Below are 109,535 nucleotides of genomic sequence, written 5' to 3'. Positions count from 1 at the left end.
GCCCGTCGTCATCAGCGCCTGCGCATCGCCGCCCGCGAGGTTGAAGAACACGAGATACGTCGGCGCGTTGTCGAGGAACGACGACAGGATGCCCGTCGCCCAGAAGTACATCGCGTCGATCGGCTTGCCGTCCGGCCCCGTGACGAGATGGACGATCTGTGCGAACGCGCCGTCCGAGCCCGCGCGCAGGATCACGATGACCGGCGCGATCGTCACGAAGATCCCGGCAAACAGCTTCGCGACTTCCTCGATCGGCGCCCAGTTGAATGCGTTGCCCTCGCGCGCGGAACGCGGGGTGAGCGCGAGCGACGCGAGCGTCACCAGCACGAGCGCGACATCGCGCACGAGATTCTGCAGCGCGACGTGCGTGCCCCACACGTCGAACGCGATGCCCGGCTTCCACACGCCGCTCATCAGCACGAGCGCGATCACGGCCGCGAGCAGCACGAAGTTGATCTTGCCGTCGATCGACAGTGCGGCGCCGTCGGGCGTCGGGTCGAGTGCGGCCGGCCGCTCCTCGCCGCCCTTCCGGTAGAAGTACGTATCGAGCGCGAAGAACAGCGTCAGCAGCACGACGCAGATGAACAGCATCGGCAGCGCGAGATGGGTCGTCGTCCAGAAGAAGCTCACGCCGTTCAGGAAGCCGAGGAACAGCGGCGGATCGCCGAGCGGCGACAGCGAGCCGCCCGCATTCGCGACGAGGAAGATGAAGAAGATCACGACGTGCACGACATGCTTGCGGTTGTCGTTCGCGCGCAGGAGCGGCCTGATCAGCAGCATCGCGGCGCCCGTCGTGCCCATCACGCTCGCGAGCAGCGTGCCGAGCGCGAGGATCGCGGTGTTCAGCTTCGGCGAGCCGTGCAGGTTGCCGTTCACGCAGATGCCGCCCGCGACCGTATAGAGCGCGGTGAGCAGCACGATGAACGGAATGTATTCCTCGAGCAGCGCATGCACGAGCGTGCCGAACGCGGTGCCCGCGCCGAACGCGACCGCGAACGGGACCAGGAACACGACCGCCCAGCCGGCCGCGATCTTGCCGAAGTGGTGATGCCAGAACACCGGCGCGACGAGCGGGAACAGTGCGATCGACAGCAGGATCCCGGCGAACGGGATGCCCCAGAGTGCGGACAGCGCGGCACCGTCGAGCGTGGCGGCCGATGCAAGCGCGGGCGCCGCGCCAAGCGCGATTCCCGACGCCATGCCTGCCCAGGCGGCATGTCGTTTCATGCAGAACTTCCTTGTTCGAGTGGTAGCGGATGCAGCGGGCGCGTCATGCGCCGCGTACGATGATCACATGCACGCGATACGGGCCGTGCGCGCCCAGGACGATGGTCTGCTCGATGTCGCCCGTGCGCGACGGGCCCGACACGAAGTTGACCGCGCGCGGCAATTCGCCGCGCTCCGCGCGAATCAGCGCGAACGCGTCCTCATGCCCGGCGACGATTCGCGAAGCCGGTACGAGCGCGATGTGCGTTTCCGGCAGCAGGCCGGCCGATGCATAGGTGTCGGGGCCGGACAGCAGCACCAGCGAACCCGTTTCGGCGGTCGCGCAAAAGCAGCCGGTAAGGCCGACGAGATCGCCGTCGCGCGGCTTGCGGCACTCGACCGACAGGCCGGCGCCGGCCCAGTCGAGATCGGCCAGCGTGCGCCACGCGACGGCCTGCGCCGGCAGCCCGTGAGCGGAAAGATAGCGGGCGGCGGCGGCAGGCGCGTCGGCCAGCGTCGCGACTTCGTCGACCGTGGTCGACAGGCGCGCGGCTTCGTCGACGAAGGCGGCGACGAGGTCGGCCGGCGCCGGCGGGCGCGGGCCCGGCGGATGACGCGCGAGATAGTCGGCGACGCCGTCGCGCTCCGCTGCGTCGGGTTCGGCCGCGCGCCCCTGCGCCGCGCGGATGCGCGCGAGGATCTGGCGACGGGCAGCGGAAGTGTCCATGAACGGTCCTCGTGACGTTGGCGTGCAATACCGTCCGATTATACCGGCCGACCCTGCCGCCACGCACCTTCGGCCGCACGGCCGGCGCTCACTTCGACGCGTCTTCCTCGACCGGCTGCGCGATGCCGAACACCTGGCGCAGGTACGCGAGATACGCCTTGTCGTCGCACATGCTCTTGCCCGGCGAGTCCGACAGCTTCGCGACCGGCTGGCCGTTGCAGCGCACCATCTTGATCACGATCTGCAGCGGCACGTAGCCGAGATCGTTGGTGAGGTTCGTGCCGACGCCGAACGCGAGCTTGCAGCGCCCGCGGAACCGTTCGTACAACTGCATGACCTTCGGGATGTCGAGCGCGTCCGAGAACACGAGCACCTTGGTGCGCGGGTCGCAGCGGTTCGCCTCGTAGTGGCGCAGCATGCGCTCGCCCCATTCGAACGGATCGCCCGAGTCGTGGCGCGCGCCGTCGAACAGCTTGCAGAAGTACATGTCGAAGTCGTTCAGGAACGCATCCATCCCGTAGACGTCCGACAGCGCGATCCCGAGGTCGCCGCGATATTCCTTCGCCCACATCTCGAAACCGTAGATCTGCGAATCGCGCAGCCGCGGGCCGAGCGCCTGGCATGCCTGCAGGTACTCGTGCGCCATCGTGCCGAGCGGCGTGATGTCGTGCTTCATCGCGTACAGCACGTTGCTCGTGCCCGCGAACTGCGGGCCGAGCCCGTCGCGCAGCGTGAGCGCGACTTCCTCGTGCCAGACCTTCGAGAAACGCCGGCGCGTGCCGTAGTCGGCGATCTTGCAGTCGGCGAACTCGGGTTCCGCGCCGAGCAGCTTGATCTTCTCGCGCAGCCGCTCGCGGCCCTCGCGATAGTCGGGCTCGCGCTGGGTGTTGCGGAAATAGACTTCGTTGACGATCGCGAGCACCGGGATCTCGAACAGGATCGTGTGCAGCCACGGCCCCTCGATCACGATGTCGATCTCGCCGTTGCCCTTCGGCGACGGCGTGATCGAGATGTATTTCTCGTTCAGGTGGAACAGCGCGAGGAAGTCGACGAAATCGCTCTTGATGAAGCGCATCCGCCGCAGGTAGTCGAGTTCGACGTCGGAAAAGCGCAGCGCGCACAGGCCGCGCACCTCGTCGCGGATCTCGTCGATGTACGGCACGAGGTCGACGCCGGGCGTGCGGCACCGGAAGCGGTACTCGACGTTTGCAGCCGGAAAGTGATGCAGGACGACCTGCATCATCGTGAACTTGTAGAGATCCGTGTCGAGCAGCGAAGTGATGATCATGGTGACGGCACCGCCAATATCGAGACAGGGCACCTGCGCACCGCGCGCCGCCCGGTCAGGCGGCCATGTTACCCGAATGCGGGACCGACCATCGGGAAACCGCCCGCGGCCCTGCTCCCGTCGCGCAGGCGCGCCGCGCACGCGCCTGCGTTGCGCACCCCATAAACTAATCACGAAACGATATAAGCCGGATAGCCGACCACGCGATGCGGGTTTGGCGCTTCAGTTACAATGCCGCTTTTGGCGCAAACGCCACCCCATATATACCGCCAAGCAGGAGCGTTTTAATGACTCACGTTGTGACCGAAGGCTGCATCAAGTGCAAATACACGGATTGCGTGGATGTGTGCCCGGTGGATTGCTTCCGTGAAGGTCCCAACTTTCTCGCCATCGATCCGGACGAGTGCATCGACTGCGCCGTGTGCGTCGCCGAGTGCCCGACCAATGCGATCTATGCCGAAGAAGACGTTCCGGGCGACCAGCAGCAGTTCACCGAGCTGAACGCCGAGCTGGCCAAGAACTGGCCGTCGATCACCAAGACCAAGCCGGCACCGGCCGACGCGGACGAGTGGAAGGACGTGCAGGAGAAGCTGCACCTGCTCGAGCGCTGATCGCGCGGCGGCCGCAGAAATTTTTTTGTAGATCGCGGCCCGAAGGTATTGACAGGTTAGCGACCACTCCATACAATCTCGTTTCTCTGCTGTTGTTGTTTGTTCCCCGATAGCTCAGTCGGTAGAGCGCCGGACTGTTAATCCGTAGGTCCCTGGTTCGAGCCCAGGTCGGGGAGCCAAAAACACGAAGGCCCGTTGAAAGTGGACGGGTTTTTTGTTGGAAACAACGCACGCAGATGTACCGATTTATTCCCCGATAGCTCAGTCGGTAGAGCGCCGGACTGTTAATCCGTAGGTCCCTGGTTCGAGCCCAGGTCGGGGAGCCAAACAATGAAAGGCCCGTCATTCGACGGGCCTTTTGTTTTTCCGGCCACCCTTCCGCGTTTCCGCCGTTCATCGCCCCGTCGCGCGCATGCTAGAGTCTCTGTCCCGCATTCGCATCCGGTTCCGTCGATGAAGCATCGTCTCCTGCGCTCCGCCCCGTTCGCCCTCCTGTTCTCCGCCTTCGCCGCGGCACCGCTCGCGTACGCGGAGGAAGTCGGCAGCGTCAACACCCATTTCCGCGTCACGGGCTCCGACCGCGTGGTCGTCGAAGCGTATGACGATCCGGTCGTGAACGGCGTGACCTGCTACGTATCGCGCGCCCGCACCGGCGGGATCAAGGGCACGCTCGGCGTGGCCGAGGATCCGAGCGAGGCGTCGATCGCCTGCCGGCAGGTCGGGCCGATCAGCTTCAAGGAGCCGCTCAAGCAGCAGACCGACGTGTTCAGCGAACGCATGTCGTTCATCTTCAAGACGCTGCACGTCGTGCGCGTGGTCGACCAGAAGCGCAACACGATCGTCTACCTGACCTACAGCGACCGGATCGTCAGCGGCAGCCCGAAGAATGCCGTCACCGCGGTGCCGATGCCGGCCGGCACGACGATTCCGGTCAAGTAACGCGCACACCGGCCGGGCGCGCGAGCGATACACTGTCGTGTCCGACCGCTCCCGCGCCCGATCATGTCCGCCACCCGCCTTCCCGACGCCGCACGCTACTGGCGCACGCCGCTGCTGCCGGACGCGGATCTCCTCACGGCGACCTATCGCGACCACGCGTTCGCGCCGCACTGGCACGACGCGTACACGATCCCCGTGATTCTCGAGGGCGCGGAACGCTTCACCTATCGCGGCAACGGCTATGTCGCCGAAACGGGCACCGTGCCCGTGATCAATCCCGGCGAAGTGCATACGGGTTCGCGCGCAACCGACGAAGGCTGGTGCTATCGCGTCAGCTACCTGCCGGTCGAATTCGTCCGCGGACTCGCGAGCGCGATCGCCGGCCGCCCGCAGGATGCGCCGTGGTTTGCCTCCGACGTGATTCGCGACGCCGATCTCGCCGCCCGGCTCACGCTCGCGCACCGGATGATGGAAGCCGGCAGCGAGCGCGCGCTGTCGTCGCATGCGCACGGGCAGCCGGCCGGCGATCCGGCAGCCGACGCACCGCGCATCTACGATCCGCTCGCCGCCGAAACGGCGATGCTCGACGCACTGTCGACGCTGATCGTGCGCCATGCCGACGCGCGGCCGCGACCGGCGCCGCTCGCGGCCGACGAACCGCGCGTCGACGCGATGCGCGAGCGGCTCGCGGCCGATCTCATGTGCACGGTGACGCTCGATGACGTCGCGCAGGCAGCCGGCCTGTCGCCGTTCCACGCGGCACGCCTGTTCACGCGCACCACCGGCATGCCGCCGCATGCGTGGCGCAACCAGTTGCGGCTGCAGCGCGCGCTGGCGCCGCTGCGCGCGGGCGTGCCCGTCGCCGACGTCGCGGCGGCCAGCGGCTTCGTCGACCAGAGCCACTTCACGCGACACTTCAAACGGATGTTCGGGGTTCCGCCCGGGCGCTGGCAGGCGAGCTGACGCGGCCGCCCACGCATTCGCGAGCGCAAGAACATACAAGCCGGCCCGCCACCGGCCCGCTATCCTCCCGTTCATGGAGGAGCCCCTTTGAACCCGACACCCGCCTCGCCCCCTCGCCGCCCGCTCAACGAATGGCTCGACGGCGCGCGCGACACGATTCCGATGATGATCGGCGCAGCACCGTTCGGCGTGATTTTCGGCACGCTCGTCGGCGGCGGCCCGCTCGCCGCATGGCACGGCGCACTGATGTCGCTCGCAGTGTTCGCGGGCTCCGCGCAATTCATCGCGCTCGGCCTGATCGCGGGCAGCGCGAGCTTCGTCGTCGTGCTCGCGACCACGCTGATCGTGAACCTGCGCCACCTGCTGTACAGCGCGACGCTCGCGCCCTACGTCGCACACCTGCCGTTGCGCTGGCGTGCCACGCTCGGCGCGTTGATGACCGACGAGGTGTTCGCGGTCGCCCATGCGCACTACCGGCACTTCGCGCCCGGCACGGTTGGCCCCCACTACTTTTTCGGCTCCGGGCTTGCGATGTACCTGAACTGGCAGGTCTGGACGCTCGCGGGCATCGGCTTCGGCGCGGCGTTCCCGGGCCTGCAGTCGCTCGGCCTCGATTTCGCGATGGCGGCGACCTTCATCGCGATCGTGGTCCCGCAGCTCGGCACGTTGCGCTATTTCGCGGCGGCCGCGACGGCCGGCACGCTCGCCTGCCTCTGGCAGGGCTGGCCGTACAAGCTCGGGCTGCTCGGCGCGGTCGCCGCCGGCGTCGCGATCGGCGTCACGCTCACGTTGCTGCACGAACGCAGGCGCACCGGCTCGCGCACGGAGGCGACATCGTGAGCTACGCGCTGCTGATCCTCGGGATGGCCGTCATCACCTACGCGATCCGCTCGACGCTGTTCCTGTTCGGCGAGCGGCTGACCTTCCCGCCGCTCGTGCGGACCGCGCTCGGCTTCGTGCCCGTGACCGTGCTGACGGCGATCATCGTGCCGATGACCGTCTCGCCGCACGGCGGCCCGGCCGAGCTGACCTGGCGCAATCCGCAGCTCGTCGGCGCGCTCGCCGCCGTGCTCGTGTCGGCGGCAACCCGCCGCCCGCTCGTGACGATCGCCGCGGGGCTCGCGGTGTTCTTCTTCTGGCAAGGGGTCGTGATCCCCCACTGGCTGCCCGCCTGAGCGGACGCTCTACCGCGCACGCTCAAGTTTCCGCCCGGCGCGCCGATATAGGGGATGAAGACCCGCCACCGGCCTCGGCGCGCACCGGTCAGTCGACGCTGCGCCCGCCCCGGTGCGCCGTGCCGGCCGTCGGCTTGCGCGGGCCGCCATCGAGACGATTCATGGGCCAGATCACCCTTTCCCTCAAGGACGACACGCTCGAGTCCCTGCGCAAGGACTACGACGCGTTCGTCCGCGTGTCGCTGAAACTCGACCCGCAGTTCGCGACACCGTCGTTCGAGGATTTCCTGCGCGCCAAGCTGCTCGACAACATGGTGCCGCTGACCGAACACGCGGTGCAGCGGATGCTGCAGGGCGGCCAGTACGCATGGGCCAAGCGCACGCTCGACAAGGAGTTTCCGGACGTCGTCGCGATCCTGATGCGACAGGCCGGCGAATTCGGCTTCGGCTTCGCGTCGCGCTCCGAATGGACCCCCGACGAACTCGCGAAAGCGTGCCGCGACTGGGCGAAGGCGATCGTCGCCGAAGCGCAGGGCGACCCGTCGCTGATCGACCCGCTCGCGTCGCAGATCAAGGGCGCGGCGCAGGACATCCAGGCGCTCGAGGAGCTGATGCAGACGCCTGCGTGGCGGCTCGCCGAATCGTTGCGCCAGCGCATCTACGAGGCCAAGCTCGCGTGCGAGATGAGCGTCGGCAGCACCGCGCGCGACAAGCTCGGCGAACTGCGCGGGCTGCTGCGGCTGGGCCTTGCGCACGGCTCGTTCCAGAAGCAGGAAGCGCAGCAGATCATGGAGTACCTGCGGCTGCTGAAGCCGGAGATCTTCGTCGAGGAACCGTACGACGTCTTCGCACGGCTCGCCGCGTGGCTGCGCAGCGTGTTCACGCCGGCCGCCGTGCGACCGTCGCAGGGACAACCGGGACAAGGGCAAGGACAGCGCCGGCCATGACCGCGCACCCATCCCGCTGACAGCATGAACCCATGAAAACGGCCCGGCTCGCATGAGGCGAACCGGGCCGTCGGACCGCTGGCGGCGCGACGCCCGGGGGGCGAGCGTCGCGCGGCGCCGGGCGTCGCTTACTGCGTGGCGCCCTGGGCCGATGCACCGCCTTGCGCGCCGACCGACGCGCCGCCTTCGGTCGCTTCGCCGGTTTTCGCCTTGGCGGCGCCGACATGGCCCTTGGCCGACTTCGCGGCATGCTTCGTGTGCTTCTTGGCCGAATGGACGGCCGACGACGCGGTATCCTTCGCGCCGTCGGCTGCCGCGCCGACCGCATCGGTTGCGCCGCCGACCGCGTTGCCCGACGCGTTCGCGCCGGCGCTGCCCTGTACGCCTGCGCCGACACCTGCAGCCGGTGCCTGCACGCCGGCACCGGCTGCACCCTGCGCCGCCGTCCCCGTCTGGGCAAATGCGGCCGAAGTAGCGAACGCCGTCAGCGCGGCACCGATCAGCATCGTACGAATCTTGGACATGGCAATTCTCCTCGAGAAGTTGTGAGCCCGGACCGCTGCGATGCGGTCCGTCGCGTCCCCGCCGCAACACGCAGCAGGTACGACAAAAGACCCCCGGCGCGCCCGGCCGGTTCTCGAATCTCTCAGACTGTTACCCACCGTTTCATTTGCTGACGAATCGCTCACAGTCCTTAACAACTGCGGGCCGTGGCGGCCCGCGCTCGCGCGTCGGCCCGCGGTGCCGTATGATGCGGAGCGTTTCCTCCCGCGCCTTGCGCACCTCCTTCGTCATGCCCAACCTGGATTTCACGCTGACCGGCGAATACGTCGAGCTGCACAACCTTCTCAAGATCACCGGCCTCGCGGACAGCGGCGGGAGCGCGAAAGTGATCGTCGCGTCCGGCGCGGTCAAAGTCGACGGCGCGGTCGAGCTGCGCAAGACCTGCAAGATCCGCGCGGGCCAGGTCGTGCTGCTCGGCGACACGCGCATCGCGGTGCGCGAGGCCTAGCACCCGCGGCGTTCCCCCTGTCCGCGACATGGCCATCGGCGCACGCGTTCGACACCGTACGAATAAAGCCGTAAGCTAGCCGTCTCTCAAAATAAATACATACAGCGCGGGCCCGCACCCGCGCGAGCGCCCATTCCATGTCGCATTCCGGTCTTACGCGGACGGCCGCCGCGCCGCCGTCGCTATCCAGTCACGCCGCCGATACCGCGCGCCTCGCCGCGCCACTCGCGATCGCGCAACTTTCCCAGATGGCGATGAGCGTCACCGACACGGTGCTGCTCGGTTCGCTCGGCCCCGATTCGCTCGCGGCGGGCGGGCTCGGCGCGAACTTCTTCTTCGTCATCGTCACGATCCTGCAGGGCGTGCTGTCGTCGGTCAGCGTGAGCGTCGCGCACGCGCGCGGCGCGCAGGCCGAGGACCGCGTGCCGCACATCTACTGGACGGGCTTCGCGCTGTCGGTGCTGCTCGCGATCCCGGCGATCGTTGCGCTGTCGCTGTCCGAACCGATCCTGCTGATGTTCCACGAGCCGCCGCTGCTCGCGCATCACGTCGGCGAATACACGGGCATCCTGCGCTACGCGGCGCTCGGCAGCCTGATCGGCGTAGGGCTGATGCGAGCATTCCTGCCGGCGATCGGCGCCGCGCGGCGGCTGCTGTGGGTGTCGATCGGCGGCGTCGGCGTCAACGGCGTGCTGAACTACGGGCTGATCCACGGCGCGTTCGGGCTGCCGCGCCTCGGTTTTCTCGGCTCGGCCGTCGCGACGACGATCACGATCTGGCTCACCGCGCTCGCCCTGATCTGGCTGCTGCACGGCCGGCGGCGCTTCCGCCATTTCGTGACCGCGTCGCGCCCGAAGCTGCCCACGATGGGCGAACTGATCGGCATCGGCTGGCCCGTCGCGATCACGTACGGGGTCGAATCGACGCTGTTCCTCGCCACCGGCCTCACGGTCGGCGTGCTGGGCGCGACGTCGCTTGCCGCGCACCAGATCGCGCTGAACGTCGCGTCGGTGTCGTTCATGGTGCCGCTCGCGATCGGCCAGGCCGCCAACGTGCGCGTCGGCTACTGGGTCGGCGCGGGTTCGCCCGTCGCCGCGCGGCACGCGGGCTTCGTCGCACTCGCGCTCGGCGTCGCGTTCATGTCGCTGTCGGGCGTCGTGATGATCGTCGCGCCGCATACGATCGTCGGCCTGTACCTGAATCTCGACGACCCGGCCAACGCGGCCACGGTGTCGCTCGCCGCCTCGCTGCTCGGCATCGCCGCGGTGTTCCAGATCGTCGACGGCATGCAGACCGTCGCGTCGGGCGCGCTGCGCGGCCTGAAGGACACGCGCATCCCGATGCTCGCGGCGACCTTCGGCTACTGGGGCATCGGCTTCCCGACCGGCTACTGGTTCGCGTTCCACGCGGGCCTCGGCGCACGCGGCCTGTGGTGGGGGCTCGCCGCCGGCCTCGCGAGCGTCGCCGCGCTGATGGCATGGCGCTTTCATTTGAAAACCGCGTCGCTCGTCGCGACGCGGCACTGAGCGCGACACGACGCGAAATCGCGACCGGCGCTATGCTTGTCGGCTGAACACCTCGAGACGCCGCGCGAGCGGCGCGACTGCCTCACGATACGCCTGATGCCGCGCGACGACGCGCGGCCTTTCCCCTTTCCAGGAGGAGTGCATCATGAACGAAGCAGTTCGGATGGAACGCGACACGTTCGGCGAAATCGCCGTGCCGGCCGACCGACTTTGGGGCGCGCAAACCGAGCGCTCGCTGCAGAATTTCCGGATCTCGACCGAGAAGCAGTCGCCCGAGCTGATCCACGCGCTGGCGATCGTCAAGCGCGCCGCGGCGGCCGTGAACCAGTCGCTCGGCGTGCTCGCCGACGACAAGGCGCGCGCGATCATCGACGCGGCCGACGAGATCATCGCCGGCAAGCATCCGCGCGAATTCCCGCTCGCGGTGTGGCAGACGGGCTCCGGCACGCAGACCAACATGAACCTCAACGAGGTAATCGCGAATCGCGCGAGCGAGCTGCTGGGCGGCGAGCGCGGCGAAGCGCGCAAGGTCCATCCGAACGACGACGTGAATCGCGGCCAGTCGTCGAACGACGTGTTCCCGACCGCGATGCACATCGCGGCCGCGTACGCGATCGTCAATCATCTGCTGCCGGCGCTGCGCACGCTGCGCGCGACGCTCGACGCGAAGTCGAAGGCGTTCGCCGACATCGTGAAGATCGGCCGCACCCACCTGCAGGACGCGACGCCGCTCACGCTCGGCCAGGAGTTTTCCGGCTACGTCGCGCAGCTCGACCAGGGCATCCGTCACGTCGAATCGGCGCTGCCGCACCTGTACGAGCTCGCGCTCGGCGGCACCGCGGTCGGCACCGGGCTGAACGCGCATCCGGAGTTCGCGGTGCGCGTCGCCGACGAGATCGGCCGGCTCGCGAAGCTGCCGTTCGTGACGGCGCCGAGCAAGTTCGAGGTGATGGCGGCCGCCGATGCGCTGGTCTTCGCGCACGGCGCGCTGAAAACGGTCGCGGCGGGCCTGATGAAGATCGCGAACGACGTGCGCTGGCTCGCGAGCGGGCCGCGCTGCGGGCTCGGCGAACTGTCGATTCCGGAAAACGAGCCGGGCAGCTCGATCATGCCGGGCAAGGTGAACCCGACGCAGTCGGAAGCCGTGACGATGCTGTGCTGCCAGGTGTTCGGCAATGACGTCGCGGTCAACGTCGGCGGCGCGAGCGGCAATTTCGAGCTGAACGTGTTCCGGCCGATGATCGCGCACAACGTGCTGCAGTCGGTGCGGCTGCTCGCCGACGGCGCGCAGAGCTTCAACGACCACTGCGCGGTGGGCATCGAACCGAACCGCGCGCGGATCGACCTGCTGCTGAACGAGTCGCTGATGCTCGTGACGGCGCTCAATCCGCACATCGGCTACGACAAGTCCGCGCAGATCGCGAAGAAGGCGCACAAGGAAGGCACGACGCTGAAGGCGGCCGCGCTGGCGCTCGGCTACCTGACCGAGGCGGAATTCGATGCGTGGGTGCGCCCCGAGCAGATGATCGGGACGCGCTAGGGGCAGGACGACGGGCGCGGCGCGTCGAGCGCGGCGCCCGCTGCGGTCAGACCGTGCCCTTCGCGACTTCTTCCGGTTTCATCTCGACGATCTTGTCGAGCGCGGCCCGTACGTCGGCCGCATATTTCGCGAGCACCTTCTGCTCGTCGGTCTCGGGCAGGAACGGCGGCACCGGCACCGGGTTGCCGTTCTCGTCGACCGCGACGAACACGACGAGGCAGTCGGTCGTCTGGCGCAGCACGCCGCCCTTCGGGTCCCCCGCGTGCACGGACACATGGATGTGCATGCTGGTGCGGCCCGTCGCCACGACGCGCGCCTTCAGCTCGACCAGGTTGCCGACCAGGATCGGACGCTGGAATCGGATGTTGCCGACACTGACCGTCACGCAATAGCGGCTCGACCAGACGGCCGCGCACGCATACGCGACCTCGTCGATCCACTTCATCAACGCGCCGCCGTGCACCTTGCCGCCGAAGTTCACGGACGAAGGCTCGGCGAGGAAGCGGAATACGGTTTCGGTACGGTCGAGGGCGGCCGGCACGGGGGACGGTTGGGGCATCGTTCTGGCTCCAGGCGGCAGGGGCGCTGTAATCGGGCCATTATACGTTGCAGTGCGGCAATGCGTCGCGGCCAGCGCCGCGTGGCGCGGCCGCGGCGGCGCCACCCGCGCCGCGCCCGCAGCGCCGCCGGTCAGCGGCGCACCGTGACGCCCTGGTCGATCGTCCCGTACATCTCGATACTGCCGCCCTGCCCACCGGCGGCGCCCGCGCCGCCCTGCGCACAGGCCGCGCAGACGAGCGCGGCGGCCAACATGCAGAAAATCGTCTTCATCGTTGCATCGTGTCACATGCGGCGGCCCGCTGCCGCCGCGTCCGGCCCATTCTACGCGCGCCGCAACGGGCCGCAGCCAGGCTGCCGCGGGACGGCGCCGCCGCATCCGACATTTCATCCGGATACGAAACATCGAATGCGCACACCCACTACACTGCCCCTCATCCCGCTTGACGAGAGACGACGATGACCGATCAAGACGACCACCACTTTCCGGGCCTCAGCCGCATCGGCGCACTGATCGCCGACCCCGGCCGCGCCGCGATGCTGTGGGTGCTGATGGACGGCAGCGCGCGGCCGGCCGGTGAATTGACGATGATCGCGGGGCTGTCGCCGTCCGCGGCAAGCGCGCACCTCGCGCGGCTGACCGAAGGCGGCCTGCTCGCGCTCGACGTGCGCGGCCGGCACCGCTACTACCGCATCGCGTCGGCCGACATCGCGGCGTCGCTCGAGGCGCTCGCGAACGTCGCCCGCGCGGCTGCGCCGCACCGCCCGGTACCGGCGCCGTCGCGCACGGTACCGGCCGAACTGCGCTACGCGCGCACCTGCTACGACCACATGGCCGGCGAACTTGCGGTGCGCATTTTCGACGGGCTCACCGCGCGCGGCTGGCTGCTCGCGGACGGCGACGCGATCGAAGCCACCGAGCTCGGCACGCAGGCCCTCGGGCAATGGGGCATCGACGTCGCGCAGCAGCGCACGCGCCGGCGCCGCTTCGCATGCGGCTGCCTCGACTGGAGCGAGCGGCGCTCGCATCTGGGCGGCGCGCTCGGCGCGGCGCTGCTTGAAAGCTTCTGTGCGCACGGCTGGATCGAACGTTCCGCACGGCCGCGGGTGCTGCGCGTCACCGTGCCCGGCCAGCAGGTTTTCGACGCGTGGCTTACGTCCGCTTGACGCCCGCATTGCGGCTGCACGACAGCGGCACGCGACAGACAGGTTTTGTTACACCGCGTGCCATCCGACTTACAAAACACCGAGCATTGAAACAGGCCGAGCGGATATTGTGAACTCAACGGCACGAATCGACGCGCCGCGATAACGACGATGACGCTCACCATGGCCCCCCTGTTCACGCTCAAGCGAACCGCCCGCTATACGCTGCTCGCGTTCGCCGCGCTTGCGGCCCTGCCGCCCGCCTTCGCGCAATCGGCCGGCGCGCCGCCGTATTCGGCCGCGGCACGGCAACCGGGCGGCGACCCGCCCGGCCGCGTCGCGCGGCTCAACTACCTGTCGGGTGCCGTGACGACCGAACCGGCCGGCACCGATACGTGGTCGTATGCGGCCGTGAACCGGCCGCTGACGACCGGCGACCAGCTCTGGAACGACGCCGGCGCACGCTCGGAACTGCATATCGGCTCGACCGCGGTGCGGCTCGGCGATTCGACGAGCCTGTCGATCCTGAATCTCGACGACACGACGACGCAGTTGAAGGTCGGCCTCGGCACCGTATCGACGCATGTGCGCGATCTGCCCCGCGGCGGATCGTACGAAATCGACACGCCGAACCTCGCGCTCGGCATCACGGGCCCCGGCGACTATCGCGTCGATGTCGCGCCGAACGGCGCGAGCACGACCGTCACGATGCGCAGCGGCAGCGCGACCGTCTACGGCAGCAACGGGCAGTACCCGCTGTCGCCCGGGCAGCAGGTCGTGTTCACCGGCACCGACCTGCAGGTCGCACAGCAATCGGCGGCGCCGGGCCCCGACCCGCTCGACCAGTGGGCCGCCAGCCGCGACGCGGCCGAGGAGCGCTCGGTGTCGGCCCGCTATGTGTCCCGCGACATTCCCGGCTATCAGGATCTCGACGCGAACGGCACGTGGCGCGAAACCCCGAATTACGGCTCGGTCTGGGTGCCGAACGACACGCCGGCCGACTGGGCGCCGTATCACGACGGCCACTGGATCTGGCAGGCGCCGTGGGGCTGGACGTGGGTCGACGACGCACCGTGGGGCTTCGCGCCCTACCACTACGGCCGCTGGGCGTACGTGGACGACAGCTGGGCCTGGGTGCCCGGCCCGATGGTCGTCAGCCAGCCGCCGGTCTACGCGCCGGCGCTCGTCGCGTTCGTGGGCGGTGGCGGCGGTCCCGACTGGAGCGTCGCGCTCACGGTCGGCGGCGTCGCCGCGGCCGGCTGCGCATGGTTCGCGCTCGGCCCGGGCGAGCCGTGGCACCCGCGCTGGGGCGGCTGGAGCCCGCACTACTACGACCGCGTGAATCGCAATATCGTGGTGAACAACGTCAACGTGAACAAGACCGTGAACGTGACGAACATCACCAATATCACCAACATCAACAAGACGTACGTGAACTTCCGTGCGCCGCACGCGATCACGGCCGTGCCGGCCGCCGCGTTCGTGCATGGCCAGCCGGTCGCGCACTTCTCGCAACACGTCGATCCGCGGCAATGGCGCAATGCGCACGTCACGCCGGGCACACCCGGCATCGCGCCGGTGCGCCAGAGCTTTACCGGCGGGCTGCGCAATGCCGGCTACCGTCCGCCGGCGGCGATCGCGCAGCACCCCTACGTCGCGACGCGCAACCCCGCGGTGCCTGCCGCCTATCGAGACCAGGCAGCCGCGCATCTCGCGCAGCAAGGCGGGCGCGTGCCGGGCGCCGGCGCGCCGGTCGTGAAGACGAGCGTGCCGGCCGATTACAGGGCCCGCCCGGTCCGCGTGCCGGGTAATCCGAGCGGCGGTGCGTGGGCGATGCACAACGTGCAGCTCGTGAATCCGCACGGCCCCGTCGTGCAGCCGTCACGCGCGCCGCGCGAAGGCCAGCCGCCTGCCGTGCAAACCGGACGGCCGGGTACGCCCGGTGCGCCATTGCCGGGCGTGCCGACTGCCGGACGGCCGGCGAACGGCGAAATCCCCAATGGGCCGCATTTCGCCAACGGCGGCATGCCGCAGGCGCCCGGCAACGCGACGCCGCATCAGGCCTTCGGGCCCGGCAACGGCGTCCCGCACCCGCCGATCGCAAGCAACACGCCGTCGGGCATCGGCAACACGCATGCACCCGAGGCGCCGTCGCCGGCGTGGATGCAGCCGCACACGCCGATGGAACGCCAGCGCCCCGCCCCGCCGAGCGCCCTTCACGCGGCAGGCCAGAATGCACTGCCGCCCGTGCGCAGTGCGGCGGTGCCGCATCCGGAGGGCATACCGACACCGCAGGGCACGCAGCCCGGCGGCCGGAACGACGCGCCGCGCGCGTTGCCGCAACCGAGGGTCGACAACACGGCGCAGATTCCGCAGCCGCGTCCGCGCCCCGATTTCCCGACACCGGCCCGGCACGGGCAAGCGCAACCGGAACGGGCCGCTCCCACGCCGCAACCCCGCCCCGAATTCGCGCAACCGGCGCCGCAACGCGAAGTCGCGCCGCCGCGCGTGAACGAGTACCGTCCGCCGGCGCCAGCCGTACACGACATGCCGCGCCCGCAACCGCAGGCGCCGCGCATGGAGCCGCGACCCCAGCCCGCACCTCGAATGGAGCCGCGACCGCAGCCGGCACCCCGCATGGAACCGCGCCCGTCGATGCCCGCTCCCCGCATGGAACCGCGGCCGCAACCGGCACCGCACGTCGAGGCGCCGCGCCCGAGCAGCCCGCCGCCAGGCGCGCACGACGAGCGGCATCGCCAGTAAGTGCCGCAAACGTGAAACAAAAAAGCCCGACCGGTCTCAGCCGGTCGGGCCTTCTTTCTGCAGGGCGCGGATCGATGAAACCGCGCGCTCAGACCGCCATCGGCGCAGTCAGCGGCTCATGGTGGCGATAACCGACCAGCGAGAAATCGGACGGCTCGACCTGCTCGAGCCATTCGGGCGCATAAACGCCCGTCTTCGCGTAGTCGGGCACGCGCTCGGCAATCTCGAGCCGCGGGCTTTCGTAAGGCTCGCGCGTGAGCTGCCGCTGCAGCATGTCGAGCTGGTTCTCGTAGATGTGCGCGTCACCGATGAAATACGTGAACCAGCGCGGCGTGTAGCCCGTCAGGCGGCCGACGAGCGACAGCAGCGCGGCCCCTTCCGTCAGGTTGAACGGCGTGCCGAGGCCGACGTCGTTGCTGCGGATGTACAGGCACAGCGAGATCTCGCGCTTCGTCGCGTTCGGCAGGAACTGGTACAGCAGGTGGCACGCGGGCAGCGCGATCTGGTCGAGCACGGCCGGATTCCACGCGTGAAACAGAATGCGGCGGTCGGCCGGATTCTCCATGATCGTGTCCAGGCACTGGCGCAGCTGGTCGATCGCCTTGTACAGCAGCACCTTCGGCGCGCCGTCTTCGTCGAAACGCGTGACGATCCGGAAGCCGCGGCGCGTCGCGTCGGCGATCTGCGCGTCGGCGCCCGCGTCGAGCACCTTGTAGCCCGGCCACTGGCGCCATTGCACGCCGTACACGTCGCCGAGATCGTCGACGCCCTGACGGTACGGATTCGCGAGCCACTGCGCGTTCTCGTTCGCGTTCGCGTCCCACACCTTGCAGCCGAGCGCGCGGAACTCGGCCGCGCTGCGCGACGCGCGCAGGAAGCCGACCAGTTCGCCGATCGCCGACTTGAACGCGAGCTTCTTGGTCGTCACGGCCGGAAAGCCTTGCTGCAGGTCGAAGCGGAGCATCGCGCCCGGCATGCTGATGGTGCGGATCCCCGTGCGGTTCTCCTGCCAGGTGCCGGTATCGAGAATGGTACGAACGAGGTCGAGATACTGTTTCATGCGGGTTCCTTCGGCCGCGAGGGCGGCCGTACCCGCCAATTTTAGCAAGCGTGGTGAGGAAGCTCCGGCAACGGCGCCGAAAACCCTGCCAGCGTGTCGCCGCGATCGCGCATGCCGTGCGCGCACATCAGCCGGTAGAGCGTGACGCGCGACACGCCGAGTTCACGCGCGGCATCCGCGAAACGGCCGCGGTGGCGCAGCAGCGCCTGCTCGATCGCCTGCCGTTCGGCCGCTTCCCGCGCCTCCAGCAGCGACACGGGCGCGAGCGTCGCGAAGTCGTTCAACTCGAGATCGGCCGCGGTGATCATCCGGCCCTCCGACATCACGATCGCGCGGCGCACGCGATTGATCAGCTCGCGCACGTTGCCCGGCCACGAATAGCCGTACAGCGACGCGACCGCGTCCGGAGAGAAACCGCGCAGGCGGCGATGCGCATCGCCCTTGAAACGCTCGAGCATGTGGCGCGCGAGCACCTCGATGTCCTTGCCGCGCGCGCGCAGCGGCGGCTCCTCGATCTTCAGCACGCACAGGCGATGGAACAGGTCCTCGCGGAACCGCCCTTCGCGCAACGCGGCGTCCATGTCCACGTGCGTCGCGCAGATCACGCGCACATCGACGGGCACCGACACGTGCGCGCCGAGCCGCTCGATCTTGCCTTCCTGCAGGAAGCGCAACAGGCTTGCCTGGCTTTCCAGCGGCAGATCGCCGATCTCGTCGAGAAACAGCGTGCCGCCGTTGGCGGCCTCGACGCGGCCGATCTTGCGCTGGTTCGCCCCGGTGAATGCGCCGCGCTCATAGCCGAACAGTTCGGCCTGCAGCAGCGTCGACGGAATCGCGCCGCAATTGATCGCGATGAACGGTGCCTGCGCGCGCGACGAACGCTCGTGAATCGCGACCGCCGTCAGTTCCTTGCCGGTACCCGATTCGCCGGAGATGAACACCGGCGCATCGGTCGCCGCGACGCGGCGAATCGTCCTGAAGAGCCCGAGCATCGCATCGCAGGTCCCGACCATCTCGCCTTCGCTGCGCCCGGCGCCGACCGGCGGCGCAACGGGATCGGTCAGCGCGACCATGCCGTGCGCATGACCGACGGTCTCGACGATTCGCGACGTCTCGTACGGCATCGTCACATAATCGAAGCAGTAGTCGCGAATGAGGTGGCGCAGCGTGGCATCCTGCAACTGGCCGCGACGCGTCGCGGCGATCCAGCCGATGTGCTGGATGCTCAGGCAGGATTCGAGTTCGCGCAGGTCCGAGGGCTTGAAGCCCGGCGAAAAGTCGAGCAGGCCTGCGGTTGCCACGCCATGCTGCACGACACGCCGGACGTCGCGTACGGTCTCCGCGAGATCGACGCGCCAGCCGCACTCGTCGAAATGGCCGCGCAACGCGTCGTTCGGTTCGCGCGAATAGTAGATCACGTGCCGCTGATCGGCTCCCATATCCTCACCCCGTTCATCAACCGTCTAACGATTGCCGCGCACGTCAGAGTTCGTGCGAAAAGGATCGAATCGGGTCAGCCAGAGGCGGCTCGATTCGCCATGCCGATGCTCGGCAACGACAAAGCCTCGCATGATGGCGCTTATCTCGCGTCCAGTTATTTTTGGTCAAGACAGCTTAGTTATAGGCACCAAATACGACAAACGGATTTCGGCGCCGACGGCGATACGGCCCAATCGCACAGGAGGTCGATGCAGGTCAATCATCTGCACATAGCACATGCGCAGCAAGTTGTTCGTTCATCAACACACGGGCCGATTTTCATCCTTGAAGCGAATCGATTGAATCCGCAGTATTCCCGAGCCCCCTCGTTTCAGGCCTGAAACATTTTCAGGCGTTTTCGGCCACAATTCGCAACGCTTGAGCGCGAATCGCCGTAGCGACAACGGTCCCGGCACGGTGGCATGCATTTCGCTGAACCCGTAAACGATCGGAGACAGCGGCCATGCGCAAACATCTTTTACTTTCTTTCGTGCCGATGGCGCTCGCGCTCTCGGCCGCCGGCCCGCCTGCGCCGGCCCGCGCGGATGACATCGCAAAACCGGATCGCGCCATGCTGCCGGCCGAAAATGCGCCGAGCCTGCGGCACGGCAGCGGCTTCGGCATCGTGACCGTGTCCGCACCGCAACCGCTGCCGACCGGCAAGGCAACCGTCACGCTGTGGGACGAGATCCCGCCACCGCCCCCACTGCCGATGCCGCTTCCAGTATCGCAACCCGGTGACGTGCAGCACGCGATGGAAGGCAACGTTCAAGGCAACAAGCGTCAGTGAGCCTGCGCCGCCCCACTCAATGAGGATTCCGTATTGATTTGACGATTCGAGCCGGCCGACACCGATCCGCGCCGGTATCGCCGTTCCCGCGACACGGCAAGGTTTTGTGCTCCGTCCCCCGGCGGGCACTCTTTTTATTCGGTCCGTCGCCGCGACGCCATGCATCGAGCGTCGCGGCGCGCAGCACGCGAAAGGCGATGCGTGCCGCCGTTCCGGTAGAATCGGCGCCATTCCGGTTTTCCTCTTCCCCGACCTTCATGACGACGTTGACCCTGATCGTCGCGCGTGCCCGCAACGGCATCATCGGCCGCGACAACCAGTTGCCCTGGAAACTTCCCGAGGATCTCGCGTTCTTCAAGCGCACGACGATGGGCGCGCCGATCGTGATGGGCCGCAAGACCCACGAATCGATCGGCCGGCCGCTGCCGGGCCGCCGCAACATCGTCGTCACGCGCGATGCGGCGCGCCGTTTCGACGGTTGCGACACGGTCACGTCGCTCGCCGATGCGCTGGCGCTCGCCGCGCGCGACGGCGTACCCGAGGCATTCCTGATCGGCGGCGCGCAACTCTACGCGGAAGGGCTCACGCTCGCCGACAAGCTGGTCGTCACCGAGATCGACGCCGACTTCGACGGCGACGCGTCGTTCCCCGCGCCCGATCCCGCACATTGGCAGGAAGTGTCGCGCGATGCGCACCAGGCTGCCGCGCCGAACACGTTCGGTTATGCGTTCGTGGTCTACGAACGCAAGCGCGGCTGACGCGGTACGCGGCCGCACGCGATGAAAAAAGCCCGACCGGCTTGCCGCCGGTCGGGCTTTTTCGCTGGAGGGCGGGCGGCTGACGCCGCGCCTGGCTTACTGCCCCGCGATCGTCATCTGCTCGATCAGCACCGAGCCCGTTTCCTTCGTACCGCGCACGATCGAATCGGCACCGATCGCGACGATGTGCCGGAACATTTCCTGCAGCGTGCTCGCGACGGTGATTTCCTCGACCGGATACTGGATCACGCCGTTTTCCACCCAGAAACCCGCCGCGCCGCGCGAATAGTCGCCCGTCACGTAGTTCACGCCCTGCCCCATCAGCTCGGTCAGCAGCAGGCCCGTGCCGAGCTTCTTCAACATGGCTTCGAAGTCGTCGCCCGCCTGCGTGTTCGAGCTGCGCAGCGCGAGGTTGTGCGACCCGCCCGCGTTACCGGTGGTCTGCGTGCCGAGCTTGCGTGCCGAATAGGTCGACAGGAAGTAGCCCTCGACGACACCGTCCTTCACGACGCTGCGCGCGCGCGTGCGCACGCCTTCCTCGTCGAACGGCGCGCTGCCCATCGCGCGCGGCACGTGCGGATCCTCGACGACCTGAATGTGCGGCGCGAACACCGGCTTGCCGAGGCTGTCGACGAGGAACGACGTCTTGCGGTACAGCGCGCCGCCGCTCACGGCCTGCACGAACGCGCCGAGCAGGCCGGCCGCGAGCGGCGCCTCGAACAGCACGGGCACCTTGCGGGTGTCCAGGCGGCGCGCGCCCATCCGCGCGAGCGCACGCTCGGCCGCGTAGCGGCCGACCGCCTCGGGCGCCGCGAGATCGATCGCGCTGCGCTTCGACGAATACCAGTCGTCGCGCTGCATGTGACGGCCGCTGCCCGCGATCGGCGCGCAGGCGATGTAGTGGCGCGAGTACGGGTAGCCGGACAGGAAGCCGCGCGACGTCGCGAGCACGAACTGCGAATGCTGCGCCGACACGCTCGCGCCTTCCGAATTGCGGATCTGCGGGCTGACCGCGAAGGCGGCGTCTTCCGCGCGGCGGGCCAGTTCGACGGCGTCGTCGGCCGTCAGCGCCCACGGGTGGTAGAGATCGAGATCGCGCGGGTCGGTTTCGAGCAGTTCGGCCTCGGCGAGGCCGGCTGCCTCGTCCTCGGCCGTGAAGCGCGCGATGTTGTACGCGGCGGCGACGGTATCCTTGATCGCGGCCGGCGAGAAATCGGACGTGCTCGCGTTGCCGCGCTTCTTGCCGATGAACACCGTCACGCCGACCATCTTGTCGCGGTTGTGCTCGATCGTTTCGACTTCGCCGCGGCGCACCGATACCGACAGGCCGTCGCCTTCGGAGATTTCGGTCGCGGCGTCCGACGCGCCGAGCGCCTTCGCATGGCGAAGGATGTCCGACGCGATTTCCTTGAGCTGGTCCTGCGTGTGCGGGAAATAGCGCGCTTGTACGTCGAGATTGGCTGCCATCGTCTTGGTATCCGGTGGCGGGCGGGCGCCCGCATGGTCAAAATGTTGCGTATCCCGCGATCATAGCAAGGTCCGGGGCCGGACACAGACAAGCTTGGGGTGTCCGCGCCGCGATACAATGCCGCCCATGACACGCAAAACCCGAATCCAGCCGATCGAGCATGCCGTCGAAGACGACGACAACGGCTACGATCGCCCCAGCAAATCCCAGTTGAAGCGCGAGATGCACGAGTTGCAGGTGCTCGGCCAGGCGCTCGTCGACCTGCCGAAAGACGCACTGAAGCGCATGCCGATGCCCGAAAACCTCGCGGACGCCGTTCGCGAGGCACGCCGGATCACCGATCACGAAGGCAAGCGCCGCCAGCTCCAGTACGTCGGCCGCGTGATGCGCTCGCTGACCGACGACGAAACGGCCGCACTGCGCACCGCACTCGACGCGCAACGCGGCGTGAACAAGGCCGCGACGGCCCGCCTGCACTGGATCGAACGCACGCGCGACCAGTTGCTCGCCAGCGACGACGCGCTGACCGAATTCCTGCGCCAGCACCCGGAAGCCGATATCCAGGAAGGCCGCACGCTGATCCGCAACGCGCGCAAGGAAGCGCAGCAAGGCAAGCCGCCGCGCTATTTCCGCGAGCTGTTCCAGTGGATCAAGACCGCGAGCGGCTCGCCCGACGCGGGTGACGATGCGCCGGACGACACCGAAGACGACCATGACGACGAAGCGTAACCACCCGGACGAACTCGTCGTCGGCCTCGTGTCGATCAGCGACCGCGCGAGCACGGGCGTCTACGAGGACAAAGGCATTCCGGCGCTGCAGGAATGGCTCGGCGCCGCGCTCACGTCGCCGTGGCGCGCCGAAACGCGCCTGATCCAGGACGATGCGCCGACGATTTCCGCCACGCTCGCCGAGCTCGTCGACGTCGCGGGGTGCGACCTCGTGCTGACGACCGGCGGCACGGGCCCCGCGCGCCGTGACGTGACGCCCGAGGCCACGCTGGCCGTGGCGACGAAGGAAATGCCGGGATTCGGCGAACAGATGCGGCAGATCAGCCTGAATTTCGTGCCGACCGCGATCCTGTCGCGGCAGGTCGCGGTGATCCGCGAGACGGCCGACCATGCGGCGCTGATCATCAACCTGCCGGGCCAGCCGAAGTCGATCCGGGAAACGCTCGAAGGGCTGCGCGATACCGACGGCAAGTCGACCGTGCCCGGCATCTTCGCCGCGGTGCCCTACTGCATCGACCTGATCGGCGGCCCGTACATCGAGACCGACGCCGCGGTGGTCGCGGCGTTCCGGCCGAAAAGCGCGCGGCGGGCGCCGCGCTGACCGCGTGCCGGCCCGCTCAGGCGGCCGGCGCGGATTCGCCTGCCGGCGCCGATGCGGCCGGAATCAGGAAATGCTCGCGGTAGTACTTCAGCTCGTCGATCGACTCGTGGATGTCCGCGAGCGCCGTATGCATCGCACGCTTCTGGAAACCCTTGTAGATCGCGGGCTGCCAGCGGCGGCACAGCTCCTTGAGCGTGCTGACGTCGAGATTGCGGTAGTGGAAGAACCGCTCGAATTCCGGCATCCAGCGCGCCATGAAACGGCGGTCCTGGCAGATCGAGTTGCCGCACATCGGCGACTTGCCGGGCGACACGTACTGCGCAAGGAACGCCTGCAACTGCGCGGCGGCTTCCGCCTCGGTCACGGTCGACGCGCGCACGCGGTCGATCAGGCCCGAGCGCCCGTGCGTCGACTTGTTCCAGTCGTCCATCTTCGCGAGCGTCTCGTCGCTCTGGTGGATCGCGAACACGGGGCCTTCGACCGCGATGTCGAGCGTGGAATTGGTCACGACGACCGCGATCTCGATGATGCGGTCGTTATCCGGGTCGAGGCCCGTCATCTCCATGTCGAGCCAGACGAGGTTCAACTCGTTGCGCACGAGCGCGGGCTGGCTGGCGGAAGCGGCGGTATCGGTCATGAGTCATCCTGGAAAATGGCGGACGGCGCGCGGCGCCGCCCGGGCGGCCGGCATCGCATCAGCGGGGCCGGTCCGCAAGAACATATAATTCTCGCATAGAACCCTTTGGCGCCTTCGATGTCACCCTTTTCATTCACCCTGCTGTTCGCGATCGCCGTACTCGCGATGGTCGTCACCAAGCTGTGGCTCGCGTCGCGGCAGATCCGCTTCGTCGCGGCGCACCGCAACGGCGTGCCCGCGCAGTTCAGCGCGACCATCCCGCTGACCGCCCACCAGCGCGCGGCCGACTATACGGTCGAGCGCACCCGGCTGACGATGCTCGAGATCGTCGTCAGCGCGGCCGTGCTGGTCGGCCTCACGCTGCTCGGCGGCGTCGGCGCGCTCGATACGCTGCTGACCGGCTGGCTCGGCCGCGGCTACGGGCAGCAGGTCGCGCTCGTCGCCGCGGTGCTCGTGATCACGAGCGTGATCGACGTCCCGTTCGAGTACTACCGGCAGTTCGGGGTCGAGCAACGGTTCGGCTTCAACCGCATGACGAAACGGCTGTTCTTCACCGACATGCTGAAAAACGCGCTGCTCGGCGCCGCGCTCGGCCTGCCGCTGCTGTTCGTCGTGTTGTGGCTGATGAACCAGGCCGGCAGCCTGTGGTGGCTGTGGACCTGGATCGTCTGGGTCGCGTTCCAGATGCTCGTGCTGCTGATCTACCCGACCTTCATCGCGCCGATCTTCAACAAGTTCGAGCCGCTGAAGGACGACGCACTGCGCACGCGCATCGAGTCGCTGATGAAGCGCTGCGGTTTTGCGGCGAAGGGGCTGTTCGTGATGGACGGCAGCCGCCGCTCCGCGCACGGCAATGCGTACTTCACGGGCTTCGGCGCATCGAAGCGGATCGTGTTCTTCGATACGCTGCTCGCGCGCCTGTCCGGCCAGGAAATCGAGGCCGTGCTCGCGCACGAGCTCGGCCATTTCAAGCGCCGCCACGTGATGAAGCGGATGCTCGTGTCGTTCGTGCTGAGCCTCGTGCTGCTCGCGCTGCTCGGCTGGCTCGCGCAACGCACGTGGTTCTACACCGGGCTCGGCGTCACGCCGTCGCTCGACACCAGCAACGCGGGCGCCGCCCTCGTGCTGTTCTTCCTCGCGATCCCGGTATTCCTGTTCTTCGCGACGCCGTTCAGCAGCCTTACGTCGCGCAAGCACGAATTCGAGGCCGACGCGTTCGCGGCCAGCCAGACCGACGCGCAGGATCTCGTCAGCGCGCTCGTGAAGCTCTACGAGGACAACGCGTCGACGCTGACGCCCGACCCCGTCTACACGGCCTTCTACTACTCGCATCCGCCTGCGTCGCAGCGGATCGACCGCCTGCTGCAACACGCATGAGCCGCCCGACGTCCCGCAAGCCGGCCCCGCGCGCGTCGAACGCGCAACGGGTCGAAGGCCGCGTGATCGCCGCGCACGGGCGCCACTACATCGTCGCACCCGACGACGGCGGCCCGATGCTGCAGTGCTTCCCGCGCGGCAAGAAGAGCGACATCGCGGTCGGCGACCGCGTCGTGTACGAACTCGCATCGGCCGACCAGGGCGTGATCGTCGAGATCGGCGAACGGCGCAATCTGCTGTACCGCTCCGACCAGTTCAAGTCGAAGCTGTTCGCGGCCAACCTCGACCAGTTGCTGATCGTGCTCGCGACCGAGCCCTATTTCAGCGAGGACCTGCTCGGCCGCGCGTTGATCGCGGCCGAGGCGAACGAGCTGAAGCCGCTGGTCGTGCTGAACAAGATCGACGTCGAGGCCGCGCTGCCGGTCGCACGCGAGCGCCTCGCGCCGTACCGCGCGCTCGGCTACGACGTGCTCGAGCTGTCGGTGAAGGGCTCGCCCGACGACGCGCGCGCGCAGTTGATGCCGCACCTCGCCGGGCACTCGACGATCCTGCTCGGCCAGTCCGGGATGGGCAAGTCGACGCTCGTGAACCTGCTCGTCCCCGATGCCGAAGCCGCGACGCGCGAGATCTCGGCCGCGCTCAACAGCGGCCGCCACACGACGACGTTCACGCGCCTCTACCCGCTGGAAGGCGGCGGTGCACTGATCGATTCGCCGGGTTTCCAGGAATTCGGCCTCTACCACCTGACGGAAGGCCGCCTCGAGCGCGCGTTTCCGGAGTTCCGGCCGCTGCTCGCGGATTGCCGTTTCTATAATTGTCATCATCTGCACGAGCCCGGCTGCGCGATTCTCGAAGCCGTCGCCGACGGCCGTATCGCGCCGTCGCGGCATGCGCTGTACGCCCAGCTCGTGCACGAGGCGAGCCAGATCGTCCGCTGAGCGCGAGAGGCGCGCGGGGCCGGCCGGCACGCCCGGGCCGGCCTTCATCGACAGGAGCCGCGATGCGTTTCAAGGCACCCGATCTCGCGACCGCGCAACATTGGGCCAACGTGCTTCAGGTGGCCGGCGTCGGTTGCGAGCTGCATAACTGCTACGCGACTGGCGCGCTCGGCGGCCTGCCGGCCGATGCGTGCACGCCCGAGCTGTGGCTCGACGACGAACGCGACGGCGCCCTCGCGCGCCGGCTCCTCGATGCCGCCTCGCACGGCCCGTCGGCCGGCGCCGCGCCCTGGTTTTGCCGGCAGTGCGGCGAAGCGCTCGAGGCCCAGTTCACCGCGTGCTGGCAATGCGGCGCCGTGCGCGATCCGCGCGACGACTGACCCACAGCGACAAGGCCGGCATCGAGCCGGCCTTGTTCTTTCATCGGATCCCGCCGTGCGTCGTCACGACACCCAGACGGCGAGCGTCAGCATCAGCAGCAGGATCATCCACAGGATCACCGCACGCCAGACGAGGCCGACCGCCGATTGCAGCGTCCGCGGCGTGCAATCGTCTCCGACCGTCAACGGACCGCTGTCGCCGACCGCCAGCGCATCGAGGCTCGACGGCTCCGCGAGCGGCCCCGCGAGACGCGCGCCGAGCGCCCCGCTGCCGGCGGCGAGCAGCACGCCGTCGTTCGGGTCGGGCCACTGGCGCGTGTGATTGCGCCACGCGTAGATCGCATCCTCGAAATTGCCGACGATCGCGAAGCCGAGCGCGGTCAATCGCGCGGGAATCCAGTCGATCACGAAAAACGCGCGCTGCGCGAACGTCGAGAACGCGGCCGTGCGGTCGTCGCCCGGCGTCGACCAGCTGCGCGCGAGGTATTCGGAAATCCGGTACAGCACGGCGCCGGCCGGGCCGATCGGCAGCACATACCAGAAGAACACGCCGAACACGTGGCGATGCGACGCGACAACTGCATGAATCAGCGTATGGCGGACGATTTCGCCGACCGGCATGTCGACCGTGTCGATGCCCGTCCACTCACGGAGGATTTCGCGCGCACGCGGCACGTCGTCGTTGTTGAGCGCGAGGTGGATGTCGGTGAAGTAGTGGCTGAACTGGCGGAAGCCGAGCGTGAAATACACGACGACGACGTTCCACAGGAACGCGAGCACGAAGCTCACCTTGTACAGCAGGAAATAGATCAGCGCGACGATCAGCACCCACGGCAGCACGACCGCGAGCCAGGCGAGGATGCCGTGCTTCTGCTTGCCGGCGTCGAGGCCATGCGCAACGGTTTCCGCATGAAACTGGAACAGCGCAAACACCGGATTGCTCGGTGATAACGCGCGGACCTGTTCGATGATGAGGGCGAGGAGAACCGAAAAGAAAGTCATGCGTGGCGCCGTCTTCGGAGTTATGTCATTTTTTGCATAACGATAGCACAGCGCCAGCCCCGCATGGCTGCCGGCGCGGTCGCCCGGCGGCCGGCCGCGCGCGCCGGCCGGTGCATGCGCCTAGCCGGCGGCCAAGAAGCGGTAGAGATTGCGAAACATGCCGGCAGTTGCGCCCCAGATGAAGTAATGCCCGCCCGGTTCGCCATTCGGATAGGGCATCGCAAAAAAACGACGCTCGCCGCCTTCCCAGCGGAACACGCGGACCTGATGGTTCGCGGGATTCATCACGAACGCGAGCGGCACTTCGAAAATCTCGGCGACTTCGAACGTATCGGCCTGCACCGTGAACGGCGGATGCACGAGGCCGACCACCGGCGTCACGCAGAAGCCCGTGCCGGTCAGGTAGTCGGGTAGCGCACCGAGGATCTCGACCCGTTCGGCGGCCAGCCCGATCTCTTCCTTCGCCTCGCGCAACGCGGTGGCCGTTGCATCGCGATCGAACGTCTCGCGACGGCCGCCGGGGAAGCTGATCTGCCCGGCGTGGTCGTTCAGGTGGTCGGCACGCTGGGTCAACAGCACGGTCAGGCCCGACTCGCGGACGACGAGCGGCATGAGGACGGCCGCGCTGCGCGGATCGACGCCTTCCTGCAGCCTCGCCTCGCCGGGCTCGACGCTCCAGTCGAGCGTACGCGCGAAACGTTCGCGCAAGCCGGACGGCGTCATCAGCGGGGGATCGATGACAGGCAGGCCGGCACCGGTGCCTTCGACCGGCAGGACTTCGGGATCGATGATGGGGCGGCGATTCAATGGGGCTCTCGGGTTCGTGTCGTATCGAGCATATTGTCGCGCCAGAATGAAAAAAGCACCCGGGTGGGTGCTTTTTCCTTACAGCTCTTACTCTTGGGAAGCTGCTGCGGCGCGATCCTTCGACACCAGCTTTTCCTTGATACGAGCCGACTTGCCCGAACGCTCGCGCAGGTAGTACAGCTTCGCACGACGCACATCGCCGCGACGCTTCACGACGATGCTTGCCAGCAGCGGCGAGTACGTCTGGAACGTACGCTCGACGCCTTCGCCCGACGAGATCTTGCGGACGATGAAGTTCGAGTTCAGACCACGGTTGCGAATCGCGATCACGACGCCTTCGTAAGCCTGAACGCGCTTGCGGTTACCTTCAACCACGTTCACGTTCACGATCACCGTGTCGCCCGGGGCGAATTCGGGGATCGTCTTGCCGGCGAGCGCGCGCTCGATTTCTTCCTGCTCAAGTTTTGCGATCAGATTCATTACTGACTCCTTATGCCATCGTGTCGGCGTTGGTACCCGCCTGCTTCCAGGCCTGGCCCCGATAGAGGATGGATTCACATCAGGCACCGCACACGCATGCACGGCACCGCCAATTCCCGCTCGCGCAGCCGCCTCAGGAGGCGTCCTTCGCTTCGCGTGCGAGGTTCGCAAGCCACGCCTCGTCGGCCCGGCTCAGCAACTTCTCGCGGCGCGCCCGGACGATCAGGTCCGGCCGCTTCCGCCACGTATTCCGCAATGCTTCCTGCCGCCGCCACCGCTCGATCTCGGCATGATGCCCGCCGAGCAGCACGTCCGGCACGCGCACGCCTTGGTATTCCTCGGGGCGCGTGTAGTGCGGGCAATCGAGCAGGCCGTCGGCGAAACTGTCCTGCACGGCCGACAGCGAATCGTTCAGCACGCCGGGCAGCAGCCGCACGACGGCATCCATCATCGCCATCGCCGGCAGTTCGCCGCCCGACAGGACGAAATCGCCGAGGCTGATTTCCTCGTCGACGCACCGGTCGAGCAGACGCTGGTCGATCGCTTCGTAGCGGCCGCACAGCACGACGACACCGGGCTCCTGCGCCATCCGCACGGCACGCTCATGCGTGAGCGGCGCGCCCTGCGGCGACATCATCACGACACGCGTGCTCGCGATGCCCTGCTCCGCCTGCGCCGCTTTCGCGGCGTCAATGGCGGCTTCGAGCGGCTTCGCCAACATCACCATGCCCGGACCGCCGCCGTACGGACGATCATCGACCGTGCGGTAGTTGTCCGTCGTGAAATCACGCGGGTTCCAGGTGCGCAGCCCGAAGCGCCCCTGCTTGACGGCCCGGCTGGTGATGCCCCAGTCGGTCAGTGCACGGAACATCTCGGGAAAGAGCGTGACGACGTCGAACTGCACCGCGCTCTCGGTTACCTGGTTCATTTCAGTAATCGGCTTCCCAGTCGACGACGATCCGACGCGCCGCCTGATCCACCGTTTTGACGTATACGCCGACAAACGGGATCAACCGTTCGTCGGTGGTCGGCTGACCGTCTTTGCCGGTCGCCGGATACTCGACACGCATGATCGAATGCACGCCGTTGTCGATCATCCCGCTCACCTTCCCGAGCGCCACCGATTGCTCGTTGACGACATCGAGACCGATCAGGTCGACCCAATAGAATTCGTCCGCGGCCAGTGCCGGGAAATCTTCCCGGCGCACGAACACGCGAAAGCCGCGCATCGCGAGTGCGGCATCGCGGTCGCTGACGCCCGCGGGTTGCGCAACGACGGTGTCGCTGTGCGTCTTCGACTGCATGATGCGGACCGAAAGCCGCTCCGCACCGCGCTCCAGCCACCAGCGACGCGCGTTGAGCAATGCATCGCCGCCGCGACCGGCGTCGGCATGCGTCGCCACCTTGACCCAGCCCTTCAGGCCGTAGGCGTCGACTACCGCCCCGACCTCGACTGCGTCGTCGGGCCAGGCTTGCGTCGCTTCGAGACCACCTTGCTCGGCAGCCTCACCGGCGCTCGCGACAGCGTCGCGCTCGACCGGCTTGCGGACGAACGCGCCGAATGACGCACGCCCGCGCCTTGCATTACCGGAATCGTGACCCGCCATCAATGCACCTCACAGCCGGCACGACCGGCACACCGTGCCATGTTAGGCAGCCGGTTGCGCCTTTTGCGCTTCCTTCACGAGACGCTGGACGGTCGGCGACAGTTGCGCGCCAACGCCTTGCCAGTACGTCAGGCGATCCTGAGCGATACGCAGCGATTCGCCCTTCGTGGCGACCGGGTTGTAGAAGCCGACGCGCTCGATGAAGCGGCCGTCACGACGGTTGCGCGAATCGGTAGCGACGATGTTGTAGAACGGGCGCTTCTTCGAGCCGCCACGAGCCAGACGGATGATAACCATATGATGTCCTTCGGAAAACCGGGTTCGAAACTACTGAAACACGCGATTATAGCCGGAAACCAGAGGTACAACAAACACTTACGCGCAAAATTCCGCGGGCGGCCTGTCGGGCGGGCATACAATCGTCGTGTCCAGGACGTTTCCCGCCGTCATGCCGCCCCTTCCCGCTGCCTCGACGCGCCGCGCGCAGAACCGTTTCACGGCGCTGCTCGCCGGCCTTGCCAGCCTCGCGTCCGCACCGGCGTTTGCCGCGCCGTTGCCGGTGAGTGAACTCGTCGTCCCGCCCGGCTTCCACGTGGAAATCCTGACCGACACGGTACCGGCCGCGCGCGAAATGGCCTGGTCGCCCCGCGGCATCCTGTATGTCGGCACACGCGAAGGCCGCGTGCACGCGTTCGCGATGCCCGAGGGCCGGATCACCGCGCACTACGTGATCGCCTCCGGGCTCGACATGCCCGTCGGCGTCGCCTACCGCGATGGCGCCCTCTATATATCCGCCGTATCGCGGATCCTGCGCGTCGATCATGTCGACGATCGGCTCGCCCGACCGCCCGCCCCCGTCGTCGTGACCGATGCGCTACCGACGGAACATCATCACGGCTGGAAATTCATCGCGTTCGGCCCCGACGGCAAGCTGTACGTGCCGACCGGCGCACCGTGCAATGCCTGCCTCGCCGATCGCAGCCGCTACGCGATCATCGCGCGCATGAAGGCGGACGGCAGCGAACGCGAGGTGGTCGCGCGCGGTGTACGCAATACGGTCGGCTTCGCATGGCATCCCGATTCGGGCGAGCTGTGGTTTACCGACAACGGGCGCGACCTGATGGGCGACGACGTACCCGATGACAAGCTGAATCGCGCCCCGCGCGCCGGACTCGACTTCGGCTTTCCTTATTGCCATGGCGGCGATACGCCCGACCCCGAATTCGGCAGCGCCGGCGTGTGCCGCCGCTACGCGCCGCCCGTCCTGAAACTCGGCGCGCATGTCGCCGCGCTCGGCATGCGCTTCTATACCGGGCCGATGTTTCCGGCGTCGTATCGCAATAACGTGTTCATCGCCGAACACGGGTCGTGGAACCGCAGCACGAAGGTCGGCTACCGCGTGATGCGCGTGATCGTGTCGGCGGACGGCAGCCACGCGCAGCAGATGCCGTTCGTCACGGGCTGGCTGCGCCCCGACGGCACGGTATGGGGACGCCCGGCCGACGTGCTGCCGCTGCCGGACGGCTCGCTGCTCGTCAGCGACGATTACGCCGGCGCCATCTACCGCGTGACCTATGCGGCACCTTGACGCAGGCAAGGGGTGACCGGGCCCGACCGGGCATCGTAGAATGCGTGCCGGGCCGCGCGCCCGCGCCGGCCCGCCGGCCGCCCATGCCAACGACCATCCGCCGCCATCCATGTCCAGCAGCACCGCACCGTCCCGCCGCTTCCGCTCCAAGACGCTCACTGCCGCCCTCGCGTTCCTGTTCGGTTCGCTCGGCGCGCACCGCTTCTATCTGTATGGCTTGCGCGACGTGTACGGCTGGGCGCACCTGCTTGCGACGATCGTCGGCATCCCGGGCTTCCTTTTGCTTGCGGCGACCCAACGCACTGCCGGCCTCGGCTGGTGGCTCGCGATACCCGGCGCGATCTCGCTGCTGGCGGCATTCCTCGCCGCACTCGTCTACGGGCTGCGCCCTGACGAAAAATGGGATGCGCAATTCAACGCGGACACCGGCAAGCACAGCAAGTCGGGCTGGACCGTGATCTTCGTCGTGATCTTCTCGCTGCTGATCGGCGCGTTCCTGCTGATGACCGCACTCGCGCTGTCGTTCCAGACGTATTTCGAATCGCAGGTCGAAGCCGCGAAGCAGATTTCGCAGTAAGCACGACGGACGCGGCGCCGAGGGCCCTCGCCCGGTGCCGGCACGCGGCGGCCTTGCTCGCGTATCAGAACAGATTCAACTGCATGTCGTCGCGTGGCTTCGCACCGGCCGAACGTCCGGCAACACGCGGCACCGGCGCGACCGCGGCCGGCGCACCGCGGAACTGCGACAGATCGAGAATGCCGTTCGTGCGCTCGTTCAACCCGAGCCGCTTGACGGCCTGGCGAAAGCGCTGCCGCAACAGGTCCGCCCAGATCCCCTCGCCCTTCATCCGCTTCGAGAAATCCGCGTCGTAGTCCTTGCCGCCGCGCATGTCGCGCACGCGGTTCATCACGCGTTCCGCGCGGTCGGGGAAATGCGCGGCGAGCCAGTTCTTGAACAGCGGCGCGACCTCCCACGGCAGCCGCAGGATGATGTAGCTTGCGTGCGTCGCGCCGGCTTCCGCGCACGCCTCGAGCACGCGCTCCATGTCGGGCTCGGACACGAACGGAATCACCGGCGCAATGCTCACGCCGACCGGCACGCCCGCGTCGCGCAGCGCGCGGATCGTGCGCAGCCGTCGCGCCGGCGTGGCCGCGCGGGGCTCGAGCGTACGAGCGAGATCGGCATCGAGTGTCGTGATCGTGACCGCCGCCATCACCTGCCCGCGCTCGGCCATCGGTGCGAGCAGGTCGAGATCGCGCTCGATCAGCGACGATTTCGTGATCGCCGCGAACGGCAACCCGCGATCGTGCATCACCTGGATCACGCTGCGCGTGATGCGCAGGTCGCGCTCGACCGGCTGGTACGCGTCGGTGTTGACGCCGAGCGCGATCGGCTCCGGCACGTAGCGCTTGCGCGAAATCTCGCGCTCGAGCAGCTCGGCCGCGTTGACCTTCGCGTAGATGCGGCTTTCGAAATCGAGCCCCGGCGACAGGCCGAGATAGCTGTGCGTCGGCCGCGCGAAGCAGTAGATGCAACCGTGCTCGCAGCCGCGATACGGGTTGAGCGATACGCTGAACGGAATATCGGGCGACTGGTTGTGCGTCAGGATGCTTTTCGCACGCTCCTCGAACACCTGCGTGCGCAGCGGCGCGGGGAAGTCGGCATCGTCCGACTCGTGCGTCCAGCCGTCGTCGACCGCTTCGCGCTGCGCGATTTCATACCGCCCCTGCAGGTTGTCGACCGCACCGCGCCCCTTGCGGGGCACGGGCGGCGCTACCGGAAATTCGTTGTCGGACCGATCGTCCATATGCCCACCCCTTCGCCTGCGCCCAATACTGTACATTTATACAGTATTGGGCGCAGCATGCCAAGGGCGGGATAAGGGGCTCGACAACAGGCTGCCGACGCGTCACTCGCCGACGGCAATCGTCAGCGTTTCCTTGATTTCCTCCATCACGACATAGCTCTTCGACTGCACCGCGCCGGGCAGTTGCAGCAGGATGTCGCCGAGCAGCTTCCGGTAGTCGGCCATCTCGCCGATCCGCGCCTTGATCAGGTAGTCGAAATCGCCGGAAACCAGATGGCATTCGAGCACCTCGTCGATCTTCATCACTTCCCGGCGGAATTGCTCGAACATGTTGCCGCCCTTGTGGCCAAGCGTGATCTCGACGAACACCAGCAGCGCGGCCCCCAGCTGACCTGGGTCGACCCGCGCGTGATAGCCGGTGATCACGCCGTCGCGCTCCATGCGACGCACGCGCTCGATGCACGGCGTGACGGTCAGTCCGACCTGTTCCGCGAGGTCTTTCATCGCCATCCGGCCGTCGTCCTGGAGCAGTTTCAGGATGCGCCGGTCGAGCTTGTCGAGCGAGCGTACGGGCTGACGTTGCGTTCTCATTTGTTTATGCTGAAAACCTGAAAAATACGATAACAAAACCTACACATTCGACAATACCATAGCGCAAAAAACTAGATCAGCTAGAGGTTACACGGAGCCGCACACGCGCCCGGCCTCGATCTGGTCCCTTCCATCTGGAGCAGCTATGCGAGTCGTCATTCTGGGCAGTGGTGTAGTGGGCGTGGCAAGCGCGTATTACCTTGCGCGCGCCGGCCATGAAGTCACCGTGATCGACCGGGAAGCCGGCCCGGCGCTCGAGACGAGCTTCGCGAACGCAGGCCAGATCTCGCCCGGTTATGCCGCACCGTGGGCCGCGCCCGGCGTGCCGCTGAAAGCCGTCAAGTGGATGTTCGAAAAGCATGCGCCGCTCGCGATCCGCCTCGACGGCACGCGCTTCCAGCTCCAGTGGATGTACCAGATGCTGCGCAACTGCACGGCCGAGCGCTATGCGGTCAACAAGGGCCGCATGGTCCGCCTCGCCGAATACAGCCGCGACTGCCTGCAGGCGCTGCGCGCCGATACGGGCATCGAGTACGAAGGCCGCACGGGCGGCACGCTGCAACTGTTCCGCACGCAGCAGCAACTCGACGGCGCGGCGAAGGACATCGCGGTGCTGCGGGAAGCGAACGTGCCGTTCGAACTGCTGTCGCCGGCCGAACTGAAGAATGCCGAACCGGCGCTTGCCGCCGTCTCGCACAAGCTGACGGGCGGCCTGCGCCTGCCGGGCGACGAAACGGGCGATTGCCAGCTGTTCACGACGCGCCTGGCCGCGCTCGCCGAATCGCTCGGCGTCAAGTTCCGCTACAACACGCCGATCGATGCGCTCGCGATCGCGGGCGGCAAGATCGCCGGCGTGCAGTGCGGCAGCGAGACGGTGCGCGCGGACGCGTACGTCGTCGCGCTCGGCTCGTACTCGACGAACTTCATCTCGAACCTGATGAAGATCCCGGTCTATCCGCTGAAGGGCTATTCGATCACCGCGCCGATCGTCAACGAAGCGGCCGCTCCGGTGTCGACCGTGCTCGACGAAACCTACAAGATCGCGATCACGCGTTTCGACCAGCGCATCCGTGTCGGCGGCATGGCGGAAATCGTCGGCTTCGACAAGAAGCTGCGCGCCGCGCGCCGCGAAACGCTCGAGATGTGCGTCAACGACCTGTTCCCGGGCGGCGGCGACACGTCGAAGGCCACGTTCTGGACGGGCCTGCGCCCGATGACGCCGGACGGCACGCCGATCGTCGGCCGCACGCCGGTGTCGAACCTGTTCCTGAACACCGGCCACGGCACGCTCGGCTGGACGATGTCGTGCGGCTCGGGCCAACTGCTCGCCGACCTGATCTCGGGCAAAATGCCCGCGATCCAGGCCGACGACCTGTCGGTGCATCGCTACCTGAAGGACGTGGCCGGCCAGACGCGCCCGGCCTACGCCTGAGCCGCGACGGCCCGCAACACGGGCCGGCCGGCGGCAAAAGGAAAGGCGCCCTCGGGCGCCTTTTTCGTTGCGTCGACGGCGTTGCTCGCGGTCAGAACTGGTCTTCCGTCAACGCGAGCACGCTCTCGTTGCCCTTCGCGCCGACGATCGACGCCTCGAGCGCACCGGCCTGCACGAGAATGTGTTCCGCATAACATTGCGCGATCGCGATCTTCGCATCGAAAAACGCCGGGTCGCTCGCGCGGTTCGCCTGCGCCGCCACCAGCGCGCGCGCCATCTGCCACCCGCACAGCACCACGCCCGCCAGCTTCAGGTACGGCACGCTCCCCGCGAACACCGCGTTCGGGTCCTGCTTCACGTTCGCCACCACGTAATCCACCGCCGATGCCAGCGCGCGGGCACCTTTCTCCAGCTGTACCTTCATCGACGCGGCCGCCGCACCGTCCAGCTTGCCCAGCGCCGCCACCGTGGCGTCGATCTCCGCGAGCAGCCCCTTCGCCACCGCGCCCCCGTCGCGCATCGTCTTGCGGCCCACCAGGTCGTTCGCCTGGATCGCCGTCGTCCCTTCGTAGATCGCCAGGATCCGCGCATCGCGGTAGTACTGCGCCGCGCCCGTCTCCTCGATGAAGCCCATCCCGCCGTGCACCTGCACGCCCAGGCTCGCCACGTCGTTCACCATCTCCGTGCTCCAGCCCTTCACCACCGGCACCAGATACTCGTAGATCGCCTGATGACGCGCCCGCGTCGCCTCGTCCGCATGGCGATGGGCCATGTCGCTGTGCGACGCCGCCACGTACGCCAGCGCCCGCGCGCCTTCGGTCAGCGCGCGCATCGTGCCGAGCATCCGCCGCACGTCCGGGTGATGGATGATCGTCACCGACTGCCTGGCCGAGCCGTCCACCGGGCGGCTCTGCACGCGCTCCTTCGCGAATGCCGCCGCCTTCTGGTACGCGCGGTCCGCCACGCCGATCCCCTGCATCCCGACGCCGAAGCGCGCCGCGTTCATCATGATGAACATGTATTCGAGGCCGCGGTTCTCCTCGCCCACGAGGTAACCGATCGCCCCGCCGTGATCGCCGTACTGCAGCACCGCCGTCGGGCTCGCCTTGATCCCGAGCTTGTGCTCGATCGACACGCAGTGCACGTCGTTGCGCGCGCCCAGCGACCCGTCCGCGTTGACCATGAACTTCGGCACGATGAACAGCGAGATGCCCTTCACGCCTTCCGGCGCGTTCGGCGTGCGCGCCAGCACCAGGTGGACGATGTTGTCCGCCATGTCGTGCTCGCCCCACGTGATGAAGATCTTCGTGCCGAACACCTTGTACGTGCCGTCGCCCTGCGGCTCGGCGCGCGAGCGCACCAGCGCGAGGTCGGAACCCGCCTGCGGCTCGGTCAGGTTCATCGTGCCGGTCCATTCGCCGGAGATCAGCTTCGGCACGTAGCGCTGCTTCTGCTCGTCGGTGCCGGCCGTCAGCAGCGCCTCGATCGCGCCGTCGGTGAGCAGCGGACACAGCGCGAACGACAGGTTCGCGGCGTTCAGCATCTCGATGCACGGCGTCGCGATCAGCTTCGGCAGCCCCTGGCCATCGTACTCGGCCGGATGCTGCAGCCCCTGCCAGCCGCCTTCGACGAACTGGCGGAACGCGTCGCCGAAGCCGGGCGTCGCGCCCACCACACCGTCCTTCCAGCTGCTCGGGTGGCGGTCGCCCTCGACGTTCAGCGGCGCCAGCACCTCGCCGCAGAACTTCGCGGACTCCTCGAGCACGGCCTGCGCCGTGTCGTAACCGGCATCCTCGAAACCCGGCAACTGCGCGACGGCGTCGATGCCCGCGAGTTCCTTCAGCACGAACAGCATGTCCTTGACGGGGGCGACATAACTCATGGCGCGTCTCCTCTTCTCTCTTTTGTCGATGGCGTAAAAAAAGGGGCGCTCGGCGCGCCCCTTTTCCCGTGTGCTTAACGCTGAAGCGTCAGGCCGCGTCAGCCGAGCTCGCTCACGAGCTCCGGCACCAGCGAGAACAGATCGCCGACGAGGCCGTAGTCGGCCACGCTGAAGATCGGCGCTTCCGGATCCTTGTTGATCGCGACGATCACCTTCGAATCCTTCATGCCGGCCAGATGCTGGATCGCACCCGAGATGCCGACCGCGATGTACAGCTGCGGGGCGACGATCTTGCCGGTCTGGCCGACCTGGTAGTCGTTCGGCACGTAGCCGGCGTCGACTGCCGCGCGCGATGCGCCCAGTGCCGCCGACAGCTTGTCGGCCAGCGGTTCCAGCACCTTCGTGTAGTTCTCGCCGCTGCCCAGACCGCGGCCGCCCGACACGATGATGCTCGCCGACGTCAGCTCCGGACGGTCCAGCTTCGTCACTTCACGGCTCACGAACTGCGACTTGCCGGCATCCGCCGCCGCTTCGATCTTCTCGACCGCTGCGCTGCCGCCTTCCGCTGCCACCGGATCGAAACCCGTCGCACGCACCGTGATGACCTTGATCGGGTCGCTCGACTGCACCGTCGCGATCGCGTTGCCCGCGTAGATCGGGCGCTCGAACGTGTCGGCACTGTCGACCGCCGTGATGTCCGAGATCTGCGCGACGTCCAGCTTCGCGGCGATACGCGGCGCGATGTTCTTGCCGTACGCGGTGGCCGGCGCGAGGATGTGCGAGTAGTCCTTCGCGATGTTCAGCGCGGTTGCCTCGACGTTTTCCGCCAGGCCCGCGGCCAGTTGCGGCGCGTCGGCCAGCAGCACCTTGGACACGCCTGCGATCTTTGCTGCCGCGTCAGCCGCTGCTTGTGCATTGTGGCCCGCGACCAGCACGTGGATGTCACCGCCGATCTTCGCTGCCGCCGCCACCGTGTTCAGCGTCGCGGCCTTGATCGACGCGTTGTCGTGTTCTGCAATCACCAGAATCGTCATTTCTTTCCGCTCCCTCTTACAGCACCTTGGCTTCGGTCTTCAGCTTCTCGACCAGCGTCTTCACGTCCGGCACCTTCACGCCGGCCGCGCGCTTCGGCGGCTCGACCACCTTCAGCGTCTTCAGACGCGGCGCGACGTCCACACCGAGGTCTTCCGGCTTCACGGTTTCCAGCGGCTTCTTCTTCGCCTTCATGATGTTCGGCAGCGTCACGTAACGCGGCTCGTTCAGGCGCAGGTCGGTCGTCACGACCGCCGGCAGCGTCAGCGACAGCGTTTCCGCGCCGCCGTCGACTTCGCGTGCGACGGTTGCCTTGCCGTCCGCGATCGTGACCTTCGACGCGAACGTCGCTTGCGGCAGGCCGGCCAGCGCGGCCAGCATCTGGCCCGTCTGGTTCGAATCGTCGTCGATCGCCTGCTTGCCGAGGATCACCAGCTGCGGCTGCTCCTTGTCGACCAGCGCCTTCAGGATCTTCGCGACGGCCAGCGGCTCGACGCTGTCGTTCGATTCGACGAGGATCGCGCGATCCGCGCCGATCGCCAGCGCCGTGCGCAGCGTTTCCTGCGCTTGCGTCACGCCCACCGACACCGCGATCACTTCGGTCGCGACGCCCGCTTCCTTCAGGCGCACGGCTTCTTCAACGGCGATTTCGTCGAACGGGTTCATCGACATCTTCACGTTCGCGATGTCGACGCCCGTGTTGTCCGACTTCACGCGGACCTTCACGTTGTAATCGACCACTCTTTTCACTGGCACCAGGATTTTCATGCACACGCTCCAAAGTTACGAATACGACCAGAGGCCATTCTATAGCGAGGCCTCATGACTGCGCGGCCAAGCGGACCCATCCATCGTGGCTGTCGAGGATACCGCTTCTTGGCGACGCGCCAATGATAGCGAACGGTCGTTCTATTTTAAAAGAGAAAAAACCCGGACGCAAAGCCCGGGTTTTCGATCATCGACTCTAATCCCGCCGGGCGTCCGTCCTCTGCCCGTCACCAGGCGGCGATGACCGCCCCGCCGAACTTGCCCTCGATGAATTGCTTCACGTCGGCCGAATGATAGGCCGCGATCAGTTTCGCGACCCACGGCTTGTTCCGGTCCGCGTCGCGAATCGCGAGAATGTTTGCGTAAGGGCCGTTCGGGCCCTCGATCGCGATCGCATCCTGATTCGGTTTCAACCCCGCTTCCATCGCGTAGTTGGTGTTGATCGCGGCCGCGTCGACGTCGCCGAGCGAGCGCGGAATCTGCGCCGCATCGAGCTCGACGATCTTCAGCTTGCGCGGATTGTCGACGATGTCGAGCGGCGTCGCCTTCAGCCCCGCATCCGCACGCAGCTTCAGCAGCCCCTGCTTCTGCAGCAACAGCAGCGCGCGGCCGCCGTTGGTCGGGTCGTTCGGCACCGCGACGCGCGCGCCCGGCTTCAGTTCGGCCAGCGATTTCACGCGCTTCGAATAGATGCCCATCGGAAACGTCACGGTATCCGCGACCTTGATCAGCTTGTAGCCGCGATCCTTCACCTGCGCCTGCAGATACGGATCGTGCTGGTAGCTGTTCGCGTCGAGGTCGCCCGACGCGAGCGCGGCGTTCGGCTGCACGTAATCGGAGAATTCGACGATACGGATATCGAGGCCGCTCTTCGCCGCGACCTTCTTCACCACTTCCATGATCTGCGCGTGCGGTCCGCCCGTCACGCCCACCTTGATGGTTTCGGCCTGCGCGTGCGCGCCCGCGAACAGTGCGGCCGCACCCAGTGCCGCCGCGAACTTCAGCATGAAACGTCGTTGCATCGTGTCCCCCTTACGGACCGGTTTGATCTTATTTGTGGCTCAGCCGGCGCACGAGCCAGTCGCCGAACGACTGGACGATCTGCACGAACACGATCAGGATCGCGACGACCGTCCACATCACTTCCGGCAGATAGCGCTGGTACCCGTAGCGGATCCCGAGATCGCCGAGCCCGCCGCCGCCGATGGCACCCGCCATCGCCGAGTAACCGACCAGCGACACGAACGTGATCGTCAGACCCGCGACGACGCCCGGCAGCGATTCGGGCAACAGCACCTTGAAGACGATCTGCGACGTGGTCGCGCCCATCGATTGCGCGGCCTCGATCAGCCCGCGGTCGACTTCGCGCAACGCCGTCTCGACGAGACGCGCGATGAACGGCGCGGCCGCGAGCGTCAGCGGCACGACCGCCGCGGCCGTGCCGATCGACGAACCCGTGACGAGACGCGTGAACGGAATCACCGCGACCAGCAGGATGATGAACGGCGTCGAGCGGACGGCATTCACGATGCCGCCGAGCACGCGGTTCACCGCGAGGTTCTGCAGCACGCCCTGGCGATCGGTCAGGTAGAGCAGCACGCCGAGCGGCAGGCCGACGAGCGCGCCGACCGCTCCGGAGATGCCGACCATGATCAGCGTCTCCCAGAACGACTGCACGAACATATCGAACATCTCACTCAACATACGAAAGCTCCTCTACCACCACACCTTGCTCGCGCAGGAACGCGAGCGCCTGCCCGACCTTGCCCGGCTCGCCGCCCGCGAGCACCGCGAGCGAACCGAATGCCTGCCCCTGGATCTCGTCGATCTGGCCGTGCAGGATGTTGAAATCGAGTTCGTACCGGCGGATCGTCTCCGACAGGATCGGCTGGTCGACCCCCGAGCCCGTGAACGCGAGCCGCAGCAGGTGCCCGCTGCCCGTCTTCAGCCGCTCGGCCACGCGTGCCTTCAGCGCGGGCGGGAGTTCCTGCGCGATCACGTCGCCGATCAGCGCGCGCGTCACCTCATGATGCGGCTGCAGGAACACGTCGATCACGCGGCCCTCCTCGACCACGCGCCCGGCATCGAGCACCGCGACGCGATCGCATACCTGCTTGATCACTTCCATCTGGTGCGTGATCAGCACGATCGTCAGGCCGAGCTCGCGGTTGATGCGCTTCAGCAGATCGAGGATCGAACGCGTGGTTTCGGGATCGAGCGCGGACGTCGCTTCGTCCGACAGCAGCACCTTCGGCTGGCTCGCGAGCGCGCGGGCAATGCCGACGCGCTGCTTCTGCCCGCCGCTGATCTGCGACGGGTAGCGGTCCTTCTGCGCGGACAGCCCGACGAGGTCGAGCAGCGGCAGCACGGCGGCCTCGATCTCGGCACGGCTCGCACCGGCCAGCTCGAGCGGCAGCGCGACGTTGTCGAACACCGTGCGCGACGACAGCAGGTTGAAGTGCTGGAAGATCATGCCGATCTCGCGGCGCGCCTCGCGCAGCGCGCCCGCCGGCAGCAGCATGAGATCGCGCCCGCCGACGACGACGCTGCCTTCGGTCGGCCGCGTGAGCAGGTTGATGGTGCGCACGAGCGTGCTCTTGCCGGCGCCGCTTCGGCCGATGATGCCGAACACCTCGCCCTGCGGGATCGTCAGGTTGACGTTGCGCAACGCCTCGACCCAGCCGCTCGGCCCGGGGAAACGCTGGGAAAGATTGCGTAATTCGATCATGTAAACAAAACGGCGGCCGGCCGGCGAGTTGGCCCGCCAGTCGGCCGCCGATGCATCTGGAATAGCCGGCGATTTTACCGCAAACCCCTCATTCCACTTAATAATCGATTTGGATCTTTTCATAACTACACGAAATTAGAGGGGCGCCGCTGGCCCGCCGCGCGAAGGCCGCGACTATGATCCGGAACACCTATGCCAACCAACAGGGGACACGCCAGATGACCGCTACCACCACGCCGGCTGCCGCGCCCGCGTCGCCACCCGCACCGACAATGGGCCGGCTGCGTACCGCGGACGGGCTCGAACTGGCGTCGTACCGCTGGCCGGCCGGCGACGGCACGGTACCGCCGCGCGCGACGATCGCGCTCGTGCACGGCCTCGCCGAACACGCGGGTCGCTACGCCGCGCTCGCCGGCCGGCTGAACGCGGCCGGCATCGACGTGCACGCGATCGATCTGCGCGGGCACGGCCAGTCGCCCGGCCAGCGCGCGTGGGTCGACCGTTTCGACGGATACCTGAACGATGCGGATGCGCTGGTCGCCGAAGCCGCCCGCGGCAATGCGCCGCTGTTCCTGATGGGACACAGCATGGGCGGCGCGGTCGCGGCGCTCTACGCGATCGAGCGTGCGCCGGCCCGCGGCCATGTGCTGACGGGCCTCGTGCTGTCGAGCCCGGCGCTCGCGCCGGGGCGCGACGTGCCGCGCTGGATGCTCGCGGTGAGCCGCGTCATCAGTCGCGTCTGGCCGACCTTCCCGGCGATCAGGATCGATGCGGCGCTGCTGTCGCGCGACCCGGCCGTCGTCGCGGCCAATCGCGCCGATCCGCTCGTACATCACGGCGCGGTGCCCGCGCGCACCGGCGCGGAGATTCTCGACGCGATGGCGCGTATCGAAAGCGGCCGCGGCGCGCTGCGCTTGCCGGTACTCGTCTATCACGGCACCGAGGACAAGCTGACCGAACCCGACGGCAGCCGCGCCTTCGGCGCACGCGTCGGCTCGCCCGATCGTACGCTGACGCTATACGAAGGCGGTTTCCACGAAACGATGAACGATCTCGATCGCGACCGCGTGATCGACGCGCTGATCGCGTGGATTCACGCGCGCGTGCCGGCACGCTGAGCGCGCCCGCACGTCCTGCCCGTCAGGCGTCGGGTCAGATGCCGGCCAGCACGCGCAGGTGCGCGACGACGCTGCGCCCGAGCGCGGACAGGTTGTAGCCGCCTTCGAGGCAACTCACGATGCGGCCCTGCGCATGCCGGCGCGCCACGTCGACGATCTGCGCGGTCAGCCATTCGAAATCGGCCTCGACGAGGCCGAGGCTGCCGATGTCGTCCTCGCGGTGCGCGTCGAAGCCGGCCGACACGAACAGCATCTGCGGCTTGAATGCGTCGAGGCGCGGCAGCCAGAACATGTCGACGGCTTCGCGGATCGCCATGCCGTTGCTGCGCGCGGGCATCGGCAGGTTGACCATGTTCGGCGCCTGGTGATCGACGCCGGAGAACGGATACAGCGGATGCTGAAAGAAGCTGCACATCAGCACGCGCTCGTCGTTCGCGAACGCCGCCTCGGTGCCGTTACCGTGGTGCACGTCGAAATCGACGATCGCGACGCGCTCGAGACCGTGTACGTCGAGCGCATGCCGCGCGGCGATCGCGACGTTGTTGAAGAAGCAGAAGCCCATCGCACGGGCGGGCTCCGCGTGGTGGCCGGGCGGGCGCACGCCGCAGAACGCATTCGCATAGCGGCCTTCGATCACCGCGTCGGTCGCCGCGATCGCGGCGCCGGCCGCGCGCAGCGCCGCGCGCCACGTGTCGCGATTCATCAGCGTATCGGGATCGATCTCGACGTAGCCGTCGACCGGCGTCATGCTCCGGATGTAATCGATGTGCGCCTGCGTATGCACACGACCCAGCGCGACCTCGCTCGCGAACGGCGCGGTTTCGTGCACGATCAGATCGTCGATGCGGCTCGCGATCAGTTGATCCTGGATCGCCGACAGGCGGGCCGGGCACTCCGGATGCCATTCCCCCATCTCGTGCAGCATGCAGTCGGGGTGCGTATAGAAAGCGGTTGCCATAAGCTGTCATCCACGACGCTCGGTGCGCCGCAGGTCTCCATCAATGATGTCCATCGTCTGCCGCGAATTCGCCGCTAACTTACCACAACGGGGGCCCGCCACGCCCCGGCGCGCCGGATCCGTCGGGTATACTGCGCCGAACACAATCGCCCTGTCCGCCCGCTTCGACATGAATTCCAGCAAGCCTGCCGCCCTCCTCTCCGCGCTGTCCCGTGTCCGCGTCCCGCTCGTCGCCGCCGCTGTCGTCGCGGCCCTCGGCACCGCGCCTGCCGGCGCGCAGACGCAGCCGGCGAAGCCCGCCGGCAAGCTCGTCGCCCAGGCCCAGCCGCAGCAGCCGTTGCCGCAAGGCCAGACCTTCGAGGAGGAAATTGTTCCGCAGCGTTATGCGAACAACGCCAAGGTCGACGCCTTCATCGACGAGATGGTGAGCCGCAACGGCTTCGACTCCGCGAGCCTGCATGCGCTGTTCTCGCGCATCAGCTACTCGGCGACGGCCGTCAAGCTCGTGAAGCCGGCCCCGTCGCCGACGGTCAAGAACTGGCGCGTCTATCGCTCGCGCTTCATCGAGCCGATCCGCATCAACGCGGGCGTGAAGTTCTGGAAGGCGAACCAGGCAACGCTGCAGCGCGCGTCCGAGCAGTTCGGCGTGCCGCCCGAGGTGATCGTCGGCATCATCGGCGTCGAGACGATCTATGGCCGCTACATGGGCAATTTCCGCGTGCTCGACGCGCTGACGACGCTCACGTTCGATTATCCGGACACGCCGAATCGCGACAGCCGCCAGGCAACGTTCCGCAAGAACCTCGAGGACTTCCTGGTCTGGACCCGCGACAACCAGCTCGACCCGACCACCGTGCTCGGCTCGTACACGGGCGCGATCGGGATCCCGCAGTTCCTGCCGAGCAGCATCCGCGAGTATGCGGTCGACTTCGACGGCACGGGCCACGTCGATCTGCGCAGCAGTCCTGTCGATGCGATCGGCAGCGTCGCGAACTACCTGAAGCAGCACGGCTGGGAAACCGACCGGCCGGTGGTCTGGCAGATCACGCCCGATACGGGCAGCCTGGGCATTGCGCAGGCCGCCGCCGACGGCCAGCCCGAGCCGCACTGGGCGCTGTCGCAACTGACGCGCGCGGGCATGACGCTGAACGAGCCGACGGTCAACATCACGACCGAAGCCGGCACGCCGGTGACCGTGGTCGACCTGCCGTCGCCGGGGCGCGCGACCGAGTACATGCTCGGGCTCAAGAATTTCTACGTGCTGACGCGCTACAACCGCAGCTTCTTCTACGCGCTCACCGTGTACCAGCTCGGCGAAGCCGTGAAGGCGCAGATGGAAGCGAGCGGCGCGCTGAAGCCGGCCGCCGCCGACGACGACGCGCAGTCGCAGTAAGATCTGCCCGCCCAAAGAAAAAGCGCCGCACGAGCGGCGCTTTTTACATGGCTGGCGCGCGGCGCACGCCAACCCGTGTTCAGGCGGGAAACACGCCCGTGGACAGATAGCGGTCGCCACGATCGCAGACGATGAACACGATCGTCGCGTTCTCGACCTGACGCGCGATGCGCATCGCGACTTCGCACGCGCCGCCCGACGAAATGCCCGCGAAGATGCCTTCGACCGCCGCCAGCCGGCGCGTCATCGTTTCCGACGCGGCCTGGCTCACGCTCTCGACACGGTCGACGCGGCTGCGATCGAAGATCGTCGGCAGGTACGCTTCCGGCCACTTGCGGATGCCCGGAATGCGCGAACCGTCTTCCGGCTGCGCGCCGATGATCTCGATCGCCGGGTTCTGTTCCTTCAGATAGCGCGACGTGCCCATGATCGTGCCCGTCGTGCCCATGGCCGACACGAAGTGCGTGATGCGCCCTTCGGTATCGCGCCAGATCTCCGGCCCCGTCGCTTCGTAGTGCGCAACGGGATTGTCGGGGTTCGCGAACTGGTCGAGGATCACGCCCTTGCCTTCGCGCTGCATCTCGTCCGCGAGATCGCGCGCCAGCTCCATCCCGCCCTTCACCGGTGTCAGGATGATTTCGGCACCGTAGGCGGCCATGCTCTGGCGGCGCTCGACCGACAGGTCCTCCGGCATGATCAGCACCATCTTGTAGCCGCGGATCGCGGCGGCCATCGCGAGCGCGATACCCGTGTTGCCGCTGGTCGCCTCGATCAGCGTATCGCCCGGCTTGATGCGCCCGCGTGCCTCGGCCTTGCTGATCATCGACAGCGCCGGGCGATCCTTCACGGAACCGGCCGGGTTGTTGCCCTCGAGCTTCGCGAGCACCACGTTGTTGCGCGCGCGAATCTCGTCGTCCGGCAAGCGGACCAGTTGCACGAGCGGCGTATTGCCGATCGTGTCTTCGATAGTTTTGTAAGCCATGGATATACCGTCAGTGCGAGGCCGATCAATCGATCGATTGTAAACCAGCACCGCCGCTCGCGCCGGCAACCCCCATTACGACGATGGAATACGCATGCCGCGCGACACGTGATCGCCCCCCGTATCGCACGCGCTCCCCCACGCAAAAAACCCGCGGCATGCCGCGGGAAGCCGTCATGACGACGGCGGCTGAAGGAGCTCGTTGTCGGTCGCGCGCGATGCGTTACTTCTGTGCGGTGCGGGCGGGCGCGGCGGCAGGCTTGCCCGCCGCAGGCTTGCCCGCGGCGGGCGGCGCCGCGGCCGCGCCGGCTGCGCCCGCCGCGCCGATCGTCAGCCCTTCCTGCTGAAGCCGCTCGACGATATGCCCGCCCATGCCTTTCACGCGCGCGGTGAGATCTTCCGCATTCCTGAACGGACCGCGCGTGCCGCGTTCATCGACGATCGCCTTCGCCCGCGCCGGACCGATGCCCTTGATGCCGACGAGCGCATCCTCGCTCGCGGTATTGACATCGACGGCCGCCCAGGCCGACGCGACTGCGCCGAGCATGACCGCTGCGGCAAACCATTTCCTGATCATGTGCTGGATCTCCGAAGAAAAACGGCCGGCGGCTGCCGACCGTGAGACCCAGTCTAGCGACGCAACGCCTGCGTTTAAACCTGGCCGGATAGCCAACGGACGTAGCGGTCGACGCCTTCCTGCACGGTCAGGAACGGCGCGTCGTAGCCGGCTGCGCGCAGTTTCGTCTGGTCGGCCTGCGTGAAGCACTGGTACTTGCCGCGCAGCGCATCGGGGAACGGCACGTATTCGATCAGTCCCTGCTCGACCTGCTGCGCGAGCGTCAGCGGCGGCTGGTTGTCGAGCGCGCGCAGCGTGTTCACGACCGTCGACGCGATATCGTTGAACGGCTGCGCCCGGCCCGTGCCGAGGTTGAAGATGCCCGACTTCTCCGGGTGGTCGAAGAAGAACAGGTTCACCTTCGTCACGTCCTCGACCGACACGAAGTCACGCGTCTGCTCGCCCGGCGCATAACCGTTGTACTCGCCGAACAGCTTCACCTTGCCTTCAGCGCGGAACTGGTTGAAGTTGTGGAACGCGACCGACGCCATGCGCCCCTTGTGCGTCTCGCGCGGGCCGTACACGTTGAAATAACGAAAGCCCGCGATCTGGCTCTTCGCGCTCGGCAGCACGCGGCGGATCACCTGGTCGAACAGGAACTTCGAATAGCCGTACACGTTCAGCGGCGCCTCGACGTCGCGCTCCTCGACGAAACGCGTCGAGCCGCCGTAGATCGCGGCCGACGACGCGTACAGGAACTGCGTGCCGTGCGCGAGACAGGTATCGAGCACCGCGCGGCTGTAGCGGAAGTTGTTGTCCATCATGTAGCGGCCGTCGGTTTCCATCGTGTCCGAACAGGCGCCTTCGTGGAACACCGCGCGCACCTTGCCGAAATCGCCGCGCGCGAAGCGCTCGACGAATTCCGTCTTGTCGAGATAGTCGTCGATCTCGCAATCGACGAGATTGCGGAACTTGTCCGCGCGCGTCAGGTTGTCGACCGCGATGATGCGCGATTCGCCGCGCTCGTTGAGCGCCTTGACGATGTTCGCGCCGATGAAACCGGCCGCGCCGGTGACGATGAGGGTCATGATCGTCCTGCCTGAAAAGTGCGAGCCACTCGTGCGACGCGCTCGTCGCGCCGCCGAATGCGCTCAGTGAAACAGTTCGTCGTAGTCCACCGTGGCCGTGCCGAGCTTGCCCACCACGATGCCTGCCGCGCGATTCGCGAGCACGACCGCGTCGACCAGCGGCACGCCGGCGCCGAGCATCGTCGCGACCGTCGCGATCACGGTGTCCCCCGCGCCCGACACGTCGAACACCTCGCGCGCGAGCGCCGGTGCGTGCAGTTCGCCGGTCGCGGAAAAAAGCGTCATCCCCTCTTCCGAGCGCGTGAGCAGCAGCGCATCGATGTCGAGCTCCGCGCGCAGGTTCGCGACGCGCGCGCGCAGGTCGTCTTCCGACTTCCACTGGCCGACCACTTCACGCAGCTCCGCGCGGTTCGGCGTGATCAGCGACGCGCCGCGATAGCGCGCCCAGTCGTCGCCCTTCGGGTCGACGAGGACGGCCTTGCCGGCCGCACGCGCCTTCTCGATCATCGTCGTGACGTGCGTCAGGCCGCCTTTCGCGTAATCCGACATCAGCACGACGTCGTGCTGCGGCAGCAGCGCGTCGAAGCGCGCGAGCCCCGCGAGCAGCACCTCGTGCGTCGGCATCGCCTCGAAGTCGACGCGCAGCAGTTGCTGCTGGCGCGCAAGCACGCGCAGCTTGATCGTGGTCGGCAGCGCCGGGTCGCGCTCGAGATGCGGCGTCACGCCGCTGCCGGCGAGCAGTTCGACGATCCGCTCGCCGGGCTCGTCGCACCCGACGACGCACAGCAATCCCGCCTGGCCGCCGAGCGTCACGGCATTGCGCGCGACGTTGGCCGCGCCACCGAGCCGCTCCTCCTGACGCTGCACGTGCACGACCGGCACCGGTGCTTCAGGCGAAATGCGATCGACGTTGCCGAACCAGTAACGGTCGAGCATCACGTCGCCGACGACGAGCACGCGCGAGCGCGCGAGCTGCGCGCGCGGCACCGATACGATTTCGTGAAGAGTATTCATCGTGGGGTCAGCCGCGGGAGGACGACTGCGGATCGACATACGGGCGGCCGATCGCATAGTAGTCGATGCCCAGCTCGGCCATCGCGTCCGGCTCGTACAGGTTGCGGCCGTCGAAGATGACCGGCGCCTTCAGTTCGGCCTTCAGGCGCGTGAAATCGGGGCTCCGGAATTCCTTCCATTCGGTCACGATCACGAGGGCATCCGCGCCCGTCACGGCGATATCCTGCGTGTCGACGAGATGCAGCCGCGCCAGCGCATCGGCATCGTGGCCGAAATCGAGCTCGAACACGCGCCGCGCTTCGTCGATCGCGACCGGATCGTACGCGCGCACGGTCGCACCGCGCTCGAGCAGCGCGGCGATCAGACGCCGGCTCGGCGCCTCGCGCATGTCGTCGGTGTTCGGCTTGAACGCGAGGCCCCACACCGCGAACTCGCGGCCCGTCAGGTCGGCGCCGAAGCGTTGCTCGATCTTGCCGATCAGCACGTCCTTCTGCGCATGGTTGGCGGCCTCGACGGCTTCCAGGATGCGCAGCGGCTGGCCGTTCTCGCCGGCGGTGCGAATCAGCGCCTGGACGTCCTTCGGGAAACACGAGCCGCCGTAGCCGACGCCGGCGTACAGGAAGTGATAGCCGATGCGCGGATCGGAGCCGATCCCGCGGCGCACGGCCTCGATGTCGGCACCGACCTTGTCGGCGAGATTCGACATCTCGTTCATGAACGAGATGCGCGTCGCGAGCATCGCGTTCGCCGCATACTTCGCGAATTCGGCCGAGCGCACGTCCATGTAGATCGTGCGCTCGTGGTTGCGGTTGAACGGCGCGTAGAGCTTCTTCATCTTCTCGCGCGCGATCGTGCCGGTCTCGTCGTCGTCGACGCCGATGATGATCCGGTCCGGACGCATGAAGTCCTCGACCGCGGCGCCTTCCTTGAGGAACTCCGGATTCGACACGACCGAGAAGCGATGCGCGACGCTGCCCGCGAGCCCGCGTGCGGCAAGCGCCTCGTCGACCACGCCGCGCACGCGCTGCGCGGTGCCGACCGGCACCGTCGACTTGTCGACGATCACCTTGAAGCCCGTCATGTAGCGGCCGATGTTGCGTGCGGCCTCGAGCACGTACTGCAGGTCGGCCGAGCCGTCCTCGTCGGGCGGCGTGCCGACCGCGATGAACTGGATCTCGCCGTGCGCGACGCTCGCCTCGATGTCGGTCGAGAAGCGCAGGCGCCCCGCCGCGCGGTTGCGCGCGATGATGTCCAGCAGCCCCGGTTCGTGAATCGGCATGCCGCCGTTGTTCAGGATGTCGATCTTGCGCGGATCGACGTCGAGACAGAAGACGTCGTGACCGATCTCCGCGAGACAGGCGCCCGTGACGAGGCCGACATAGCCGGTGCCGATGATGGTGATTTTCATAGATGTTCCGGTACTTCCCGGTAATTGACTAACTTGGCCGCCGGGGCCAGCCCGGCGGCAACCGCAGCGCGTTGGCTCCGCTTGCCGGGATCAGCCCGGCATCGCAGGTTCGACGCGGCGCGGCGCATAGGTTTCCCAGCCGCTGCATCCGGGGCACTGCCAGTAGAAAAGCCGTGCCCGGAAACCGCAATTCTGGCACGTATACCGTGGCAGATTTTTCGTGCGCTGCTTGATCAGCGCACGCATCATTTCAAGTTCCTTACGGCGCGGTTCGTCGGCCGCCGCGATCTGCGCATCGAGCAGGTGCAGCATCCCCGACAGGTTCGGCGACTTCTCCATCTGCAGGCGCGCCAGCGTGTGCGCCGCTTCCTGGCCGCGCAACCCGGCGATATGCTGGTACGCGATGTCGAGCAGGTCGTTCGACGGATAGCGGTCGACATACCCCATCAGCAGCTCGGCGCCTTCCCCGTTCTTGCCGAGCGCGACATACGCCTTCATCAGCTTGTCAGCGACGAGCGGCAGATACGCGGGGTTCTGCGCTTCGACACGCTTCCAGTGCCCGATCGCGGCGGCGTGGTCGCCTGCCGCCTCCGCCGCGTCGCCCGACAGGATCGTCGCACGCACGTTCTGCGGGTTCACGGTCAGCGCCAGGCGCAACTGTTCGGCTGCCGCGGCCGCATTCTTGCGCTGCAGCGCTTCCTGCGCGAGTTCGCAGTGGAACTGCGCAATTTCGACGCCGAGCGGTTTGTCGCTCATCGATTCGATGCGCCTCGCGGTATCGATCGACTTGTTCCAGTCCTTCTCGATCTCGTAGATCGTCAGCAGCGCCCGCTGCGCGCCGAGCGCATAGTCGCCGTCGGCGAGCTTGTGGAACGCCTCCTCGGCGCGATCGAGCAGCCCGGCCTTCAGGAAATCCTGGCCGAGCTCGTACAACGCGTGGTCACGCTCGTTGACCGGCAGGTCCGTGCGGCTCAGCAGGTTCTGGTGCACGCGGATCGCGCGGTCGGTCTCGCCGCGGCGGCGAAACAGGTTGCCGAGCGCGAAGTGCAGCTCGACCGTCTCGGGATCGAGCTTGGCGACCTCGATGAATGCGTCGATCGCCTTGTCGGGTTGTTCGTTCAACAGAAAATTCAGGCCGCGGAAATACGAGCGCGGCAGGTTGGCGCTCTCCGACAGGAGATTCTTCAGGTCATAGCGTGACGCCGCCCACCCGAGCGCGAACGCGACCGGAATCGCGAGCAACCACCAGAAATCCAGATCCATGCGAAATATCGAAGCAGAGACGAAAACCGCGCGATGATCGCGCGGCGTCCGTGTTAAATGACGGGCGGCATCGGCGGCTGATCGATGACGGCGGGCGTTTCACGCGCCGCGCGCAGATCGCGCTTCAGGCGCCCGTTCTCGAGACGCAGGCGGAAGATCGAAGGCAGCGCGGACAGCAGGCCCGCCAGCAGCCCCACGGCGAAGAACGCCAGGCCGATCAGGATCAGCGGCGCTTGCCATGCGTAGCCGGCAACGAAATTCAGCGTCGCGGTTTGCGTATTGGCCAGCGCGAGCACCAGCAGCAGGACGAACACCAATACCCGGATCAGCCAGACGATAAACTTCATGAAGCCCTCTCTTTGTTGAGGTTTGCTGCGGCGCGCGACTCCCCTTCGTCGCACCGAATCGACCCGTATTGTAAAGGAAGCGTTTCCGCGACTGCGCACATCCTGCGCCGGCCGTTGCATCGCTGCCGCCGGAAATGAAAAAAGCGCCCCAAGGGGCGCTTTTCTTTTCAGCCTTCGCCGGACGGGTTCCGGGCACACCAAACGACGTTCAACGCTCGTCGTCCGGATCGTCAGCCTTCAGCGGTTCACCGGCGCGGCCGTCGACGCGTTCGCGCAATTCCTTGCCAGGCTTGAAGTGCGGCACGAACTTCTCGGGCACCTGCACTTTCTCCCCCGACTTCGGGTTGCGTCCGACGCGCGCCGGGCGACGGTTGAGGCCGAAGCTGCCGAAACCCCGAATTTCGATGCGATGCCCTTTCGCCAGGGCATCGGACATCGCATCGAGCATCGTTTTCACCGCGAAATCCGCATCCTTGAGGACAAGTTGCGGAAATCGCAATGCCAGCTGCGCGACCAACTCGGATTTGGTCATACTTCAGCAGACCTCGTGAGGCTTACTGGTTCTGGCCGTCGAGCTTCGCCTTCAGCAGCGCGCCGAGGTTGGTCGTACCGGTCGCAGCAGCGCTCGTGTCCGACTGCAGGCCGCGGATCGCTTCCTGTTGCTCAGCCGAATCCTTTGCCTTGATCGACAGGTTGATGCCGCGCGACTTGCGATCGATGTTGATCACCATCGCGTTGACCTTGTCGCCTTCCTTCAGCACGTTGCGTGCATCTTCGACGCGATCCTGCGAGATTTCCGACGCACGCAGGTAGCCTTCGATGTCGCCCGTCAGCGTGATGACCGCACCCTTCGCATCGACCGTCTTCACGACGCCGTCGACGATCGAGCCCTTGTCGTTCATTGCAACGTAGTTGCTGAACGGGTCGCCTTCGAGTTGCTTGATGCCGAGCGAAATACGCTCCTTCTCGACGTCGATACCGAGCACGATGGCTTCGACTTCGTCGCCCTTCTTGTACTTGCGAACGGCTTCTTCGCCGGCTTCGCTCCACGACAGGTCCGACAGGTGGACCAGGCCGTCAATGCCGCCCGGCAGACCGATGAACACGCCGAAGTCGGTGATCGACTTGATTGCGCCCGTGATCTTGTCGCCCTTCTTGAAGTTGCGGCTGAAGTCATCCCACGGATTCGGCTTGCACTGCTTCATGCCGAGGCTGATACGACGACGGTCTTCGTCGATCTCGAGGACCATGACTTCGACTTCGTCGCCCAGCTGGACAACCTTCGACGGCGCAACGTTCTTGTTGGTCCAGTCCATTTCCGACACGTGGACGAGGCCTTCGATGCCCGATTCCACTTCGACGAATGCGCCGTAGTCGGTGATGTTCGTGACCTTGCCGAACAGGCGCGTGCCCGACGGGTAACGGCGCGAGATGCCTTCCCACGGATCGTCGCCCAGTTGCTTGATGCCCAGCGAGACGCGGTTCTTCTCTTGGTCGAACTTGAGGATCTTCGCGGTGACTTCCTGGCCAACCGACAGGACTTCGCTCGGGTGACGCACGCGACGCCATGCGATGTCGGTGATGTGCAGCAGGCCGTCGATGCCGCCGAGGTCCACGAACGCGCCGTAGTCGGTGATGTTCTTGACCACGCCGTTGACGATCGCGCCTTCCTTCAGCGTCTCGAGCAGCTTCGCGCGCTCTTCGCCTTGCGTTGCTTCGATCACGGCACGACGCGACAGCACGACGTTGTTACGCTTGCGATCGAGCTTGATCACGCGGAACTCGAGCGTCTTGCCTTCGTACGGGGTCGTGTCCTTGACCGGACGCGTGTCGACCAGCGAACCCGGCAGGAACGCGCGGATGCCGTTGACCATCACGGTCATGCCGCCCTTCACCTTGCCGGTGATCGTGCCGGTGACGAGTTCGTTGTTGTCGAGTGCCTTTTCCAGCGACAGCCACGATGCAAGGCGCTTTGCCTTGTCGCGCGACAGGATCGTGTCGCCGTAGCCGTTTTCGAGTGCGTCGATCGCGACGGACACGAAATCGCCCGACTGCACCTCAACCTCGCCCTGATCGTTCAGGAATTCCTCGATCGGAATGTAAGCCTCGGACTTCAGGCCTGCATTGACGACCACGAAGTTGTGGTCGACGCGCACGACTTCGGCGGAAATCACTTCGCCGGCGCGCATGTCTTGGCGGGTCAGCGACTCTTCGAACAGAGCCGCAAAGGATTCGGTATTCGGGGTGGAGGTTTGCAGGTCGGACATAAAAATCTGATTGTGCATGGATCGCTGTGCCACGCCGGCCGGAATGGCAGGCTGAAAGGGCCAGATCGATGACCACACGGGGTTAAGGGTTCGAAACACGCTCCGCGCTTGCGACGCGGAACACCTACCGCTGCCCGCCTTCTCAGGCGGGCTGGCCGAGCGCCCGGTACCACTGCAGCACTTGATCGACGGCTTCATCGACCGACAGCGCCGACGTATCGAGCAGCTTGGCATCTGCCGCAGGCTTCAGCGGCGCGGCCGCGCGATTGCTGTCGCGCGCGTCACGTTCACGAAGATCCCGGAGCAAGTCATCTATATTAGCAGAAAAACCTTTTTGCATCAATTGCTTATGCCGTCTGGTCGCGCGAGCCTCCGCGCTGGCCGTCAGGAACACCTTCAGCACGGCATCCGGGAAGATCACCGTCCCCATGTCGCGCCCGTCCGCGACGAGGCCCGGCGTCTTGCGGAACGCGCGCTGGCGCGCGACGAGCGCGGTGCGCACGGGCCCGTGCACGGCAATGGCCGACGCGCGGTTGCCGACCGCTTCGGCGCGGATGTCGTTCGACACGTCGACGCCGTCGAGCTGCGCACAGCCTTCACGAAAGGTGATGTGGAGATCGTCGATCAGCTTCACCAGCGCGTCGATGTCCTCCGCCGCGATGCCGTAGCGCACGCTCGCGAGCGCGGCGAGCCGGTACAGCGCGCCGCTGTCGAGCAGGTGGAAGCCAAGGTGCGCGGCGACGAGCGCGGCAACGGTGCCCTTGCCGGAGGCGGTCGGGCCGTCGATCGTGATGACGGGAGTCGGGTGAAAGGGTCGGGTCGATTTCATCGGTACAGTCGGGTCAGGCTTTGGCGAGCGCGGCGAAGCGGTCGAAATAGTCGGGGAACGTCTTGCCGACGCACTTCGGGTCGTTGATCCGCACCGGCACGCCGCCCAGGCTGACGAGCGAGAAGCACATCGCCATCCGGTGATCGTCGTACGTATCGATCGCCGCGTTCGGCGTGAGCTTTTCCGGCGGCGTGACGACGAGATAATCGGGGCCTTCCTCGACGATCGCGCCGACCTTGCGCAACTCGGTCGCCATCGCGGCGATGCGGTCGGTCTCCTTCACGCGCCAGCTCGCGATGTTGCGCAGCGTGCTCGTGCCGTTCGCGAACAGCGCCGCGACCGCGATGGTCATCGCCGCATCGGGAATCAGGTTGAAGTCCATGTCGATCGGTTCGAGCTTGCCGTGGTCGTGGCCGATGCCGCGCACGTCGATCCAGTCGTCGCCCATCGTCACGTTCGCGCCCATCTGCATCAGCGCGTTCGCGAAGCCGACGTCGCCCTGGATGCTCGCGCGCCCCACGCCCTCGACGCGCAGCGGGCCGCCGCCGAGCGCGCCGGCCGCGAGGAAGTACGATGCGGACGACGCGTCGCCCTCGACCATGATCCGCCCCGGCGAGCGGTAGCGGAGGCCGGCCGGCACGACGAAACGCTGCCAGCCGTCGCGCTCGACGGTCACGCCGAAGCGCTCCATCAGCCGGATCGTGATGTCGATGTACGGCTTCGAGATCAGCTCGCCGTCGACCTCGACGACGGTCCGGCCGTCCTTCGCCTTCACGAGCGGCAGCGTCATCAGGAGCGCCGTGAGGAACTGGCTCGACACGTCGCCGCGCACGCGGATCGGCGCATCGACCGAGATCGTCGCGGGCTTGATCCGCAACGGCGGGTAGCCTTCGTTCAGCTCGTAGTCGATCTGCGCGCCGATCTGGCGCAGGCCGTCGACGAGATCGCCGATCGGCCGCTCGTGCATGCGCGGCACGCCGTGCACGCGATAGTCGCCGCCATTCACCGCGAGCGCCGCGGTCAGCGGCCGCACGGCCGTGCCCGCGTTGCCGAGGAACAGGTCGGCCGTCTTCGCGGTGAAGGCGCCGCGCGTGCCCGTGACGACACAGGTGTCGCCGTCGCGCGCGAGCTTCACGCCGAGCTTGCCGAGCGCGTCGAGCATCACGCGCGTGTCGTCGGAGTCGAGCAGGTTGGTGATCGTCGTTTCGCCTTCGGCCAGCGCCGCAAGCAGCAGCACGCGGTTCGAGATGCTTTTCGAGCCGGGCAGGCGCACGGTGCCCGATGCGCTGGAGTACGGGCCGAGATCGAGATAGTCCATGGGAATCGTCCTGTTATTTCTTGACCGGTTCGGCAGCGGGCGCGCCGCCGCGCTCCTGCCATGCCTTGCGTGCGGCGCGCGAGCGCGTGAACACGGCTTCGAGCGCCGCGCCGTCGCCGGCGTCGATCGCCGCGCGCAGCCGCGCGAGCACACGCGTGTAGCCGTCGAGTTCGTCGAGCAGCGCCGCGCGGTTCGCGACGCAGACGTCGCGCCACATCTCCGGGCTCGACGCCGCGATGCGCGTGAAATCGCGGAAGCCGCCCGCCGCGTACGAGAATTTCAGTTCCGCGTCGGCCTCGCCGAGAATCTGCTCGACGAGCGCGAACGACAGCACGTGCGGCAGATGGCTGATCGACGCGAACACGCGATCGTGCTGCTCGGTGCTCATCGTGCGCACGTCGGCGCCGCTCGCGCGCCACATCGCGTCGATCCGCGCGACCGACTCGGGCGCGTTCTCCGGCAGCGGGCACAGCACGACGTTGCGGCCGACGTACAGGTCCGGCAACGCGGCCTCGACGCCGCTCGATTCGCGGCCGGCGATCGGATGCCCCGGCACGAACTGCGCGATCCGCGCGCCGAGCGCCGCGCGCGCGGCCGCGACGACGTCGGACTTGGTGCTGCCGGCATCGGTGACGATCGTCGCATCGTCGAGCCACGGCGCGATGCGCGCGAGCAACGGGCCCGTCTGGGCGACCGGTGCCGCCAGCAGCACGAGATCGGCGCCGGCGAGCGCGTCGCGCAACTGCGCATCGTCGTCGAGTGCCGCCGCGCGATCGATCACGCCGAGCGTCAGCGCGCGCTCGACCGAGCGACGCGAACGGCCCACGCCGACGACCTCGCCCGCACCGCCCGGCGCGCGCTCGCGCAACGCGCGCGCCAGCGAGCCGCCGATCAGGCCGACGCCGAAGATGACCAGTTTGTTGAATGCAAAGCCTGACACGAGAAGAGCCAAGTTACGCGCGCGGAACGACGCCCCGCACGCGGAATTCCAGATTCCGGGCCACGGGCCCGCACCCGGCGCAACCAGCGCCGGATGCCGCCCGAACCCGCCTTCGGCAGCGCCGAACGGCCTGCCCTGCCCGCCTGGCCGCCACGCCCGCGCGAGCAGGCGGCGCACCAGCGCGTCAGCGTGCGCGCGGATACGAACCGAGTATCTTCAGGAACGCGGCCTTCCGGCCGAGTTCCGCAAGCGCGGCCGCCACCGCCGCATCGTCGCGGTGCCCTTCGATGTCGATGTAGAAGTAGTACTCCCAGGTGCCGACGCGCGCCGGACGCGACTCGAAACGCGTCATCGACACGCCGTGCCGCGCGAGCGGCTCGAGCAGCTTGAACACGGCGCCCGGCTCGTTCTTCACCGACACGATCAGCGACGTCTGGTCGTGACCGCTTTGCCCGGCCGGCTGCTTGCCGATGATCACGAAACGCGTGCGGTTGTGCGGATCGTCCTGGATCAGCGAGAACGCGATCTGCAGGCCGTAGTGCGCGGCCGCGCGGTCGCCCGCGATCGCGGCGACGGTCGGATCGGCCGCCGCGAGGCGGGCGGCCTCGGCATTGCTCGCCACCGCCTGCCGCTCGAGCTGCGGCGCGTTCGCCGCGAGCCACTGCTGGCATTGCGCGAGCGCCTGCGCATGCGCGCAGACACGCTTCACGCCGTCGAGCGTGCCGCTTTGCGTCAGCAGGTTGTGGTGGATCGGCAGCGCCAGCTCGCCGCTGATCAGCAGTTGCGTCTGCAGCAGCAGGTCGAGCGTGCGCGATACGGCCCCTTCGGTCGAATTCTCGACCGGCGCGATGCCGAACGCGGACGCACCGGCCTCGACCGAGCGGAACACCTCGTCGATCGACGGGCACGGCAGCCCTTCGATCGACTGGCCGAAATACTCGAGCATCGCCTGTTCGCTGTACGTGCCGACCGGCCCGAGGAATGCGACGTGGATCGTCTGCTCGAGCGCGCGGCTCGCGGCCATGATCTCGCGCCAGATGGCGCTGATGTGCTCGCTCGCGAGCGGCCCCGCGCTCATGTCCTGCAGCCGTGCGATCACCTGCAGCTCGCGCTCCGGCCGGAACACCGGCGCGTTGAAATGCTTCTTGACCTCGCCCACCTCCAGCGCCACCGCGGCGCGCTGGTTCAGGAGCGCGATCAGCTGCGCGTCGATCGCGTCGATGCGATCGCGCAGCGGTTTCAGGCGGGAATTCAGTTCGTCGTCCATGCGTTTTGCCGTGCTGTTTGAGCAGCGCCGCCGTCAGGCGCCGCGCTGCTCGAAGTCCTTCATGTACTCGACGAGCGCTTTCACGCCCTCGAGCGGCACCGCGTTGTAGATCGACGCCCGCATGCCGCCGACGGACTTGTGGCCCTTCAGCTGCAGCAGCCCGCGCGCCTTTGCGCCGGCGAGGAAGTCTTCATTGCGCGTTTCGTCGGCCAGGAAAAACGGCACGTTCATCCGCGAACGCGCTGCCGGCTCGACCTTGTTCAGATAGAAGCTGCTCGCATCGATCGTGTCGTAGAGCAGCTTCGCCTTTTCGATGTTGCGGGCCTCGATCGCCTCGAGGCCGCCCTGCCGCTTCAGCCACTGGAACACGAGGCCCGCGATGTAGATCGCGTAGGTGGGCGGCGTGTTGTACAGCGAGTTGTTCGCGGCGACGGTCTTCCACTCGAACGCGGACGGGCAGATCGACAGCGCGCGATCGAGCAGATCCTCGCGCACGATCACGACCGTCACGCCGGCCATCCCGATGTTCTTCTGCGCGCCGCCGAACAGCACGCCGTATTTCGCGACGTCCATCGGGCGCGACAGGATGTGCGACGAGACGTCCGCGACCAGCGGCACGTCGCCGAGATCGGGAATCTCGAACGTCTCGACGCCGTCGATCGTCTCGTTGGTGCACAGATGCACGTAGGCCGGATCGTCCGACAGCTGCCATTCGGCGCGTGCGGGCGCACGCGTGAAGCCGTCTTCCGTCTTGCCGGTTGCGGCGAGATGCGGCGTGCAGAACTTCTTCGCCTCATTGAACGACTTCTGCGACCACGACCCCGTCACGACGAAGTCGGCCGTCTTGCGCGAGCCGAGCAGGTTCATCGGCACGATCGCGTTTTCCGCGATGCCGCCCCCCTGCAGGAACAGGATCCGGTGGCTGGCCGGCACGCCGAGCAGGTCGCGCAGGTCGGTCAGCGCGGCCTCGTGGATCGACATGAACTCCTTGCCGCGATGGCTCATCTCCATCACGCTCATGCCGCTGCCGTGCCAGTCGAGCATTTCGTCGGCCGCTTGCCGCAGCACTTCCTCGGGCATCGCCGCAGGGCCGGCGGAGAAATTAAAGACGCGCATCGTGAAAACCTCGGAGGGACGCGACCGGCTCGCCGCCGGCAGACCGCGCCAGAAAAGAAATGGCCGTTTGCGCTCGCGCGCAAACGGCCATTATCGCACTGTCGTCAGGCTCCCGCCAAACCCGGCCGAACGGCCGGGGGCGTGCCCGGACGGCTTTACTTGCCCGGCTTGACTGCTGCGACTTCCTTGTCAGCCTGCGTACGCGTTGCCTGGATCGCTTGCGGCATGTACTTCTGCATCAGGCCGTTGACCACGTCGCGACCGACCTGATCCTGCACCTGGATGAACTTGCGGCCCGTCGGGCTCTTGTAGAACGTCGTCAGATCCTTGATCTCCGACGTGCTGTAGTACTTCGCGTACGCGTCGTACTGAGCCGACATCGCGTCGCTCTGGAACTGCTGCGTACCGAACACCTTGCCCGCGCCGTCGACCAGCTTCGGCACGGCGTTCTTCTGCAGCGTCGGAACGGCAGCCTGCTTCTGCTTGTCGTTCAGCGTCTTGTTTTCCGACAGCGCGTCCGACAGGATCGCCGGCACGAGTTGCTTGGCCTGCATTTCGGCGCTGTTGCCGATTGCCGACACGAGCTTCGGCGCGTCGATCGCGTCGAGCAGATCCTTGATCGCCGCCTTCTTGTCAGCGTCGATCGGCGCAGCTGCCGCGGCGGGCGCCGGTGCGGAATTCGACAGCGCTTGCGCCATCGCGAACGTCGGCACCAGTGCGGCCAGCAGGACCAGTTGCTTGAATTGCTTTTGCATCATCACTCCCTTTTGGAAATATGAATGGTTGCTCGCCGGCCGCGGCGCTTCGCGCCCGCGGCGGTCAGAGTCTCATCCGTTCTTCAGGCTTCGCCGTCCGACGCCTCGTCGGCCTCGCCATCGCCCTCTTCTGCCTCCGCGATCTGCTGCAGGCCGGAGAGCTTGGTACCTTCATCGAGACTGATGAGTGTAACACCTTGCGTGGCCCGTCCCATCTCGCGAATCTCGGAAACGCGGGTGCGAATCAACACGCCCGCCGTCGTGATCAGCATGATCTGATCTTCGGCGTCGACGAGCGTCGCCGCGACGACCTTGCCGTTACGCTCCGACGTCTGGATCGCGATCATACCCTTCGTGCCGCGGCCGTGACGCGTGTATTCGGTGATCGGCGTGCGCTTGCCGTAGCCGTTCTCGGTCGCGGTGAGCACGGTCTGCTCCTCGCTGCCGGCAACCAGCATCGCGATGACCTGCTGCCCGTCCTCGAGCTGCATGCCGCGCACGCCGCGCGCCTCGCGCCCCATCGGACGCACGTCGTTCTCGTCGAAGCGCACGGCCTTGCCGGCGTCGGAGAACAGCATCACGTCGTGCGCGCCGTCGGTGATCGACGCACCGATCAGGTAGTCGCCGTCGTCGAGGCCGACCGCGATGATGCCCTTCTTCATCGGACGGCTGAATGCCTCGAGCGGCGTCTTCTTCACGGTACCGAGCGACGTCGCCATGAAGATGAACTTGTCGGCCGAGAACTCCTTGACCGGCAGCACGACGTTGATCTTCTCGCCTTCCTGCAGCGGGAACATGTTGACGATCGGGCGGCCGCGCGAGTTGCGCGAGCCCTGCGGCACTTCGTAGACCTTGACCCAGTACACGCGGCCGCGGTTCGAGAAGCACAGGATGTAGTCGTGCGTGTTCGCGATGAACAGCGTCTCGATCCAGTCGTCTTCCTTCATCTGCGTCGCCTGCTTGCCGCGGCCGCCGCGCTTCTGCGCGCGGTACTCGGACAGCGGCTGCGACTTCACGTAGCCCGCATGCGACATCGTGACGACCATGTCCTGCGGCGTGATCAGATCCTCGGTGTTCAGCTCGGTCGCGTTCAGCTCGATCCTCGAGCGGCGCGCGTCGCCGAATTCGGCCTTCACCGAAGTCAGCTCCTCGCCGATCATCGTCGTGATCCGCTCGGGGCGCGCGAGGATGTCCAGCAGGTCGGCGATCTGCGCCATCACTTCGCGGTACTCGCCGATGATCTTGTCCTGCTCGAGGCCGGTCAGGCGCTGCAGACGCATCTGCAGGATTTCCTGGGCCTGCGTGTCGGACAGGCGGTACAACCCGTCGCCCTGCATGCCGAACGCCGGGTTCAGGCCTTCCGGACGATACGCGGAACGGCCGCCCGCCGACGCGTTCTCGGCTTCGGCACGGGTCAGCATCTCGCGCACGAGCGACGAATCCCACGGCTTCGCCATCAGCTCCTGCTTCGCGATCGGCGGCGTCGGCGCGGCCTTGATGATCGCGATGAACTCGTCGATGTTCGCGAGCGCGACCGCGAGACCCTCGAGCACGTGGCCGCGTTCGCGGGCCTTGCGCAGTTCGTAGATCGTGCGGCGCGTCAGCACTTCGCGTCGGTGCGACAGGAAGCACTGCAGGATTTCCTTCAGGTTCAGCAGCTTCGGCTGGCCGTCGACGAGCGCGACCATGTTCATGCCGAACGTGTCCTGGAGCTGCGTCGCCTTGTACAGGTTGTTCAGCACCACTTCCGGCACTTCACCGCGCTTGAGCTCGATCACGACGCGCATGCCGCTCTTGTCGGACTCGTCGCGGATGTCGGAGATGCCTTCCAGCTTCTTCTCGTTGACGAGCTCGGCGATCCGCTCGAGCAGCGAGCGCTTGTTCACCTGGTACGGCAGCTCGTCGACGATGATCGCCATCCGCTGGCCGCGGTCGATCTCCTCGAAGTGGGTGGCCGCGCGCATCACGACGCGCCCGCGCCCGGTGCGGTAGCCGTCGCGCACGCCGGCGACGCCGTAGATGATGCCGGCCGTCGGGAAGTCCGGCGCCGGGATGATCTCGATCAGTTCGTCGATCGTCGCTTCGGGGTTGCCCAGCAGGTGCTGACACGCGTCGACGACTTCGTTCAGGTTGTGCGGCGGGATGTTGGTCGCCATGCCGACCGCGATGCCCGACGAGCCGTTGATCAGCAGGTTCGGGATGCGCGCCGGCAGGACGGACGGCTGGGTTTCGTTGCCGTCGTAGTTCGGCTCGAAATCGACCGTTTCCTTGTCGATGTCGGCGAGCAGCTCGTGACCGATCTTCGCCATGCGAATTTCGGTGTAACGCATCGCCGCGGCATTGTCGCCGTCGATCGAGCCGAAGTTGCCTTGCCCGTCGATCAGCATGTAGCGCAGCGAGAAGTCCTGCGCCATCCGCACGATCGTGTCGTAGACCGCGGTATCGCCGTGAGGGTGGTACTTACCGATCACGTCGCCGACGATACGCGCCGACTTCTTGTACGCACGGTTCCAGTCGTTGTTCAGTTCGTGCATCGCGAACAACACGCGCCGGTGCACGGGCTTCAGGCCATCGCGGACATCCGGGAGGGCACGTCCGACGATCACGCTCATCGCGTAATCGAGATACGAACGGCGCATTTCCTCCTCTAGGGAGGTGGGCAGGGTCTCTTTGGCGAATTGATCCATGTATCCGTATCGTTTCGGAGCGAAGACGGCGAACGCCTTTCGCGTGGGCGCTGCATGCGCAACGCAACGCGAGATTCTAACATGCGCCCATCAGCCGCCAATTCGCGACCCCTCTATATATAAATAGCAAAAATCGCGGCAGCGGCAATTCGACCGACATCGCACGCGACGCGACGTCGCAGGCCATCCCGTCACGCGTGTTTCGCGCGCACGTGTAAACAACAGCACACATTCGCGCAATTTCGCCGACACACTCTTGACAATCTCTAAAAGTTGCGGCAGGGCGGTGTTGCGCATGCACCACAAAGTTGAAGCGATCTTAGGGTGGGGAGGATTTTTTTTCGTAGGAAGGGAACGATATGGCAAAATGCCAACGCACTGAAAGTTAGACGCTGCTCGAAGTCTACACAGAGCGGTGCCGCGTTTTTTGTGCCGCACCAATGTTATACTTCGAGCAATGTATGACTTGTCACCGTCAACAGGCTCGCAGTAAACCTGCGGTAATCTCAATTTCGAGAGGAGAAATATGAATAAACTTTCAAAGCTCGCGTTCATTGCAGCTACCGCAGTTATGGCTGCATCCGCTTCGGCACAGTCGGTGCCGGCGTCGCGTCAAGCCGTCAATGACAACTGGGTGAACGGCACGGGCGAATGGGTGTGGATGAACGGCACGAACGAGCTCTGCTGGCGCGATGCGTTCTGGACGCCGGCCACCGCCAACGCGAAGTGCGATGGCGCACTGGTCGCCCAGGCACCGCAGCCGCCGGTCGCTCCGGTCGCTCCGGCCATCACGAGCCAGAAGATCACGTATCAAGCCGACGCACTGTTCGACTTCGACAAGGCAACGCTCAAGCCGCTGGGCAAGCAAAAGCTGGACGAACTGGCTTCGAAGATCGAAGGCATGAACACGGAAGTCGTCGTTGCAACGGGCTACACGGACCGCATCGGTTCGGACAAGTACAACGACCGTCTGTCGCTGCGCCGTGCGCAAGCCGTGAAGTCGTACCTGGTCAGCAAGGGTGTGCCGGCCAACAAGATCTACACGGAAGGCAAGGGCAAGCGCAACCCGGTTACGACTGGCTGCAACCAGAAGAACCGCAAGCAGCTCATCGCCTGCCTCGCACCGGACCGCCGCGTGGAAGTCGAAGTGGTTGGTACGCAGCAAGTGCAGAAGACGACCGTTCCGGCAAACTAAGCCGCGGTTTTCGACTGCTTCAAAGCCCCGCTCCGGCGGGGCTTTTTCATTGATGCCCGTCCGGGCGCTCGTCGCTTCGCCGCTCGCCTGCTTCTTATATACTCGGGTCTGACGAACCGCAGCACCGCCCTCCTCCTGTAGCCCGTTTGCCGACATGACCAACGCCGATCCGCACGAACTCCAGAAATTCAGCGACCTCGCCCACCGGTGGTGGGATCCGAATGCCGAATTCAAGCCGCTGCACGACCTGAACCCGGTCCGGCTCGGCTGGATCGATGCGCACGCGCACCTGGCCGGCAAACGCGCGCTCGACATCGGCTGCGGCGGCGGCATCCTGTCCGAATCGATGGCCGGACTCGGCGCCCAGGTGAAGGGCATCGACCTGTCGACCGAAGCGCTTGGCGTCGCCGACCTCCACAGCCTCGAAAGCGGCATCATGGTCGACTACGAGGCGATCGCCGCCGAAGCGATCGCCGCGCGCGAACCGGGCACCTACGACGTCGTCACGTGCATGGAAATGCTCGAGCACGTGCCGTCGCCCGGCGATATCGTCGCCGCATGCGCGACGCTCGTGAAGCCGGGCGGCTGGGTGTTCTTCTCGACGCTGAACCGCAACCTGAAGTCCTACCTGTTCGCGGTGATCGGCGCGGAGTACATCGCGCAGATGCTGCCGAAGGGCACGCACGACTACGCGCGTTTCATCCGTCCGTCGGAACTGGCGGGCTTCGTGCGCGCGACCGATCTGCACATCGTGGAGATCAAGGGCATCACGTATCACCCGATCGGCAAGCGCTTCGCGCTGTCGAACGACACCGACATCAACTACCTCATCGCGTGCCGCCGCGGCGCGTGACCTTCCGACCGGCATGACGACTCCCCTTTCGACCGCGCGGGCAGCCGACGAACCGCGCCTGCTGCACTGCGATGCCGTGCTGTTCGACCTCGACGGCACGCTCGCCGACACGGCGCCCGATCTCGCGGCGGCCGTCAACAAGATGCAACGCGAGCGCGGCCTGCCCGAAACGTCGCTCGACGTGTTGCGGCCGCTGGCCTCGGCCGGCGCGCGCGGCCTGCTCGGCGGCGCGTTCGGCATCGATCCGCACACGCCCGGCTACGAAGCGATGCGCGACGAGTTCCTGGCCAACTACGCGACGGATCTCTGCGTGCATACGGTGCTGTTCCCGGGCATCGGCGACGTGCTCGACGAACTCGATGCGCGCGGCGTGCGCTGGGGGATCGTCACGAACAAGGCGATGCGGCTCACGGCGCCACTCGTCGACCTGCTCGGTCTCGCACCGCGCGCCGCTTGCATCGTCGGGGGCGACACAACGCCGCACCCGAAGCCGCACCCGGCCCCGCTGCTGCACGCGGCCGACCAGTTGACGCTCGCACCCGCGCGCATCGTCTACGTCGGCGACGACCTGCGCGACATTCAGGCCGGCAGCGCGGCCGGCATGGCGACGGTCGCGGCCGCGTACGGCTATTGCGGCGACGGCGTCGCACCGACCGACTGGCAGGCGCAGCATCTCGTCGATACGACGCAGGAACTGCGCGAACTGCTGCGCGATGTTGGGCTATAATGATTGATCTTATCCGCGGGGGCGACCTGGTTTCGACAGGGGTTGTGAAGCGGCTAGGGCATGTCGAGGACCCGTCACCTCGTTAATCAATGGGAAAATCGTAACTGCAAACGACGATACGTTCGCACTGGCAGCCTAAGGGCCGCCGTCCTCTGCCTAGTTCACTGACGGGCTAGTGTCGCAAGACCGGTAGCAATACCGCCAGAGGTCATTTACGTCAGTTAAGCCCTGTCGGCGTCGCGACGCCAGGGTCGAAAATCTAGCGAATCGCCGTAGTGCAGCGTGTTCGTCCGCGTCGCTGCGGTTAAATCAAAAGACTGGACTAAACATGTAGAACTAGTCGTGGAGCGCTTCTGGACGCGGGTTCGATTCCCGCCGCCTCCACCAAATTCCCTTCCAAGATGTTCCGAGGAAGTACAGAAACCCGCGATAGCTCAAGGCTTCGCGGGTTTTTTCATTCCGAATTGGTCCGGATTAGTCCGTAGACAGCCGGGGGCAAGTGGGGGCAAGATTGGGGGCATGCAGGTTTCACTCGCCAGCTGTTGCCCCCAACGAGGCGCCCCATGCCACTGACCGATACCGCGATTAAGAACGCCAAGCCGGCCGACAAACCAGCCCGTCTGTTCGACGGCGGCGGCCTGTACCTGGAAATTGCCCCCAGCGGGGGCAAGTGGTGGCGACTCAAATACCGCTTCGGAGGCAAGGAAAAGCGCATCTCTCTGGGCGTCTACCCTGATGTGCCCCTGAAAGAGGCCCGCGAGCGGCGCGACAAAGCGCGTGCGCTGCTGGACGGCGGCACCGATCCCGGCGAGGCCAAGAAGGCCGAGAAGCGAGCCGCTCGGTTGAGCACTGAAAACTCGTTCGAGGCGGTCGCCCGGGAATGGCATGCGAAGTACGCGCCCAGCTGGTCCGCCAGCCACGGCGCCCGCCTGCTCCGCCGGCTTGAGGTCGACGCCTTTCCATGGATCGGCGGTAAGGCCATTGCAGACCTCGCGCCGCCGGACGTGCTTGATGCGCTGCGCCGAGTTGAAAAGCGCGGTGCGCTCGAGACTGCCCACCGCCTCCATGCCAACATCAGCCAGGTGTGCCGGTATGCCGTGGCGACCGGACGCGCACAGCGTGATGTCACGGCCGACCTCCGCGGCGCGCTGCCGCCGGTTCAGCAGGAGCATATGGCCGCGCTCACCGATCCGAAGCAGGTCGCCGAGCTGCTGCGCGCGATCGACGGCTACCAAGGCACCTTCCCGGTGGTATGCGCCCTTCGCCTCGCTCCACTGCTCTTCCAACGGCCTGGCGAACTGCGCGCCGCCGAGTGGGCCGAACTCGACCTCGATGCGGGGATCTGGGAGATTCCTAGCGACCGAATGAAGCGCACCAAACAGGGCAAAGCCTCCGGTGGCGCCCATATCGTGCCGCTGTCGACTCAGGCAGTCATGGTTCTGCGCGAATTGCACGCGCTGACGGGTAATGGCCGATTCCTGTTTCCGAGCGTACGGACGAAGGATCGCCCCATGTCCGACAACACGATCAACGGCGCGCTACGCCGGCTGGGGTACGACGGCGACACGATGACCGGTCATGGCTTCCGCGCGATGGCCCGCACGATCCTGGATGAGGTGCTGGGCTTGCCTGCGGCAATCATTGAGGCACAACTCGCCCACGCGGTGAAAGACCCCCTCGGGCGCGCGTACAACCGCACTGCCCACCTCCCCCAACGTCGCGAAATGATGCAGCGATGGGCCGACTACCTCGACCGGCTCAAGGCAGGAGCGAACGTCATCGAGATTAATTCGGTTCGCGGGTAGCCGATAGGTCAACCGGCCGCTTGTATGCGCACCAGAGACGCAGGCACCGGCACAATGAAAAAGCCCCGCTCGGAGCGGGGCTTTCGTCACTCTTGGGTAAGCTCCCAGAGCGAGCTCAAGTACGAGGCAAGGATTTCGTGATCGATCTCCTTCTGCGCGACGCGCACAATCACCTCTTCAAGTTCCGGGGTACGTGGGATGGGATAGCCTTCCCGCTCCAGATAGGTGAGAGCACACGTCAAAGCAGTCCGCTTGTTGCCGTCGTTGAAAACGTGCCCACAAGCTATCGCGACACCATACATGGCCGCAATGCCGAAGATGTCGTCGATACCGTTGTAAAAAGCGTGATTTTCGACCCGTGCTAGAGCGGCGATGACCCCATCCCGGCCGCCTCCCGCAAACCCTCCAAGGCCACCAAACTCAACTAGGATGGCATCGTGCGCGGTGATGACGTAGTCGACCTCGAGCAATCAGCGATCCTTCAAGGCGATGAGTACATCCCTGTGCTCATCCATCACTTTGTGGATCGACTCGAGGACCTCGCGCTTTTCTGCGGGCGTGGAGACGCGGACCGAAGATTTCGGCCGAATGATCACACGCGGCTTGATTTCTACGCCGTAGAGTTCAGTGATTTTTCGTTCCATATCGTGTCCTCCCGCAGACTGAGATGCGGTGCGATATCGCACCTGTGATCCCGCCTGCACCAACTGACGGCACCGCTAACTGTGTCAACAAAATTGTACGCGTGAATCTATAGCTTTGCTATTGACAGCAGGTTTTTTGATGCGTTCGGAACTGTAAATGTTGTTTCGACGGTCGAATTTCAAGGCACCACGGTGCTGTGGCACGAAATCGACACGGCAAATCTACACAGTCAAAATACGCGTCGCTGGTCGAGCGACGCCACAGGCTCAATCTTCCGAAGTTGCAATCAATTGCAATCCCGGGAGTTGGCGCCCCTCTGGGCTGGTATTGACATGGCAACGGCAACATCCGCGGCCTCCGATCGTGGGCTCTGTTTGGGGGACATACCCTCATGCGCCACAAAACCCCGCCCTTTCGGACGGAGGTTGGTTCAAAATCTGTCACCAGACCGATGTCGGCCAGATGAGCAGGGCCAGGATTGCGAGCCAGATGGCCCACTTCCACAACCGACTCATGCTTACTTCTCCTACTAGCCCCAGCCCGGCGGGCCAGCGGCAGCATGTCTAGGTGTTCAAACCTGGACATGCCGCGGAGAAATGCCGAGTGGAAAATGGAATGGCGCGGCACACGGATCATCCCGATCGGAGCAGCGGCGGGCTGACGGGCGCTGCGGAGGCCATATGGAAATCGTCACGGCGTATCTCGCTGGCATCGTCACTGCAGGCCTCCTCTGGTTCCTCGTGCGCTGGTTCGAAGTCTCACGTGATCCCGAACTGGAAGCCGTTTATCGGCAACGCGCCGAGCAAGATCGAATGCGGCGCCAGCGGCGCAAGGACGAGTCGGCGCGCCGAGGCAGGGGATGAGCCCGGCGCAGCGTCTGCGCACCGCGCCTCGCGCGCGCACGTGCGCATAGTGGCTGCATCGCATCGATGCACGCCCATTGAACGCCACACGGGGAGGCAACACATGAGAGCATCGAACGGGTTCACGCGCCTCGGCGCAGTGCTGAAGGTCGTCGGATACGTCCTCTTCGCCTTCGCCGCATCCGCGTGGATTTTCGGGCCCGCGGGCGTGGCCGGCGCGCTCTTCTTCGGCGTGCCTGCGGCTGGGGTCTGGGCGCTCGGTTGGCTGATTGGCGGACTCAGTGCGACCTAGGCAGCGGCGAATCTCCTCCTAGTAGCGGCCGCCGCATAATCGCGTCGAGCATATCCGTTAAGGTCGCTCCAGTGGCCGGCAATCCAAGCTGTCATGGAATCGATCGGAGTCGTCACACATCCAGATTTCATCGAATTGATGCTGGGGCAGTCGGCCACGCACGAGCGCAACGAGGCGATCCCATTCGTCAGGGTAGTAGAGCGAATTCAGCACGCAGCGCACGATCAACACGGTGTGCTCGGGGTAGACCTTTTCGACCTTGCCCAGAATGCTTTTCAGCACGACGTCACCCATCGCATGCACGAAGTCCTCATTGCCATGAACGACCACCTCAGACGCGATTTCCCGATTTCCACGGCGCCGAGTGCCCGAAACGCTCAGCCCGTCAACACCATAGGCAAATCCGACTGTATCTAGCCGCTCGCGCAGCAGGTGGTCGTTCTCGTGTGCAGCGCTGGTCACTTCCAGGTAACCAGCGGCCGGATAGTATCCGTGGTCAATGTAGCCCCCTCGTTGCTCCATAGTTGCATCGGGACGCTGATTTCCGCTAGACCAGCAAATGGAGATATAGCGCCCCGTCCGATAATGCGACTGGAGGTATCGGCAGATCGGAAGCAGTTCCTCGATCAGCCGCTTCTCAAAGGTTGATGGCCTGAGCCTGAGCCGTGTCGCCGAGTCCGGATGTCGCCATACAGTCTCGAACAATTCATACACCCGGGCACAGAACTGCAGGCCATCTAGCAACACACCATCCACACGGGCATATGCACTGTCCATTTGATCTCCGAGGCTCTGCCGCCAATTCGCTACGCTCCCCGAGAGCTTACCCGTTCCCGGCAGAGCGCCGCCTCCGTGTTGAGCACTATCGGAACCGCGGGATCGCCATGCAGAGGTCGTGGAACCGCCGGAGCGACTCGGTATAGCCCGTCAGCTCACCGATGCCGTGCGTGCGCACCAGCGGCCCGATACGGCGGCCAGCGATGCTTGGCGGCTCACCCTCGGGGATCCAGTAGCCGACACGGAAGCCACGCCGCCGTGGCCGCTCTTTGACCTTGCCGAGCATGATCGCACCGAGCATCGCCGGCCGCACCGCGTCGGCGGGTATCCCGAACTTGAGGGAAATCGCCTCTGCGGAATAGACGCGACCGGGCACCAGGTCGCGCAGCACATTCTCGAAGGTGAACGGCGGTGGGTTCTTGCGGGCCCTCAATCCCCCCTCCCCTCGCCGACGTCGGAAAGGAGCTCGCCGAGCGCGATCTTCGTCAGGCGCATGTGCCGCTCCTGCTCGTCGTGGATCAGCCGCAGGCGGCGCTCGTATTCGACAGCGGCCTCCGGATGGAAGTCGCGCAGATAGCGAAGCTTGTTGCCGCTCTCGTTCAGCCACGCCGTGCAATGCATGCAGTCGAGCGAGCCGAGACCGTATTCATACGACCTGGGAACCTCGACGCCCTCGGCACGCAGGTAGGCGAACACGTCCTCTCTCGACCAATCGCGTAAGGGGAACAGATACGCGCCCCCGTTGGGATCGGGCTCCGCGTTCAAGAGCGCGTTATTCGTCAGTTTCTCGTCTGCACGATCGCCCCGGATCAGCAGATCGACGCCATGTGCGTTGATCGCGTTGTGGAGCGGTAGCCACCAGTTGCTCCAACAGCAATCGAACTTCGAATGAATCTTGAATCTCGGCGCCGACGCCTCGGCCATGCGCCCGGCGGGCGTTGCGCTCAACGGCACCATGTCGGCTGGAAAGGTCTGCTCGGGCGCGTGTCCTCGAATGTAGCCGGGCCCCTTCACCTCGATGAAGTTCGGCACGAGCTTCCGGATCTGTTCCATCTGCTCAATGGTTTCGGGATACGGGTCGCCAGCGTTCGCCCAGAAGACCGTCAGCCAGCGCCAGTAGCGGCGCGCCAGGTTCAGGCACGCGAGCGAGTCCTTGCCGCCCGAGAACAGCAATCCCGGGCGCTTGTGCGCCAGGATCGCCTCCAAGACCATGTGCTCGGTCAGCGCGAATTTCAGCGCACGCTCGGAAAGCGGCTCGGTGTCGTCGGTGGCATGGCCGATGATCAGTTCCATGTCCGGTTTGCTCATGGTCTCGCTCATTCCGGAAGCTCCTCGACGGGCGTCATGCGCAGGAGAACCACCTGTCGGCGCGACTCGACCGGCCGGCGCTGCCGACTGACGAGATCGACGGCACGCCGCTCGGTTTCGGAGATTGCTTCATCCGGTGCACATGGGAAGAACTCGCCGTTAGCGCTGATTCCCGTGAAGGCGCCCCCAGAGGCCGACAAACGGCGGATCCGCACGACCAAGGTCTCGATGCCACTCCCAGCGCTGAGCCCGCGTGCGGCACGCTCGAGGCGCCTAATGCGTGCTTTGAGATTGATAGTTGCCATCGTCCTTGCCCTCCAAGACCGCGAGCCGTTTCTCGAGCTCGTCCACTTCGATGATTCGTGCCTGCGCGGAGATGACCTGCATCACCGCATTCGCCTCGTCCGGCGTGATTCGTCCGCCCGCCATCGCATGCATGACCGCCGCCCCCTGCTCGGCGAGCGAGCCCGTCAACTCAGGCAGATCGACCGGTGCATCCTTCGCCTTGATTACCGGGATGCATCGATCGATGCAGATGCGCAGCGCAGTCGTATCGCCCGCCTTGGCGAGCTCGACAGCTTTCGCCACCAGGTCGACGGCGTGCGGCTGGAGCAACTCGCGCAGCGCGGTGCGCTTGTCGCGCGTGCCCTTCGGCTTGCCGGCCGGATTGCCGCTCTGCCCCTTCTTGAACTGGGTCATCGCCCTGATTTCCCCCTGCTAAATTCAGCCTCACCGATCAGAGCCATTACCGCTTCCACTCGTGCTTCCATGCACCGGAAGCGAGATCCAGATACCGGCCCGGCGCGTTTGGGTCATCTCTGAGCTGCTGGCTCGCTTTGTCGAACCAAAGTCGCGTCGGCCCCTCCCAAGCGAAGTGGCGCTGCTTCTCGCAGAGCAAGAGCACGTCGGGAACGCGACGCAGCTCTTCAATCTTCGCGGCTCGTTTCGCCTCGTCCTGAAGCTGGCGCGCCGCCTGAACGCTGTTTTCCTTATGCTTGTTGCGATGGACGATCAGCACGTTGTCGACCAGGTCCGTGATTTCGCCGGCGCCCTTGATATCGAACTTGTCCGGCGCAGATTTCTCTGTGTCGCCCTTGCGGATGTGATGCACGAGATGGATATGCACGCCGGTATCTCGAGCCAACACGCAAAGCGAATCGACGAAGCGCGCCTGCCCGGCGTAATCGTCCGGCGCCATGCCGCACTTCATGAGGCTGTCGATGACCATGTGGTCGACGCCCAACTCCTTCCGGCAGTACCGCGTGACCGCGACCATTCGGTCCCTCGTCATCGCACCGCGATGCCCGTACAGCCAGAGGCGCGCATCAGTCCAGCGGTGGAATTTCGTGATGTGGTCGATGGATGGCGATGCGCCGCCGGACGACTGCGTGCACATCCGACTCATGGTCGCCTGCATTGGCATTTCGAGTGATGCGATACATGCGCGGCGACCCTGCGCCATCGCATCCAACATTACGTAGCCGAGCGCGCCGGATTTGCCGTGTCCGTTCACGCCGGCCCAGAGCGTTACCTCGCCTGAGCGGAACTTGAGGTTGTCGCCCACCGAGGGCCACGGCGACGGGTCGCCGGCCACTTCTTCGGCGCCGTGGAACATGCGGATAACGTCGTCCATGAATTCGGACGCCGGGCGCACATCGGCACGACCGTCGTCCGCGTCATTGACGTAGGCGTTCCAGTCGATCGAATCGGGAATAGTTCGAGCCATCAGTTCACCTCCTTGGTGTTTTCGTTTCGTTCGGCCGCGAGCTGCACGACGAGCTCGCACGCGTGGTCATAGGGATTCGGCAGCGTGTCGCCGAGGGCATCGAATAGGCGGCGCGCCAGCGTGTGCGATGCCGGCCAGCACATCGGCGCGATCGGCATCGGGAACCAGTCGAAGAGCGCGAAGTCCTCGCCCGGCACCGTGCGCCTCTCGCCGCAATGCACGCGCGGCCCTTCGCGGAACGTGAGCACCAGCGTGTCGGGCACCACGGCCGCGATGTCAGCGAGCGTGCGCAGCAGATCGCTCCAGGGCACATCCGCCGACGCGAATACCTCGACGTCGAGCGCGGCAACAGGACGCCAGTCGTAGGGCTGGCCGGCGGCGGCCGAGAGCGTCACGTTGTCGAAACGCAGCGGCCCTGCGAGCGTCACGAGAACCGGCAGTTCCGGCACCCGACCGGCTCGGCGCATGGACACGAGCGCGGCACCGTTGGAGGGATAGCGATGGCTCATGACACGGGCGCCCAAGGGTCGAAGGCTTGGCCGTTTGCCGCGCCAGCACCAAGCGGCAACTCGTCTTCCCAGCGACGTTGATTGAGGTATGTCAGGGGCGCAGGCTCGTAGCCGTCCAGCCATTGCCGGGTCGCTTTCATCGCTACCACGTGTCCGATTACCTGCTCGGCGATGGCATCCAGACAAGCCCCCCGCCACTTCTCCCGGCACTTGGCCTTCGCCACCTTCCGGCCCGTGGACGGCCATACATCCCAGAAGCGACCGAACTCGGATGAGCCATTGGGCGATGCCGAGTCACCGCGAGGTGACGATATGTTTTTTATTGAAGATGGAGATGGAGAAGAAGAGCCGTCACCCAAGGGGGGCTTTGGTGAAGCTTTGGTGCTATCACCCAACGGGGGCTTTGGTGCACCCTTCGATACGCTGTCGTCGGTCTGAAATCGCGACGACTCGCCACGAACCGAACGCACGTACTCGTCCTTGACCATCCGCGACGAGTACCAGATCGGCCCTTCCTGCTCGGCAACCAACGTCACCGGCTCGCCGTCACGGCGGCCGGAGCGCGGCACGTAGATGCACGCGGTACACGGCTGCCCGTTGTCGGCGCCCTTCAACACGCCCTTGCTAACGATGGCCCTGAGCGTCACGAGCGGCGCGCCGATCGCCTGTGCGATCTCCTTGAGCGGCCAGCGCAGAACGCCGTATTCCTCCGAGTCGTGCAGTAGGCACATCACGTCGATCCACACGCCCTTCTCAGCGTGTGTGCAGCGCCGCAGGTTGCTGTTCGCCTGCCAGTCGCCCGGGTAAAACTGGAACGATGGGCGGGTCATACCGGCAGCCCCATCGCATCTTTCATGCGCCGGATCTGCACCGCGCTACGGTGCCGGATTTCCAGACGCATGAGATAGCTGCAGCGAGCGCGCAGGACGCGCGTGCCGGCGGCGCACATCAGCCGCCCGAGCGCGTCGATACGCAACTCGCGCGCGTGGTCATCGATAGATCGCCCGAGTGCGGCCGAAGAGCGAATGGCGGCGCGCGTCGACCAGCTTCGCAACTGGATCGTACCAACGCGGCGCGCGCGAGTCGCAAGGTTTGCCGTCATGGCGCGCCTCACGCGTTTTCGGGAACACGGTAGCCGGCCGGGTCAGCCAGCCATGCGTCGATGTCTGCGCGCCGCCAGACGATGCTGCGGGCGCCGATGCGAATCGCCTTGGGGAAGGTGCCCGCCTTCATACGATCGTAGATCGTGCTGCGCGCCAGGGTCGTTTCGACTTCGACTTGCTTGCGACGCATCAGCGTCTGCGATTTGGGCTGCTGATCGGACATTCTCGGCTCCTGTCGGGAGTGCCGGACAAAACCGGCACATGGGAGCCATGATGTCGACCGCCTGAACGACGGTCACGGTATGAAATCGCGAATTAAATACCGTGCGGAGTAGGCCGCGGAGCGCTATTCAGCATCCTCCGCTGACGCCTTCGCCTGAGATGGCACACCCCTCAAGAGCGCGAGCCATGCCTGATAGCCTTTCTTGACGGCGTCAGCGCTCTTCGGGGTAAATTTCGGGGCATAGCGCTCGGTCCAAGCGACCTTTTCCAAGGTCTTCCCATCGGCTACCCACTGGATTGCCCTCTCAACTGTGAAAGGGTCGTCGAGAGGTCGCAGCAACGCGGGGACGCGCTTCGCAATTCGCAGCAGGTCGTGAACGTGCTGGCCGCGTGCAAGCGATTCTTCGCGCGCTTCGCTAGATGCAGGACGGCCACGTCGCCCTTGAACGGCGGGGCGCAGCATTACCCCGCTGTCACCTCGAAGGCTCTCCACGAGATAGTCGAGCAGCCGCTCATCAACCGCTGTATACGGGACCAGGGGGATGCCACCGGGCTCGCCGTTCGCGCGGTTCTGGCAGACCGTCGCACAAAACTCCTCGATGAGTCGACGCGCGGCCTCCATATCGCCATCGCGCGCCGCATCGATCCAGAGCGAGAGTTGATCACGCCCACTGTCAGCGCCCATTGCGCCCTCACGCAAAGCCCCTTCGGAGAAGCCGCGCCGGCCGGGTAAGGGAGCCCGGTTTTCGCCCCGTCGAGCTAGGCGCGGTGAAACGATTATGCCGCAGTGTCGGAGCGTGCCGGCCGCACCGCATATTCGTCGGCCCAATCCGACAGTGCCCCGATATCCTGCACGAGCATCCCCGACACGGCCGCGCCCATCGCAAGAAGCGCCTCCACGGTCGTCGGCTGCAGGGGCGGCTCCACTTCGCAACCCTCCCCAGCACTGCGATATGACGTTTCCTGAACCAGATTCGCACGCGCGATCGCGAAAATATGCTCGAGCCCATGGACCACCGCATAGGCGCGTTCAAGGTGGTTCAGCAACGGGCCGGCCCTAACGAGCGAATCGTCTGCGGCAGCATCGGACACACGTTCGCTGAAGACCGGGAATCGGGAATCGAGGAAGTTCTCGCCGCTCATCACGCCACCTCCGCGCGGACGATTTCAGCCAGGAGGCGCAGTGCGTCGCCGGTGGCGTCGAGCGCATCCTGATAGGTCGGCGCGAGCGCGGCGGTGCGCAGGGCGGCGCGGATAATTTCGAGTGGGGATTGCGGTTGCTCGGGACGAGCGATGGCTTGGCGCATGATGCGGCCTCCTGTAGGTGACATGGAGACCCGCCGCTCATTTCCACGTGAGGGTGGCGGGCCCGACGACAAGGGGTGGAAAACCGGCCTACAGGAAACCGGCCCAGCCGAAGCTAGCCCTCGCCCGGCCCGCCATAGAAAACTGGCGTGCAGAAGCGAACGGACGAAAAAATAGCCGCGTCTGCGGCGGCTCGTCCGCCTGTAGTCCACGGGTTTCCACGCCCGGCCGCTGTTGTCTCAGCGACGACTGCAGAGTAGCCCCGTCGAACGACAGTCGTCAACAGGGAATTCGTAAACTTGGGTACCCATGGCAAGATAGCGGCACAACCGAGACGCCAGTGCAACGCACGTTGCGCGGCACGCAGAGGAGAACCATGGACGAAATTGCGCGCGGCATCGGCTACGCAGTCATCGAAGTCGGCGGAGCAGTGCTCCTTCTCGTTGTGCTGATCCTGGTCGCTTCGAAGTCGCTCTCGTTCGCGCGCGCGTGCAAAGTACTGCTGCTATTGGTTTGGATGCTAGGCGTAACCGTGGTTCCAGTCTACGGGCTGTCGCTAACGTGGCAGCAGGGCAATCACATCACCGCCATTTTGACCGGCATACTTTTCATCTTCCCAGGCCCGCTACCATTCTTCGTCATCGGATGGCCCGAGTTACTCAAAGCGATCCGCGGTATCGATTAAGCGACCTCTCCAGCGCCGACTGAAAAACAACTTGCAATAGCGCATGAACAACTGCCGTTGGACAGGCCAAGCAATGGCGCACGCTCCTCGATACTGTTGCGCGAGAGGTGGCGGATTCCAACGACCAGGATGCGGCATGAAATCGGCCGGAATCGCTTCGATGCCATCGAACATCGATGGCTGCGTTTCCTCGATGCGCGCCGCGCGCGCCACTCGTCGATTGAGCGTCCGTGCTCCGATCGCCAGATAGGTCGCCACGCGCACCGCGTCACCATCGAACCGCTCGAATGTACGGAGATATGCGATGGCCTCGGAGAATCGATCGCTGATCGCGCGCGCTGCCACCGCGGCGTCTTCGCGCATCTCGAGCGCAACGAGCGGCTCGTATTTTTCTGGAGCTGAAAGTCGCGCGCCGACAGCACTGGGCAGAAGATCGCCATCGTCGTCGATATCGTCTCGATCGATGCGCAGCGCGAACCGCTCCTTCCGATTGACGAATTTCCCGAACTGGCGCTGCAGCCGGGCGACAATCATGTCGCGCAGGTCTTCGTCGTCCGGGTCAGGACTTGCATCAGGATCCGCGTGGAGCTCGTCCACGATCAGCCAGGTTTCGCTCGTCAGATCGTCAACGGAGTGATCCCCTTCCGAAGACCAAGCGATTCGCTCGAGCTGCTTGCGAATCAGGCTTGTGACGCGCTGGAAGAATGCGAAGGCCCGGCTCAACGGCCCTCCCAGTCAGTCGGGGACGCGTTACCCGCGCCTGTATCGGCAGCGCAGCAATTCCTCGGCAGCGATAGCCCGGCGCGGCGCCCGGTACTCGATCTGGAGTGCATCCCGCGATGCTAAATCAATCGTATGAAAGATCAATGCATCATCGCCACGAGATGAGTAGCAGTGCTTCTGTTGACCGATGCGGAGCCGCGAAGAAAAGAGTGGTGTAGCAGGAGCAGCGAGACAAACTCGGGGGCAACTTTGGGGGCAACTTTTCTTTCGAAATGCGACTCACCATTTACTGCCGTGGCTTTCACGCAACAATTCGAGTGACGCCGCCCCACCAAATTCCGCGCTCGTCGCACGAACCCCGCATGACGCAAGTCTGCGGGGTTTTTTGTTGCCGGCGAAACGCATGCCTCCCTCTCCTGCCGAAAAAGCGCCCAGCCACTGACGGACGGGCGGCCGGGCGGAATGCCGCCGGTACTCGGGCGGCAGGAGGTGACGGATGGTCGGCCGCCCCCGCGCAGTCACTCGCTGCGCCTGACAGCGGCCAGCCCGGCTACCGCGGCCCCGGCCACGACGCGTCGTCGCGACCGGTTCGCGCCGGGCGACGCGCGGCTCAGCTGCCGCGATACAGTGACTTCATTTCTTCAGCGCTGGCGGGACGCACGCCCATCGCACGCGAACCCGATGCCGATGCGCCCTGCGCCTGGGCGCCGTAGCCGCTGACGTCGGCGCCTTGCGCTTGCGCCAGCGCACGCTGCTGCTCTGCAACCCGGGCCGTCGCGGCCTGGATCGCTTCCGGATAATGCGGATCTTCGCCGCGGGCGGAGTTGTAACCGGCCTGCTGGAGCTGGACCAGTTCGGCACGAACCTGCGCGCGGGTGATCGTCGAGCCCGACTGGGCGAACGACACGACCGGGGCAACGAGCGCAGCGGCAACGACGACGGCTTGAACGAGCGACTTCATGATGACCTACCTCCAGATTTGTCTGTGTTCGCGGTGAACTCCTTGTTCATCGCTGACAAACCGAAGTTTATGTAGGCAGATGCTTAAGAATAAGGCAGGTTTCTGGAAGACATCCTTCCTGAATTACGGGTTAACCCTAGATCAATGAGCGGGATGGCCAGACGTGCGTACGGCAGCTACGCCCGGCACCCCGTTGGATGCGGGCCCGTCGAAAAGCACGAGCCCCGCAAAGCGGTAACGCTTTGCGGGGCTCGACCACCAATAGGCCGGGAATCGACGCTCGTCCACTCGCGGTCAGATGATGGGCCGTCGTGCGAAAGCACGGCGCCTCACCCCGGGCACAAACGCGCCGGTCAGCGCATTACTGGGTATCCATCGGGCACTTCAGGTTGCAGCCGTTCGGGTCACCCAGGTCGCCCTTGCGGCGCAACGCCGACTTCTTGCCGCCCTGGTATTTCTGCGATGGCGCCGACGCCGCGAACGGCATCTGCGGATGCTCGTTCAAACGAAACTGTTCGCTCAGGATGCCGCCCGGCACACCCGGGGAATTCTGCGCGGACGCAAACGGCGAAACGACGACCAGCAGCCCCGCGGTCAACGCTGCCGCGGCGTGGGGAACGGAAAATTTCATGGCGGAATGACGCCTGAACGGCGTGCTTGTTGGAACGTTGATCAAGCGCCAAGCGTAGCGCAAATCCCCCGCTGTTGCAGCGCGACCCGATCGCGTCCCCGTTACCGGGAATTGCCGTGCCGCGCCTGCGCGCCGTCGTCGCCGGCCAGCCCGGCCGCGATGCCCGTCAGCGTGCCGCACGCGGCCGGATCGTAGCCGTCCAGATGCGCGACGCGCTCGACGAAACGTGCGTCGCGCAGCAGCGCCAGTACGCCGGCGAGCGGCCGGGCGTCGAGCCGCGCACGTTCGCATGCGAAGTAATAGTCCTCGTCGACGACCGGGATGAAGTCGAGCCCGAAATGATGCGCGGCCGGCTCGACGCCGAAGCCGAGATCGGCCATCCCGCTCGCGACGAATGCCGCGATCGCCGAATGCGTGAGCTCGGCCGATGCATAGCCGTCGACGCGCTCCGGATCGATGCCGATCGCACGCAGCGCGAGGTCCAGCAACATGCGCGTGCCCGACCCCGGCTGCCGGTTGACGAAGCGGATGTCGTTGCGCGCGAGATCCGCGAGACCGCGGACCTGCTTCGGGTTGCCACGCAGCACGAACAGCCCCTGTTGACGACGCGTCAGGTGGATCAGCACGTGGCGCGTGTCGTCGAGCCACGGCCGGTAGATCTGCGCGCACTGCGCGCGGAACGCGCCGCGCGGCAGATGGAAGCCCGCCAGGTCGCATTCGCCGCGCGAGAGCGCCTGTACGGCCTCGATGCTCTCGCGATACTTGATGTCGACGGCCGCCTGCGCATCGACGAGCGCGGAGACGAGCGTCGCGACCGCGTAGCCGTGCGACGCATGGATGCGCACAGCGCCGTCGCGCTGCGCGAGCCGCCGGTTCAGGTCGCTCGCCACTTCGGCCGCCAGCGTGCGCAAATTCCCGTCGAGCCGGCTGCGCGCGAGGCGCTGCGCATCGACGACCGCCTGCCCGAGCGCCGACAGCGTCGAGCCCTTGCCGCGTGCCGTTTCGATCAACTCGCCGCCGATGCACGCTTCCAGCGCGCGGAGCATGCCCCACGCGTGCCGGTACGACAGCCCCTTGGCCTGTGCCGCCTGCGCAATGCTGCCCGTGTCGGCCACGAGTTCGAGCAACGGCGCGACGTCCGACAGGCTGGCCGACCGGCCTTCCGTGTCGCGTACGGTCAGATACGCGTCGCATTCGATCCGAATCAATTATGCACTCCGATTTCCTATTGCGACCGCGGAATGTTCCGCTTATGGTTGATAAAAATCAATCAGAACGAAGTCGAGATGCGCACTATATGAACTGCAAGCGCATATGAGATTTTGGAGGAGCATAACCGATGTCCCCGAATTCCCCTGCGCCCGACGCGCTCGTCGAGCGTCATGCGCGCGCCGGCCGGTCGCTCGTCGCGATCCTGCACGCGATCCAGGACGACGCGGGCTACGTGCCGCCGGGTTGCGTCGCACCGCTCGCCAAGGCACTCAACCTGTCGCGTGCGGAAGTCCACGGCGTACTGACTTACTACCATCACTTCCGCACCGCGCCGCCCGCGCGCGTGACGATCCAGATGTGCCGCGCCGAAGCGTGCCGCAGCATGGGTGGCGAAACGCTCGCCGCCCATGCGGAGGCGCGCACGGGCTGCCGGTTCGACGCGGCACACGGCGATGCCGCCGCTGCGCGCGCGCCGGACGCCGTCGCGCTCGAATCGGTGTACTGCCTCGGATTGTGCGCGCAGTCGCCGTCGCTGACGGTCAACGGCGTGCTGCACGCGAAGGTCACGCCGGAGAAATTCGACGCGTTGCTCGCCGACGCGGTCGCCCACTCGCAGGAGGCCGCATGACGACCCGCATCTACGTTCCACGCGATTCGTCCGCGCTGGCGCTCGGCGCGGACGCGCTCGCCGCCGCGATCGTCGCGGAGGCCGAACGGCGCGGCGTCGCGATCGAACTGGTCCGCAACGGCTCGCGCGGGCTGCTGTGGCTCGAGCCGCTCGTCGAGATCGGCACGGCCGCGGGCCGCGTCGGCTATGCAAACCTGTCGGCCACCGACGTGCCCGCGCTGTTCGACGCCCACTGGCTCGAGGGCGGCACGCACCCGAGCAGCGTCGGCCTCGTCGACGCACTGCCCTATCTCGCGCGCCAGCAGCGCCTCACGTTCGCGCGGATCGGCCTGACCGACCCGCTGTCGATCGACGACTACCTGCGGTACGAAGGACTCGCCGGCCTGAAGAACGCACTGTCGCTCGACGGCGACGCCGCCTGCGAGACGCTGATCGAATCGGGGCTGCGCGGCCGCGGCGGCGCGGCGTTCCCGGCCGGCATCAAGTGGCGCACCGTGCGGCACGCGCACGCCGCGCAGAAATACATCGTCTGCAACGCGGACGAAGGCGATTCGGGCACGTTCTCCGACCGCCTGATCATGGAGTGCGATCCGTACTGCCTGATCGAAGGGATGATCATCGCGGGCATCGCGACGGGCGCGACGGTCGGCTACATCTACGTGCGCAGCGAATACCCGCACGCGATCGCGACACTCGAAGCCGCGATCGTCCGCGCGCGCGAAGCCGGCTGGCTCGGCGAGCACGTGCTCGGCTCCGCGCACGCGTTCGAGCTGCACGTCGCGAAAGGCGCGGGCTCGTACGTGTGCGGCGAGGAAACCGCGCTGCTCGAATCGCTCGAGGGCAAGCGCGGCGTCGTGCGCGCGAAGCCGCCGCTGCCGGCGCTCGCGGGCCTGTTCGGCCAGCCGACCGTCATCAACAACGTGATCACGCTCGCGACGGCGCCGGTGATTTTCGCGCGCGGCGCGGCGTTCTACCGCGACTACGGGATGGGCCGCTCGCGCGGCACGCTGCCGTTCCAGCTGGCGGGCAATATCCGTCAAGGCGGCCTCGTCGAACTCGCGTTCGGCGTCACGCTGCGCGAACTGCTGTTCGACTTCGGCGGCGGCACGGCCAGCGGCCGGCCCGCTCGCGCCGCGCAAGTCGGCGGCCCGCTCGGCACCTACCTGCCCGACCATCAGTGGGACGTGCCGCTCGACTACGAGGCGTATGCGGCGATCGGCGCGGTCGTCGGTCACGGCGGCATCGTGCTGCACGACGACACCTCGAACCTCGCCGAACTGGCCGAATACGCGATGAAGTTCTGCGCGATCGAATCGTGCGGCAAGTGCACGCCGTGCCGGATCGGCTCGACGCGCGGTGTCGAGACGATCGCACGCATCCGCGACGGCGACACGTCGGAGCGTCAGGTCACGCTGCTGCGCGACCTGTGCGACACGATGCTGGCCGGCTCGCTGTGCGCGATGGGCGGCATGACGCCGTACCCGGTGCTGTCCGCGCTCGACCATTTCCCCGAAGATTTCGGGCTCGCTGCCGGCAAGGATGCCGCAGCGGGTCCGGTCAAGGCCGCGGCCTGACCCAGAAGGAGCCCTGCATGTCCCTCGACACGAACAACGTCCGCCAAGGCGGCTGCGGCTCGGGCCAATGCGCGTGCAAGAGCGCCGCTCAGGCGCGTGCCCGCGATCCGTTCGACGATACCGACTACGGCACGCCGCAACGGCATGCCGACACCGACGTCACGCTCGAAATCGACGGCCAGCCGGTGACGGTGCCGGCCGGCACATCGGTGATGCGCGCGGCGATCGAGGCCGGCGTCAACGTCCCGAAGCTCTGCGCAACCGATTCGCTCGAGCCGTTCGGCTCGTGCCGGCTGTGTCTCGTCGAGATCGAAGGCCGGCGCGGTTATCCGGCGTCGTGCACGACACCCGCAGAAGCCGGCATGAAGGTGCGCACGCAGTCGGACCGGCTGCAGTCGCTGCGTCGCAACGTGATGGAGCTGTACATCTCCGACCATCCGCTCGACTGCCTCACCTGCGCCGCCAACGGCGACTGCGAATTGCAGGACATGGCGGGCGTGGTCGGGCTGCGCGAAGTGCGCTACGGCTTCGACGGCGCGAATCACCTGAAGGACCGCAAGGACGAATCGAATCCGTATTTCACGTACGACCCGTCGAAGTGCATCGTCTGCAACCGCTGCGTCCGCGCATGCGAGGAAACGCAGGGCACGTTCGCCCTGACGATCGCCGCGCGCGGTTTCGAATCGCGTGTCGCCGCGGGCGAAAGCGAATCGTTCATGGCATCGGAATGCGTGTCGTGCGGCGCGTGCGTCGCCGCATGCCCGACGGCCACGCTGCAGGAAAAATCCGTCGTGCAGCTCGGGCAGGCCGAACACTCGGTCGTCACGACCTGCGCGTACTGCGGTGTCGGCTGCTCGTTCAAGGCCGAGATGAAGGGCACGCAGGTCGTGCGCATGACGCCGCACAAGAACGGCCTCGCCAACGAAGGCCACGCGTGCGTGAAGGGACGTTTCGCCTGGGGCTACGCGACGCACAAGGACCGCATCACGAAGCCGATGATCCGCGAGAAGATCACCGACCCGTGGCGCGAAGTGAGCTGGGACGAAGCCCTCACGTATGCGGCTACGCAATTCCGCAAGCTGCAGCAGAAGTACGGCCGTGACTCGATCGGCGGCATCACGTCGTCGCGCTGCACGAACGAGGAAACCTATCTCGTGCAGAAGCTCGTGCGTGCCGCGTTCGGCAACAACAACGTCGATACCTGCGCGCGCGTGTGCCATTCGCCGACCGGCTATGGTCTCAAGACGACGCTCGGCGAATCGGCCGGCACGCAGACGTTCGCCTCGGTCGGCCAGGCCGACGTGATCGTCGTGATGGGCGCGAACCCGACCGACGGCCACCCGGTGTTCGGCTCGCGGATGAAGCGCCGCGTGCGCGAAGGCGCGAAGCTGATCGTGATCGACCCGCGCCGCATCGACGTCGTCGACGGCCCGCACGTGAAGGCCACGCACCACCTGCAACTGCGCCCCGGCACCAACGTCGCGATCGTCAACGCGCTCGCGCACGTGATCGTCACCGAGGGGCTCGTCGCCGACGCCTTCGTCGCCGAACGCTGCGATACCCGCGCATTCGAGCAATGGCGCGAATTCGTGTCGCGCGACGAGAATTCGCCGGAGGCGACCGCCGACGTGACCGGCGTGCCGGCCGAACGCGTGCGCGAAGCCGCGCGCCTCTATGCGACGGGCGGCAACGCGGCGATCTATTACGGGCTGGGCGTCACCGAACACGCGCAAGGCTCGACGACGGTGATGGGCATCGCGAACCTCGCGATGGCGACCGGCAACATCGGCCGCGAGGGCGTCGGCGTCAATCCGCTGCGCGGCCAGAACAACGTGCAGGGTTCGTGCGACATGGGCTCGTTCCCGCACGAACTGCCCGGCTACCGGCACATCAGCGACGCGGTCGTGCGCGCGCAGTTCGAGCAGGCGTGGTCGGCCACGCTGCAACCGGAACCGGGGCTGCGCATCCCGAACATGTTCGACGCGGCGCTCGACGGCAGCTTCAAGGGGCTCTACTGCCAGGGCGAGGACATCGTCCAGTCGGACCCGAACACGCAGCACGTGGCGGCCGCGCTGTCGGCGATGGAATGCATCGTCGTGCAGGACATCTTCCTGAACGAGACCGCGAAATATGCGCACGTGCTGCTGCCGGGTTCGACGTTCCTCGAGAAGGACGGCACGTTCACGAACGCCGAGCGCCGCATCTCGCGCGTGCGCAAGGTGATGCCGCCGCTCGCGGGCTACGCGGACTGGGAAGTGACGCTGCTGCTGTCGCAGGCGCTCGGCTACGACATGCACTACACGCATCCGTCGGAAATCATGGACGAGATCGCGCGGCTCACGCCGACCTTCTCGGGCGTGTCGTACGAGAAGCTCGACGCGCTCGGCAGCATCCAGTGGCCATGCAACGAGCACGCGCCGGACGGCACGCCGACCATGCACATCGACGCATTCGTGCGCGGCAAGGGCCGGTTCGTGATCACCAAGTTCATTCCGACGCCGGAGAAGGTCACGCAGCGCTATCCGCTGATCCTGACGACGGGCCGCATCCTGTCGCAATACAACGTCGGCGCGCAGACGCGCCGGACCGAAAACGTCCGGTGGCACGAAGAGGACCGCCTCGAGATCCATCCGCACGACGCCCAGGATCGCGGGATCCGGACCGACGACTGGGTCGGCATCGAATCGCGCGCCGGGCAGACGGTGCTGCGCGCGCTCGTGACGGAGCGCATGCAGCCGGGCGTCGTGTACACGACGTTCCACTTCCCGGAATCGGGCGCGAACGTGATCACGACCGACAGTTCCGACTGGGCGACGAACTGCCCCGAATACAAGGTGACGGCCGTGCAGGTGCTGCCGGTCGCGCAACCGTCCGACTGGCAGCGTGCGTATGCGCGTTTCAACGCGGAGCAGATCGACCTGCTCGAGCGCCGCGCGGCCACGCCCGACACCGTGACGACAGGCAAGTGAGGCAGCGATGGATCAAGGACACCTGATCGACATGGCCAACCAGATCGGCGCATTCTTCGAATCGATGCCCGATCGCGACGAAGCGCTGGCCGGCATCGCCGACCATCTCCGGCGCTTCTGGGAACCGCGGATGCGCCGCGCGTTGCTCGCCGCGCTCGACGATCCGTCGAGCGAAGGCGCGCAACGCACGGCACCGATCGTGCGCGACGCGGTCGCCGCGCATCGGGCCTCGCTGGTGCCCGCCGCCGCGAGCGTCTGACCGCGCCGCTACGCGGACTGCGTCATGCCCGCGAACCAGGTTTCGCAGTGGCGCAGCAGCGCGTTCGCGTCGGTTGCCGTGCGCCCGCGCACGGCGACATAACCGTCGGGCCGCAACAGGTAGAACGACGGCCGCGAGCGGCCATATTCCCGCGCCAGGCCGGCGGCGCCATCGCCTGCGGCATCGGTGACGCGCCACGCGCGCACCGCTTCCGGCATGATCCGTTCGAGCCCCTGCACGAGCGCCCGCGCGTCGGCCGGCATCGGCGGCACCTCGCCGGTATCGGCATCCGCCGGTTCTTCCAGCAGCAACAGCGTGAAGCTCGCCGGATCGTGAAGATCGTATAACCGCGCCGTCCCCGGTGCGCGGCCGAGCGGCCCGTCGAGCACATGCACGAGTGCATCGGGTGCCCGCTCGCCCGCGCGCGGGCCGCCGTCGAGCACGCGCTCGAGCGTGAGCGGACTTTTCCGGTACTGCACGCCGAGCTCGCTGACCGTGCGCCGCACCGCGTCGCGCATCGGCCCGAACGACGCCAGCAGCGGTACGACATGATCGCGCAGCAGCCGCATCGCGCCGCGCTCGGCTTCGACCATCTGCGTGACGAATCCGGTCTGCCGCAACACGTCGCGCTCGATCGGATGGCGCTCCGCGTGGTACGTGTCGAGCAGCCGCTCGGGCGTGCCGGCGCCCAGCACGCGCGCGAGCTTCCAGCCGAGATTGAATGCTTCCTGGATGCCGGTGTTCATGCCCTGCGCGCCGGCCGGGCTGTGGACGTGCGCGGCGTCGCCCGCGAAAAAGACGCGGCCGTGACGCAACCGGTCGACCATCCGGCTATGCAGGTGAAAATAGGACGACCACGCGAGATCGCTCGGGGAGATCGACACGCCGGCACGGCGACGCACGATCGCGTCGCACTCCGCGAGCGTCGGCGTCGGCGCATCGGACGACGCGTCGCTGCCGGGCGGACGGTCGGCCACGAGCCGGTAACGGCCGTCGCCCATCGGAAACAGGCCGGCCATGCCGTCGGACGACGTGAACAGGTGGATCTCTTCGTCCGGCCAGTCGGGGATCGCCGCGAAATCGGCAAGCAGGAACGTCTGTTCGAACGCCTGCCCGGCAAAGCCCAGGCCGAGCAGATGCCTGACCGTGCTGTGCGCGCCGTCCGCCGCGATCAGGTACGACGGCGCGAACGACTCGTCGCGGCCGTCCGCGCGGCGGATCGACACGTCGAGCGACGTGCCGCCCGCGTCGCACGCGGTCAGCGTCGCGCCGCGCTCGACCGTCACGCCGAGCTGCGCCAGGTGTTCGGCCAGCAGGCGCTCGGTGATGCTCTGATCGAGAAACAGCAGATACGGATAGCGCGTTTGCAGCGGATCGAAATCGAGCCGCGCGATCTCGCGGCCGTCGGCATGCAGCGCGGCCGCATGCGCGCGATGACCGAGCGCGAGAAACGGTTCGACCGCGCGATGCTGCTCCAGCAGTTCGAGCGTGCGCGCCTGGATGCCGATCGCGCGCGAATACGGCGCGGGCGCCGCGAGACGATCGATGATGCGCACCGGCACGCGGGCCCGCGCGAGGCTCATCGCCGCGGCGAGACCGGTCGGCCCCGCGCCGACGATCAGCACGGGCGGGATATCCGACAGTGTGTCAGCCATGAGAACCTCGATGACACGCGACCCTGCCAGTCTACGCCGCTCCGCGTGACGGGGCCATATGCCGACCGGCCGACCGGCGGCACCCCCGCGCGGTGTGGGAAAATACGCGCTTTCCGTCAGTTTTCGCGTCATGGATTCCGCATTCGACCGGGCGTACGCCGCACACCGCGCAGGCCGCCTCGCCGAGGCCGAGCACGGTTATCGCAACGCGCTCGCCTCCGACCCCGCCAACGCCGACGCGCTGCACCTGTTCGGGGTGCTGCGGCACCAGCAGGGCCAGCATGCCGAAGCGGCCGACCTCGTCGGCCGCGCGGTCGCGCTGCGCCCGGACGATGCCGCGCTGCAGCTCAATCTCGGCAACGCGCTGAAGGCGCTCGGCCGGCTCGACGAAGCGATCGACCGCTTTCGCAACGCGCTGACGCTCGCGCCCGAATTCCCGCTCGCGCACTACAACCTCGGCAATGCGTATGCGGCGCTGCAGCGGCACGACGACGCGATCGATGCGTTCGGCCGCGCGCTGCGGCTCACGCCCGACGACGCATCGATCCACAACAATCTCGGCAACGCGCTGAACGCGCTCGGCCGCCATGACGATGCGCTCGCCGCGTTCGGTCGCGCGCTCGAACTGCGGCCCGGGCATGCGGGCGCGCACAACAACCTCGCGATGGCGCTGAACGCGATGGGCCGCGCCGACGACGCGATCACGCACTTCCAGGCCGCGATCGCCGCGCAGCCGCGCTTCGTCGCCGCGCATTTCAATCTCGGCAACACGTTCGACGCGGTCGGCCGGCATGCGGAGGCGGCCGCCGCGTTCGAAGCGGCGCTCGCGCTGCACCCGCCGTTTCCGCTCGCGCTGTTCGGGCTCGCGAACGCCCTGTGCGCCCAGGGGCGCCACCGCGACGCACTGCCCTACTACGAGCGCGCGGTCGGTCTCGATCCGTCGTTCGGCCTCGCGTGGCTGAACCTCGGCAACGCGCATCACGCGCTCCGCGCATACGAGATGGCACTGCGCGCGTTCGACCAGGCACTGCGCGTCGCGCCCGATCTCACGCTCGCGCGGCTGCACCGCGCGGTCACGCTGCTGACGCTCGGCGACTTCACGCGCGGGCTGCCGGCCTACGAAGCGCGCCACGAGACGCCCGGCGCGACGTCGCTCGGCACGCTGCCGCGCTGGCAAGGCGAGCCGATTGCGTCACGCACGCTGCTGATCCGTGCGGAACAGGGGTTCGGCGACACGCTGCAGTTCGTCCGCTTCGTGCCGCTTGCCCGCGCACGCTGCGCGCACCTCGTGCTCGAAGTCCAGCCGGAACTCGTGCCGCTGCTGGCGCCGGCCGCGTCGCGCTGGCGCGTGACGCTCGTCGCACCGGGTGCCGCCAGGCCGCCCGCGGCGGATGTTGCCTGCACGCTGATGAGCCTGCCGTTCCTGCTCGGGCTGCAGCCGGACGACATCGTCGGCGGCTCGCGCTACCTCGATGCGCCCGACAGTGCCCGTCGGCGCTTTCGCGGCTCGCTCGGCGGGCAGTCGAAGCGCAAGTTCGGGCTTGCCTGGTCGGGGCGCCGGCAGGCGCAGGAAAACCGCTCGATGCCGTTCGATGCGCTCGCGCCGCTGCTCGCGCTGCCGGACATCGACTGGATCGTGCTGCAACCCGCGCTCGACGACGACGAACGCGCGCGCGTCGACGCGCATCCGCGCGTGCATCGCTTCGACGGCCGGTTGAACGACTTCGCCGACACGGCTGCGCTGATCGAGCGGCTCGACGGCGTCGTCACGATCGACACGGCCGTCGCGCACCTCGCGGGCGCCCTCGGCAAGCCGCTGTGGGTCATGCTGCCGTTCGCGCCCGACTGGCGCTGGTTCACCGGCGACGACTGCCCGTGGTATCCGCAGGCCCGGATCGCCCGCCAGCCCGCGCCGGGCGAATGGCTCGACGTCGCGGCCACGGTTGCCGGCCAGTTGCGACGCGACGCCTGAACGCAGACGAAAAAAGGGAGCGCGGTGCGCTCCCTTTTTCAATGCGATCCACGCGGCCCGTGCCGCGCGACGTGCGCGACGGAATGGTGCCCGTCAGGCCGCCTTGTACTGGTTGCGCGCTTCGGACGTGCGATACAGCACGAGCGTCGCGATCAGCCCGCAGATGGCCGCCACGCTCAGCCACAGTCCCGGCGCCGCCTTGTTGCCGGTCTGGTGGATCAGCAGCGTCGAGATCGCGGGCGTGAAGCCCCCGATCGTCGTCGCCAGGCTGTAGGCGAGCGAGAAGCCGGCCGTGCGCACGTCGGCCGGCATCACTTCGGTCAGCGCGACGACCATCGCGCCGTTGTACGACCCGTACAGGAACGACAGCCACAGCTCGACCGCGAGCAGCCTCAGGAACGACGGATCGCCGACGAGCCACAGCACGGCCGGGTAAGCCGTCAGCAGCGTCAGCACGGTGAACGCGATCAGCACGGGGCGGCGGCCGACACGGTCGGACAGCGCGCCGGACAGCGGCAGCCACACGAGGTTCGAAACACCGACGCAGACGGTCACGACCAGCGCGTCGAGCGACGACAGGTGCAGCACTTCCTTGCCGAAGGTCGGCGTATACGCGGTGATCATGTAGAACGACACCGTCGTCATGATCACCATCCCCATGCCGGCGATCACGACGCCCCAGTTATCGAGCATCGAGCGCATGATCTCGCCCATCGTCGGGCGATGACGCTTCGCGAGGAATTCGTCGGTCTCCTTCAGCGAACGGCGGATCAGGAACAGGAACGGCACGATCAGGCAGCCGATCAGGAACGGGATGCGCCAGCCCCACGCGGTCATCTCCTCGGCAGGCAGTACGCGATTCAGCAGCACGCCGACGAGCGCGGCGAACACCACCGCCACCTGCTGGCTGCCCGACTGCCACGACGTATAGAACCCCTTGTGGCCCTTCGTCGCGATCTCCGACAAGTACACCGACACGCCGCCGAGTTCGACGCCGGCCGAGAAACCCTGCAGCAGCCGGCCGAGCAGCACGAGCACCGGCGCGAGCACGCCGATCGTCGCATAGCCCGGTATCGCGGCCACCGCGAGCGTGCCGATCGCCATCAGCCCGAGCGTCAGGATCAGCCCCTTGCGGCGGCCGTGATGGTCGATGTATGCGCCGAGCACGATCGCGCCGACCGGCCGCATCAGGAAGCCGGCGCCGAACACCGACAGCGACAGCATCAACGACGCGAATGCGTTGCCGCTCGGGAAATAGGTTTTCGCGATGGCCGACGCGTAATACCCGTAGACCATGAAGTCGTACATTTCCAGGAAGTTGCCGCTGACGACCCGGAACACGGTGCGGACTTTCGATTCCTGCGCGATGGCGTGTGACGCTGTGGACATGTTTTTCTCGCTCAGCTCGGATGGCGCGAATGCGCGCCGCATGGACCCGGCGATACGCGCCGCGCCGGGCCGGCGCGCACGGGCATCGCTGCCCGCCGGTGGCGCATCGCACAACGACGCTTGCACCGGCATGGTTCGCGAATGATGCCACGCGAAGCCGACATTTGCCTTGGAGCGCCGCTGTCGTTGCCTTCGTGGCATTCGCCTCGTACGAGTCGCCCTGAAACGGGCTAAAGAATCAGATTGATCTGATCGACCGGCCTTCGCCGGCTGACCACAATGTCACGATTTGCGACGACATGTCCGCGCCGCCCTCATGACCCACTCGCCTCTTGTCCCCGTCGAAGGCGCGCTCGCCCGCCCTCGCGTCGCCCCGCTCGACCACGTGCCGCCGTTCGGACGCGATTGGAAGTTTCGCGGCGCACCCGGTGCACGGCCCAGCAAGAACTGCCTCGCGACGCTGACGACGTCCTGCATCGACGTCGACCGGCCGCACCGCGAGTGCCGCTGGCAGCCGACGGCGGCGGCCGGATCGCTCGCCGCGCCCGTCGTCGCCGGCCGGCGCGTCCCGCGTCCTTCAGGCAACCGCCGGGACCGGCGCGCGATATACGCAACCTGCTGGAGCATCGGCGCGTTCGGCATCATCGGCTGGCTGATCGCCGCGCATGAACCGTTCACGGGTTTCGGGCCTGCATACGCGCTTCAAGCGGCCGACGGTGCGCGCGACCATGCAACGTTTTCGACCGGTACCGTACGGATCGCGCCGGTTCAGCCGGACACGCCGGCGCACACTTCACCGCGGCACACGGCAGCAGCGCCAACGGCGAAAACTGCGGCGCCGCGATCGGCCGCGCATCGCGATACGCGTCGCCCGGCGCCGCTTCACCCGCAGGCAAGCTCCGGTGTCCAGCGCGCTGCGACGCCACCACCGGCGTCCCCGCATCGAACCGCCGGCTCGCGCATGGCAGCGGCGCCGGCCCGGACACCAGGCACCGCGCATGTGGCAGCGCGCCGTCCATCCGGCACCGAACCACCGCGCGCCCAAACACGCGATCGGCTCGCCCCGCCGCCGCATGCAACGGACACACGCGAAGCCGGCGCCACGCCGGACGATCCGCTCACGCTCATCGCGACGGCAAACGCGCTGCGCATCACCCAGCCTGAGCGTGCCATGCACGCCCCCGCCGCCGGGTTCGACTGGACGTCCCGGCTGTCCCACCGCCGACTGACCGATACGCACGACGCGTTCGCACACTGACGACGCCCCATCCCGGGCCCGCCCAACAAAAAACCCGGCGAAGATCGCTTCGCCGGGTTTCGGTCGTTTTCGCCGTGCGTCCGACGAACCGTTACTTGTGCGCGGGCAGCCCCGATTCGGTCTGCTTCTCGAGTTGCCGCACCTGCTCCTGCAGATCGCGCAACTGCATCTGCGCGGCACGCTTCTCGACCTGCAGCGCCTGCGTCTGTTCCTGCGCCGACTTCTGGCGCTGCGCGACTTCGGCCTGCTGGCTGCGCGCGACGCTCAGGTCCGCCTGCAACTGCTGCGCGCGGTTCGCCTGCAGCGCGATCACGCGTTCGAGAAAGGTTTTCTGCGCCTGCAGTTCGGTACGGCGGATCTCGATATCGGCGAGTTGCACGGTCTGCTGGACGAAGTTTGCGTAGACCATCTCCGCGCGGTTCTTTTCCTGCGACCGGATCACGCGCCACAGATTCTTGTCCTGGAACAGCGCGACGTAGTACGTCATCTCGCGCGGATCGAACATCAGGCTCGCGCCGTAGCTGCCGTTGTACGTCGTGCGCATTTCGACGATCCGGCCGTCGTGCAGCATCCGCGTCAGCTCGGCGACGTTGCCTTGCGCGGTTGCGTCCGTCGCGGCCGGCGCCGGCGCCTCGGCACCGCTCAGGCTCGTGACTGCCGGGCGCGTTCCGGCGACGGGTGCGGTCGCGTCGGCCGACCAGGCCGCGCCCGCTTGCGCGCAGGCAGCCAGCGCAACGATCCACGCAGCGCATCGTGCAGGGGAAATATTTCGGAAAGCCAACGTCGGACTCCGGCGAACGAATCGGAACTCGCGATTATCGTTCAAAAAGAAACGACCGCATCTCGAATTTATCGGGAAGCGGCCGGCCTTCGGACAACGCCGGAAATACGGCTGGCTACAGACGCGTTTCACGCGCCGCGCGCAGGAATGCATCGAGCAGCGGCGTGCAGTCGAGCAACTCCGCGCCGCCCGCACGATGGAACTCGGGGTGCCATTGCACGCCGACGACGAACGGCGAACGACGATGGCGGATGCCCTCGATGATCCCGTCGCCGGCCGACACGGCCTCGATGTTCAGGTCGCGGCCAAGATCGCGGATCGCCTGGTGGTGGATCGAGTTGACGATCGCTTCGCTGCGCCCGGGGAACATGCTCGCCAGCGTCGACGTGTCCGGGAAGCGGATCGCGTGACGATGCTGGTCGTAATGCTCGCTCACGTGCGCATTCGCGGTCGGCACATCGGTGGCGATGTCCTGGTACAGCGAGCCGCCGAACGCGACGTTGATCAGCTGGCAGCCGCGGCACACGCCGAGGACGGGTTTGCCGGACTCGACGAATTCATGCAGCAGCTCGAGTTCGTACATGTCGCGCACGCGATCGCCCGGCCATTCGGGGCGCACATCCGAGGCCGCGTAGGTTTGCGGCGACACGTCGGCCCCGCCTTGCAGCAGCAGGCCGTCGAGATGCTTCGCGTAGTCGCGCAGACGGATGTTGCTCGGGTGGATCATCCCCTGGTGGCCGACGGTCGGAATCATGAACACGAGCACGTCGCGCGACATCACCCAGTGGGCGATCGATTCCTCGAGATACTGCAGCGTCTTGCCGCGCAGCCCTTTCGCACCCGGTTCCGGATGGAAGATCCGCGCCGACACGCCGATGCGCAGCGTGCGTTGCGTGATGCGCTGGCCGGCGCGATCGAACAGCCGGCGCGCCCGCGCCGCGACGATCCGGCCGAACACCGACCATGGCGTATCGCTCTGCTTCAGGTAGGCCGGCGGCGCATTCTGCGCGCTCGCGGGCGGCGGCCGCGACGTTTCGAAATCCGGCGGCGCACCGAAGCCGGGAGGCGGCGCACCCGGCTTCGGCGGTGCGACCGCGCCATCGGGGGCGCCGGGCGCACCGGGCTCGGACGCGGTTGTGACCGGCGACGCGCCGTCCACGGCGACGTTCTGCGCGGCGGCTTGCGCGGCCGGCGCATCGGGCGTTTTCGCCGGCTCGGGACGGAGGGAATCGGAGGAAGCGGAAGAGGTGCCGGGCAGACCGGCCGGGGAAGGCGTGTGTTCGCTCATGACGATGGTCTGGTACGTCGCTCACGCGTATGGATAGACGAGGATTCATTATGCTTCAGTGCACGATCGCGCGGCAAACCTGCAACATCCTGTCGCCATTGTTGCAAGTGGTTGCCGGCGGCGCCGGGGCGTGTCCCCCGGCCGCGCGCCCGCACCGACGGCGTCTCGTCGCCCGCACTGGACATCAGTGATATATCACAATAATATCCAGACATCGTCCACGCCTCCCGATCGCCCGCGCCATGATCGCGCCCCGCCCGGCCGCCGCGCCGCTCCTCGCATGAATACCCTGACCGACGTCACCCGCGACCGGTTCGCCGCGCCGGCGGCCAGCCTCGCCGACCGTGCGTATGCGCTGATCCAGCGCGACATCATCACGATGCGCCTGAAGCCGGGCGCCGCGCTCAACGAAGCCGACCTCGTCGCGCGCACGGGGATCGGCCGCACGCCGGTGCACCAGGCCGTGCATCGGCTCGTGCTCGAGGGGCTGCTGTCGGTGATGCCGCGCAAGGGCTTGATGGTGCAGCCGCTGTCGCTCGACGACATCGTCGCGGTGATCGACGTGCGGCGCATCAATGAAGCGCACTGCGCCGAACTCGCCGCGCGCCACGCGACGCCGGACGATCTCGCGCGCCTGGCCGCGCTGCTCGACGGCGGACAGGCCTGCGTCGACACGCATGACGTGGAGGGGATGATGGAACTCGACCGCGCGTTTCACCAGGCGATCGCCGCGGCCGCGCGCAACGCGGTCCTCGCCGAGATCCTGCGCGCGCTGCACGAGCGCTCGCTGCGCTTCTGGTTCGTCACGCTGTCCGAACCGCATCATCTCGCCGACGTCCAGCACGAACACCGCGCGTTGTTCGACCGGCTGTCCGCCCGCGACGCCGCCGGCGCGCGCGACGCCGTCGAGCGCCATATCGATTCGTTTCGCTCCACCCTTCTTCAACATCTTCGCCCCTGAGCCGCTCATGACCACGTTCACGCCGTTCCCCCCGCTCGCCCAGCTCGCCGCCGACCTCGCGGCCGGCCGCACCACGAGCCGCGCGCTCGTCGATACCGCGCTCGACCGGATCGCCGATCCGTCGGGCCAGGGCGCCGTCGTCTTCACCGAAGTCGACGCCGACAACGCGCGCGCGGCCGCCGACGCGCACGACCGGCTGCGCGCCGCGGGCACCGTGCTGTCGCCGCTCGCGGGCATCCCGGTGTCGGTGAAGGACCTGTTCGACGTCGCGGGCCAGGTGACGCGCGCGGGTTCGCGCGTGCTCGACGGCGCGCCGGCCGCGCGCACCGATGCAGTCGCCGTCGCGCGGCTCAAGCGTGCGGGCGCGGTGCTGGTCGGCCGCACCAACATGAGCGAATTCGCATTCTCGGGGCTCGGGCTGAATCCGCACTTCGGCAATCCGCGCTCGCCGTACCATCGCGACGTGCCGGGCGATGCGCGGATTTCCGGCGGTTCGTCGTCGGGCGCGGCCGCGTCCGTCGCCGACGGGATGGCCGCCGTCGCGCTCGGCACCGACACGGGCGGCTCGATCCGCATTCCGGCCGCGCTGTGCGGGCTGACGGGCTTCAAGCCGACCGCGAGCCGGATCCCGACGCAAGGCGGCGTGCCGCTGTCGACGACGCTCGACTCGTTCGGCCCGATCGGCCTGACGGTCGCGTGCTGCGCCCTCGTCGACCGGATGCTCGCGGGCCTCGAGCCGCACGTGCCGGCCGCCAGGCCGCTCGAAGGCGTGCGGCTCGGCGTGCTGACGAACTACGTGACGGATGGCGTCGACGCCGACGTCGCGGCCGCGCTCGACACCGCGCTCAAGCATCTCGAAGCCGCCGGCGCGATCGTCACCGACGTGCGCTTCGCCGCGCTCGACCGGCTGCCGGAGATCAACCGCTTCGGCTTCTCGCCGATCGAGGCGTACGCCTGGCATCGGCCGCTGCTCGCCCGGCATCGCGACCAGTACGACCCGCGCGTGCTGACGCGGATCCTGAAGGGCGAACCCGCGAGCGCGGCCGACTATCTCGACCTGCTCGCCGCGCGCGCCGCGATGCTGGACGAAGCCGCGCACACGGTCTGGGCGCGCTTCGATGCGCTCGTCGCGCCGACGGTGCCGGTCGTGCCGCCGCGCATCGCCGACCTCGAAACGGACGACGATGCGTTCACGCGCACCAATGCGCTGATCCTGCGCAACCCGAGCGCGTTCAACTTCCTCGATGCGTGCGGACTGTCGCTGCCGTGCCATCCGCGCGACGCGGCGCCGGTCGGCCTGATGCTCGCGGCGGCGCCGCATCGCGACGACGCGCTGCTCGCGATCGGCCAGGCGGTCGAGGCCGTGCTGAACACGATCCGCTGACCGCATCGCCGATCGCCGGCGGGCGATGCGCGCGGTGCGGCAGGTTGCCGCACGCGCGCTGTCAGTTTCGTGCCAGACCGTTCGCGCTAAAATCGCGCGATTGTTTTCCGGACCGACCGACGAGGAACCCCGCCGACATGAACGACTACACGCTTGCGCTACGCCGTGAACGCCGCCTGCTGATGCTGCTCGGATGGGCGTGCATCGCCCTGCTGGCCGGCGCGCTGTACCTGCAGTACGTGAAGAATGAAGATCCGTGCCCGCTGTGCATCATCCAGCGCTACTTCTTCTGCGCGATCGGGATCTTCGCGTTCCTGGCCGCCGGGATCCGCAACTGGCGCGGCATCTGGGTGCTCGAGCTGCTGATCGCGATCGCCGCGGCCGGCGGTGTCGGCACGGCCGCGCGGCACCTGTCGATCCAGATGAATCCGGGCTTCAGCTGCGGCTTCGACACGCTGCAGCCGATCGTCGACAGCCTGCCGCCCGCGCAGTGGTTCCCCGGCATGTTCAAGGTCGCCGGGCTGTGCGAGACCGTCTACCCGCCGATCCTCGGCATCCTGCTGCCCGGCTGGGCGCTGATCGGTTTCGCCGTGATCCTGGTCGCGGTCGTCGCGAGCCTCTGGCGTCATCGCCGCAAGCTCGCCCGCTGACCGGCCGCTGTTGCGGCCGCCGGCAAGTGCGGCCCGGCCGATCGGGCCGCACGCCGATGACGCGAACCGCCGCTTCCGCCCGCCCTGCCCGGCCGGCCGCGCGTAAACACCTACCCCGCCGCCGCCCGGATCGCCGGGCGAACGCGCGTCGCGCAACCGACGCGCCCCCGCCCCGTCACGCGTGCGTTTCGGCCCGATGCGCACGCATCGGCGCCCCGATCCCGCGCGGCGGGCCTATGATCGACATGATCGCCTCCTGATAGCCCGGATCACTGCCCGGCCATGTTCGCGCCGCGCGGCGATGCTATCTTCGGGACTGGATGGCGATCTACGTGCGCGAGGCCAGGCGGTCTCACCACCCCTGCGTAACGCGCGCCCGATCCGCAATGTCGACTGGATTCCTCATGACAACGCAAACCATCCGCATCCGTCACCCTCATGGCGTCCGCGTGTCCGGCGGCGCCGTTCGCGCGCAGCGTCGGCGCGCTGCCGTCGTCCCGCATCAGCCGTGCGGCCGGCCGGCCCGGCTCCCGTCCGTCATCGCCACGCCCGCCGGCCCGCGCCGCGTGTCGTGCCGCGTCGTTCCGAACGGGGTGTGCTGATGGAAGCCTGGCTCGGCGATCTGCAGCAACTGCTCGCGCACGGCGAAGCGGCCGTGCTCGTGACGGTCGCGCATACCGACGGCTCCGCGCCGCGCGAGGCCGGCACCAAGATGCTCGTCACGCGCGACACGGCCCGCCATACGATCGGCGGCGGTCATCTGGAATGGAAGGCGATCGAGATCGCGCGACACCTGCTGAAGGATGGCGCGCACGTGCCGCACGCGCGCCGGCTCGAACGGCTCGCGCTCGGCCCGAGTCTCGGCCAGTGCTGCGGCGGCGCCGTGGTGCTCGCGTTCGAGCGGCTCGACGTCGGCGATCTCGGCTGGATCATGTCGCTCGCGAAGCGCGTCGCGGCCGGCGCCGCGACCGTGCGTAGCGTATCATTCGGCCCCTCGCCAGGCGCGCCGCTGTTGAGCGAGCCCGAATCGGAAGCCGCGCGGGCCGACTGCCTGCTGTGGGAAACCGGCGGCGTGTCGCTGATGACCGAGACGATCGCGCCGTTTGCGTTCCCCGTCGTGCTGTTCGGCGCCGGGCACATCGGCACCGCGCTCGTGAAGGTGCTGGCGACGCTGCCGTGCCACGTGCGCTGGATCGACGGGCCCGCTGCGGTGTTCCCGCCGGCCGACGCGCTCGCCGGCATCGGCAACCTCGCGATCGAAGCGGCCGCTGCCCCGGCCGACGCGGTCGACGCCGCGCCGCCGCAGTCCTACTTCGTCGTGATGACGCACGACCATGCACTCGATTTCGTGCTGGCCGAACGCATCCTGCGGCGCGGCGACTATGCGTACTTCGGGATGACCGGCTCGCAGGCGAAACGCGTACAGTTCGATCATCGCCTCGCGGCGATCGGCATCGACCCGGCCCAGGTCGCGCGGATGCGCTGCCCGATCGGCGTCGAAGGCATCATCGACAAGGCGCCCGAAGTGATCGCGATCTCGGTGGCCGCGCAATTGCTGCAGGCCGTCGAGGCGAATGCGTCCGCGCAGGCTTCCCCTACCTACTGACCGACCAAGAACGACGCCATGACCCCGACATTCAAGGACAAGATTGCCCGCGCGCCGAAAGCGGAGCTGCACATCCACATCGAAGGCTCGCTCGAGCCCGAACTGATTTTCGCGCTCGCGCAGCGCAACGGCGTGAAGCTCGCGTACGACTCGATCGACGCGCTGCGCGCCGCGTACGCGTTCACCGACCTGCAGTCGTTCCTCGACATCTATTACGCCGGCGCGAGCGTGCTGCTGACCGAGCAGGATTTCTACGACATGACGGCCGCGTACTGCGAACGCGCGCTCGCCGACCACGTCGTCCATACCGAACTGTTCTTCGATCCGCAGACGCACACCGAGCGCGGCGTGCCGATCGAGACGGTCGTCGCGGGCATCGAGCGCGCACTCGCCGATGCCGAACGGCGCGGGCTGTCGAGCAGGCTGATCCTGTGCTTCCTGCGCCACCTGTCCGAAGAGGACGCGCTCGCGACGTTCGAATCCGCGTTGCCGCTGTTCGAGCGCTATCGCCACCGGCTGATCGGCGTGGGCCTCGATTCGTCCGAGCTCGGCCATCCGCCGGCCAAGTTCGCGCGCGTGTTCGAGAAGGCGCGTGCGCTCGGGCTGAAGCTCGTCGCGCATGCGGGCGAGGAAGGCCCACCCGCCTACATCCACGAAGCGCTCGACGTGCTGAAGGTCGACCGGATCGACCACGGCGTGCGCAGCATCGAAGACGCGGCGCTCGTCGAGCGCCTCGCGAAAACGCGCACCGCGCTGACCGTCTGCCCGCTGTCGAACCTGAAGCTGTGCGTGTTCGACGACATGACGAAGCACACGCTGAAGGCGCTGCTCGATCGCGGCGTCGCGGTGACGATCAACTCCGACGATCCCGCCTATTTCGGCGGCTACGTCAACGAAAACTACTTCGCGACGGCCGAAGGGCTGCAGCTCACGGATGCCGAAGTCCATGCGGTGATCCGCAACGGCTTCGAGGCGTCGTTCATCGAACCGGCGCAGCGCGACGCACTGTACGCGCGCCTCGACGCGTACTGGCAGGCCGCGTGACGGCCCGCATCGAGGAACGCTAGACAGATGAGACACGGCAACGGCATCCGCTTCGCGCCCGCCGGTTCGGCCTTGCGCCGGGCCGGGCGCGGGCGTGCGCGCGCGGCGACGGCGCCGTCCGGCGTCGTGCGCCGTTGCCCGCCGTCGCGATGCGCCGTTGCGTTCGCCGCCGCATCGGTCGCGAGCGCGAGGGCCGCGAGGATCGCCGGCGACCACCGGCTGGCGGCTTCGGCCGCCACGTTCGCCCGCGCAATCGCCTCCGGTCGTGCCGCACGCAGCGTGCCGCCGCCGCTCGCGAAGCACCCGGCCGCCCCCGTGCGGCGCCGATCGTTTTCTTCTGTTCGCCTTACCTTGATGCAGGACCATTCGTCATGACGCAAACCGCTTTCCGTTCCCAGCTGCTGACCTTCAACGGCGACCCGGCGCAATCGAGCCAGGCCGCGAACCACGAGACCGACGGCCTCCTGATCGTCGCGGACGGCAAGGTCGTCGCGGCCGGCCCGTATGCGCCACTCGCGGCAACGCTCGCGCGCGACGCGGTCGTCCACGACCTGCGCGACAAGCTGATCGTGCCCGGCTTCATCGACACGCACATCCACTACCCGCAGACGGACATGATCGCGTCGCCGGCGCCCGGCCTGCTGCCGTGGCTCGACAAGTACACGTTCCCGACCGAGCGCCAGTTCGGCGATCCCGAGCATGCGCGCGAAGTCGCCGATTTCTTCGTCGACGAGTTGCTCGCGTGCGGCACGACGAGCGCGCTCGTCTACTGCACGGTGCACAAGCAGTCGGCCGATGCGCTGTTCGCGGCGAGCGACGCGCGCGACCTGCGGATGATCGCGGGCAAGGTGCTGATGGACCGCAACTGCCCCGAGTTCCTGCGCGACACCGCGCAGTCTGGATACGACGACAGCGCCGAGCTGATCGACCGCTGGCACGGCAAGGGCCGCCAGATGTACGCGCTCACGCCGCGCTTCGCGCCGACGTCGACCGAGGCGCAGCTCGAGGCGTGCGGCGAACTCGCGCGCCGCCATCCGGACATCTTCGTGCAGAGCCACGTCGCGGAAAACGTCGACGAGGTGAAATGGGTGGCCGAGCTGTTCCCCGGCCACCGCAGTTATCTCGACATCTACGACCGCTACGGGCTGCTGCGCCCGCGCGCGGTGTACGGCCACTGCATCCACCTCGACGACGAGGACCGCCGCCGGATGGCCGAGACGCGCACGGTTATCGCGCACTGCCCGACGTCGAACTTCTTCCTCGGCAGCGGGCTGTTCGACTTCGACAAGGCCGGCGAATACGACGTACCCGTCACGCTCGCGACCGACGTCGGCGGCGGCACGTCGTTCTCGATGCTGCAGACGATGAACGAGGCCCACAAGGTCGCGCGGCTGTCGGGCCACCACCTGACCGCGACGCGGATGTTCTGGCTCGCGACGGCCGGCGCCGCGCAGGCGCTCGATCTCGCCGACACGGTCGGCACGCTCAAGCCGCGCACCGAGGCCGACTTCGTCGTGCTCGATCCGCAGGCCACGCCGCTGCTCGCGCGCCGCACCAAACGCGCGGATTCGCTCGAGGAACTGCTGTTCGCGTTCGCGCTGCTCGGCGACGACCGCGCGGTGTACCGCACCTACGCGGCCGGCGAGCTCGTCCACGAACGCGGCGCCGCGCGCCGGCCGGCCGCCGCGTAACGGTAACGCCGCGCCGGTACGCAGCCCCGGCCGGCACGGCCCGATCGCGGCCGTACCGGCCGGGCAGCCAGGCGCGCCCTCGCCGACCGGGCTCCCACGCCCGGCCGGCCGCCTTCCCGCACGCAATGCGTCGTGCTAGAATTCGCCGCTCATTGGGGAGTAGCCGCTCCGCTCGATGTCCCGCGCCCCCGGCGCGCATCGTGACGGAGGCGTCCGTCAACAGACTTGGCCGTTCGGCCATGGCGGACGCAGCCACGCTGGCCTGGCGAGACCGATGGTTCACAGTGCGCCGCATCAGGGCCCGGCGCGCCGTGGATCGTCGCTCGCACGCAAAACATCGGCCCGTGGAACCCCATACGTGTCCCAAGCCTTCCTGATCTCCACCGGCGCCGTCGCCCTCGCTGAAATCGGCGACAAGACCCAACTGCTTTCCCTCGTCCTGGCCGCGCGCTATCGCAAGCCGATGCCGATCATTCTCGGCGTGCTCGTCGCGACGCTCGTGAATCACGGTTTCGCGGGCGCACTCGGCGAATGGCTCGGCGCGCTCGTCACGCCGTCGATCATGCGCTGGGCGCTCGCGTTCTCGTTCATCGCGATGGGATTGTGGATTCTCGTGCCCGACAAGCTCGACGCCGACGAAGCCAACGCCACCCGCTCGCGGCTCGGCGTGTTCGGCGCGACGCTCGTCGCATTCTTCCTCGCGGAAATGGGCGACAAGACGCAGATCGCGACCGTCGCGCTGGCGGCGCGCTTCCAGGACTACATCGGCGTCGTGGCCGGCACGACGTTCGGGATGATGCTCGCGAACGTGCCGGCGATCCTGCTCGGCGACCGCTTCGCGCACCGCCTGCCAACCCGGCTCGTGCACGGGATCGCGGCCGTGCTGTTCGTCGTGCTCGGCGCGCTCGCGCTGCTGGGTGTCGGCGTCTGACGGAACAGGATGACCGGCGCGGCCGGGTAGCCGCGCCGGGATGGGCACCGCGTTACTTCGCGACGGCCGCGCCCGAAGCCGGCGCAGCCGGCACCGCGCGCTCGTTGGCGGCCGGCGTCGCCGGCCCGCCGCGCTTGTCGACCGGCAACCGGACCGAGCGGACCGCGCCGTTCGACAGCGGGAAATCGGCGAGCGCGCTGCGCGCGAGGAACGGCATCGCATACAGCAGCGTGCCGTTGTCGCCGGTCGTGCGCGCGGACACGTTGTACACCTCCTTGCCCGTCGCGCGCTCGGTGATGCGGATCCCGAGCGTGTAGTCGAACACCTGGTACGTCTGCGCGACATAGCCGGCCGGCATCGGCCCCCAGGGCCCCCACGGGCCCCACGGCCCGCGCCGCCAGTACGGCCCGGGCGCAAACCACGGGTCGTAGTAGACCGGCTGCGGCACCGTCACGAGATCGCTGCCCACCGCATAGGTCAGCCCGACGAGATAACGCGCCTGCGCCGGCGGCACCTGCCGGAACGCATACGCGGACAGTTCGTTGGCGACGATCGGCTCGTAGGTCGACTGCTCGATGCTGTTCTTCTGCGCCTCGGTGCGCGTGAACGCATAGGTGCGTGTCGCGTCGCTGCCGCTCCAGTCGGAAAAGGCCGTGACCTGGGTCGTCACATAGCTGGTGCAGCCCGTCAGCAGCGCCACGCACAGCGCCGCCGCCCAGCCCGCACCGCGAAAAATCCATTCGCGTTTCATGTTGATCCTCGTCGATCCGTCACCCGTTCGTCGCACCGCGCGAACCGCAACGGGATGCCGATAATACGCGGACTGTCGAAAGCGGTAAAAAGTTCGCCCGGCACGCAGCCGCAAGCCTTTGTACAATGGCCCGGTTCGCCCGGCCCGCGTAACGGGCCCGTTCCCCACCCCACCGATCTCGACGACCATGTCCGACAACGCCTCCTCCACCGTGATCCGCCGCGCCGACTACACGCCGCCGGCATTCCTCATCGATTCCGTCGCGCTCGAATTCGATCTCGCGCCGGCCCGCACGATCGTCAGGAACACGATGCGCGTGCGCCGCAATCCGGACGCCGCGCCCGCGCCGCACCTGGAGTTGATGGGCGAAGCGCTCGAATTCGTCGGCGCGTCGCTGGACGGCGCGCCGCATGGCGCCGTGCGCGCGCACGAGCACGGGCTGACGGTCGAGAACGTGCCCGACGCGTTCGAGCTGACGCTCGAAAGCGCGTGCGCCCCCGACCAGAATACGACGCTGTCGGGCCTCTACGTGTCGAGCGGCAATTTCTTCACGCAGTGCGAGGCGGAAGGCTTTCGCCGCATCACCTACTTCCTCGACCGCCCCGACGTGATGGCGTCGTACATCGTCACGCTGCGCGCCGACAAGACCGCGTACCCGGTGCTGCTGTCGAACGGCAACCTCGTCGATTCGGGCGACCTGCCCGACGGCCGCCACTTCGCGAAATGGGAAGACCCGTTCCGCAAGCCGAGCTACCTGTTCGCGCTGGTCGCCGGCAAGCTCGTCGCGATCGAGGAAAAGATCACGACCGGCTCCGGCAAGGAAAAGCTGCTGCAGGTGTGGGTCGAGCCGGCCGATCTCGACAAGACGCGTCACGCGATGGATTCGCTGATCCACTCGATCCGCTGGGACGAAAGACGCTTCGGCCTCGAGCTCGATCTCGACCGCTTCATGATCGTCGCGGTCGGCGACTTCAACATGGGGGCGATGGAAAACAAGGGGCTCAACATCTTCAACACGAAGTACGTGCTGGCGAACCCCGAGACCGCGACCGACACCGATTTCGCGAACATCGAATCGGTGGTCGGCCACGAGTACTTCCACAACTGGACCGGCAATCGCGTGACCTGCCGCGACTGGTTCCAGTTGAGCCTGAAGGAAGGCCTGACGGTGTTCCGCGACCAGGAATTCTCGGCCGACATGGCCGCGGGCGACGACGTCGAATCGGCGGCCCGCGCGGTCAAGCGCATCGAGGACGTGCGCGTGCTGCGCCAGCTGCAGTTCGCCGAGGATGCCGGCCCGATGGCACACCCGGTGCGCCCGGAAAGCTACGTCGAGATCAACAATTTCTACACGATGACGGTCTACGAGAAAGGCTCGGAAGTCGTGCGGATGTACCAGACGCTGTTCGGCCGCGACGGCTTCCGCAAGGGGATGGACCTGTACTTCAAGCGCCACGACGGCCACGCGGTGACCTGCGACGACTTCCGTCACGCGATGGCCGACGCGAACGGGCGCGACCTCGCGCAGTTCGAGCGCTGGTACAGCCAGGCCGGCACGCCGCGCGTGTCGGTGCGCACCGCGTACGACGCGGCCGCGCGCCGTTACACGGTCACGCTCGCGCAGGGCTACGGCGACGCGTCGCCGGCCGCGCGCGAAACGCAGCAGGGGCCGCTCCTGATTCCGTTCGCGATCGGCCTGATCGGCCGCGACGGCCGCGACCTGCCGCTGCGCCTGGACGGTGAAACGGCCGCTTCGGGCACGACGCGCGTGCTCGACTTCACCGACACCGAGCAGACCTTCACGTTCGTCGACGTGCCGGAAGCGCCGCTGCCGTCGCTGCTGCGCAACTTCTCGTCGCCGGTGATCGTCGAGTACGACTACAGCGACGACGATCTCGCATTCCTGCTCGCGCACGACAGCGATCCGTTCAACCGCTGGGAGGCCGGCCAGCGCCTCGCGACGCGCGCGCTGCTGACGCTTGCCGCGCGGGCGGCCGCGAACGAACCGCTCACGCTCGGCGAGAACTTCATTGCCGCGTTCCGGCGCGTGCTGACCGACGCGACGCTGTCGCCGGCGTTCCGCGAACTCGCGCTGACGCTGCCGTCGGAAACCTACCTCGCCGACCAGATGGCCGAGGCCGATCCGGCCGCCGTGCATCGCGCACGCCTGTTCGTGCGCCGCCAGCTCGCGACCGCGCTGCGCGCCGAATGGCTCGCCGCGTACGAGCAGCACCAGACGCCGGGCGCCTACGAGCCGACGCCGGAGGCCTCCGGCCGCCGCGCGCTGAAGAACCTCGCGCTCGCGTATCTCGCCGAACTCGAGGATCCGGCCGATGCGGTGCGCCTCGCGACCGCGCAGTACGACGCGGCGAACAACATGACCGATCGCGCGGCCGCCCTCGGCGCGCTGCTGTCCGCCGCCGCCGCGGGCGCGAACGAGCCGGCCGATCGCGCGCTCGACGACTTCTACCGCCGTTTCGAGAAGGAGGCGCTCGTGATCGACAAGTGGTTCGCGATGCAGGCGGCGCAACGCGGCACGGCCGCGCAGCCGACGCTCGCGAAAGTGCGCAAGCTGCTCGCGCATCCGGCGTTCAACCTGAAGAATCCGAACCGCGCACGCTCGCTGATCTTCAGCTTCTGTGCAGCCAACCCCGCGCAATTCCACGCGGCGGACGGTTCGGGCTACGCGTTCTGGGCCGAACAGGTGCTCGCGCTCGACGCGATCAATCCGCAGGTCGCCGCACGCCTCGCGCGTTCGCTCGAACTGTGGCGCCGCTTCACGCCGGCGCTGCGCGACCGCATGCGCGGCGCGCTCGAGCAGGTCGCGGCCGGCGCGAAGTCGCGCGACGTGCGCGAGATCGTCGAGAAGGCGCTCGCCTGACGCCGTCGCCCGCCCCGCATTCGCGCGATGAAGCCGGCGCCGCCCGATGCGGCGCCGGCTTTTTTATTGCACGGACGCGGCCGGCACCGAGCCGAATGACGGGGTCTGACCGCTCGGCCTGCCGCCGCGCCGGTACGCACCGCGCCCCCTCCGCCGCCGGAAACCGGGTCGGCTCGGCCGCCCGGCGATGTAACCGGACGAAAAAAGCCGGTGGCGCGGGAAGCGCGACAGGTAAAATTGCGGCCATTCAAGGATTCTTTGGCCTTTCGGAGTCTGTCATGTCCATTGCCCGCCGCACCACGCTGTCGAAGTTCCTGATCGAACAGCAACGTGAGACCAACAACCTTCCCGCCGACCTGCGCCTGCTGATCGAAGTCGTCGCACGCGCGTGCAAGGCGATCAGCTACAACGTGTCGAAGGGCGCGCTCGGTGAAGCGCTCGGCACCGCCGGCAGCGAGAACGTCCAGGGCGAGGTGCAGAAAAAGCTCGACATCCTGTCGAACGAAATCCTGCTCGACGCAAACGAGTGGGGCGGCAACCTCGCCGCGATGGCATCGGAAGAAATGGAAACGTTCTTCCCGATCCCGGCGAACTACCCGCGCGGCGAATACCTGCTCGTGTTCGATCCGCTCGACGGCTCGTCGAACATCGACGTGAACGTGTCGATCGGCACGATCTTCTCGGTGCTGCGCTGCCCGGACGGCAAGCAGGCGACCGAAGAATCGTTCCTGCAACCCGGCACGCAGCAGGTTGCGGCCGGCTACGCCGTCTACGGCCCGCAGACGGTGTTCGTGCTGACGACCGGCAACGGCGTGAACTGCTTCACGCTCGACCGCGAAGTCGGCTCGTGGGTGCTCACGCAAAGCAACATGCAGATCCCGGCCGACACGCGCGAATACGCGATCAACGCGTCGAACGCGCGCCACTGGTACGACCCGGTCAAGCGCTACGTCGACGAACTGAACGCCGGCAAGGACGGCCCGCGCGGCGACAACTTCAACATGCGCTGGATCGCCTCGATGGTTGCCGACGTGCACCGGATCCTGAACCGCGGCGGCATCTTCATGTACCCGGCGGACAAGCGCACGCCCGATCGTCCGGGCAAGCTGCGCCTGATGTACGAAGCGAACCCGATGTCGTTCATCGTCGAACAGGCGGGCGGCGCCGCGACGACCGGCACGCAGCGCATCATGGAAGTGCAGCCGACGGGCCTGCACCAGCGCGTGCCCGTGTTCCTCGGCTCGAAGAACGAAGTCGAGCGCGTCACCGGCTATCACGACGAAGCAAAATAATTGCACTGCAGCACTGGACGGAGGCGTGATGCGCAAGTACAATCTCGCCTCTTGATGTGGCCCTGACCGGTCGCATCACAGTGAAGTGAAAGCGGGCAGTCCGCCGGATCGAGGGTTTCGCGAAACAGCAGCAGCAAGCTGAAAAAAAGTTCGCAAAACCTATTGCCAAGATCTCGGATTTGACCATATAATTTCATTTCTCTGCTGCCGGTGTAGCTCAGTTGGTAGAGCAGCGCATTCGTAATGCGAAGGTCGTAGGTTCGACTCCTATCTCCGGCACCAAGACATAAAGGACTGACAAGCATCGCTTGTCAGGCCTTTTCTCTTTTCCGGCGCCGAAATCGTGCGCCCATCCGGTATCCGTATCCGCCCCGCTTGCGGGCATCCCCCGACTCACGCACCGCGTGCCGCCGATTACAATCGCCGGACCACTCCGCCCTCTTCCCCGCCTCATGCGCACCTGGCGTCTCGAGCGACCGACTCTCAACGCGCAGCTGGATATCTCCCGCGCGACGCGTCTCGTCGCCGCGATCGGCGGCCACGAGGCGAACGCGTTCGCAGCCGAAGTCCTGAAGCTGTTCGACGCTGCGCTGTCGATCACGCAGTGCACGATCTTCGCGTACGAATTCGGCAATCGCCCGCGCACGATGTCGGTTGCCGATCATCGCGGCGGCCGCTACCTGCGCGACGTTGCCGACACCTACGCACGGCACTTCTACGCACTCGACGGCAACCAGCCGATCGTATCGGCCGCCCATCGCGGCACGCACCGCCACGACCTGCTGCTGCATCAGCAAGCGGGCGACGAGATCGCTCACGAAGCGTATCGCGCGGCATGCTATCGCGGCCCCGACGTATCCGACCGGCTGGCGCTACTGGTGCAGCCCGACGATGCGACGTGGCTGTCGATCAACCTGTACCGCGCCCATCGCAGCGGCGCGTTCCAGCCGCGCGAGATCGCGGCGATCGAAACGCTCGCGCCACTGATCGCGCAGGCGGCGAAGCATCACTACGCACTCGCCGGCGCGACGCAGGTCGGCATCCCGCAACGGATGCTCGCGCGATTGCGCCATGCGTGCCCCGAACTGTCCAAGCGCGAACTCGACGTGCTGCGCGGCATGCTCGAAGGCCAGACCGCGCGCGAGATCGGCGAGACGATCGGCGTGAAGGCATCGAGCGTCGTCACCTATCAGAAGCGCGCGTATCGGCGCCTCGGCATTTCGAGCCAGCGCGAACTGTTTGCGCTGTGCATGCAGCCCTGACCCGTTTCGGTTCGCGACGAACGTAGCGCGGCCACGCCTGCCGGGCCCGCCGTACCCGAAATGGGGACAACGGCGACACGCCCGGCTTCCATACTGCATCGACCCGTTGCCCCATCGC

112 protein-coding genes, 3 tRNA genes, 1 other RNA gene and 1 riboswitch (1 of these 117 only partly in view) are annotated in these 109,535 nt (G+C 67.0%); of the genes, 51 read left to right on the top strand and 65 right to left on the bottom strand.

Going from position 1 to position 109,535, the window contains the following annotated elements:
* The 3 genes from AC1VVG_RS05620 to pncB form a co-directional block, all read right to left on the bottom strand.
* Window positions 1–1,227 carry the 5' portion of a sodium:proton antiporter gene (locus AC1VVG_RS05620; protein WP_059560721.1) on the bottom strand. The gene continues 204 nt to the left of window position 1, outside the view, so 1,227 of the gene's 1,431 nt are visible here — the first part of the coding sequence; the start codon lies at window positions 1,225–1,227; the stop codon falls past the left edge of the window.
* A 43-nt stretch (window positions 1,228–1,270) separates the two neighbouring features.
* The gene (locus AC1VVG_RS05615) at window positions 1,271–1,933 is read right to left on the bottom strand and encodes a LutC/YkgG family protein (RefSeq protein ID WP_034186481.1); all 663 of its coding nucleotides are present in this window, start codon (window positions 1,931–1,933) and stop codon (window positions 1,271–1,273) included.
* A gap of 88 nt (window positions 1,934–2,021) precedes the next feature.
* Window positions 2,022–3,221 carry a nicotinate phosphoribosyltransferase gene (gene pncB / locus AC1VVG_RS05610; protein WP_034186480.1) on the bottom strand — a complete coding sequence of 400 codons (1,200 nt, stop codon included), beginning with the start codon at window positions 3,219–3,221 and terminating at the stop codon, window positions 2,022–2,024.
* A gap of 287 nt (window positions 3,222–3,508) precedes the next feature.
* Between pncB and fdxA the strand changes: the two genes are divergently transcribed.
* From fdxA to AC1VVG_RS05570, 8 genes are all read left to right on the top strand, one after another.
* Window positions 3,509–3,832: a ferredoxin FdxA gene (gene fdxA / locus AC1VVG_RS05605; RefSeq protein ID WP_006753067.1), complete on the top strand. Its 324-nt coding sequence runs from the start codon at window positions 3,509–3,511 to the stop codon at window positions 3,830–3,832.
* A 103-nt stretch (window positions 3,833–3,935) separates the two neighbouring features.
* Window positions 3,936–4,011, top strand: a tRNA-Asn gene (locus tag AC1VVG_RS05600).
* A 71-nt stretch (window positions 4,012–4,082) separates the two neighbouring features.
* Window positions 4,083–4,158: transfer RNA gene (locus tag AC1VVG_RS05595), tRNA-Asn, on the top strand.
* A gap of 127 nt (window positions 4,159–4,285) precedes the next feature.
* On the top strand, window positions 4,286–4,771 hold the full coding sequence (locus tag AC1VVG_RS05590; protein WP_301740636.1) for a CreA family protein: 486 nt from the start codon (window positions 4,286–4,288) through the stop codon (window positions 4,769–4,771).
* A 63-nt stretch (window positions 4,772–4,834) separates the two neighbouring features.
* The gene (locus AC1VVG_RS05585; RefSeq protein ID WP_059560729.1) at window positions 4,835–5,734 is read left to right on the top strand and encodes an AraC family transcriptional regulator; all 900 of its coding nucleotides are present in this window, start codon (window positions 4,835–4,837) and stop codon (window positions 5,732–5,734) included.
* A gap of 87 nt (window positions 5,735–5,821) precedes the next feature.
* Entirely contained in the window at window positions 5,822–6,574 is a 753-nt protein-coding gene (locus tag AC1VVG_RS05580; RefSeq protein WP_482835336.1) for an AzlC family ABC transporter permease, read from the top strand.
* Window positions 6,571–6,909: an AzlD domain-containing protein gene (locus tag AC1VVG_RS05575; RefSeq protein ID WP_049028167.1), complete on the top strand. Its 339-nt coding sequence runs from the start codon at window positions 6,571–6,573 to the stop codon at window positions 6,907–6,909. The genes AC1VVG_RS05580 and AC1VVG_RS05575 overlap by 4 nt, the downstream gene beginning before the upstream one ends.
* A gap of 161 nt (window positions 6,910–7,070) precedes the next feature.
* Entirely contained in the window at window positions 7,071–7,856 is a 786-nt protein-coding gene (locus tag AC1VVG_RS05570) for a DUF4088 family protein (RefSeq protein WP_034186475.1), read from the top strand.
* Window positions 7,857–7,984: 128 nt separating this feature from the next.
* Here AC1VVG_RS05570 and AC1VVG_RS05565 read toward each other — a convergent pair whose 3' ends face one another.
* Window positions 7,985–8,380, bottom strand: a complete 396-nt coding sequence (locus AC1VVG_RS05565; protein WP_482835335.1) for a hypothetical protein — start codon at window positions 8,378–8,380, stop codon at window positions 7,985–7,987.
* A gap of 269 nt (window positions 8,381–8,649) precedes the next feature.
* On the opposite strand from AC1VVG_RS05565, the gene AC1VVG_RS05560 reads away from it, so the two are divergent.
* The 3 genes from AC1VVG_RS05560 to fumC all read left to right on the top strand — a co-directional run bounded on the left by AC1VVG_RS05560 (window position 8,650) and on the right by fumC (window position 11,934).
* On the top strand, window positions 8,650–8,868 hold the full coding sequence (locus AC1VVG_RS05560) for an RNA-binding S4 domain-containing protein (protein ID WP_034186473.1): 219 nt from the start codon (window positions 8,650–8,652) through the stop codon (window positions 8,866–8,868).
* 137 nt (window positions 8,869–9,005) lie between these two features.
* Window positions 9,006–10,394: a multidrug efflux MATE transporter NorM gene (norM, locus tag AC1VVG_RS05555; protein ID WP_034186472.1), complete on the top strand. Its 1,389-nt coding sequence runs from the start codon at window positions 9,006–9,008 to the stop codon at window positions 10,392–10,394.
* A gap of 145 nt (window positions 10,395–10,539) precedes the next feature.
* The gene (gene fumC / locus AC1VVG_RS05550) at window positions 10,540–11,934 is read left to right on the top strand and encodes a class II fumarate hydratase (RefSeq protein WP_034186471.1); all 1,395 of its coding nucleotides are present in this window, start codon (window positions 10,540–10,542) and stop codon (window positions 11,932–11,934) included.
* 46 nt (window positions 11,935–11,980) lie between these two features.
* On the opposite strand, the gene AC1VVG_RS05545 is transcribed toward fumC, so the two are convergent.
* Both AC1VVG_RS05545 and AC1VVG_RS05540 read right to left on the bottom strand, forming a co-directional pair.
* Window positions 11,981–12,493, bottom strand: a complete 513-nt coding sequence (locus AC1VVG_RS05545; protein ID WP_482835334.1) for an acyl-CoA thioesterase — start codon at window positions 12,491–12,493, stop codon at window positions 11,981–11,983.
* 131 nt (window positions 12,494–12,624) lie between these two features.
* Window positions 12,625–12,765, bottom strand: coding sequence for a hypothetical protein (locus AC1VVG_RS05540; protein WP_167361865.1), 141 nt, complete (start codon window positions 12,763–12,765; stop codon window positions 12,625–12,627).
* 186 nt (window positions 12,766–12,951) lie between these two features.
* On the opposite strand from AC1VVG_RS05540, the gene AC1VVG_RS05535 reads away from it, so the two are divergent.
* On the top strand, window positions 12,952–13,659 hold the full coding sequence (locus AC1VVG_RS05535; RefSeq protein ID WP_034186470.1) for an ArsR/SmtB family transcription factor: 708 nt from the start codon (window positions 12,952–12,954) through the stop codon (window positions 13,657–13,659).
* 150 nt (window positions 13,660–13,809) lie between these two features.
* The gene (locus tag AC1VVG_RS05530) at window positions 13,810–16,401 is read left to right on the top strand and encodes a DUF6600 domain-containing protein (protein WP_482835333.1); all 2,592 of its coding nucleotides are present in this window, start codon (window positions 13,810–13,812) and stop codon (window positions 16,399–16,401) included.
* Between the two features lie 88 nt (window positions 16,402–16,489).
* Here the strand turns inward: AC1VVG_RS05530 and AC1VVG_RS05525 are convergent, their stop codons facing one another.
* Together AC1VVG_RS05525 and AC1VVG_RS05520 are read right to left on the bottom strand one after the other, a co-directional pair.
* Entirely contained in the window at window positions 16,490–17,461 is a 972-nt protein-coding gene (locus tag AC1VVG_RS05525; RefSeq protein ID WP_049030723.1) for a thymidylate synthase, read from the bottom strand.
* Window positions 17,462–17,502: 41 nt separating this feature from the next.
* A complete protein-coding gene (locus tag AC1VVG_RS05520; protein WP_034186469.1) occupies window positions 17,503–18,900 on the bottom strand; it encodes a sigma-54 dependent transcriptional regulator in 1,398 nt (465 codons plus the stop codon).
* Between AC1VVG_RS05520 and AC1VVG_RS05515 the strand changes: the two genes are divergently transcribed.
* The 3 genes from AC1VVG_RS05515 to AC1VVG_RS05505 all read left to right on the top strand — a co-directional run bounded on the left by AC1VVG_RS05515 (window position 18,880) and on the right by AC1VVG_RS05505 (window position 20,488).
* Complete coding sequence (locus AC1VVG_RS05515) at window positions 18,880–19,281, top strand: hypothetical protein (protein WP_482835332.1); 402 nt, start codon at window positions 18,880–18,882, stop codon at window positions 19,279–19,281. The genes AC1VVG_RS05520 and AC1VVG_RS05515 overlap by 21 nt on opposite strands.
* 122 nt (window positions 19,282–19,403) lie before the next feature.
* Window positions 19,404–19,730 carry a hypothetical protein gene (locus AC1VVG_RS05510; RefSeq protein WP_034186468.1) on the top strand — a complete coding sequence of 109 codons (327 nt, stop codon included), beginning with the start codon at window positions 19,404–19,406 and terminating at the stop codon, window positions 19,728–19,730.
* Window positions 19,731–19,987: 257 nt separating this feature from the next.
* On the top strand, window positions 19,988–20,488 hold the full coding sequence (locus AC1VVG_RS05505; protein WP_034186467.1) for a dihydrofolate reductase: 501 nt from the start codon (window positions 19,988–19,990) through the stop codon (window positions 20,486–20,488).
* Between the two features lie 96 nt (window positions 20,489–20,584).
* Here AC1VVG_RS05505 and pmbA read toward each other — a convergent pair whose 3' ends face one another.
* The gene (pmbA, locus tag AC1VVG_RS05500; RefSeq protein WP_049028856.1) at window positions 20,585–21,955 is read right to left on the bottom strand and encodes a metalloprotease PmbA; all 1,371 of its coding nucleotides are present in this window, start codon (window positions 21,953–21,955) and stop codon (window positions 20,585–20,587) included.
* 127 nt (window positions 21,956–22,082) lie between these two features.
* On the opposite strand from pmbA, the gene yjgA reads away from it, so the two are divergent.
* Both yjgA and mog read left to right on the top strand, forming a co-directional pair.
* Complete coding sequence (gene yjgA / locus AC1VVG_RS05495) at window positions 22,083–22,685, top strand: ribosome biogenesis factor YjgA (protein WP_272481919.1); 603 nt, start codon at window positions 22,083–22,085, stop codon at window positions 22,683–22,685.
* On the top strand, window positions 22,669–23,286 hold the full coding sequence (mog, locus tag AC1VVG_RS05490) for a molybdopterin adenylyltransferase (protein ID WP_482835331.1): 618 nt from the start codon (window positions 22,669–22,671) through the stop codon (window positions 23,284–23,286). Before yjgA ends, mog begins: the two co-directional genes overlap by 17 nt.
* A gap of 16 nt (window positions 23,287–23,302) precedes the next feature.
* Here mog and orn read toward each other — a convergent pair whose 3' ends face one another.
* Window positions 23,303–23,923, bottom strand: a complete 621-nt coding sequence (gene orn, locus AC1VVG_RS05485) for an oligoribonuclease (RefSeq protein WP_049030222.1) — start codon at window positions 23,921–23,923, stop codon at window positions 23,303–23,305.
* 117 nt (window positions 23,924–24,040) lie between these two features.
* Between orn and AC1VVG_RS05480 the strand changes: the two genes are divergently transcribed.
* The 3 genes from AC1VVG_RS05480 (at window position 24,041) to AC1VVG_RS05470 (ending at window position 26,618) form a co-directional block, all read left to right on the top strand.
* A complete protein-coding gene (locus AC1VVG_RS05480; RefSeq protein ID WP_034186463.1) occupies window positions 24,041–25,300 on the top strand; it encodes a M48 family metallopeptidase in 1,260 nt (419 codons plus the stop codon).
* Complete coding sequence (rsgA, locus tag AC1VVG_RS05475) at window positions 25,297–26,238, top strand: ribosome small subunit-dependent GTPase A (protein ID WP_034186462.1); 942 nt, start codon at window positions 25,297–25,299, stop codon at window positions 26,236–26,238. The genes AC1VVG_RS05480 and rsgA overlap by 4 nt, the downstream gene beginning before the upstream one ends.
* A 62-nt stretch (window positions 26,239–26,300) precedes the next feature.
* Window positions 26,301–26,618 (top strand): putative signal transducing protein, encoded by a 318-nt coding sequence (locus AC1VVG_RS05470; protein WP_034186461.1) that lies wholly within the window; start codon window positions 26,301–26,303, stop codon window positions 26,616–26,618.
* A 63-nt stretch (window positions 26,619–26,681) separates the two neighbouring features.
* Here AC1VVG_RS05470 and AC1VVG_RS05465 read toward each other — a convergent pair whose 3' ends face one another.
* The 6 genes from AC1VVG_RS05465 to rpsP all read right to left on the bottom strand — a co-directional run bounded on the left by AC1VVG_RS05465 (window position 26,682) and on the right by rpsP (window position 30,811).
* A complete protein-coding gene (locus tag AC1VVG_RS05465; protein ID WP_034186460.1) occupies window positions 26,682–27,620 on the bottom strand; it encodes a CobD/CbiB family protein in 939 nt (312 codons plus the stop codon).
* 120 nt (window positions 27,621–27,740) lie between these two features.
* Window positions 27,741–28,427 (bottom strand): CoA pyrophosphatase, encoded by a 687-nt coding sequence (locus tag AC1VVG_RS05460; protein WP_034186459.1) that lies wholly within the window; start codon window positions 28,425–28,427, stop codon window positions 27,741–27,743.
* Between the two features lie 87 nt (window positions 28,428–28,514).
* Window positions 28,515–28,907: a 50S ribosomal protein L19 gene (gene rplS / locus AC1VVG_RS05455; protein ID WP_006753174.1), complete on the bottom strand. Its 393-nt coding sequence runs from the start codon at window positions 28,905–28,907 to the stop codon at window positions 28,515–28,517.
* A gap of 133 nt (window positions 28,908–29,040) precedes the next feature.
* On the bottom strand, window positions 29,041–29,835 hold the full coding sequence (gene trmD, locus AC1VVG_RS05450) for a tRNA (guanosine(37)-N1)-methyltransferase TrmD (RefSeq protein WP_482835330.1): 795 nt from the start codon (window positions 29,833–29,835) through the stop codon (window positions 29,041–29,043).
* A gap of 1 nt (window position 29,836) precedes the next feature.
* Window positions 29,837–30,514 (bottom strand): ribosome maturation factor RimM, encoded by a 678-nt coding sequence (rimM, locus tag AC1VVG_RS05445; RefSeq protein ID WP_034186457.1) that lies wholly within the window; start codon window positions 30,512–30,514, stop codon window positions 29,837–29,839.
* A 42-nt stretch (window positions 30,515–30,556) separates the two neighbouring features.
* Window positions 30,557–30,811: a 30S ribosomal protein S16 gene (rpsP, locus tag AC1VVG_RS05440; protein WP_006476550.1), complete on the bottom strand. Its 255-nt coding sequence runs from the start codon at window positions 30,809–30,811 to the stop codon at window positions 30,557–30,559.
* A 151-nt stretch (window positions 30,812–30,962) separates the two neighbouring features.
* On the opposite strand from rpsP, the gene AC1VVG_RS05435 reads away from it, so the two are divergent.
* Together AC1VVG_RS05435 and AC1VVG_RS05430 are read left to right on the top strand one after the other, a co-directional pair.
* On the top strand, window positions 30,963–32,102 hold the full coding sequence (locus tag AC1VVG_RS05435; RefSeq protein WP_049028417.1) for a PQQ-dependent sugar dehydrogenase: 1,140 nt from the start codon (window positions 30,963–30,965) through the stop codon (window positions 32,100–32,102).
* Between the two features lie 109 nt (window positions 32,103–32,211).
* Window positions 32,212–32,679, top strand: a complete 468-nt coding sequence (locus tag AC1VVG_RS05430; RefSeq protein WP_034186748.1) for an NINE protein — start codon at window positions 32,212–32,214, stop codon at window positions 32,677–32,679.
* Window positions 32,680–32,743: 64 nt separating this feature from the next.
* On the opposite strand, the gene AC1VVG_RS05425 is transcribed toward AC1VVG_RS05430, so the two are convergent.
* Together AC1VVG_RS05425 and AC1VVG_RS05420 are read right to left on the bottom strand one after the other, a co-directional pair.
* Window positions 32,744–33,910 carry a PA0069 family radical SAM protein gene (locus tag AC1VVG_RS05425; protein ID WP_482835329.1) on the bottom strand — a complete coding sequence of 389 codons (1,167 nt, stop codon included), beginning with the start codon at window positions 33,908–33,910 and terminating at the stop codon, window positions 32,744–32,746.
* Window positions 33,911–34,012: 102 nt separating this feature from the next.
* Window positions 34,013–34,501, bottom strand: coding sequence for an Lrp/AsnC ligand binding domain-containing protein (locus AC1VVG_RS05420; protein ID WP_012492860.1), 489 nt, complete (start codon window positions 34,499–34,501; stop codon window positions 34,013–34,015).
* 145 nt (window positions 34,502–34,646) lie between these two features.
* Between AC1VVG_RS05420 and AC1VVG_RS05415 the strand changes: the two genes are divergently transcribed.
* Entirely contained in the window at window positions 34,647–35,933 is a 1,287-nt protein-coding gene (locus AC1VVG_RS05415; RefSeq protein ID WP_049034348.1) for a D-amino acid dehydrogenase, read from the top strand.
* A 91-nt stretch (window positions 35,934–36,024) separates the two neighbouring features.
* On the opposite strand, the gene AC1VVG_RS05410 is transcribed toward AC1VVG_RS05415, so the two are convergent.
* The 6 genes from AC1VVG_RS05410 to AC1VVG_RS05385 form a co-directional block, all read right to left on the bottom strand.
* Window positions 36,025–37,815, bottom strand: a complete 1,791-nt coding sequence (locus AC1VVG_RS05410; RefSeq protein ID WP_482835328.1) for an acyl-CoA dehydrogenase — start codon at window positions 37,813–37,815, stop codon at window positions 36,025–36,027.
* Window positions 37,816–37,913: 98 nt separating this feature from the next.
* Complete coding sequence (locus tag AC1VVG_RS05405; RefSeq protein ID WP_049028302.1) at window positions 37,914–38,849, bottom strand: electron transfer flavoprotein subunit alpha/FixB family protein; 936 nt, start codon at window positions 38,847–38,849, stop codon at window positions 37,914–37,916.
* A gap of 16 nt (window positions 38,850–38,865) precedes the next feature.
* Complete coding sequence (locus AC1VVG_RS05400) at window positions 38,866–39,615, bottom strand: electron transfer flavoprotein subunit beta/FixA family protein (RefSeq protein ID WP_014897713.1); 750 nt, start codon at window positions 39,613–39,615, stop codon at window positions 38,866–38,868.
* Between the two features lie 227 nt (window positions 39,616–39,842).
* Window positions 39,843–40,637: a MetQ/NlpA family ABC transporter substrate-binding protein gene (locus tag AC1VVG_RS05395; RefSeq protein WP_034187437.1), complete on the bottom strand. Its 795-nt coding sequence runs from the start codon at window positions 40,635–40,637 to the stop codon at window positions 39,843–39,845.
* Window positions 40,638–40,665: 28 nt separating this feature from the next.
* A complete protein-coding gene (locus AC1VVG_RS05390) occupies window positions 40,666–41,319 on the bottom strand; it encodes a methionine ABC transporter permease (protein ID WP_006486982.1) in 654 nt (217 codons plus the stop codon).
* A complete protein-coding gene (locus AC1VVG_RS05385; protein WP_034187436.1) occupies window positions 41,309–42,343 on the bottom strand; it encodes a methionine ABC transporter ATP-binding protein in 1,035 nt (344 codons plus the stop codon). The genes AC1VVG_RS05390 and AC1VVG_RS05385 overlap by 11 nt, the downstream gene beginning before the upstream one ends.
* A gap of 218 nt (window positions 42,344–42,561) precedes the next feature.
* Between AC1VVG_RS05385 and AC1VVG_RS05380 the strand changes: the two genes are divergently transcribed.
* Window positions 42,562–43,461, top strand: a complete 900-nt coding sequence (locus AC1VVG_RS05380) for a lysophospholipase (RefSeq protein ID WP_482835327.1) — start codon at window positions 42,562–42,564, stop codon at window positions 43,459–43,461.
* 34 nt (window positions 43,462–43,495) lie between these two features.
* On the opposite strand, the gene AC1VVG_RS05375 is transcribed toward AC1VVG_RS05380, so the two are convergent.
* Complete coding sequence (locus AC1VVG_RS05375; protein ID WP_034187434.1) at window positions 43,496–44,419, bottom strand: histone deacetylase family protein; 924 nt, start codon at window positions 44,417–44,419, stop codon at window positions 43,496–43,498.
* Between the two features lie 43 nt (window positions 44,420–44,462).
* Here AC1VVG_RS05375 and mltB point away from each other — a divergent pair, with 43 nt between their 5' ends.
* On the top strand, window positions 44,463–45,812 hold the full coding sequence (gene mltB, locus AC1VVG_RS05370) for a lytic murein transglycosylase B (RefSeq protein WP_080287788.1): 1,350 nt from the start codon (window positions 44,463–44,465) through the stop codon (window positions 45,810–45,812).
* A 79-nt stretch (window positions 45,813–45,891) separates the two neighbouring features.
* Here mltB and cysM read toward each other — a convergent pair whose 3' ends face one another.
* The 16 genes from cysM to gyrA all read right to left on the bottom strand — a co-directional run bounded on the left by cysM (window position 45,892) and on the right by gyrA (window position 63,649).
* Window positions 45,892–46,794 (bottom strand): cysteine synthase CysM, encoded by a 903-nt coding sequence (gene cysM / locus AC1VVG_RS05365; RefSeq protein ID WP_034187432.1) that lies wholly within the window; start codon window positions 46,792–46,794, stop codon window positions 45,892–45,894.
* Window positions 46,795–47,017: 223 nt separating this feature from the next.
* A complete protein-coding gene (locus AC1VVG_RS05360) occupies window positions 47,018–47,371 on the bottom strand; it encodes a ComEA family DNA-binding protein (protein ID WP_482835326.1) in 354 nt (117 codons plus the stop codon).
* A 74-nt stretch (window positions 47,372–47,445) separates the two neighbouring features.
* Window positions 47,446–48,438: an ADP-glyceromanno-heptose 6-epimerase gene (gene rfaD, locus AC1VVG_RS05355; RefSeq protein WP_034187430.1), complete on the bottom strand. Its 993-nt coding sequence runs from the start codon at window positions 48,436–48,438 to the stop codon at window positions 47,446–47,448.
* Between the two features lie 63 nt (window positions 48,439–48,501).
* Window positions 48,502–49,452, bottom strand: coding sequence for a D-glycero-beta-D-manno-heptose-7-phosphate kinase (gene rfaE1 / locus AC1VVG_RS05350; RefSeq protein WP_051700958.1), 951 nt, complete (start codon window positions 49,450–49,452; stop codon window positions 48,502–48,504).
* A gap of 7 nt (window positions 49,453–49,459) precedes the next feature.
* Complete coding sequence (locus tag AC1VVG_RS05345) at window positions 49,460–50,860, bottom strand: UDP-glucose dehydrogenase family protein (protein ID WP_034187429.1); 1,401 nt, start codon at window positions 50,858–50,860, stop codon at window positions 49,460–49,462.
* 90 nt (window positions 50,861–50,950) lie between these two features.
* Window positions 50,951–52,123, bottom strand: coding sequence for a lipopolysaccharide assembly protein LapB (gene lapB, locus AC1VVG_RS05340; RefSeq protein ID WP_482835325.1), 1,173 nt, complete (start codon window positions 52,121–52,123; stop codon window positions 50,951–50,953).
* A 53-nt stretch (window positions 52,124–52,176) separates the two neighbouring features.
* On the bottom strand, window positions 52,177–52,470 hold the full coding sequence (locus tag AC1VVG_RS05335) for a lipopolysaccharide assembly protein LapA domain-containing protein (protein WP_012328123.1): 294 nt from the start codon (window positions 52,468–52,470) through the stop codon (window positions 52,177–52,179).
* Window positions 52,471–52,678: 208 nt separating this feature from the next.
* Entirely contained in the window at window positions 52,679–53,002 is a 324-nt protein-coding gene (locus AC1VVG_RS05330; RefSeq protein ID WP_034187427.1) for an integration host factor subunit beta, read from the bottom strand.
* Between the two features lie 22 nt (window positions 53,003–53,024).
* Window positions 53,025–54,737: a 30S ribosomal protein S1 gene (gene rpsA / locus AC1VVG_RS05325; RefSeq protein ID WP_034187468.1), complete on the bottom strand. Its 1,713-nt coding sequence runs from the start codon at window positions 54,735–54,737 to the stop codon at window positions 53,025–53,027.
* A 142-nt stretch (window positions 54,738–54,879) separates the two neighbouring features.
* Complete coding sequence (gene cmk, locus AC1VVG_RS05320; protein WP_006476573.1) at window positions 54,880–55,566, bottom strand: (d)CMP kinase; 687 nt, start codon at window positions 55,564–55,566, stop codon at window positions 54,880–54,882.
* Window positions 55,567–55,579: 13 nt separating this feature from the next.
* Complete coding sequence (gene aroA, locus AC1VVG_RS05315; protein ID WP_034187426.1) at window positions 55,580–56,884, bottom strand: 3-phosphoshikimate 1-carboxyvinyltransferase; 1,305 nt, start codon at window positions 56,882–56,884, stop codon at window positions 55,580–55,582.
* Window positions 56,885–56,897: 13 nt separating this feature from the next.
* Window positions 56,898–57,824: a prephenate dehydrogenase/arogenate dehydrogenase family protein gene (locus AC1VVG_RS05310; RefSeq protein WP_034187467.1), complete on the bottom strand. Its 927-nt coding sequence runs from the start codon at window positions 57,822–57,824 to the stop codon at window positions 56,898–56,900.
* A 184-nt stretch (window positions 57,825–58,008) separates the two neighbouring features.
* Complete coding sequence (gene pheA / locus AC1VVG_RS05305) at window positions 58,009–59,091, bottom strand: prephenate dehydratase (protein WP_034187425.1); 1,083 nt, start codon at window positions 59,089–59,091, stop codon at window positions 58,009–58,011.
* Window positions 59,092–59,124: 33 nt separating this feature from the next.
* Complete coding sequence (gene serC / locus AC1VVG_RS05300) at window positions 59,125–60,207, bottom strand: 3-phosphoserine/phosphohydroxythreonine transaminase (protein ID WP_034187424.1); 1,083 nt, start codon at window positions 60,205–60,207, stop codon at window positions 59,125–59,127.
* Between the two features lie 155 nt (window positions 60,208–60,362).
* Window positions 60,363–60,962 carry a DUF2059 domain-containing protein gene (locus AC1VVG_RS05295; RefSeq protein ID WP_034187466.1) on the bottom strand — a complete coding sequence of 200 codons (600 nt, stop codon included), beginning with the start codon at window positions 60,960–60,962 and terminating at the stop codon, window positions 60,363–60,365.
* Between the two features lie 83 nt (window positions 60,963–61,045).
* Window positions 61,046–63,649, bottom strand: coding sequence for a DNA gyrase subunit A (gyrA, locus tag AC1VVG_RS05290; RefSeq protein WP_034187423.1), 2,604 nt, complete (start codon window positions 63,647–63,649; stop codon window positions 61,046–61,048).
* Between the two features lie 526 nt (window positions 63,650–64,175).
* On the opposite strand from gyrA, the gene ompA reads away from it, so the two are divergent.
* The 5 genes from ompA (at window position 64,176) to AC1VVG_RS05265 (ending at window position 68,229) form a co-directional block, all read left to right on the top strand.
* Entirely contained in the window at window positions 64,176–64,844 is a 669-nt protein-coding gene (gene ompA / locus AC1VVG_RS05285; protein ID WP_006476579.1) for an outer membrane protein OmpA, read from the top strand.
* A 154-nt stretch (window positions 64,845–64,998) separates the two neighbouring features.
* The gene (gene ubiG, locus AC1VVG_RS05280) at window positions 64,999–65,697 is read left to right on the top strand and encodes a bifunctional 2-polyprenyl-6-hydroxyphenol methylase/3-demethylubiquinol 3-O-methyltransferase UbiG (RefSeq protein WP_034187422.1); all 699 of its coding nucleotides are present in this window, start codon (window positions 64,999–65,001) and stop codon (window positions 65,695–65,697) included.
* Window positions 65,698–65,710: 13 nt separating this feature from the next.
* On the top strand, window positions 65,711–66,424 hold the full coding sequence (gph, locus tag AC1VVG_RS05275; RefSeq protein WP_059557125.1) for a phosphoglycolate phosphatase: 714 nt from the start codon (window positions 65,711–65,713) through the stop codon (window positions 66,422–66,424).
* Window positions 66,425–66,441: 17 nt separating this feature from the next.
* Window positions 66,442–66,811: a transfer-messenger RNA gene (gene ssrA / locus AC1VVG_RS05270) on the top strand.
* A gap of 176 nt (window positions 66,812–66,987) precedes the next feature.
* The gene (locus AC1VVG_RS05265) at window positions 66,988–68,229 is read left to right on the top strand and encodes a tyrosine-type recombinase/integrase (RefSeq protein ID WP_060174720.1); all 1,242 of its coding nucleotides are present in this window, start codon (window positions 66,988–66,990) and stop codon (window positions 68,227–68,229) included.
* 86 nt (window positions 68,230–68,315) lie between these two features.
* Here AC1VVG_RS05265 and AC1VVG_RS05260 read toward each other — a convergent pair whose 3' ends face one another.
* Window positions 68,316–68,699, bottom strand: coding sequence for a type II toxin-antitoxin system death-on-curing family toxin (locus tag AC1VVG_RS05260; RefSeq protein ID WP_060174719.1), 384 nt, complete (start codon window positions 68,697–68,699; stop codon window positions 68,316–68,318).
* Window positions 68,700–68,873, bottom strand: coding sequence for a hypothetical protein (locus AC1VVG_RS05255; protein WP_196487892.1), 174 nt, complete (start codon window positions 68,871–68,873; stop codon window positions 68,700–68,702). It lies immediately after the preceding gene.
* A gap of 681 nt (window positions 68,874–69,554) precedes the next feature.
* Between AC1VVG_RS05255 and AC1VVG_RS05250 the strand changes: the two genes are divergently transcribed.
* Both AC1VVG_RS05250 and AC1VVG_RS05245 read left to right on the top strand, forming a co-directional pair.
* Entirely contained in the window at window positions 69,555–69,737 is a 183-nt protein-coding gene (locus AC1VVG_RS05250; protein ID WP_482835324.1) for a hypothetical protein, read from the top strand.
* Window positions 69,738–69,840: 103 nt separating this feature from the next.
* Complete coding sequence (locus AC1VVG_RS05245) at window positions 69,841–70,029, top strand: hypothetical protein (protein WP_482835323.1); 189 nt, start codon at window positions 69,841–69,843, stop codon at window positions 70,027–70,029.
* Between the two features lie 57 nt (window positions 70,030–70,086).
* Here the strand turns inward: AC1VVG_RS05245 and AC1VVG_RS05240 are convergent, their stop codons facing one another.
* The 13 genes from AC1VVG_RS05240 to AC1VVG_RS05180 form a co-directional block, all read right to left on the bottom strand.
* Entirely contained in the window at window positions 70,087–70,806 is a 720-nt protein-coding gene (locus AC1VVG_RS05240; protein ID WP_063812536.1) for a hypothetical protein, read from the bottom strand.
* 85 nt (window positions 70,807–70,891) lie between these two features.
* Entirely contained in the window at window positions 70,892–71,239 is a 348-nt protein-coding gene (locus AC1VVG_RS05235; RefSeq protein ID WP_060174715.1) for a hypothetical protein, read from the bottom strand.
* Window positions 71,236–72,126, bottom strand: coding sequence for a phosphoadenosine phosphosulfate reductase family protein (locus tag AC1VVG_RS05230; protein ID WP_482835322.1), 891 nt, complete (start codon window positions 72,124–72,126; stop codon window positions 71,236–71,238). The genes AC1VVG_RS05235 and AC1VVG_RS05230 overlap by 4 nt, the downstream gene beginning before the upstream one ends.
* Entirely contained in the window at window positions 72,123–72,419 is a 297-nt protein-coding gene (locus AC1VVG_RS05225) for a hypothetical protein (RefSeq protein ID WP_155638015.1), read from the bottom strand. Before AC1VVG_RS05225 ends, AC1VVG_RS05230 begins: the two co-directional genes overlap by 4 nt.
* Complete coding sequence (locus AC1VVG_RS05220) at window positions 72,388–72,813, bottom strand: DUF5681 domain-containing protein (protein WP_060174713.1); 426 nt, start codon at window positions 72,811–72,813, stop codon at window positions 72,388–72,390. Before AC1VVG_RS05220 ends, AC1VVG_RS05225 begins: the two co-directional genes overlap by 32 nt.
* A 46-nt stretch (window positions 72,814–72,859) precedes the next feature.
* Window positions 72,860–73,840, bottom strand: a complete 981-nt coding sequence (locus AC1VVG_RS05215; RefSeq protein WP_060174712.1) for an AAA family ATPase — start codon at window positions 73,838–73,840, stop codon at window positions 72,860–72,862.
* Complete coding sequence (locus AC1VVG_RS05210) at window positions 73,840–74,349, bottom strand: hypothetical protein (RefSeq protein WP_060174711.1); 510 nt, start codon at window positions 74,347–74,349, stop codon at window positions 73,840–73,842. Before AC1VVG_RS05210 ends, AC1VVG_RS05215 begins: the two co-directional genes overlap by 1 nt.
* Window positions 74,346–75,179 (bottom strand): hypothetical protein, encoded by an 834-nt coding sequence (locus AC1VVG_RS05205; protein ID WP_015602375.1) that lies wholly within the window; start codon window positions 75,177–75,179, stop codon window positions 74,346–74,348. Before AC1VVG_RS05205 ends, AC1VVG_RS05210 begins: the two co-directional genes overlap by 4 nt.
* Window positions 75,176–75,451 (bottom strand): hypothetical protein, encoded by a 276-nt coding sequence (locus AC1VVG_RS05200; RefSeq protein ID WP_060174741.1) that lies wholly within the window; start codon window positions 75,449–75,451, stop codon window positions 75,176–75,178. The genes AC1VVG_RS05205 and AC1VVG_RS05200 overlap by 4 nt, the downstream gene beginning before the upstream one ends.
* An 8-nt stretch (window positions 75,452–75,459) precedes the next feature.
* Window positions 75,460–75,675: a helix-turn-helix transcriptional regulator gene (locus tag AC1VVG_RS05195; protein ID WP_060174710.1), complete on the bottom strand. Its 216-nt coding sequence runs from the start codon at window positions 75,673–75,675 to the stop codon at window positions 75,460–75,462.
* Between the two features lie 123 nt (window positions 75,676–75,798).
* A complete protein-coding gene (locus AC1VVG_RS05190; protein ID WP_015602309.1) occupies window positions 75,799–76,359 on the bottom strand; it encodes a hypothetical protein in 561 nt (186 codons plus the stop codon).
* Between the two features lie 92 nt (window positions 76,360–76,451).
* Window positions 76,452–76,817 carry a hypothetical protein gene (locus AC1VVG_RS05185; RefSeq protein WP_060174709.1) on the bottom strand — a complete coding sequence of 122 codons (366 nt, stop codon included), beginning with the start codon at window positions 76,815–76,817 and terminating at the stop codon, window positions 76,452–76,454.
* On the bottom strand, window positions 76,817–76,981 hold the full coding sequence (locus AC1VVG_RS05180) for a hypothetical protein (protein WP_185643676.1): 165 nt from the start codon (window positions 76,979–76,981) through the stop codon (window positions 76,817–76,819). The genes AC1VVG_RS05185 and AC1VVG_RS05180 overlap by 1 nt, the downstream gene beginning before the upstream one ends.
* 374 nt (window positions 76,982–77,355) lie before the next feature.
* Between AC1VVG_RS05180 and AC1VVG_RS05175 the strand changes: the two genes are divergently transcribed.
* A complete protein-coding gene (locus AC1VVG_RS05175) occupies window positions 77,356–77,664 on the top strand; it encodes a hypothetical protein (RefSeq protein ID WP_060180692.1) in 309 nt (102 codons plus the stop codon).
* Here the strand turns inward: AC1VVG_RS05175 and AC1VVG_RS05170 are convergent.
* The 4 genes from AC1VVG_RS05170 to AC1VVG_RS05155 form a co-directional block, all read right to left on the bottom strand.
* Complete coding sequence (locus tag AC1VVG_RS05170) at window positions 77,635–78,387, bottom strand: hypothetical protein (protein WP_081072613.1); 753 nt, start codon at window positions 78,385–78,387, stop codon at window positions 77,635–77,637. The genes AC1VVG_RS05175 and AC1VVG_RS05170 overlap by 30 nt on opposite strands.
* 610 nt (window positions 78,388–78,997) lie before the next feature.
* A complete protein-coding gene (locus AC1VVG_RS05165) occupies window positions 78,998–79,348 on the bottom strand; it encodes a DUF4148 domain-containing protein (RefSeq protein WP_034187420.1) in 351 nt (116 codons plus the stop codon).
* Window positions 79,349–79,709: 361 nt separating this feature from the next.
* Complete coding sequence (locus tag AC1VVG_RS05160) at window positions 79,710–79,979, bottom strand: hypothetical protein (RefSeq protein WP_049033188.1); 270 nt, start codon at window positions 79,977–79,979, stop codon at window positions 79,710–79,712.
* Window positions 79,980–80,080: 101 nt separating this feature from the next.
* Window positions 80,081–81,187, bottom strand: coding sequence for a substrate-binding domain-containing protein (locus AC1VVG_RS05155; RefSeq protein ID WP_124669189.1), 1,107 nt, complete (start codon window positions 81,185–81,187; stop codon window positions 80,081–80,083).
* A gap of 131 nt (window positions 81,188–81,318) precedes the next feature.
* Here AC1VVG_RS05155 and AC1VVG_RS05150 point away from each other — a divergent pair, with 131 nt between their 5' ends.
* The 4 genes from AC1VVG_RS05150 to AC1VVG_RS05135 are packed head-to-tail and all read left to right on the top strand — an operon-like array spanning window position 81,319 to window position 86,621.
* Window positions 81,319–81,819, top strand: coding sequence for an NAD(P)H-dependent oxidoreductase subunit E (locus tag AC1VVG_RS05150; RefSeq protein ID WP_049033191.1), 501 nt, complete (start codon window positions 81,319–81,321; stop codon window positions 81,817–81,819).
* Complete coding sequence (locus tag AC1VVG_RS05145; protein WP_034187416.1) at window positions 81,816–83,393, top strand: formate dehydrogenase beta subunit; 1,578 nt, start codon at window positions 81,816–81,818, stop codon at window positions 83,391–83,393. Before AC1VVG_RS05150 ends, AC1VVG_RS05145 begins: the two co-directional genes overlap by 4 nt.
* A gap of 17 nt (window positions 83,394–83,410) precedes the next feature.
* The gene (fdhF, locus tag AC1VVG_RS05140; RefSeq protein WP_226227265.1) at window positions 83,411–86,362 is read left to right on the top strand and encodes a formate dehydrogenase subunit alpha; all 2,952 of its coding nucleotides are present in this window, start codon (window positions 83,411–83,413) and stop codon (window positions 86,360–86,362) included.
* Between the two features lie 7 nt (window positions 86,363–86,369).
* Window positions 86,370–86,621 (top strand): formate dehydrogenase subunit delta, encoded by a 252-nt coding sequence (locus tag AC1VVG_RS05135; protein WP_200088889.1) that lies wholly within the window; start codon window positions 86,370–86,372, stop codon window positions 86,619–86,621.
* Window positions 86,622–86,629: 8 nt separating this feature from the next.
* Here the strand turns inward: AC1VVG_RS05135 and AC1VVG_RS05130 are convergent, their stop codons facing one another.
* Window positions 86,630–88,276, bottom strand: coding sequence for an FAD-dependent monooxygenase (locus AC1VVG_RS05130; RefSeq protein ID WP_482835321.1), 1,647 nt, complete (start codon window positions 88,274–88,276; stop codon window positions 86,630–86,632).
* Window positions 88,277–88,406: 130 nt separating this feature from the next.
* On the opposite strand from AC1VVG_RS05130, the gene AC1VVG_RS05125 reads away from it, so the two are divergent.
* On the top strand, window positions 88,407–90,248 hold the full coding sequence (locus tag AC1VVG_RS05125) for a tetratricopeptide repeat protein (RefSeq protein ID WP_175029322.1): 1,842 nt from the start codon (window positions 88,407–88,409) through the stop codon (window positions 90,246–90,248).
* A 93-nt stretch (window positions 90,249–90,341) separates the two neighbouring features.
* Here AC1VVG_RS05125 and tcuC read toward each other — a convergent pair whose 3' ends face one another.
* Window positions 90,342–91,637 (bottom strand): MFS transporter, encoded by a 1,296-nt coding sequence (gene tcuC / locus AC1VVG_RS05120; RefSeq protein WP_034187411.1) that lies wholly within the window; start codon window positions 91,635–91,637, stop codon window positions 90,342–90,344.
* Between the two features lie 316 nt (window positions 91,638–91,953).
* Here tcuC and AC1VVG_RS05115 point away from each other — a divergent pair, with 316 nt between their 5' ends.
* Entirely contained in the window at window positions 91,954–92,895 is a 942-nt protein-coding gene (locus AC1VVG_RS05115) for a hypothetical protein (RefSeq protein WP_482835320.1), read from the top strand.
* Window positions 92,896–92,986: 91 nt separating this feature from the next.
* Here the strand turns inward: AC1VVG_RS05115 and AC1VVG_RS05110 are convergent, their stop codons facing one another.
* Both AC1VVG_RS05110 and AC1VVG_RS05105 read right to left on the bottom strand, forming a co-directional pair.
* Complete coding sequence (locus AC1VVG_RS05110; protein WP_049029720.1) at window positions 92,987–93,676, bottom strand: DUF2968 domain-containing protein; 690 nt, start codon at window positions 93,674–93,676, stop codon at window positions 92,987–92,989.
* A gap of 115 nt (window positions 93,677–93,791) precedes the next feature.
* A complete protein-coding gene (locus AC1VVG_RS05105) occupies window positions 93,792–94,964 on the bottom strand; it encodes a gamma-glutamyl-gamma-aminobutyrate hydrolase family protein (protein WP_034187408.1) in 1,173 nt (390 codons plus the stop codon).
* 280 nt (window positions 94,965–95,244) lie between these two features.
* Here AC1VVG_RS05105 and AC1VVG_RS05100 point away from each other — a divergent pair, with 280 nt between their 5' ends.
* The 7 genes from AC1VVG_RS05100 (at window position 95,245) to AC1VVG_RS05070 (ending at window position 103,231) form a co-directional block, all read left to right on the top strand.
* Window positions 95,245–95,925 (top strand): GntR family transcriptional regulator, encoded by a 681-nt coding sequence (locus tag AC1VVG_RS05100; RefSeq protein WP_482835319.1) that lies wholly within the window; start codon window positions 95,245–95,247, stop codon window positions 95,923–95,925.
* A gap of 7 nt (window positions 95,926–95,932) precedes the next feature.
* Complete coding sequence (locus tag AC1VVG_RS05095; RefSeq protein ID WP_034187406.1) at window positions 95,933–97,309, top strand: amidase; 1,377 nt, start codon at window positions 95,933–95,935, stop codon at window positions 97,307–97,309.
* A 137-nt stretch (window positions 97,310–97,446) separates the two neighbouring features.
* Window positions 97,447–97,959, top strand: coding sequence for a disulfide bond formation protein B (locus AC1VVG_RS05090; RefSeq protein ID WP_059557135.1), 513 nt, complete (start codon window positions 97,447–97,449; stop codon window positions 97,957–97,959).
* A gap of 601 nt (window positions 97,960–98,560) precedes the next feature.
* Window positions 98,561–99,565: a xanthine dehydrogenase accessory protein XdhC gene (xdhC, locus tag AC1VVG_RS05085; protein ID WP_034187404.1), complete on the top strand. Its 1,005-nt coding sequence runs from the start codon at window positions 98,561–98,563 to the stop codon at window positions 99,563–99,565.
* An 18-nt stretch (window positions 99,566–99,583) separates the two neighbouring features.
* Entirely contained in the window at window positions 99,584–100,609 is a 1,026-nt protein-coding gene (locus tag AC1VVG_RS05080; protein WP_034187403.1) for an adenosine deaminase, read from the top strand.
* A gap of 371 nt (window positions 100,610–100,980) precedes the next feature.
* Complete coding sequence (gene guaD / locus AC1VVG_RS05075; RefSeq protein WP_482835318.1) at window positions 100,981–102,300, top strand: guanine deaminase; 1,320 nt, start codon at window positions 100,981–100,983, stop codon at window positions 102,298–102,300.
* 142 nt (window positions 102,301–102,442) lie between these two features.
* A riboswitch (yybP-ykoY riboswitch) is annotated at window positions 102,443–102,564 on the top strand.
* Window positions 102,565–102,658: 94 nt separating this feature from the next.
* A complete protein-coding gene (locus AC1VVG_RS05070) occupies window positions 102,659–103,231 on the top strand; it encodes a TMEM165/GDT1 family protein (RefSeq protein WP_034187400.1) in 573 nt (190 codons plus the stop codon).
* A gap of 52 nt (window positions 103,232–103,283) precedes the next feature.
* Here AC1VVG_RS05070 and AC1VVG_RS05065 read toward each other — a convergent pair whose 3' ends face one another.
* Complete coding sequence (locus AC1VVG_RS05065; RefSeq protein ID WP_049036562.1) at window positions 103,284–103,982, bottom strand: DUF4136 domain-containing protein; 699 nt, start codon at window positions 103,980–103,982, stop codon at window positions 103,284–103,286.
* Window positions 103,983–104,169: 187 nt separating this feature from the next.
* On the opposite strand from AC1VVG_RS05065, the gene pepN reads away from it, so the two are divergent.
* The 4 genes from pepN (at window position 104,170) to AC1VVG_RS05045 (ending at window position 109,417) form a co-directional block, all read left to right on the top strand.
* Window positions 104,170–106,863 (top strand): aminopeptidase N, encoded by a 2,694-nt coding sequence (pepN, locus tag AC1VVG_RS05060; protein ID WP_124669199.1) that lies wholly within the window; start codon window positions 104,170–104,172, stop codon window positions 106,861–106,863.
* Window positions 106,864–107,141: 278 nt separating this feature from the next.
* Complete coding sequence (locus AC1VVG_RS05055; protein ID WP_006485729.1) at window positions 107,142–108,155, top strand: class 1 fructose-bisphosphatase; 1,014 nt, start codon at window positions 107,142–107,144, stop codon at window positions 108,153–108,155.
* Between the two features lie 206 nt (window positions 108,156–108,361).
* A tRNA-Thr gene (locus AC1VVG_RS05050) sits at window positions 108,362–108,437 on the top strand.
* 170 nt (window positions 108,438–108,607) lie between these two features.
* Window positions 108,608–109,417 carry a helix-turn-helix transcriptional regulator gene (locus AC1VVG_RS05045; RefSeq protein WP_049036565.1) on the top strand — a complete coding sequence of 270 codons (810 nt, stop codon included), beginning with the start codon at window positions 108,608–108,610 and terminating at the stop codon, window positions 109,415–109,417.
* Window positions 109,418–109,535 lie beyond the last annotated feature (118 nt).

The sequence above is a fragment of the Burkholderia sp. L-4 genome (genome assembly GCF_056856535.1).
Note: the sequence above shows the minus strand (reverse complement) of the source record. Positions and strands in the feature narration are given on the sequence as shown.

What these genes read in the sequence shown, in the direction of transcription:
- pmbA (WP_049028856.1), bottom strand. Translation starts at nt 21,955, where the DNA reads ATGGCAGCCAATCTCGACGTACAAGCGCGCTATTTCCCGCACACGCAG.
- rimM (WP_034186457.1), bottom strand. Translation starts at nt 30,514, where the DNA reads ATGGCGGGTCACGATTCCGGTAATGCAAGGCGCGGGCGTGCGTCATTC.
- AC1VVG_RS05210 (WP_060174711.1), bottom strand. Translation starts at nt 74,349, where the DNA reads ATGAGCCATCGCTATCCCTCCAACGGTGCCGCGCTCGTGTCCATGCGC.
- AC1VVG_RS05430 (WP_034186748.1), top strand. Translation starts at nt 32,212, where the DNA reads ATGTCCAGCAGCACCGCACCGTCCCGCCGCTTCCGCTCCAAGACGCTC.
- AC1VVG_RS05360 (WP_482835326.1), bottom strand. Translation starts at nt 47,371, where the DNA reads ATGATCAGGAAATGGTTTGCCGCAGCGGTCATGCTCGGCGCAGTCGCG.
- fdxA (WP_006753067.1), top strand. Translation starts at nt 3,509, where the DNA reads ATGACTCACGTTGTGACCGAAGGCTGCATCAAGTGCAAATACACGGAT.
- AC1VVG_RS05420 (WP_012492860.1), bottom strand. Translation starts at nt 34,501, where the DNA reads ATGAGAACGCAACGTCAGCCCGTACGCTCGCTCGACAAGCTCGACCGG.
- AC1VVG_RS05255 (WP_196487892.1), bottom strand. Translation starts at nt 68,873, where the DNA reads ATGGAACGAAAAATCACTGAACTCTACGGCGTAGAAATCAAGCCGCGT.
- aroA (WP_034187426.1), bottom strand. Translation starts at nt 56,884, where the DNA reads ATGGACTATCTCGATCTCGGCCCGTACTCCAGCGCATCGGGCACCGTG.
- AC1VVG_RS05190 (WP_015602309.1), bottom strand. Translation starts at nt 76,359, where the DNA reads ATGGGCGCTGACAGTGGGCGTGATCAACTCTCGCTCTGGATCGATGCG.
- AC1VVG_RS05250 (WP_482835324.1), top strand. Translation starts at nt 69,555, where the DNA reads ATGGAAATCGTCACGGCGTATCTCGCTGGCATCGTCACTGCAGGCCTC.
- trmD (WP_482835330.1), bottom strand. Translation starts at nt 29,835, where the DNA reads ATGAACCAGGTAACCGAGAGCGCGGTGCAGTTCGACGTCGTCACGCTC.
- AC1VVG_RS05590 (WP_301740636.1), top strand. Translation starts at nt 4,286, where the DNA reads ATGAAGCATCGTCTCCTGCGCTCCGCCCCGTTCGCCCTCCTGTTCTCC.
- AC1VVG_RS05165 (WP_034187420.1), bottom strand. Translation starts at nt 79,348, where the DNA reads ATGAAGTCGCTCGTTCAAGCCGTCGTCGTTGCCGCTGCGCTCGTTGCC.
- norM (WP_034186472.1), top strand. Translation starts at nt 9,006, where the DNA reads ATGTCGCATTCCGGTCTTACGCGGACGGCCGCCGCGCCGCCGTCGCTA.
- AC1VVG_RS05525 (WP_049030723.1), bottom strand. Translation starts at nt 17,461, where the DNA reads ATGAAACAGTATCTCGACCTCGTTCGTACCATTCTCGATACCGGCACC.
- AC1VVG_RS05585 (WP_059560729.1), top strand. Translation starts at nt 4,835, where the DNA reads ATGTCCGCCACCCGCCTTCCCGACGCCGCACGCTACTGGCGCACGCCG.
- AC1VVG_RS05435 (WP_049028417.1), top strand. Translation starts at nt 30,963, where the DNA reads ATGCCGCCCCTTCCCGCTGCCTCGACGCGCCGCGCGCAGAACCGTTTC.
- rpsP (WP_006476550.1), bottom strand. Translation starts at nt 30,811, where the DNA reads ATGGTTATCATCCGTCTGGCTCGTGGCGGCTCGAAGAAGCGCCCGTTC.
- rsgA (WP_034186462.1), top strand. Translation starts at nt 25,297, where the DNA reads ATGAGCCGCCCGACGTCCCGCAAGCCGGCCCCGCGCGCGTCGAACGCG.
- AC1VVG_RS05105 (WP_034187408.1), bottom strand. Translation starts at nt 94,964, where the DNA reads ATGAGCGAACACACGCCTTCCCCGGCCGGTCTGCCCGGCACCTCTTCC.
- AC1VVG_RS05390 (WP_006486982.1), bottom strand. Translation starts at nt 41,319, where the DNA reads ATGTTGAGTGAGATGTTCGATATGTTCGTGCAGTCGTTCTGGGAGACG.
- pncB (WP_034186480.1), bottom strand. Translation starts at nt 3,221, where the DNA reads ATGATCATCACTTCGCTGCTCGACACGGATCTCTACAAGTTCACGATG.
- AC1VVG_RS05330 (WP_034187427.1), bottom strand. Translation starts at nt 53,002, where the DNA reads ATGACCAAATCCGAGTTGGTCGCGCAGCTGGCATTGCGATTTCCGCAA.
- ompA (WP_006476579.1), top strand. Translation starts at nt 64,176, where the DNA reads ATGAATAAACTTTCAAAGCTCGCGTTCATTGCAGCTACCGCAGTTATG.
- AC1VVG_RS05065 (WP_049036562.1), bottom strand. Translation starts at nt 103,982, where the DNA reads ATGAAACGCGAATGGATTTTTCGCGGTGCGGGCTGGGCGGCGGCGCTG.
- AC1VVG_RS05055 (WP_006485729.1), top strand. Translation starts at nt 107,142, where the DNA reads ATGTCCATTGCCCGCCGCACCACGCTGTCGAAGTTCCTGATCGAACAG.
- rpsA (WP_034187468.1), bottom strand. Translation starts at nt 54,737, where the DNA reads ATGTCCGACCTGCAAACCTCCACCCCGAATACCGAATCCTTTGCGGCT.
- AC1VVG_RS05480 (WP_034186463.1), top strand. Translation starts at nt 24,041, where the DNA reads ATGTCACCCTTTTCATTCACCCTGCTGTTCGCGATCGCCGTACTCGCG.
- pheA (WP_034187425.1), bottom strand. Translation starts at nt 59,091, where the DNA reads ATGGACGACGAACTGAATTCCCGCCTGAAACCGCTGCGCGATCGCATC.
- AC1VVG_RS05090 (WP_059557135.1), top strand. Translation starts at nt 97,447, where the DNA reads ATGAACGACTACACGCTTGCGCTACGCCGTGAACGCCGCCTGCTGATG.
- AC1VVG_RS05510 (WP_034186468.1), top strand. Translation starts at nt 19,404, where the DNA reads ATGCGCAAACATCTTTTACTTTCTTTCGTGCCGATGGCGCTCGCGCTC.
- AC1VVG_RS05245 (WP_482835323.1), top strand. Translation starts at nt 69,841, where the DNA reads ATGAGAGCATCGAACGGGTTCACGCGCCTCGGCGCAGTGCTGAAGGTC.
- cysM (WP_034187432.1), bottom strand. Translation starts at nt 46,794, where the DNA reads ATGGCTTACAAAACTATCGAAGACACGATCGGCAATACGCCGCTCGTG.
- AC1VVG_RS05175 (WP_060180692.1), top strand. Translation starts at nt 77,356, where the DNA reads ATGGACGAAATTGCGCGCGGCATCGGCTACGCAGTCATCGAAGTCGGC.
- AC1VVG_RS05535 (WP_034186470.1), top strand. Translation starts at nt 12,952, where the DNA reads ATGACCGATCAAGACGACCACCACTTTCCGGGCCTCAGCCGCATCGGC.
- AC1VVG_RS05505 (WP_034186467.1), top strand. Translation starts at nt 19,988, where the DNA reads ATGACGACGTTGACCCTGATCGTCGCGCGTGCCCGCAACGGCATCATC.
- AC1VVG_RS05565 (WP_482835335.1), bottom strand. Translation starts at nt 8,380, where the DNA reads ATGTCCAAGATTCGTACGATGCTGATCGGTGCCGCGCTGACGGCGTTC.
- AC1VVG_RS05130 (WP_482835321.1), bottom strand. Translation starts at nt 88,276, where the DNA reads ATGGCTGACACACTGTCGGATATCCCGCCCGTGCTGATCGTCGGCGCG.
- AC1VVG_RS05080 (WP_034187403.1), top strand. Translation starts at nt 99,584, where the DNA reads ATGACCCCGACATTCAAGGACAAGATTGCCCGCGCGCCGAAAGCGGAG.
- gph (WP_059557125.1), top strand. Translation starts at nt 65,711, where the DNA reads ATGACGACTCCCCTTTCGACCGCGCGGGCAGCCGACGAACCGCGCCTG.
- cmk (WP_006476573.1), bottom strand. Translation starts at nt 55,566, where the DNA reads ATGAAATCGACCCGACCCTTTCACCCGACTCCCGTCATCACGATCGAC.
- AC1VVG_RS05215 (WP_060174712.1), bottom strand. Translation starts at nt 73,840, where the DNA reads ATGGCTCGAACTATTCCCGATTCGATCGACTGGAACGCCTACGTCAAT.
- gyrA (WP_034187423.1), bottom strand. Translation starts at nt 63,649, where the DNA reads ATGGATCAATTCGCCAAAGAGACCCTGCCCACCTCCCTAGAGGAGGAA.
- AC1VVG_RS05520 (WP_034186469.1), bottom strand. Translation starts at nt 18,900, where the DNA reads ATGGGAGCCGATCAGCGGCACGTGATCTACTATTCGCGCGAACCGAAC.
- AC1VVG_RS05295 (WP_034187466.1), bottom strand. Translation starts at nt 60,962, where the DNA reads ATGCAAAAGCAATTCAAGCAACTGGTCCTGCTGGCCGCACTGGTGCCG.
- fdhF (WP_226227265.1), top strand. Translation starts at nt 83,411, where the DNA reads ATGTCCCTCGACACGAACAACGTCCGCCAAGGCGGCTGCGGCTCGGGC.
- AC1VVG_RS05395 (WP_034187437.1), bottom strand. Translation starts at nt 40,637, where the DNA reads ATGCAACGACGTTTCATGCTGAAGTTCGCGGCGGCACTGGGTGCGGCC.
- tcuC (WP_034187411.1), bottom strand. Translation starts at nt 91,637, where the DNA reads ATGTCCACAGCGTCACACGCCATCGCGCAGGAATCGAAAGTCCGCACC.
- yjgA (WP_272481919.1), top strand. Translation starts at nt 22,083, where the DNA reads ATGACACGCAAAACCCGAATCCAGCCGATCGAGCATGCCGTCGAAGAC.
- AC1VVG_RS05425 (WP_482835329.1), bottom strand. Translation starts at nt 33,910, where the DNA reads ATGGACGATCGGTCCGACAACGAATTTCCGGTAGCGCCGCCCGTGCCC.
- AC1VVG_RS05125 (WP_175029322.1), top strand. Translation starts at nt 88,407, where the DNA reads ATGGATTCCGCATTCGACCGGGCGTACGCCGCACACCGCGCAGGCCGC.
- serC (WP_034187424.1), bottom strand. Translation starts at nt 60,207, where the DNA reads ATGCGCGTCTTTAATTTCTCCGCCGGCCCTGCGGCGATGCCCGAGGAA.
- AC1VVG_RS05570 (WP_034186475.1), top strand. Translation starts at nt 7,071, where the DNA reads ATGGGCCAGATCACCCTTTCCCTCAAGGACGACACGCTCGAGTCCCTG.
- rfaD (WP_034187430.1), bottom strand. Translation starts at nt 48,438, where the DNA reads ATGACCCTCATCGTCACCGGCGCGGCCGGTTTCATCGGCGCGAACATC.
- pepN (WP_124669199.1), top strand. Translation starts at nt 104,170, where the DNA reads ATGTCCGACAACGCCTCCTCCACCGTGATCCGCCGCGCCGACTACACG.
- AC1VVG_RS05115 (WP_482835320.1), top strand. Translation starts at nt 91,954, where the DNA reads ATGACCCACTCGCCTCTTGTCCCCGTCGAAGGCGCGCTCGCCCGCCCT.
- AC1VVG_RS05150 (WP_049033191.1), top strand. Translation starts at nt 81,319, where the DNA reads ATGTCCCCGAATTCCCCTGCGCCCGACGCGCTCGTCGAGCGTCATGCG.
- AC1VVG_RS05230 (WP_482835322.1), bottom strand. Translation starts at nt 72,126, where the DNA reads ATGAGCGAGACCATGAGCAAACCGGACATGGAACTGATCATCGGCCAT.
- AC1VVG_RS05375 (WP_034187434.1), bottom strand. Translation starts at nt 44,419, where the DNA reads ATGGCAACCGCTTTCTATACGCACCCCGACTGCATGCTGCACGAGATG.
- AC1VVG_RS05415 (WP_049034348.1), top strand. Translation starts at nt 34,647, where the DNA reads ATGCGAGTCGTCATTCTGGGCAGTGGTGTAGTGGGCGTGGCAAGCGCG.
- rfaE1 (WP_051700958.1), bottom strand. Translation starts at nt 49,452, where the DNA reads ATGAATACTCTTCACGAAATCGTATCGGTGCCGCGCGCGCAGCTCGCG.
- AC1VVG_RS05470 (WP_034186461.1), top strand. Translation starts at nt 26,301, where the DNA reads ATGCGTTTCAAGGCACCCGATCTCGCGACCGCGCAACATTGGGCCAAC.
- guaD (WP_482835318.1), top strand. Translation starts at nt 100,981, where the DNA reads ATGACGCAAACCGCTTTCCGTTCCCAGCTGCTGACCTTCAACGGCGAC.
- AC1VVG_RS05160 (WP_049033188.1), bottom strand. Translation starts at nt 79,979, where the DNA reads ATGAAATTTTCCGTTCCCCACGCCGCGGCAGCGTTGACCGCGGGGCTG.
- rplS (WP_006753174.1), bottom strand. Translation starts at nt 28,907, where the DNA reads ATGAATCTGATCGCAAAACTTGAGCAGGAAGAAATCGAGCGCGCGCTC.
- mog (WP_482835331.1), top strand. Translation starts at nt 22,669, where the DNA reads ATGACGACGAAGCGTAACCACCCGGACGAACTCGTCGTCGGCCTCGTG.
- AC1VVG_RS05200 (WP_060174741.1), bottom strand. Translation starts at nt 75,451, where the DNA reads ATGACGGCAAACCTTGCGACTCGCGCGCGCCGCGTTGGTACGATCCAG.
- AC1VVG_RS05205 (WP_015602375.1), bottom strand. Translation starts at nt 75,179, where the DNA reads ATGACCCGCCCATCGTTCCAGTTTTACCCGGGCGACTGGCAGGCGAAC.
- AC1VVG_RS05545 (WP_482835334.1), bottom strand. Translation starts at nt 12,493, where the DNA reads ATGCCCCAACCGTCCCCCGTGCCGGCCGCCCTCGACCGTACCGAAACC.
- AC1VVG_RS05240 (WP_063812536.1), bottom strand. Translation starts at nt 70,806, where the DNA reads ATGGACAGTGCATATGCCCGTGTGGATGGTGTGTTGCTAGATGGCCTG.
- AC1VVG_RS05045 (WP_049036565.1), top strand. Translation starts at nt 108,608, where the DNA reads ATGCGCACCTGGCGTCTCGAGCGACCGACTCTCAACGCGCAGCTGGAT.
- AC1VVG_RS05145 (WP_034187416.1), top strand. Translation starts at nt 81,816, where the DNA reads ATGACGACCCGCATCTACGTTCCACGCGATTCGTCCGCGCTGGCGCTC.
- xdhC (WP_034187404.1), top strand. Translation starts at nt 98,561, where the DNA reads ATGGAAGCCTGGCTCGGCGATCTGCAGCAACTGCTCGCGCACGGCGAA.
- fumC (WP_034186471.1), top strand. Translation starts at nt 10,540, where the DNA reads ATGAACGAAGCAGTTCGGATGGAACGCGACACGTTCGGCGAAATCGCC.
- AC1VVG_RS05465 (WP_034186460.1), bottom strand. Translation starts at nt 27,620, where the DNA reads ATGACTTTCTTTTCGGTTCTCCTCGCCCTCATCATCGAACAGGTCCGC.
- AC1VVG_RS05560 (WP_034186473.1), top strand. Translation starts at nt 8,650, where the DNA reads ATGCCCAACCTGGATTTCACGCTGACCGGCGAATACGTCGAGCTGCAC.
- AC1VVG_RS05405 (WP_049028302.1), bottom strand. Translation starts at nt 38,849, where the DNA reads ATGACGATTCTGGTGATTGCAGAACACGACAACGCGTCGATCAAGGCC.
- AC1VVG_RS05385 (WP_034187436.1), bottom strand. Translation starts at nt 42,343, where the DNA reads ATGATCGAATTACGCAATCTTTCCCAGCGTTTCCCCGGGCCGAGCGGC.
- AC1VVG_RS05335 (WP_012328123.1), bottom strand. Translation starts at nt 52,470, where the DNA reads ATGAAGTTTATCGTCTGGCTGATCCGGGTATTGGTGTTCGTCCTGCTG.
- AC1VVG_RS05100 (WP_482835319.1), top strand. Translation starts at nt 95,245, where the DNA reads ATGAATACCCTGACCGACGTCACCCGCGACCGGTTCGCCGCGCCGGCG.
- AC1VVG_RS05615 (WP_034186481.1), bottom strand. Translation starts at nt 1,933, where the DNA reads ATGGACACTTCCGCTGCCCGTCGCCAGATCCTCGCGCGCATCCGCGCG.
- AC1VVG_RS05220 (WP_060174713.1), bottom strand. Translation starts at nt 72,813, where the DNA reads ATGACCCAGTTCAAGAAGGGGCAGAGCGGCAATCCGGCCGGCAAGCCG.
- AC1VVG_RS05345 (WP_034187429.1), bottom strand. Translation starts at nt 50,860, where the DNA reads ATGAAAATCACCATCATCGGCACCGGCTATGTCGGCCTCGTCACGGGC.
- AC1VVG_RS05380 (WP_482835327.1), top strand. Translation starts at nt 42,562, where the DNA reads ATGACCGCTACCACCACGCCGGCTGCCGCGCCCGCGTCGCCACCCGCA.
- AC1VVG_RS05225 (WP_155638015.1), bottom strand. Translation starts at nt 72,419, where the DNA reads ATGGCAACTATCAATCTCAAAGCACGCATTAGGCGCCTCGAGCGTGCC.
- AC1VVG_RS05185 (WP_060174709.1), bottom strand. Translation starts at nt 76,817, where the DNA reads ATGAGCGGCGAGAACTTCCTCGATTCCCGATTCCCGGTCTTCAGCGAA.
- AC1VVG_RS05410 (WP_482835328.1), bottom strand. Translation starts at nt 37,815, where the DNA reads ATGAGTTATGTCGCCCCCGTCAAGGACATGCTGTTCGTGCTGAAGGAA.
- AC1VVG_RS05095 (WP_034187406.1), top strand. Translation starts at nt 95,933, where the DNA reads ATGACCACGTTCACGCCGTTCCCCCCGCTCGCCCAGCTCGCCGCCGAC.
- AC1VVG_RS05540 (WP_167361865.1), bottom strand. Translation starts at nt 12,765, where the DNA reads ATGAAGACGATTTTCTGCATGTTGGCCGCCGCGCTCGTCTGCGCGGCC.
- AC1VVG_RS05530 (WP_482835333.1), top strand. Translation starts at nt 13,810, where the DNA reads ATGACGCTCACCATGGCCCCCCTGTTCACGCTCAAGCGAACCGCCCGC.
- ubiG (WP_034187422.1), top strand. Translation starts at nt 64,999, where the DNA reads ATGACCAACGCCGATCCGCACGAACTCCAGAAATTCAGCGACCTCGCC.
- orn (WP_049030222.1), bottom strand. Translation starts at nt 23,923, where the DNA reads ATGACCGATACCGCCGCTTCCGCCAGCCAGCCCGCGCTCGTGCGCAAC.
- mltB (WP_080287788.1), top strand. Translation starts at nt 44,463, where the DNA reads ATGATGTCCATCGTCTGCCGCGAATTCGCCGCTAACTTACCACAACGG.
- AC1VVG_RS05135 (WP_200088889.1), top strand. Translation starts at nt 86,370, where the DNA reads ATGGATCAAGGACACCTGATCGACATGGCCAACCAGATCGGCGCATTC.
- AC1VVG_RS05400 (WP_014897713.1), bottom strand. Translation starts at nt 39,615, where the DNA reads ATGAAAATCCTGGTGCCAGTGAAAAGAGTGGTCGATTACAACGTGAAG.
- AC1VVG_RS05265 (WP_060174720.1), top strand. Translation starts at nt 66,988, where the DNA reads ATGCCACTGACCGATACCGCGATTAAGAACGCCAAGCCGGCCGACAAA.
- AC1VVG_RS05195 (WP_060174710.1), bottom strand. Translation starts at nt 75,675, where the DNA reads ATGTCCGATCAGCAGCCCAAATCGCAGACGCTGATGCGTCGCAAGCAA.
- lapB (WP_482835325.1), bottom strand. Translation starts at nt 52,123, where the DNA reads ATGGATCTGGATTTCTGGTGGTTGCTCGCGATTCCGGTCGCGTTCGCG.
- AC1VVG_RS05180 (WP_185643676.1), bottom strand. Translation starts at nt 76,981, where the DNA reads ATGCGCCAAGCCATCGCTCGTCCCGAGCAACCGCAATCCCCACTCGAA.